This window comes from Bacteroidia bacterium, assembly GCA_040880525.1.
Classification (GTDB): Bacteria; Bacteroidota; Bacteroidia; order CAILMK01; family JBBDIG01; genus JBBDIG01.
Genome location: JBBDIG010000014.1, coordinates 57,672 through 165,368 on the forward strand (window position 1 = coordinate 57,672; position 107,697 = coordinate 165,368).

General features: G+C 45.5%; 79 protein-coding genes and 1 tRNA gene (1 of these 80 cut by a window edge). 40 read left to right on the forward strand and 40 right to left on the reverse strand.

From position 1 onward, the window contains the following. The 3 genes from WD077_02635 to WD077_02645 form a co-directional block, all read left to right on the forward strand. Positions 1 to 3,283, forward strand: the 3' portion of a protein-coding gene (locus WD077_02635) for a carboxypeptidase-like regulatory domain-containing protein (GenBank protein ID MEX0966106.1). The gene continues 1,496 nt to the left of window position 1, outside the view; the window shows 3,283 of its 4,779 coding nt (coding positions 1,497-4,779); the start codon falls outside the window, past its left edge; its stop codon occupies positions 3,281 to 3,283. A 354-nt stretch (positions 3,284 to 3,637) separates the two neighbouring features. After that, positions 3,638 to 7,084 (forward strand): pyruvate carboxylase, encoded by a 3,447-nt coding sequence (locus WD077_02640; protein MEX0966107.1) that lies wholly within the window; start codon positions 3,638 to 3,640, stop codon positions 7,082 to 7,084. A 180-nt stretch (positions 7,085 to 7,264) separates the two neighbouring features. Further along, a complete protein-coding gene (locus tag WD077_02645) occupies positions 7,265 to 8,287 on the forward strand; it encodes a hypothetical protein (GenBank protein MEX0966108.1) in 1,023 nt (340 codons plus the stop codon). A 144-nt stretch (positions 8,288 to 8,431) separates the two neighbouring features. Here WD077_02645 and pnp read toward each other — a convergent pair whose 3' ends face one another. The 3 genes from pnp to rfaD form a co-directional block, all read right to left on the reverse strand. Beyond that, on the reverse strand, positions 8,432 to 10,714 hold the full coding sequence (pnp, locus tag WD077_02650) for a polyribonucleotide nucleotidyltransferase (GenBank protein ID MEX0966109.1): 2,283 nt from the start codon (positions 10,712 to 10,714) through the stop codon (positions 8,432 to 8,434). 78 nt (positions 10,715 to 10,792) lie between these two features. Then, positions 10,793 to 11,059 (reverse strand): 30S ribosomal protein S15, encoded by a 267-nt coding sequence (rpsO, locus tag WD077_02655; protein MEX0966110.1) that lies wholly within the window; start codon positions 11,057 to 11,059, stop codon positions 10,793 to 10,795. A gap of 150 nt (positions 11,060 to 11,209) precedes the next feature. Beyond that, positions 11,210 to 12,178, reverse strand: a complete 969-nt coding sequence (gene rfaD, locus WD077_02660; protein ID MEX0966111.1) for an ADP-glyceromanno-heptose 6-epimerase — start codon at positions 12,176 to 12,178, stop codon at positions 11,210 to 11,212. A gap of 215 nt (positions 12,179 to 12,393) precedes the next feature. On the opposite strand from rfaD, the gene lpdA reads away from it, so the two are divergent. Together lpdA and WD077_02670 are read left to right on the forward strand one after the other, a co-directional pair. Further along, on the forward strand, positions 12,394 to 13,800 hold the full coding sequence (gene lpdA, locus WD077_02665; GenBank protein ID MEX0966112.1) for a dihydrolipoyl dehydrogenase: 1,407 nt from the start codon (positions 12,394 to 12,396) through the stop codon (positions 13,798 to 13,800). Between the two features lie 52 nt (positions 13,801 to 13,852). After that, positions 13,853 to 14,299 carry a GldM family protein gene (locus WD077_02670; GenBank protein MEX0966113.1) on the forward strand — a complete coding sequence of 149 codons (447 nt, stop codon included), beginning with the start codon at positions 13,853 to 13,855 and terminating at the stop codon, positions 14,297 to 14,299. A 68-nt stretch (positions 14,300 to 14,367) separates the two neighbouring features. Here WD077_02670 and WD077_02675 read toward each other — a convergent pair whose 3' ends face one another. The 5 genes from WD077_02675 to WD077_02695 form a co-directional block, all read right to left on the reverse strand. After that, positions 14,368 to 14,490: a hypothetical protein gene (locus WD077_02675; GenBank protein MEX0966114.1), complete on the reverse strand. Its 123-nt coding sequence runs from the start codon at positions 14,488 to 14,490 to the stop codon at positions 14,368 to 14,370. Between the two features lie 66 nt (positions 14,491 to 14,556). Next, complete coding sequence (locus tag WD077_02680; protein MEX0966115.1) at positions 14,557 to 15,102, reverse strand: hypothetical protein; 546 nt, start codon at positions 15,100 to 15,102, stop codon at positions 14,557 to 14,559. 2 nt (positions 15,103 to 15,104) lie between these two features. Next, positions 15,105 to 15,275, reverse strand: a complete 171-nt coding sequence (locus WD077_02685; protein ID MEX0966116.1) for a hypothetical protein — start codon at positions 15,273 to 15,275, stop codon at positions 15,105 to 15,107. Positions 15,276 to 15,719: 444 nt separating this feature from the next. Next, positions 15,720 to 16,379 (reverse strand): hypothetical protein, encoded by a 660-nt coding sequence (locus WD077_02690; GenBank protein MEX0966117.1) that lies wholly within the window; start codon positions 16,377 to 16,379, stop codon positions 15,720 to 15,722. After that, positions 16,361 to 17,179, reverse strand: a complete 819-nt coding sequence (locus WD077_02695; protein ID MEX0966118.1) for a hypothetical protein — start codon at positions 17,177 to 17,179, stop codon at positions 16,361 to 16,363. Before WD077_02695 ends, WD077_02690 begins: the two co-directional genes overlap by 19 nt. A gap of 102 nt (positions 17,180 to 17,281) precedes the next feature. Here WD077_02695 and WD077_02700 point away from each other — a divergent pair, with 102 nt between their 5' ends. Further along, the gene (locus tag WD077_02700; GenBank protein MEX0966119.1) at positions 17,282 to 17,956 is read left to right on the forward strand and encodes a T9SS type A sorting domain-containing protein; all 675 of its coding nucleotides are present in this window, start codon (positions 17,282 to 17,284) and stop codon (positions 17,954 to 17,956) included. Positions 17,957 to 17,962: 6 nt separating this feature from the next. On the opposite strand, the gene WD077_02705 is transcribed toward WD077_02700, so the two are convergent. Continuing rightward, positions 17,963 to 19,867 (reverse strand): hypothetical protein, encoded by a 1,905-nt coding sequence (locus WD077_02705; GenBank protein MEX0966120.1) that lies wholly within the window; start codon positions 19,865 to 19,867, stop codon positions 17,963 to 17,965. Between the two features lie 27 nt (positions 19,868 to 19,894). Here WD077_02705 and WD077_02710 point away from each other — a divergent pair, with 27 nt between their 5' ends. From WD077_02710 to WD077_02725, 4 genes are all read left to right on the forward strand, one after another. Continuing rightward, the gene (locus tag WD077_02710) at positions 19,895 to 20,428 is read left to right on the forward strand and encodes a DUF4920 domain-containing protein (protein MEX0966121.1); all 534 of its coding nucleotides are present in this window, start codon (positions 19,895 to 19,897) and stop codon (positions 20,426 to 20,428) included. A 167-nt stretch (positions 20,429 to 20,595) separates the two neighbouring features. Beyond that, positions 20,596 to 21,366: a hypothetical protein gene (locus tag WD077_02715; GenBank protein MEX0966122.1), complete on the forward strand. Its 771-nt coding sequence runs from the start codon at positions 20,596 to 20,598 to the stop codon at positions 21,364 to 21,366. A gap of 51 nt (positions 21,367 to 21,417) precedes the next feature. Continuing rightward, positions 21,418 to 22,758: a Trk system potassium transporter TrkA gene (trkA, locus tag WD077_02720; protein MEX0966123.1), complete on the forward strand. Its 1,341-nt coding sequence runs from the start codon at positions 21,418 to 21,420 to the stop codon at positions 22,756 to 22,758. A gap of 86 nt (positions 22,759 to 22,844) precedes the next feature. Then, positions 22,845 to 24,302 (forward strand): TrkH family potassium uptake protein, encoded by a 1,458-nt coding sequence (locus WD077_02725; GenBank protein MEX0966124.1) that lies wholly within the window; start codon positions 22,845 to 22,847, stop codon positions 24,300 to 24,302. Positions 24,303 to 24,343: 41 nt separating this feature from the next. On the opposite strand, the gene WD077_02730 is transcribed toward WD077_02725, so the two are convergent. The 5 genes from WD077_02730 to WD077_02750 form a co-directional block, all read right to left on the reverse strand. Further along, a complete protein-coding gene (locus WD077_02730) occupies positions 24,344 to 24,844 on the reverse strand; it encodes a low molecular weight protein-tyrosine-phosphatase (protein ID MEX0966125.1) in 501 nt (166 codons plus the stop codon). Between the two features lie 158 nt (positions 24,845 to 25,002). After that, complete coding sequence (locus tag WD077_02735; protein ID MEX0966126.1) at positions 25,003 to 26,304, reverse strand: TolC family protein; 1,302 nt, start codon at positions 26,302 to 26,304, stop codon at positions 25,003 to 25,005. A gap of 106 nt (positions 26,305 to 26,410) precedes the next feature. Continuing rightward, positions 26,411 to 29,530, reverse strand: a complete 3,120-nt coding sequence (locus tag WD077_02740) for an efflux RND transporter permease subunit (protein MEX0966127.1) — start codon at positions 29,528 to 29,530, stop codon at positions 26,411 to 26,413. A 173-nt stretch (positions 29,531 to 29,703) separates the two neighbouring features. Continuing rightward, positions 29,704 to 30,777: an efflux RND transporter periplasmic adaptor subunit gene (locus tag WD077_02745; protein MEX0966128.1), complete on the reverse strand. Its 1,074-nt coding sequence runs from the start codon at positions 30,775 to 30,777 to the stop codon at positions 29,704 to 29,706. 2 nt (positions 30,778 to 30,779) lie between these two features. Beyond that, positions 30,780 to 31,250: a MarR family transcriptional regulator gene (locus WD077_02750; GenBank protein MEX0966129.1), complete on the reverse strand. Its 471-nt coding sequence runs from the start codon at positions 31,248 to 31,250 to the stop codon at positions 30,780 to 30,782. Between the two features lie 213 nt (positions 31,251 to 31,463). Here WD077_02750 and WD077_02755 point away from each other — a divergent pair, with 213 nt between their 5' ends. Both WD077_02755 and WD077_02760 read left to right on the forward strand, forming a co-directional pair. Beyond that, positions 31,464 to 34,361, forward strand: coding sequence for an SBBP repeat-containing protein (locus WD077_02755; GenBank protein MEX0966130.1), 2,898 nt, complete (start codon positions 31,464 to 31,466; stop codon positions 34,359 to 34,361). A 544-nt stretch (positions 34,362 to 34,905) separates the two neighbouring features. Further along, positions 34,906 to 36,399 (forward strand): glycosyltransferase family 39 protein, encoded by a 1,494-nt coding sequence (locus WD077_02760; GenBank protein ID MEX0966131.1) that lies wholly within the window; start codon positions 34,906 to 34,908, stop codon positions 36,397 to 36,399. A gap of 69 nt (positions 36,400 to 36,468) precedes the next feature. Here WD077_02760 and WD077_02765 read toward each other — a convergent pair whose 3' ends face one another. After that, complete coding sequence (locus WD077_02765; protein ID MEX0966132.1) at positions 36,469 to 37,215, reverse strand: RNA methyltransferase; 747 nt, start codon at positions 37,213 to 37,215, stop codon at positions 36,469 to 36,471. An 11-nt stretch (positions 37,216 to 37,226) separates the two neighbouring features. On the opposite strand from WD077_02765, the gene WD077_02770 reads away from it, so the two are divergent. The 8 genes from WD077_02770 (at position 37,227) to WD077_02805 (ending at position 51,042) form a co-directional block, all read left to right on the forward strand. Next, the gene (locus WD077_02770; protein ID MEX0966133.1) at positions 37,227 to 39,542 is read left to right on the forward strand and encodes a BamA/TamA family outer membrane protein; all 2,316 of its coding nucleotides are present in this window, start codon (positions 37,227 to 37,229) and stop codon (positions 39,540 to 39,542) included. Positions 39,543 to 39,600: 58 nt separating this feature from the next. After that, complete coding sequence (locus tag WD077_02775) at positions 39,601 to 42,018, forward strand: hypothetical protein (GenBank protein ID MEX0966134.1); 2,418 nt, start codon at positions 39,601 to 39,603, stop codon at positions 42,016 to 42,018. 271 nt (positions 42,019 to 42,289) lie between these two features. Then, entirely contained in the window at positions 42,290 to 43,609 is a 1,320-nt protein-coding gene (locus WD077_02780; protein ID MEX0966135.1) for a c-type cytochrome, read from the forward strand. Between the two features lie 33 nt (positions 43,610 to 43,642). After that, complete coding sequence (locus WD077_02785) at positions 43,643 to 46,885, forward strand: TAT-variant-translocated molybdopterin oxidoreductase (GenBank protein ID MEX0966136.1); 3,243 nt, start codon at positions 43,643 to 43,645, stop codon at positions 46,883 to 46,885. A 40-nt stretch (positions 46,886 to 46,925) separates the two neighbouring features. Next, positions 46,926 to 48,335 (forward strand): NrfD/PsrC family molybdoenzyme membrane anchor subunit, encoded by a 1,410-nt coding sequence (nrfD, locus tag WD077_02790; protein ID MEX0966137.1) that lies wholly within the window; start codon positions 46,926 to 46,928, stop codon positions 48,333 to 48,335. Between the two features lie 15 nt (positions 48,336 to 48,350). Then, complete coding sequence (locus WD077_02795; protein ID MEX0966138.1) at positions 48,351 to 48,908, forward strand: DUF3341 domain-containing protein; 558 nt, start codon at positions 48,351 to 48,353, stop codon at positions 48,906 to 48,908. Beyond that, positions 48,908 to 49,633, forward strand: coding sequence for a cytochrome c (locus WD077_02800; protein ID MEX0966139.1), 726 nt, complete (start codon positions 48,908 to 48,910; stop codon positions 49,631 to 49,633). The genes WD077_02795 and WD077_02800 overlap by 1 nt, the downstream gene beginning before the upstream one ends. 32 nt (positions 49,634 to 49,665) lie before the next feature. Next, entirely contained in the window at positions 49,666 to 51,042 is a 1,377-nt protein-coding gene (locus WD077_02805; protein ID MEX0966140.1) for a quinol:cytochrome C oxidoreductase, read from the forward strand. Here the strand turns inward: WD077_02805 and WD077_02810 are convergent. The 5 genes from WD077_02810 to treZ form a co-directional block, all read right to left on the reverse strand. After that, positions 50,984 to 51,760: a methyltransferase domain-containing protein gene (locus WD077_02810; protein MEX0966141.1), complete on the reverse strand. Its 777-nt coding sequence runs from the start codon at positions 51,758 to 51,760 to the stop codon at positions 50,984 to 50,986. The genes WD077_02805 and WD077_02810 overlap by 59 nt on opposite strands. An 87-nt stretch (positions 51,761 to 51,847) precedes the next feature. Continuing rightward, positions 51,848 to 53,353 carry a 4-alpha-glucanotransferase gene (gene malQ, locus WD077_02815; GenBank protein ID MEX0966142.1) on the reverse strand — a complete coding sequence of 502 codons (1,506 nt, stop codon included), beginning with the start codon at positions 53,351 to 53,353 and terminating at the stop codon, positions 51,848 to 51,850. After that, entirely contained in the window at positions 53,343 to 56,051 is a 2,709-nt protein-coding gene (treY, locus tag WD077_02820; protein ID MEX0966143.1) for a malto-oligosyltrehalose synthase, read from the reverse strand. The genes malQ and treY overlap by 11 nt, the downstream gene beginning before the upstream one ends. Positions 56,052 to 56,055: 4 nt before the next feature. Next, entirely contained in the window at positions 56,056 to 58,491 is a 2,436-nt protein-coding gene (locus tag WD077_02825; protein MEX0966144.1) for a DUF3536 domain-containing protein, read from the reverse strand. 6 nt (positions 58,492 to 58,497) lie between these two features. Further along, positions 58,498 to 60,315 (reverse strand): malto-oligosyltrehalose trehalohydrolase, encoded by a 1,818-nt coding sequence (gene treZ, locus WD077_02830; protein ID MEX0966145.1) that lies wholly within the window; start codon positions 60,313 to 60,315, stop codon positions 58,498 to 58,500. A gap of 207 nt (positions 60,316 to 60,522) precedes the next feature. On the opposite strand from treZ, the gene WD077_02835 reads away from it, so the two are divergent. The 3 genes from WD077_02835 to glgB are packed head-to-tail and all read left to right on the forward strand — an operon-like array spanning position 60,523 to position 67,988. Then, entirely contained in the window at positions 60,523 to 62,562 is a 2,040-nt protein-coding gene (locus WD077_02835; GenBank protein MEX0966146.1) for an alpha-1,4-glucan--maltose-1-phosphate maltosyltransferase, read from the forward strand. Positions 62,563 to 62,591: 29 nt separating this feature from the next. Next, positions 62,592 to 65,897: a maltose alpha-D-glucosyltransferase gene (treS, locus tag WD077_02840; GenBank protein ID MEX0966147.1), complete on the forward strand. Its 3,306-nt coding sequence runs from the start codon at positions 62,592 to 62,594 to the stop codon at positions 65,895 to 65,897. Positions 65,898 to 65,900: 3 nt separating this feature from the next. Beyond that, on the forward strand, positions 65,901 to 67,988 hold the full coding sequence (gene glgB, locus WD077_02845; protein ID MEX0966148.1) for a 1,4-alpha-glucan branching protein GlgB: 2,088 nt from the start codon (positions 65,901 to 65,903) through the stop codon (positions 67,986 to 67,988). Positions 67,989 to 68,022: 34 nt separating this feature from the next. On the opposite strand, the gene WD077_02850 is transcribed toward glgB, so the two are convergent. The 4 genes from WD077_02850 to WD077_02865 all read right to left on the reverse strand — a co-directional run bounded on the left by WD077_02850 (position 68,023) and on the right by WD077_02865 (position 72,059). Next, positions 68,023 to 69,072, reverse strand: coding sequence for an endonuclease/exonuclease/phosphatase family protein (locus tag WD077_02850; GenBank protein ID MEX0966149.1), 1,050 nt, complete (start codon positions 69,070 to 69,072; stop codon positions 68,023 to 68,025). Positions 69,073 to 69,081: 9 nt separating this feature from the next. Then, entirely contained in the window at positions 69,082 to 69,813 is a 732-nt protein-coding gene (locus WD077_02855; GenBank protein MEX0966150.1) for a helical backbone metal receptor, read from the reverse strand. A gap of 50 nt (positions 69,814 to 69,863) precedes the next feature. Continuing rightward, positions 69,864 to 71,225 (reverse strand): pyridoxal-phosphate dependent enzyme, encoded by a 1,362-nt coding sequence (locus tag WD077_02860; GenBank protein ID MEX0966151.1) that lies wholly within the window; start codon positions 71,223 to 71,225, stop codon positions 69,864 to 69,866. A gap of 183 nt (positions 71,226 to 71,408) precedes the next feature. Then, positions 71,409 to 72,059, reverse strand: a complete 651-nt coding sequence (locus tag WD077_02865; protein ID MEX0966152.1) for a DUF3347 domain-containing protein — start codon at positions 72,057 to 72,059, stop codon at positions 71,409 to 71,411. A gap of 202 nt (positions 72,060 to 72,261) precedes the next feature. Here WD077_02865 and WD077_02870 point away from each other — a divergent pair, with 202 nt between their 5' ends. Both WD077_02870 and WD077_02875 read left to right on the forward strand, forming a co-directional pair. Beyond that, positions 72,262 to 72,873 (forward strand): hypothetical protein, encoded by a 612-nt coding sequence (locus tag WD077_02870; protein MEX0966153.1) that lies wholly within the window; start codon positions 72,262 to 72,264, stop codon positions 72,871 to 72,873. 202 nt (positions 72,874 to 73,075) lie between these two features. Beyond that, positions 73,076 to 73,660 carry a hypothetical protein gene (locus tag WD077_02875; GenBank protein MEX0966154.1) on the forward strand — a complete coding sequence of 195 codons (585 nt, stop codon included), beginning with the start codon at positions 73,076 to 73,078 and terminating at the stop codon, positions 73,658 to 73,660. Positions 73,661 to 73,663: 3 nt separating this feature from the next. Here WD077_02875 and WD077_02880 read toward each other — a convergent pair whose 3' ends face one another. The 7 genes from WD077_02880 to WD077_02910 all read right to left on the reverse strand — a co-directional run bounded on the left by WD077_02880 (position 73,664) and on the right by WD077_02910 (position 82,588). Beyond that, positions 73,664 to 75,616 (reverse strand): glycosyltransferase family 39 protein, encoded by a 1,953-nt coding sequence (locus WD077_02880; GenBank protein MEX0966155.1) that lies wholly within the window; start codon positions 75,614 to 75,616, stop codon positions 73,664 to 73,666. Positions 75,617 to 75,681: 65 nt separating this feature from the next. Further along, complete coding sequence (locus tag WD077_02885; GenBank protein ID MEX0966156.1) at positions 75,682 to 76,542, reverse strand: NAD(P)H-binding protein; 861 nt, start codon at positions 76,540 to 76,542, stop codon at positions 75,682 to 75,684. A 333-nt stretch (positions 76,543 to 76,875) separates the two neighbouring features. Next, the gene (locus tag WD077_02890; protein ID MEX0966157.1) at positions 76,876 to 77,496 is read right to left on the reverse strand and encodes a polysaccharide deacetylase family protein; all 621 of its coding nucleotides are present in this window, start codon (positions 77,494 to 77,496) and stop codon (positions 76,876 to 76,878) included. 182 nt (positions 77,497 to 77,678) lie between these two features. After that, a tRNA-Leu gene (locus tag WD077_02895) sits at positions 77,679 to 77,760 on the reverse strand. A gap of 96 nt (positions 77,761 to 77,856) precedes the next feature. Then, positions 77,857 to 79,182, reverse strand: a complete 1,326-nt coding sequence (rseP, locus tag WD077_02900) for an RIP metalloprotease RseP (GenBank protein ID MEX0966158.1) — start codon at positions 79,180 to 79,182, stop codon at positions 77,857 to 77,859. A gap of 100 nt (positions 79,183 to 79,282) precedes the next feature. Continuing rightward, positions 79,283 to 80,455 (reverse strand): 1-deoxy-D-xylulose-5-phosphate reductoisomerase, encoded by a 1,173-nt coding sequence (locus WD077_02905; GenBank protein MEX0966159.1) that lies wholly within the window; start codon positions 80,453 to 80,455, stop codon positions 79,283 to 79,285. 279 nt (positions 80,456 to 80,734) lie between these two features. Beyond that, positions 80,735 to 82,588: a glycosyltransferase family 39 protein gene (locus tag WD077_02910; protein ID MEX0966160.1), complete on the reverse strand. Its 1,854-nt coding sequence runs from the start codon at positions 82,586 to 82,588 to the stop codon at positions 80,735 to 80,737. Positions 82,589 to 82,789: 201 nt separating this feature from the next. Between WD077_02910 and WD077_02915 the strand changes: the two genes are divergently transcribed. Continuing rightward, complete coding sequence (locus tag WD077_02915; protein ID MEX0966161.1) at positions 82,790 to 82,972, forward strand: hypothetical protein; 183 nt, start codon at positions 82,790 to 82,792, stop codon at positions 82,970 to 82,972. Between the two features lie 129 nt (positions 82,973 to 83,101). On the opposite strand, the gene WD077_02920 is transcribed toward WD077_02915, so the two are convergent. Continuing rightward, positions 83,102 to 84,958, reverse strand: coding sequence for a T9SS type A sorting domain-containing protein (locus WD077_02920; GenBank protein MEX0966162.1), 1,857 nt, complete (start codon positions 84,956 to 84,958; stop codon positions 83,102 to 83,104). 105 nt (positions 84,959 to 85,063) lie between these two features. Between WD077_02920 and WD077_02925 the strand changes: the two genes are divergently transcribed. Genes WD077_02925 through WD077_02935 form a run of 3 tightly spaced genes read left to right on the forward strand, consistent with a single transcriptional unit; the run spans position 85,064 to position 86,646 of the window. Beyond that, the gene (locus tag WD077_02925) at positions 85,064 to 85,270 is read left to right on the forward strand and encodes a hypothetical protein (protein ID MEX0966163.1); all 207 of its coding nucleotides are present in this window, start codon (positions 85,064 to 85,066) and stop codon (positions 85,268 to 85,270) included. Continuing rightward, a complete protein-coding gene (gene pheS, locus WD077_02930) occupies positions 85,267 to 86,295 on the forward strand; it encodes a phenylalanine--tRNA ligase subunit alpha (GenBank protein ID MEX0966164.1) in 1,029 nt (342 codons plus the stop codon). The genes WD077_02925 and pheS overlap by 4 nt, the downstream gene beginning before the upstream one ends. Positions 86,296 to 86,334: 39 nt before the next feature. Then, positions 86,335 to 86,646, forward strand: coding sequence for a nucleotidyltransferase domain-containing protein (locus WD077_02935; protein MEX0966165.1), 312 nt, complete (start codon positions 86,335 to 86,337; stop codon positions 86,644 to 86,646). 203 nt (positions 86,647 to 86,849) lie between these two features. Here WD077_02935 and WD077_02940 read toward each other — a convergent pair whose 3' ends face one another. Both WD077_02940 and WD077_02945 read right to left on the reverse strand, forming a co-directional pair. Continuing rightward, positions 86,850 to 87,818, reverse strand: coding sequence for a PorP/SprF family type IX secretion system membrane protein (locus WD077_02940; GenBank protein ID MEX0966166.1), 969 nt, complete (start codon positions 87,816 to 87,818; stop codon positions 86,850 to 86,852). Between the two features lie 268 nt (positions 87,819 to 88,086). Beyond that, positions 88,087 to 89,550, reverse strand: coding sequence for an aminoacyl-histidine dipeptidase (locus WD077_02945; protein ID MEX0966167.1), 1,464 nt, complete (start codon positions 89,548 to 89,550; stop codon positions 88,087 to 88,089). An 88-nt stretch (positions 89,551 to 89,638) separates the two neighbouring features. On the opposite strand from WD077_02945, the gene WD077_02950 reads away from it, so the two are divergent. The 11 genes from WD077_02950 to WD077_03000 all read left to right on the forward strand — a co-directional run bounded on the left by WD077_02950 (position 89,639) and on the right by WD077_03000 (position 98,729). Beyond that, positions 89,639 to 89,860: a hypothetical protein gene (locus WD077_02950; protein MEX0966168.1), complete on the forward strand. Its 222-nt coding sequence runs from the start codon at positions 89,639 to 89,641 to the stop codon at positions 89,858 to 89,860. Positions 89,861 to 89,976: 116 nt separating this feature from the next. After that, positions 89,977 to 90,792 carry a nucleotide-binding protein gene (locus WD077_02955; protein ID MEX0966169.1) on the forward strand — a complete coding sequence of 272 codons (816 nt, stop codon included), beginning with the start codon at positions 89,977 to 89,979 and terminating at the stop codon, positions 90,790 to 90,792. A 452-nt stretch (positions 90,793 to 91,244) separates the two neighbouring features. Then, the gene (locus WD077_02960) at positions 91,245 to 91,445 is read left to right on the forward strand and encodes a helix-turn-helix transcriptional regulator (GenBank protein ID MEX0966170.1); all 201 of its coding nucleotides are present in this window, start codon (positions 91,245 to 91,247) and stop codon (positions 91,443 to 91,445) included. A gap of 13 nt (positions 91,446 to 91,458) precedes the next feature. Then, on the forward strand, positions 91,459 to 91,875 hold the full coding sequence (locus WD077_02965) for a four helix bundle protein (protein MEX0966171.1): 417 nt from the start codon (positions 91,459 to 91,461) through the stop codon (positions 91,873 to 91,875). A 5-nt stretch (positions 91,876 to 91,880) separates the two neighbouring features. After that, complete coding sequence (locus tag WD077_02970) at positions 91,881 to 92,873, forward strand: virulence RhuM family protein (GenBank protein ID MEX0966172.1); 993 nt, start codon at positions 91,881 to 91,883, stop codon at positions 92,871 to 92,873. A gap of 459 nt (positions 92,874 to 93,332) precedes the next feature. Then, positions 93,333 to 95,093: a Calx-beta domain-containing protein gene (locus tag WD077_02975; GenBank protein ID MEX0966173.1), complete on the forward strand. Its 1,761-nt coding sequence runs from the start codon at positions 93,333 to 93,335 to the stop codon at positions 95,091 to 95,093. 60 nt (positions 95,094 to 95,153) lie between these two features. Further along, complete coding sequence (locus WD077_02980; GenBank protein ID MEX0966174.1) at positions 95,154 to 95,906, forward strand: YebC/PmpR family DNA-binding transcriptional regulator; 753 nt, start codon at positions 95,154 to 95,156, stop codon at positions 95,904 to 95,906. Continuing rightward, positions 95,890 to 96,420: a GNAT family protein gene (locus tag WD077_02985; GenBank protein MEX0966175.1), complete on the forward strand. Its 531-nt coding sequence runs from the start codon at positions 95,890 to 95,892 to the stop codon at positions 96,418 to 96,420. Before WD077_02980 ends, WD077_02985 begins: the two co-directional genes overlap by 17 nt. Further along, positions 96,417 to 96,893, forward strand: coding sequence for a DUF6265 family protein (locus tag WD077_02990; protein MEX0966176.1), 477 nt, complete (start codon positions 96,417 to 96,419; stop codon positions 96,891 to 96,893). Before WD077_02985 ends, WD077_02990 begins: the two co-directional genes overlap by 4 nt. After that, positions 96,894 to 97,571 carry an HAD family hydrolase gene (locus WD077_02995; GenBank protein ID MEX0966177.1) on the forward strand — a complete coding sequence of 226 codons (678 nt, stop codon included), beginning with the start codon at positions 96,894 to 96,896 and terminating at the stop codon, positions 97,569 to 97,571. A 132-nt stretch (positions 97,572 to 97,703) separates the two neighbouring features. Beyond that, a complete protein-coding gene (locus WD077_03000; GenBank protein MEX0966178.1) occupies positions 97,704 to 98,729 on the forward strand; it encodes a CBASS cGAMP-activated phospholipase in 1,026 nt (341 codons plus the stop codon). A gap of 13 nt (positions 98,730 to 98,742) precedes the next feature. On the opposite strand, the gene WD077_03005 is transcribed toward WD077_03000, so the two are convergent. The 6 genes from WD077_03005 to WD077_03030 all read right to left on the reverse strand — a co-directional run bounded on the left by WD077_03005 (position 98,743) and on the right by WD077_03030 (position 107,464). After that, complete coding sequence (locus WD077_03005; protein MEX0966179.1) at positions 98,743 to 99,657, reverse strand: sulfotransferase; 915 nt, start codon at positions 99,655 to 99,657, stop codon at positions 98,743 to 98,745. A gap of 279 nt (positions 99,658 to 99,936) precedes the next feature. Next, on the reverse strand, positions 99,937 to 100,692 hold the full coding sequence (locus WD077_03010; GenBank protein MEX0966180.1) for a PKD domain-containing protein: 756 nt from the start codon (positions 100,690 to 100,692) through the stop codon (positions 99,937 to 99,939). A gap of 293 nt (positions 100,693 to 100,985) precedes the next feature. Next, positions 100,986 to 102,530 (reverse strand): T9SS type A sorting domain-containing protein, encoded by a 1,545-nt coding sequence (locus tag WD077_03015; GenBank protein ID MEX0966181.1) that lies wholly within the window; start codon positions 102,528 to 102,530, stop codon positions 100,986 to 100,988. Between the two features lie 228 nt (positions 102,531 to 102,758). Then, the gene (locus tag WD077_03020; GenBank protein MEX0966182.1) at positions 102,759 to 104,579 is read right to left on the reverse strand and encodes a thiol-activated cytolysin family protein; all 1,821 of its coding nucleotides are present in this window, start codon (positions 104,577 to 104,579) and stop codon (positions 102,759 to 102,761) included. Between the two features lie 145 nt (positions 104,580 to 104,724). Continuing rightward, positions 104,725 to 105,420, reverse strand: a complete 696-nt coding sequence (locus WD077_03025) for a hypothetical protein (GenBank protein ID MEX0966183.1) — start codon at positions 105,418 to 105,420, stop codon at positions 104,725 to 104,727. A gap of 196 nt (positions 105,421 to 105,616) precedes the next feature. Continuing rightward, positions 105,617 to 107,464, reverse strand: coding sequence for a hypothetical protein (locus WD077_03030; GenBank protein MEX0966184.1), 1,848 nt, complete (start codon positions 107,462 to 107,464; stop codon positions 105,617 to 105,619). Positions 107,465 to 107,697 lie beyond the last annotated feature (233 nt).

The window sequence follows — 107,697 nt, forward strand, 5'->3', positions numbered from 1 at the left end:
CCTGAGCCGTATGCTGCTGGAACCGGAAGTAAAAGGAAAGGTGGAAGAACCCAATTTCTATTTTGATCATAATGAAGAAAAATCCGTTCAGGCGCGCGATTATCTGTTGATGACGCAGGGCTGGCGCAGGTTTACCTGGAAGGAGATCCGTAAGCTGGAAATGCCGGAACCAAAGTTTGCAGCAGAGCGCACGGAATTTAGCGGGCAGGTGCAGGACTACCTTACTGGCCGTCCGTTGCCCAACGTGAAAATAACAGCTACAGGAAGTGACCGAACCTGGAAATCGGATCGCAAAGGTTACTTCGCTGTTTCGGGTATTCCGTTGTACGAATCTCCGGTGGCGCTCACTTTTGAATACGAAGGCATGAAACAGGAATTTCGCTGTAGTCGCTATTTGCAGGACATGAATGTACGATTTATGGTTGAGAAAATTCCGGGAGTTTTTGCCAGCCAGGATGGAAAAGGACGGATCATAGGAAGAGTATTAGATGCACAATCCAGGGAACCGGTCATGTTTGCCAATGTGGTTTTGGAAAAGGATGGTGTGCAACTCTCCGGAAGCGCTACCGATCTTGAAGGCTACTTTTATTTCACTACTGATGCCACTGGTACTTTAAATATCAGGACCAGCTATGTTGGCTACCAACCTTTCAGATTAGTTTATACCAGGCACCATCCGCAGCAGACACAAAATGTCGGGGAAATCAAACTCAATGCTTCGGCCGTAGAACTCAGAGAGGTAATGGTGATGGAATATGTAAAACCTCTGATCGAAATAGACGCAACTACTGTGGCAGAAACCATAACCAAAGAGGAGATTAAGGCACTGCCTACCCGCAGTGTGAATCAAGCAACTGCGATGGCAACAGGCGTAATAAATCCAAACGTAAGAGGCGCACGTGCCGCTGCAACTGAATATTACGTAGATGGAATGAAGGTGCGGGAACTGGCGGTGCCGCAATCCTCCATCGAAAACCTCGCAGTGATTACCGGAGGGCTGTCTGCCGAATTCGGAAATTATGAATCGCTAAATGATCAGGGCATTACAAAGGATAAACGGACAGCGCGGATAGATCTCGATAAAACAGTAAGATCAGATCAACGGCTTTTAAATATCAATGAAAATCGAATTGCCTCAGAGGATGAAGCCAGGGTATTATATTACCGTGCCCGGGAATTCCCTGAAATTCGATATCAAACCACCAGGGTAACCGGTTCCCGCCATGATTTTCGCAGCACCATTTACTGGAATGGGGAGATCATTACTTCAAAGGATGGTGAGGCTGAAGTGGAGTTTTATAATTCGGATGCTGTTACGAGCTTCCGGGCTGTGGCCGAGGGGTTTGCCAATAACGGATTAGTGGGGCGAGCCGAGAAAACTTACTTTTCGCAGATGCCTTTTTCGTTATCATTGAAAGTACCGCCAACCGTGTTAGTGGGTGACGAATTGCGGATTCCGGTAACGCTGGCCAACAATACGGATGAAGCGCTGGCAGGTAATTTCTCGCTTACGCTGCCAAAAAGCTGGAGCGTCACCAAGCCTTTGCAAAAAGTTCAAACCATACCGGCAGGCAGCGCCAAAACGCTCTGGATGGATATCCGTGTTTTGAACCATACTGGAACAGAAAATCTGGAAGTAGCCTTTGATCATCCGGCATTTGCGGATAGTTATCGCGAGCGCGTCACCACGATGAGCCGTGGTTTTCCGCGAACATTGTCCTATTCTGCCCAGGTGATGGAAAAATTCCTTGAACTGGATATTAACGATCCGATGGAGGAAACAATGCTTATGGAAGTTGCGGCTTATCCGAGTATTGCGGATCAATTGCTACAGGGTGTGGAAAGCATGCTTCGTGAGCCGCACGGCTGTTTCGAGCAGACTTCATCTTCTGTTTATCCCAATATCCTGGTGCTGGACTACCTGCGTGAGAGCGGCACATTGCAGCCGGATGTAGAGAAAAAAGCCCTTGCACTGCTGGATAAAGGTTATAAGCGCCTCATCACATTTGAAACCCAAAAGAAAGGATATGATTGGTTTGGAAAAGCGCCCGGCCATCAGGCACTTACGGCTTATGGCTTAATGGAATTTAATGATATGGCACAGGTATATGGTGGTGTTTCTGAAGCCATGGTTTCGCGCACAGCCGGATGGCTCATGAACGAACGCGATGGAAAAGGGGGATTTGCGAGGAACAGCCGACAACTAGATGGATTTGGAGGAGCGGACAATGACATAACCAACGCCTACATTGTAAATGCTCTTACCCAGGCAGGTTACCGCAATATCAGCCGCGAAATTGAATCTGTCGCAAAAGCAGCATTCAAAAGCAAAGATCCGTATCAGCTTGCGCTCGTGGCGCCCGTGTTGCGCAAAACCGGCTCTTCTGAAGATGCCGATAATATGCTGGCGCAACTGGTGATGCAGCAGCAGCCGGACGGAAGTTGGATTGGGGCCAGCCGCTCCATCACAAATTCGTCCGGTAGGAACCTGGCACTGGAGACGACTGCTCTTGCACTTTTGGCGATTCTCGAACAGCCGAAGAACAGGCATCAGGAAATCCGCTCAGCCGTGAATTTTATTATGGAAAATCGCTCCGGGTATGGCGGATTTGGCTCCACGCAGGCTACCATCCTTTGTCTGAAAGCACTAACCTCTTACACCCGATTCGCCAAACGCACGAAAGAGCCGGGGACGCTCACGGTGATGGTCAATGGAAAGAAAGCCGGCCAGACCAGTTGGGAGGCAGACCGCGAAGGCGTGATCAATGTTCAGGACCTTGCTCCATTTTTTAAGAGTGGGAAAAATCGCATTATTATTAAATTTAAAGGAATGAATGAACCCATTCCCTTTTCATTGCTGGCAAAATGGAATGAACCGCTTCCGCCATCTGATTCCGCCTGCCGCCTTGCGCTGGATGTAAAGTTGTCAGCGAAAGTAGCGGAGCATGGGGAAACCGTACGGCTTACCTCCACAATTGCCAATAAAACTTCCGAACCGCTTGCCAGCCCGATTGCCATCATTGGAATCCCTGCCGGCCTCAGCCCACAACCCTGGCAGTTGCGCGAACTGCAGGAAAAAGAGGCTTTTGATTACTACGAAATATGGGATAACAACATTGTATTCTATTTCAGAGGGTTGAACCCGCATGAGATCAAAACTATTCATCTGGATCTGAGAAGTGAAATAAAGGGAAGATTTGAGGGCGAAGCCGCCTCTGCCTATCTCTATTATGACAACGATGCAAAAAGCTGGGCATCAGCCGGTGCAATTACTGTGAGATAAACTTCGTTCTAGTACCGTCCTGAATTGCTAAGCTATTTCAGGTGATTTTTCTCATGTTTTTATGGTTTGGGAGGTTCCGCTCCGGCTTCGGCCAGAGCGGAATTTCTTTTTTGTGGGCTTTCGTTACATGCCTTATTTTGAAAAAAAATTAAACCAACCACAGCGAAGCATTTTCAATTAACGTAGTGCAGTCTCTGGTTTTTCGTTTTATGCAGTTTTCCTTTCCTGTTTATTGAATTATTTTGTCAACCATTAATTCATTAAGCAGTTTTTCTGGTAGCTTAAATTTAAATTGTGCCCCTTTGTAAAACCGCCTTCCCTGTTTATTACCCCATTTTTAAATGTTGAATTTGTATGAATAATAATTTGCGCTCTTTGAAGAAGATCCTGGTGGCGAACCGGGGTGAAATTGCCATCCGCATTTTCCGCGCTGCCGATGAATTACGGCTGACTACAGTGGCTGTTTTTACGTACGAAGACCGCTATTCGCTCCACCGCTACAAGGCAGATGAGGCATATCAGATAGGGAAGGAGGATGAACCGCTGAAGCCATATTTGGACATTGAAGAAATCATCCAGGTAGCGCAGCAAAACGAGGTAGACGCCATCCATCCCGGCTACGGGTTTCTTTCTGAGAATACACAATTTGCCAGGCGTTGCCGTGAAGAAGGGATCATATTCATCGGTCCGGAACCTGAAGTTATGGAGCAGTTGGGCGACAAAATCGCGGCTAAAGTGATTGCCCGTGCTACCGAAGTGCCCAGCATCGAAGACAACAAGGAGGAACTGAGTGATGCAAAAATCGCAATTACAGAAGCCGGCAGGATTGGCTACCCTGTCATCCTGAAAGCTGCGGCTGGCGGGGGAGGCCGGGGGATGCGCATTGTGCGGGAAGAGGAGGAAATGGAAACCGCATTTAATGAGGCGCACCGTGAGGCGAAGCGTGCTTTCGGCATTGACCGCCTTTTCATGGAAAAGTACATTGAATCGCCCAAGCACATTGAGGTGCAGGTTATCGGTGATCAGCATGGGAACCTGATCCATCTTTTTGAACGGGATTGTTCGGTACAGCGCAGATTCCAGAAGGTGGTGGAAATTGCGCCTTGCCCCACCATCAGCGACCAGGCGCGGCAAAAGCTCTACAGTTACGCACTCAAGATCTGCAAACACGTTAATTATACCAATGCCGGCACAGTTGAGTTTTTAATGGATAAGGATGAAAATCTTTATTTTATTGAAGTAAACCCGCGAATCCAGGTTGAACATACTATTACTGAGGAAATCACAGGAATTGATATTGTGCGGCTACAGATCCTGATTGCCAAAGGACACAAACTCACTGATTCTTCCATAGGAATTTTCGACCAGAGCCAGATCAGCAGGATTGGCTATGCCATACAAACCCGCATAACAACGGAAGATCCTGTAAACGAATTCAAGCCCGACTACGGAACGCTCATCGCCTACAGGAATGCAGGTGGATTCGGTATTCGACTCGATGAGGGCAGCACGTACCAGGGCGCGCGCATTTCGCCATTCTTCGATTCTATGCTGGTAAAGGTCTCTTCGCATGGCAATACCCTGGAAGGCGCGGCTGCAAGGCTCTCCCGTACTTTGCGTGAATTTCGCATCCGCGGTGTAAAGACCAATATTCCTTTCCTGCTCAATGTCATTAATCATCCTATTTTTCTTCAGGGAAAGGCCAATGTGAAATTCATCCATCAGCACCCGGAGATCTTTGAGTATGAACGCAAGCGCGACAGCGGGACAAAAGCCCTTCGCTATCTCTCGGAAGTGATCGTAAATGGCAATCCGGATGTGAAATACATAGATCCTGCGGCTCGTTTTCGGCCCGCGGTGGTACCGGAATTCTCCAAAACCGGCCCGTATCCCAAAGGCTCCAAAGACCGGCTGACCGAATTGGGACGCGAAACATTTATCAGTTGGCTGAAGAATGAAAAGGCCGTTCAATATACAGATACCACGTTTCGTGATGCGCATCAATCGCTGCTGGCCACAAGGGTGCGAACCACAGATATGATAAGGGTAGCCGAGGCTTTTGCCAGGAGCCATCCGGAGGTATTTTCTATGGAAGTGTGGGGCGGAGCTACCTTCGATGTAGCCATGCGTTTTCTGCATGAAAATCCCTGGAAAAGATTGCAGTCGTTTCGTGCAGCAATACCCAATATTCTCCTGCAAATGCTCATCAGAAGTTCAAATGCGGTAGGATACACAGCATATCCTGACAATCTCGTGGAGAAGTTCATTGAAAAAGCTGGCGAAGAAGGAATTGACATCTTCCGCATTTTCGATTCGCTGAACTGGACTGAAGCGATGAAAGTGAGCATTAAGGCGGTGCGTGAAAGAACCGGATCGCTGGCAGAGGCATGTATCTGCTACACCGGAAACGTGAGCGATCCTGACGAGAAAAAATACACGCTGCAATACTACCTTGACATGGCGCGGCAACTGGAAGATGAAGGCGCCCATATTCTCTGCATTAAAGATATGGCCGGGCTACTGAAACCCTACAGCGCACAATTGCTTGTGGGTGAGTTGAAGAAAGTGCTGGATATTCCCATTCACCTGCATACACATGATACATCTTCATTGCAGGCGACCACTTATCTTAAAGCCATTGAAGCAGGTGTGGATGCCATTGATGTGGCTCTTGCTTCTATGTCCGGACTCACATCGCAGCCGAGTTTCAATTCTATTGCGGCCATGATGGAACATCACGAAAGGAATAATCCGCTGGATATTCAGAAACTCAACGAATTCAGCAATTACTGGGAAGCCGTGCGGGAGTGGTATTATCCTTTCGAATCGGGACTGAAAGCCGGAACCGCTGAAGTGTATGCGCATGAAATTCCGGGTGGGCAATATTCTAACCTGCGGCCACAGGCCCGTGGGCTCGGACTGGAGGATAAATTTGAGACCATAAAAAAGAACTATGCGGATGTGAATGAGCTTTTTGGAAACATCGTGAAAGTGACGCCATCCTCAAAAGTAGTGGGCGATCTGGCGCTTTTTATGACGGCCAATAACCTCACAAAGCAGGAAGTGCTGGACCGTGGAGAGGAACTATCTTTCCCCGAATCTGTGAAGCAATTTTTTCGTGGGGACCTCGGCCAGCCGCACGGTGGTTTTCCGAAAAAGCTGCAGAAACTTGTGCTGAAAGGAGAGAAGCCCTACACGCAGCGACCCAACGCCCACCTCCAACCAATTGATTTCGACAGCGAATTTGAAAAGTTCCGGAAAAAGTTTCGCTATGCTGACTTCCTCGATTTCCTTTCCTGGCTCTTTTATCCCAAAGTTTTCGAGGCTTATTATGAGCATCTTCAGGAGTACGGAAATGTGGATGCCATTCCCACGCCTGCATTTTTCTATGGACTTCAACCGAATGAAGAAGTGCTTGTGGAAATTGAAAGAGGCAAGATCATTATCATAAAACTGTTGGGCAGGCGCCCGTCAGAAGAAGTGGGATACGAGATTATTACTTTTGAATTGAATGGACAAACCAGACGCATTAACGTCCGCAATCGCTCTATCGAAACGAATAAGAATATCCATGAAAAGGCGAAAAGCGAAAACCAGGTAGGCGCACCGCTGCAGGGGAAACTCAGCGCCATCCTGGTAAAGCCCGGAGATGCGGTAAAGAAAAACACTCCGCTCTTTATTATTGAGGCCATGAAAATGGAAAGCACCATTTCAGCCTCCAAAGCAGGGAAGGTGGTGCGGGTAGTTCTTCCCGAAAGCATCATGGTGGAGCAGGATGATCTTGTACTTGAATTGGAGTAATAGCATTATTCAAGTAAAAAATTAATATTTTAATCCGGTATTTAAATTCAATTAATTATTGATTAAAATTTTGAATAAACTGGTTTGTCATAAAAATTAGAAATTGAATTTTAAATTTTAATTGAGAGATAGAGAAATGATCTGGCAGGAAAGGATGCACTACAACTTAAGCCTGTTTCTTTGAAAAAAATAAACAAACCCGGCAGGTGGGTTTACCAACTGGATTTTTCAGAGGTATATGCCCTGAGTTGTACAATAATGCTTTTGGTTATAGTTTTTCGTTTTAATAAAACAGGCGTATTTTATCTCTTCGAATATTTTGAGAATGACTCGGCTTATTACGAGGCAATGGTAAGTTATTTCAGGTCAGGAAAAATTTTTGAGCGGCTCTCTGATCCATTTGTCTACCGGCCTCTTCTGCCTTTCCTGGCGTCTCTTCTGCCTTTCGATCCATTGACGGCCATAAACCTGATGAATGTCATCTTCCTTTTCCTGTCAGTTTTATTGCTGCAATTGATTTCGGTTCACTTTCGCTTTTCACTGGTTTTGGCCCTGTTAGGAAATTTGTTTTTTGTCCTTTCTTTTCCCTTATTTTATTATGGAACGATTGGGTTGATAGAACCGGGGCTGATCTTTTTGCTGCTGACATCTCTTTATTTCAGCATAAAAGGAAAATTCATTGAGAATATGCTGCTTTTCCTGCCTGGCATTTTAATGAAGGAAACTTTCATTATTGCCTTGCCTGTGCTATGGATTTATATGTACCGGCACCAGGTTTCTGTTAAAAAAGCATTTTTCCTGAATATTGGTATTTTAGCGCTCATAACGGTGTCCATGCTTATTGCCCGCAACTGGTCTCCGGCAGGCGGCCTTTATGTATGGTCATTCCAGCCGCAATTTTTCCTGGATAATGTCAGCCGGTCCAGAACCTGGATCAGCGGATTGCTTGCGCTCGGAATTCCCGGGATCATCAGCCTCCTTGGAATTGCCTGGCAGGGACGCTCATGGCTCATTCAACATTTCCCTTTGTATGCCGGCCTCTTTCTTTCTGTTTTGCTCTTTTTCTATTCTATAATGTCAGCCCATTCTGACGGACGGTTCTTGTGGCTGTCTTATCCCTATACCATTCCGCTCGCACTATTTACGATAAGAGCGTGGAAAGAAAACGCAGCCAACACTCATTGCAACAATAACCTTAGCTGAACCTTAGTGCGCTTCGTGTCTTAGTGGCAAAAAACTATTTATAAAAAAAACCTTAGTGAACCTTAGTGCCCTTTGTGTCTTAGTGGCAAAACAAAAAAAAACCCGCCATCCGGCAGGTTCTTCTATTACATATACATTCAATCCTTAATCGTCATCGCGTCTTCGGTGCGATCCGGAATCATTGCGCGGTCCGCGATCATCACGCCCACTGCGGTTATGATCTCTGCCACGGTCATCCCTGCGTCCGCCACGGTCGCCTCCCCGGTCTCCGCGATCTCTGTCACTTCTTGGCGGGCGGTCTACCCATCCTTCCGGTTTCGGAGTCAATGCCTTTTTGGAGAGCTTCACTTTGCCGCTACGCTCGTCAATGCCTATCAGCTTTACCTCAAGCTTTTCGCCTTCTTCCATTACGCCTTCCATCGTTTCTGTCTTTTCCCAGGCTATTTCGCTGATGTGCAGCAAACCTTCCTTTCCTGGCAGATATTCTATAAAAGCTCCGAATGGCATGATGGATTTCACGGTGCCGGAGTAGGTTTCGCCTACTTCAGGAACGGTAACAATTCCTCTGATCCACTTCTTGGCTTTTTCAATGGATTCCTTATCTGGCGATGAAATTTCCACGTATCCCTTTTCATCCTTTTCTTCAATCGTAATGTGGGCTCCGGAATCTTCCTGAATTTTCTGGATGATCTTTCCGCCCGGGCCGATCACTGCTCCGATATAGTCTTTGTCAATAATGAGCGTTTCGATCCGCGGAACGTGCGGTTTGTACTCCTCTCTCGGCTGGCTGATCACCTCATTCATTTTATCGAGAATGTGAAGGCGGCCTTCGCGTGCCTGCATCAGGGCTTTTTCAAGTACCTCATAAGAAAGGCCTTCAACCTTAATATCCATCTGGCATGCTGTGATGCCATCTTCAGTTCCAGTGATCTTAAAGTCCATATCGCCAATGTGGTCTTCATCACCCAAAATATCGGAGAGCACGGCATAATCGCCTTTTTCTCCCGAGATGAGTCCCATCGCAATACCTGAAACCGGCTTCCTGATCTTTATACCGGCATCGAGGAGCGCAAGTGAAGCGGCACAAACGGTAGCCATTGAGGAAGAACCGTTTGATTCTAAAATATCCGAAACTATACGTACCACGTAAGGATTGCTTTCGCTGTCTGGCATTACCATTTTAATGGCGCGCATGGCCAGGTTCCCGTGGCCGATTTCCCTGCGGCCCGGTCCGCGGTTGGGGCGGGCCTCACCGGTAGAGAATGCCGGAAAATTGTAATGCAGCAGGAAACGATTGTAGCCTTTGAACATTACATCGTCAATTAATTGCGAATCCATCTTACTTCCCAAGGTAATGGAAGTGAGCGATTGAGTCTCGCCCCGTGTGAAAACGGCTGATCCGTGAGCTGATGGCAGAAAGTCCACTTCGCACCAGATGGATCTGACTTCATTCAGCTTCCGGCCATCGAGGCGCTTGCCTTCCTTCAGTACCATGTTTCGTATTACCTGTTTCTTGATCTTGGAAAAATAACGCTTGATCATCTCTTCGTCCAATTCATGATCTTCAGGTAATGATTCCAGATATTCGGTTCTTATCGCCTTGAAATTGTCTGCACGATTGGTTTTGTCATTAAAGTTTCTCGCAATTTCCAGAATGCGGTCTGACCATAATTCTTCCAGTTTTTGATAAAGCTCCAGGTCCTGGGGGTCGCCAATATGTTCGCGCTTTTCGGTGCGGCCCATTTCCTGAGCCAGATCTTCCTGCGCCTGGCACTGCAGCTTGATGGCTTCATGCGCAAACTTTAATGCTTCCAGCATCTCGGCCTCACCCACTTCTGCCATTTCGCCTTCCACCATATTGATGTCATTCTTGCTTCCGGAAACGATCAGTTCCAGCGTACCTTCTTTTACTTCCTCGGCTGAAGGATTGATTTTCAGCTTACCATCAATCTTTGCCACGCGTACTTCGGAAATAGGTCCCTGAAATGGAATATCAGAAATGCTGAGTGCAGCAGAAGCACCGAGGCCCACCAGGCAGTCAGGTATTACTTCCGTATCAGCAGAGATCAGCGTAACCATTACTTGCGTTTCACAATGGTAGTCATCCGGGAATAGGGGCCTTATCGCCCGGTCCACGATGCGGCTGGTAAGGATCTCATATTCTGAGAGGCGCCCTTCCCGTTTCAGGAAGCCACCGGGAAAGCGGCCTGCCGCAGCATATTTCTCCTGATAGTCTACCGTAAGCGGAAGAAAGTCAATTCCTTCCTTAGGTTCTTTGGAGGAAACTACGGTGGCAAGCAGCATTGCATTTCCCATGCGCACCACTACGGCTCCGTCTGCCTGCTTTGCCAGCACTCCCGATTCAATCGAGATCTCGCGGCCATCGCCCAGGCTGATCGTTTTTTTATACAGTTGAGGTTTACTCATTACATTAAAAATTAGAATTGAAAAAGTAGAAAATAAAAAAGGCGATTGTTGAGAATCGCCTTTTGAAAAGGTGGAAAGTTATCTTCTTAGCCCCAGCTTTGAGATGATCTCGCGGTAGCGGAAGATGTCTTCCTGCATCAGGTAGTTTAGCAATCTTCTGCGTTTACCTACCAGCATCTGAAGGCTGCGCTGCGTGCCGAAATCTTTACGATGCGTTTTGAGGTGGCCGGTAAGGTCGCTGATGCGTTGCGTAAAGAGCGCGATCTGGCTTTCGGGAGAGCCGGTATCTTCTTTTGCCTTGCCGTACTGGCTGAAAATCTCTGTTTTTTTCTCGGATGATAACATTTATGTGCTTGTTCTTTAATTTCTTGCGGTCAATTTGAGCTTGCAAATGTAGCAATATTTTAAGAAAATTGTATGTCCACGCCTATTAGGAAGCTGACCTTTTACAGCCTGCTTTGTGAAGTGATTATTTGGTTTTAACATTATCCTGTTTTACCATCTCTTTCCATTAATCAAATAATTCCTGATATACTCCCGGACGCCTTCAGCCACAGGTATGAAAGGTTTTTTATAGCCAATGCTTCTTAGCTTTTCCATTTTAGCTTCAGTAAAATACTGGTAGCGCTCCCGGATATCCTCAGGAATATCAATGAATTCAATTTCAGGTTTTTTATCCATCGCAGCGAATACTGCATGAGCCAGTGCCAGGAAGGATTCTGCTTTGCCGGTCCCCAGGTTGCAGATGCCTGAGTTTTCCGGTTTGCGGTGGTGCATCAGCCAGTAACAGACGTCCACCACATCTTTTACATAGATAAAGTCACGCAGTTGCATGCCATCCTTGAAGTCTGCACGGTGGGAGCGGAACAGCCTGATTTTGCCTTGCTCACGTACCTGATTATATGCGTGAAATACCACGGAGGCCATTCGTTCTTTGTGATATTCATTCGGACCGTATACATTAAAAAATTTCAGGCCCGTCCAGTAGTAGGGCTGCTTTTCCTGCGTCAATGCCCATTTGTCAAATTCATTTTTGGAAACTCCGTATGGATTCATGGGCACCAGTTCCGGGATTAAGGCATGGTCATCAGCGTAGCCTTTTTCACCGGCACCATAGGTTGCAGCCGAAGATGCGTAAACCAGTGGAAGCCCGTATTCTACACAAAAATTCCAGATGCTTTTGGAATAATCCACATTCAGCCGCTGGAAGAGGTCTTCATCAAATTCGGTGGTATCCGTGCGGGCACCCATGTGGAAGATGAACTGCAGGCGCTTTTCGTTTTCGGTGGCCCAGTCCAGGAATCTATCGCGCTCCACGAATTTGGAAATCTGCTTTCCTTCCAGATTGTGGCGGCTGTGGCTGGCAAAATCGTCTACTGCAACAATATCGAAGTAGCGGTTCTCATTCAGTTTGGCAATCAGGGCACTTCCAATAAATCCTGCTGCTCCTGTAACGATGATCAAGGATCTTGAATTTTTTGGGTTTAGAATCTGAGAATAGAAAAGCGGCTGATACCGAAATGTGTACAAAGGTATTTAAATGGCTCGCAGATATCCGGGGCTGACTGTCATTTCTGCGAAGGCAGGAATCTCCTGCGCTCGGGTCTTTGCACCAGCGCCCATCCTCCCAAACAATTCCTCAACCTTACCTTTGCGGATGAAATAAAATAATCAGAAAAATGTCAGATAAATTTGATGTTACTATAATAGGATCCGGGCCGGGTGGATATGTGGCCGCCATACGTTGTGCGCAACTGGGTTTTAAAACCGCAATTATTGAACGCTATAATTCACTGGGAGGTACGTGCCTGAATGTGGGCTGTATTCCTTCCAAAGCGCTGCTGGATTCTACAGAACATTTTGCGCAGGCAAAGCACCAGTTTAAGGAGCATGGGATTGAAATCGAAGGATTGTCGCTGGATTTTAAGCAAATGATAAAGCGAAAAGGGGAGGTGGTGAAGCAAACTACCGGAGGCATTGATTTCCTGATGAAGAAAAATAAGATCACAGTATTTACAGGCCATGCCTCTTTTAAGGATAAAAATACGATCGCGATTAGAAAAGACGGCAACAAAACGGAAGAGATCAAAACGGAGAAAGTGATCATTGCCACGGGCTCCAAGCCCGCAAGTTTGCCCAACATTGAAATTGACAAAAAAAGGATCATTACCAGCACTGAAGCACTGGAACTGGCCGAAGTGCCGAAAAAGCTGCTGGTCATCGGTGGTGGATATATCGGTTGCGAGATGGCCGCAGTTTACAACCGCATCGGATCAGAAGTCACCATCGTAGAGTTTATGGACAAGATCATCCCGAACATGGACAGCGACCTGAGCAAGGAATTGACACGCGTTTTCAGAAAATCTAAAATAGATATAAAGACCAACCATAATGTTACAGGCGTCAGCGTGGAGGGCAACAAAGTGACGCTAACGGCAACTGACAAGAAAGATAAGGAAGTGGTGTTTGAAGGCGATTATTGCCTGGTGGCGGTTGGCCGCAAACCATATACTGCGGATCTGGGGTTGGATAAAGCCGGACTTAAGACGAATGAAAAAGGTTTCATACCAGTGAATGGCCACCTTGAAACAGAAGTTGAAGGCATCTTCGCCATAGGTGATGTAATTGGCGGATTGATGCTGGCGCATAAAGCAGAGGATGAGGGCAGCTATGTAGCTGAGTATATGGCCGGAGAAAAGCCACATATTGATTACAACCTCATACCGGGCGTAGTGTATACCTGGCCGGAAGTAGCTTCAGTCGGAAAATCAGAGGATCAACTGAAGGAAGAAGGGCGCGAGATCAAAACCGGCAAGTTTCCTTTCAAGGCAAGTGGCCGGGCGCGGGCAAGCATGGACACTGACGGCTTCATAAAGATTATTGCTGATGCCAAAACCGATGAAGTGCTGGGTGTACACTTGATAGGCCCGCGCATGGCCGACCTGATTATGGAGGCAGTTGTGGCCATGGAATTCCGTGCTTCCGCTGAGGACATTGTAAGGATGAGCCACCCGCACCCAACCTATAGTGAAGCCATGCGGGAAGCAGCGATGGGCGCTACCGGAGACAGGGCCATTCATATATGATCCTTGTTCTCTCATTCATTTTACCTTGCGCTTCAATTCAAAAATCTGCATCATGAAATACTTAGTAGCTCTTTTTACCCTGGCCTTCTCCTATAGTATCGTTATGGCACAGACGAACGGGGAATGGGTAATGCACGAAACGGTGATGCCTAACACGCAACCTGAAGTAAAAATCCGGTTCGACAAGCAGTTGAATGCCGGGTTAATCACTTTAGAAGAACTGCAAGCTTCAGAGTACCTCACGGTGGTGGTGGATACCGCAAACCCTGACCAGCAACTGGAAGTAAAAGGTTTTGTTATGATCACCGAGAGCGTTGATGGAAATTCCGCTTTTTTCAAAATGAACTCAGCAAATTTGGGAGATACCTTTAAAAGCATGCTCACTGAATTGACTTCCGGCTCAAAAATCATAATTACCGAAGTTATTTATCAGAATGAAGAAGGCGAAGAAGTGACCATTGCCGAAGGCTCAGGAACATCTATTCTTGTGATTAATTAAGGAGGAAATTTTTCACCGCACCTTCCCCTCACTTTTCAACCGGCCAACGTGTGATGTTGATGGCAATCTCATGCTTCCCCATTTCGGAAAAGCTCCAGGAGATATCCACCTGGGCCAAAATGTTCATACAGAGAAACGCCTTCCCGGAAGCTGCCAGAGCGGAGCCATTTTGCAATTACTTTCAATGCCATTGGGCGAAAGTAGAATTTTGAATAAAAGACTTGAAGGACGATGACAAATAGCCAAATAAAGACTTATCAATTATTTTTTAGCTTCTCAAGTATTTGTATAACCTTATCTTGATTTCTATTAATACGTGCAAATGTTGCTAATTGATGCGATTGTGAGAGTAGCATTTTTTTATATAAGTTATCTTGGATTTTATAAACACTGTCTATTTTTATATATAATTCTAATAGCTCTCGGTCAATATCGCATCTATGCAAATCGACCAGTACTTTCCTAGCAACTGTTTCAGACAAAATTATATTGGGGGAATCCACAAACAAATGTCGGTCCGCCATTTTTAAACTATCCACTAAACCTGTTTTAGCTTTGACCCTCATTTCTAAGTCGGTAATTTCATTTTCATAAAATTCTCGCTGGGATTTAAGTTTTGTTATTGCACGATCTATTTGATTCTCTTTCAGAATTTCATTTTCTGTTTTAACTAGTTCAATTGTACTGTCCTTAGTTTTGATTTGTTCCTGATGAATGATGTAGGCATAGGAAAGTATTATCGGAATGCCAACAATCATTATTATGTCACGTATGAGGGTTACAATCTCTTTAAATTTCTTCATAATCATCTCTCCTTCAGCAACCACACATAGTGGCCACCAATAAATTTATAAGTAAATCCATTCTCCTTCAGCAGATCATAAACCTGTGCCGGACTATAGTCCTCTGAAGGATAAAGCTCCTGAAGCCTGTCAAAGAGCAAAACCGTTCTCAGCCGCAAATCAGCCGCGTCCACTTCATTTACCGGTTCATTACATCTCCAATATCTTCGCTATCATGCCAGGCAATTCTTCGTGTACATCATCCATAACAGGCCATAATATTCACCCGGAGCGAATCCGGGCTTATTTCACGGACGCCCCTGGCGCTGTGGCCATGGTTCCGTGCTCTTCAGTAAATCAAATCACGTGTACGGCTCAAAACTACACAAAAAAAAGCCCCGGCAAATCTCTTTACCAGGGCTACTTCCTGTATACATGAAAGATACAGAAGACTATTCTCTATTCGCTTTCGCCAGCAAATTTTGGGAGCTCAGTTTAAAAGCATACTCACGGAATTGACTTCCGGCTCAAAAATCATTATTACCGAAGTTATTCATGAGAATGAAGAAGGCGAGGAAGTGACCATTGCCGAGGGCTCAGGATCATCTATTCTTGTGATAAATTAAAGCGGAAAACTCTCACCGCACCTTCCCCGCCACCCATTCATTGTAGTCTATGAGTTCTTCTTCCACACCTGATTCGGTGGGAAATCGCTGGCCAAAGCTTTTCACGGATTCCTGCACTTTGGGATCGTGCTTAGGATCCACGGATTCGTTCATTGAATTCAGGACGTTTAAGAAAATGCTTTCCCGTGCAAATTCTTTGGTCTGCAGAAATTCTTCGTAATCTTTTCCAACTTGCTTCAGGCGTCTGCGGAGGACATCATAGTCTCCCAGTTCATAGCGAATAATGAGTTCGGCCAGTGCGATCTTCATCTTTACTGACGCGTCCACGGTCTCATATTCTGTCAGTAGATAGAGCCGGTTGATGTGTTGAAAAGCGTTGTAATAGTCCTGACGGATAAAGAGCAGGAGCGCCAGGTTAGTATAAATAAATACTTTATAGAAAGAGAAATTCCTGATCTTTTCGTCCGTCTTCAATTTCTCAAGGATTGCAATTGCCTTCTCAATATTCTTACGCGAATAATTGATCACCAGGGAATTGTAGTAGAAGAAGTAATACTTATCGAATAACAACTGGTTGTATTCCTCCATGCCCTCTTTGAGCTTTTCTGCATATTGCAGCGATTCTTCCGTGCGGCCGGTTTTATACAGTGCATTCACGATGTAGGTGAGCATCTGCAATTTATGATCATGGGTGGTTTTGGTGAAAATGCCATCGCGGTAAACTCATCGTGGGTGCGGAGCAGATAGTCGGTCAGCGCCTGGAAATCCTGCCGTTGCAGCAGTATCTGGCTTACGGAGCGGTATAGCTTTATCCGGAGCTTAGTGCTTTTTTGCAGATCCAGCGAGCCTTTATGTTTTTCAATCAGGCTCTCCAGCATTGAGATGATGGATTCATTTTTACCTGAAAGCGTTTGAGAGATCTTGAGGCGGTAGCTGATAATGGCCAGGAGGTCATCTATCTCGCGCAGTTGTCGCAACTGTCCCCGGTTAGCGCTTCGTTTGGCAATAAAAGTCTCGGGGTTGATGGAGAGGATTTCGTGAGACAGCCGGATGAATTCTCCATAGATGATGTCAAGGAGTTCATAGTTTTCAAGCTTCTGCGCATATTTTTCCGCCTTCTTTAAAAAATGCAGGGAAAGTTCAAACTGGTTCTGATTATAATAATACCGGCAAAGTGCGAGCAGGTTATGCAAATAAACTTCTTCGTCCTTGCTAAAGCTTTGAAGCAGAATGCTCTTGTTAAGGTCTGTTACGAGCCGATTTTTAAGCCTGTAAAATGGATTCTTATCACTGCCTTTGTATAATAATCTGAAAGCTTCATCATCACTAAAGTCTTCACCGCTCCTTCGCACCATGTCAAAAAGCTGCAGATCTTTGCGGTCCTGTTGTACATGAATGCGGGCCGTATAAAGCTTGAAATGCCGGACATCTTCCTTATTCATGGAACTCACTAACCTTTCTAAAATATCCATTGGGATGGTGTTTTTGAAGGGGTAAGATAATAATTTTTATGATATGCAATAGTCGGTTGTTTTAAATAGGTTTGTGGAGAAAATATTAAAGCAGCTATCGTTATGAAAAAATCCCTTCTTCTTCCCATTCTTTTTCTGCTGGCCACTCACTGGGTCTCGGCTCAAAGCTCTCTTGGAGTAATTGACATACTGGAATTTCCCGCCACCGTCAGATCCGGAGACTCTATAAATTTTATTGCCGTAGTACAAAATACAGGGAATGTTACAATTCCCAACGGAACGTTAATCTCCATCTCCATGGCGATAAATGGCGACTTGGATTCGATGGAGTTGGTTGGAATGGATACGCTCACAGAAGATCTGGATGCAAGTGATACAGTTGAAATACGGACAGATCAGACCATCCGGATCACGGCTCCGCAATACCATATAGGAGGGGTGAATATCATTGTCGTATGGCCGTCTGCGAATAGCATTCTTACCACGGATTCAGTAACCCGGCAATTTTATGTAGACTATGCCGTAGGGATTGAGGAGAACCGGGGAAATGAGGCTTTTGAACTTTTCCCGGTGCCTGTTCAGGATAAGCTTTATCTGAATCTTGAATCAGGTGTTGAACTTGAAGAGGTAAGAATAACTGATATGGCGGGCCGGTTACTATTCAGAACAGAATTGAAAGAGGTTGATGTCCGGACCCTGGCTCCCGGTACTTATATTATAAAGGCTAAACTCAGGGACGGGCAAATCATTACAAGGAAATTCGTAAAAGCAGGTTAGCGCGGTTTACCGTCCCAGGTAGTGTACTTCAGCTTTTTTCCCGATCAGGCGGATTGCTTCCGGGTTTCCAACGATCCTGCCGTTTTTACCAATGATCAGCTTTGATTTTTTCATCAGCCAGATCTTACCGTTCTCGCCCATATCCAATTCCGAATCATCTTCAATAATCAGCGTTGCCTTCTTTTCCAACGTTATAGAGCCGCTTTCAGTGAATACAAGCCTCGTTTGGGGAGGCACCTGGTTTTCCCTGATTGCTGTGCCGGATTCATTTAGCAGCAGCATTTGATCTTCTTTCACCACCAGACTGTCATGCAATCGAATATCTCCTGTCCACCGGGCCGGACGGTCCAGGTCAAAATCGCCATAGCCCATCCGGAGGCGGACCTGTTGGCTATCCATTTCCAGTACCTCAATGTGAATTCCGCTAATATGAACCACCGGGCGGTCTTTTCGTGTACCATTGCTGGCGGTGGAAGGATTGGTGCTCAAGCTGAATATATTTCTTCCCTGCTCTGAAGTGAATCCATCCATTTTATCACCAATAAAATAAGGCATCGTATCAATCCCGCTGTTAATGTAGAGCAGCACTTTGAGAATGTCTTTCTGGCCGACCTTGTCGTCCCCGTCTTTATCCAGCTTCATGGCATCCCTGTCTCCAAATCCGAGGAACGGATTGGGTGCCAACCTTAGCAGCGGAAGGTGTTTGGTACCATCCGGTACCGGATGGCGGATGGTATCAGCCAGTGCATAGTCAAAGTTACCGTCAGCCTCTTCAAGATCCAGATGGTGCGGGCCGTTTTCCCTGGTTTGATGAAATATGTAAAGTCCGGTCGCACCCTGATCCACATTGTTGAATGCAGCCTTATTCGCATGGAATTCGAGCAGAAAATATTCGTCAGGCACATGCGGCAGGGCAATGCGCGCCATATTGCCCGTGGTAATAAAATCCCGCAGAACCAGCTCTTGTGCCTCTTGGCCGGGAACCATGTCCACATTGTATTCTCCCCATCCCATATAAAAACGGTCCCAGGCATTTGCCGCATCGCTTGCTGATCCTGAAAGAGCTGCCAGCCCCCAGGAACTGTGCAGCACGTAATCATTCCCATACCGGTCGTTTACGGAGGCGTAATGATGCCGCGTCAGGAAGTGCGCCAGTTCATGGCGATAGAGGTAGCGCAGCCCGTTGATGCTGGAATTGTTAACGTTGAGATACAATCCGGAACCGAGGGATCCTGTATTGATGGACAATGAATCATTTAAATGGATCCTGTTGCCATAGAGCATGGCCACGCCTCCGGAATGGCCGATCCACGTACATTCCGGACAAAGACGGGTAGGCGGCAGGCGGTAAAGGATCGCGATGTTATCAATTTCGCCATCCGGTTTTTTTCGGTAGTGGCCGGTGCGCTTGTCCTTTCCCCACCGGTCGAAATCGTTCCAGTCCACAAGGCCACTGTCAATTACCTTGCGAAGGGCCTCAGCATTTGTAGCACCGTATTGTCCGTGTTTGTGATAATAGGAGGGTGGGCTGTCAAGTTGAACCACAAAAGGATAAAATTCTCCCCAGTAGTAAAATCTCCCCTGTGAAGCTTCCTGAAAATAATGGGTCAGGCTTTTTTCGGGAAATGAATCTTTGCTGGTAGCGAGCAAGAGATCCAGTTCAGGTATCCGGGTCAGCGAATCGGCCGGCCACATTCCCCTTATTTCCTGTTCTCCGGGAAATTGTACCAGGATCACAAGTGCCTTTAGTGTATCAAAAGCGGGAAGCGAAAATCCCTTGCTGGAATCAATGGGCGGGAGTGCAGGCTGATAGGGATAGGTTTTTAAATATTGTTGAGCTGCCGCAGGGGAAAAAATTCCTGTAAACATTAACCCCAGAAATACATATCGTATCAGGACAATGAATTTCATTAATATCTTTGTAAAAAAATTAAAACGATGATGAAAAATCTTTTGATACTCCCGCTGGCAATAATGCTCCTGGGCAGTTGCAGCGAACAGCCTACCGAAAATAAAGCCAATCGTTCGGAGAGTTTCTCCGCTGTCCAAACCGGATACGCTGATCAGGATGGTGAATATTATGGTGAAAAATTCGATATTTCAAAAGCACAAAGTGTTGATCAAATGGTAAAACGGGTTCTCAAAAAAGGCTCCTATCAAACCACCGTGAAAGGCACAGTAAAGGAAGTGTGTCAGAAAAAAGGATGCTGGATGAAACTGGTGCAGCAAAAGGATGAAGACGTAATGGTAACCTTTAAGGATTACGGATTCTTCGTTCCTAAGGACATTTCCGGAGAAACCATTTATATGCATGGCACGGCTTCTTTGGATACCGTTGATGTGGCCACGCTGCAGCACTATGCAGAAGATGCCGGCAAATCACAAGAGGAGATTGACCAGATTACCGAACCGGATGTGCAGATGGCATTCAAGGCGGATGGCGTTTATCTGGAGCGGGCAAAGGAACAGTAGGTAACAGTGCCTCTTTAATTTTTAACAAACCACTGCGGAGCCAAGATCTGTTCTTGTTTCCACAGTGGTTTTTTTTGTAAAATTCAATTTTAAAACTGGTTTAAAATTGAACAGGGCCTGAATTAAATTGGGTGATTAACTTTGGTTACTCAAAAAATAACTTGCTCATGGAATCCCGCGATACTTTATTGATAGAATTAAGCTTCCTTCTGCTCAGCCTCTTCTGCGCAGGTTTGGTTTATGCGGGATTGCGGAAGGTGCTGCCACACACATCATTTCCACCCCGCAGGCAGAAGCGGATCCTTTTCTCCTATGTAGCCATTCTTCTTCTCTGGATCTCTATCCTGGCGGTATTATCTCTTAGCGGATGGCTCGGCAATTTCGATAGCATCCCTCCACGAATGTTTATCGTTTTGGCTGTTCCGCTTTGCACTATTCTTTTTATCACATTTTCCACGGGAATGAATGAGATCCTGCGGTGCACGCCAGGACATTGGCTTATCCTCATCCAGACTTTCAGGATCCCCGTGGAAGTATTGCTCTGGTGGATGTTTATCAGCAACCTGCTCCCACTGATGATGACCTTTGAAGGACGAAACCTGGATATACTGAGCGGTTTACTCGCGCTTCCGGCAGCTTATGTGATGGCCAGAAATTCAGGGCTTAAGAAAATGACCGGCATCGCCTATAACATTGTGGGGCTGCTGTTTCTGATAAATATTGTGGTAATAGCAGTTTTGTCTTTACCCACACCATTTCGTGTATTTACGGAAGGCCCTTCCAATGCGGTGATGGCTACGTTCCCCTATGTGTTGCTGCCAGGTATTTTGGTTCCGCTTGCCTATTCCATGCACTTTTTCTCGTTGCGGAAATTACTTGCCACAAAGCCGTCAGCACTGCCGGAAACGAATAGATCAGCACAAGTGCATCCGGTATAAAATCCGGGTTATATTTGCCCCCTTTGTCAAAAAAAATCTGTTGCCTGAAGCATGAGGATTATTATTGCAGGTGCGGGAGAAGTAGGATTTCATCTTGCACGGCTTTTGGCCATGGAGTCGCAGGATATTGTGCTGTTAGATATTGACCAGCACCGGCTGGACTACGCTGAGAGTCTTATTGACGTCATTACCATTCGGGGAGATGCCACCTCTTATTCCGTACTTCATGAAGCTAAGGTGGAAGGCGCTGACCTCCTGATCGCTGTTACAGAATCAGGCGATACCAACTTTACCACGAGCGTGATCGGTAAAAAACTGGGTGCAAAGAAAACCGTAGCCAGAATCCGCAACATGGAATATCTGGTGGATAAGGAAGTGCTGGATCTCCGCACCCTGGGTATTGATGAACTGATCTCTCCGGAATCGCTGGCCGCCCGCGAAATAAAAAGGTTGCTGCGTGAAGCCGCATTTACCGATTCTTTTGACTTTGCCAACGGAAAGTTATCGCTCATCGGAATTCATCTTGACAGCAATGCACCGGTGATTGGAAAGTCGCTCATTGAAACGGCACCTCTCAATCCTGACCTGAACTTTCTTACGGTGGCTATCCACCGGAATAAAGAAACCATTATCCCGCATGGCAGAACCGTTTTTGAAGCCGGTGATCATGTTTATTTTATTTCTGATACAGAAGGTATAGACCAGGTACTTCATTTTTCCGGAAAAATCAGAACCGCAATAAAAAATGTTATGATTTTGGGAGGCAGCCGGACAGGTGTTCATGCGGCCCGAAGGCTAAACAAGGATTATAATATTAAATTAATTGAGATTAATAAAGAAAAGAGTTTTGAAATAGCGGATAAACTTCCTGATGTACTGGTAATTAACGGGGACGGTACAAATGTAGAATTGCTGGAAGAGGAGGGAATTTCTGATGTGGACGCTTTTGTTGCCGTAACCGGAAATTCAGAAACTAATATTCTTTCTTGCCTGGTTGCGAAAAACAGGGGTGTGAAAAAAACCATTGCAATGGTTGAAAATATTGAATACATAAACCTCTCGCAAAGCATTGGTATTGATACGATGATCAACAAAAAACTGATTGCGGCCAATTTTATTTTCCGGTATATCCGCAGGGGAGAAGTGATCGCGCTTACCGGCATTCATGGCGTGGATGCCGAATTGCTGGAGTTTAAAGTAAAAGAGCATTCACGTATTACTAAAAAACCAATCAGGGAATTAAAATTTCCAAAGTCTGCTATCATTGGCGGAGTAGTGAGAGATGGGAAGGGCTACATTACCCTGGGAAACTTCCAGATAAAGCCGCACGACAGGGTGGTGGTATTTACGCTCTCTTCAAGCATTTATGATGTAGAAGAATTTTTCAGATAGCAAAAAGCAAGTCTTATTTATTTAAAAAATAATATGAGCGGCTCCGGTAAATATTCATTCATTTTAAAGGGATTTGGAAATTGTTCATGCGATTAAACTTTCCGGTCGTTCTCAGCATCATGGGATTGTTGCTTATCATCAACAGCCTGGCTATGCTCCTCAGCCTTTCCATTTCTATTGCGTATGGCGAGGAGGCCTGGAAGCCGATGGTATATGCGGCAGGAATTACACTGTTTGCAGGCGCAATTCTCCGGCTGGTATACAGGAAGTTTGACAATAAGGACATTCGCAAACGCGAAGGCTACCTTATCGTGACGATGGGCTGGCTCGTTCTTACGCTTAGCGGAACGTTACCTTATCTCTTCTCCGGCACTACCGAAACCTTTGCGGATGCCTTTTTTGAAACGATGAGCGGCTATACCACTACGGGAGCCACCATTCTCACAGATATCGAAATACAATCCAAAACAATCCTTTTCTGGCGAAGCCTCACGCACTGGATCGGAGGTATGGGAATTATTGTGCTTACCATCGCCATTCTGCCACTTTTGGGAATTGGCGGAATGCAGTTGTTTTCAGCAGAGGCTTCAGGCCCCACACCAGCTAAGCTCCATCCCCGCATTAAGGAAACAGCCAAGCGCCTCTGGATCATCTATGTGGCATTAACCGGATTGGAAACGGTTCTGCTGATGTTAGGTGAAATGACATTTTTCGATGCCGTAAATCACTCAATGTCCACAATGGCAACCGGGGGGTTTTCTACCAAAAATGCAAGCCTGGCTTTTTACTCCTCGCCTTATATACAATATGTGGTTCTTGTTTTCATGTTTCTGGGGGGCACAAGTTTTCCGCTGATCTATTTCGGCTTGCGGGGAAAATTGCTGAAAGTATTTCATAATGAGGAATTCAGGGCTTACCTGTTTGCCTGCATGGCCGGTATCGTGCTGACTACCACGGCCATACTTGTAGTTACTGATCTTCCGTTGGAAAGGGCCTTCAGGGATGCTGCATTCCAGATCGTCTCCATCATTACCACCACCGGATTCATTACGGCTGATTATACCGCCTGGGCACCCTTTGTCACCGTACTGTTTTTTGTGTTGTTCTTTACCGGTGCCTCCACCGGCTCCACTAGCGGAGGCATAAAGATGATGCGTCACGTTATTCTCATTAAAAACAGTGTGCTTGAATTTAAACGGCAAGTGCATCCCTCAGCCATCATTCCAGTACGTTTCAATGGAAAAGCCGTAACGCAGAATATCAGCTACCATATTTCGGCATTCATTCTTTTATACCTGCTCATTTTCTTTGCCGGCTCCCTGGTAATGGCCGCCATCGGGCTCGATTTTGAATCGGCCATTGGTTCTGTTGCGGCATCGCTGGGGAATATTGGTCCGGCTATCGGGAGCGTTGGCCCCGCAAGTAATTTCGCACACATTCCGGCCGAAGGAAAATGGTTCCTATCTTTCCTGATGCTCCTGGGGCGTCTGGAGATCTTCACCGTTCTCATCCTGCTAACGCCATACTTCTGGCGAAGACATTAAGGTTTCCTGGCGGATTGGATTTCCTGCTTCAGGAACTTAACTCATCCATTTCTGCTCTCAGAAGGGTTGCCGGTCAGGACGTGCTTTTTCATCACATATTCCAGAAAATGACAGACGCTGCGCACAAGGATGCTATAAACATTCTCAAAGCCTTGCGCACCGCCAAAATAGGGATCGGGTACATTGGTGCCGCCTTCAGGGTCAAATTCCCGCATCATAAAAACTTCGGCTGTAGCGCCCTCCGGTTGCAATTCACGCACATTTCGCATGTTGTCCTCGTCCATTACAATAATATAGTCGTATTCAAAAAAATCATCTTCGGTAACCACCCTCGCCAGGCTGTTGAATTCGAGTTTATAGGTTTTCCCGATCTCCAGCGTACGCGGGTCAGGCCGCTCGCCTTCATGCCAGTTGCCGGTTCCGGCTGACTGGCAAACGATCTCATCTTCCATTCCCAGTTTCTTTAATTCCGCATTCGTAACGGCCTCAGCTAATGGAGACCGGCAAATATTACCCAGGCAGACGTAAAGTATCTTTATCATTTTACTCGTCATTTTTTATTTCGGTTCAAAATTAAGAAGGGCATTCATTTCCCTGTTTAGATAAAATGTACAGGCGATAGGTTGCAGCATTTTTCGATTGAATAATCATTACGCAGTAACCATTTTCCAATGCTGTATAGCCATATAAAAATCCGGAACTATTGCAGCAGTTGTCCGCTCAGCCGCAGCAATTCCGTTTCAGTAGCCTTTAACAGGTACAATGCTTCGATGTAGCGGTTTTCAGCTTCCAGGAAATTCAGTTGCACGATCCGCAGTTCGATAGGAGAGATGTTGCCCAGTTCAAAGCTTTCCAGCGCTATTTCCTGGTTTTGCCGCGCCACTTCCACATTTTCACTTTCCAGGCGGGCAAGCTCCAGATTATTGCTGTAGCTGTTCCAGGTGGTGAAGACTTCTTCGCTCACCTGCAGTTCGAGTTGCTGCACCTGTAGTTCCCTGTTTTCGACTTCAATCCGCGCATTTTGTATTTGCCGGTTAAGGTTAAAACCATTGAAAAGGTTGATGCGTGCGGTAATCCCGTAGTTGAAGCCACTTGCCTGGTTGCTCAGGAGGAAACCTGCTTCGGATTGTGAACGGTTGTAGAGATACCCAGCGTTCAGATCAATTTCAGGCAACCTGCCTGACTTGAGGATATTCACGTTCAGGTTCGCTATTTCCCGGCCTTTTCGTTGCGCCAGGATCTGAGGGTTTTGCGCAGAAGCATTATCTATCAGTGCCTGTAGTTCCAGATTGTTGAGGTAGGGAATTTCCCGGCTCACCTCATACTCGGTGCTGATGCTTCGTCCTATCAGCCGGTTCAGCCGGAATTTCGTGGAACGGAGTTGCTCTAACTGGCGCAGCAGTTCGGTAGTGTCAGTATTATAATCCACTTGCGCCTGCAGCATTTCCAGGCGTGAGCCTGAACCAAGTTCAAGATTATCCTCGGCCAGCCTCATTCTTTCTTTGGAAAATTCCAGGGCATCCTCGTAGGCGGCTACCTGCCGGGTATAAGCTACTGCCTGGTAGTAAGTTTCCAGAACTTCCGAAATTGTATTTTCAATGACAAAGCGGGTTTCGAATTCACTCAGGTCCTCCAGCGCCTCCAGCATGTTGTGTGAAGAAAACATGCGCGTGCCGTCAAATAAAGTCCAGGTTCCAAAAATACCTGCGTTTACGTTGCTGGAGCGGGCATTTTCCCGGTTATTGGTTTCGCCATTAATAAATTCCTGCTGGGTATTCTGGACGCTCGCACCTGCTTCCGCATCTGCAACCACTTCTGGAAGAAATCCCGCATTTCCCAGCGACACATTGTTCTCAGCAATGGCTTCTGCGTTCTTTTGTATTCTGATATTGTAATTATTCTCAAGTGCAAGTTTCACTGCGTCAGTGGCTGAAAGGGTGTCCTGCGCCAGTGCTGGCAAAGAGATAAACGGGATCAGAAGAATTAAATAATTGAAATTCATTTTAAAATTTATTATAAACCGAATTCAACAAAAACATTTTTTATTGTAATAAAATTAAAAATAAATGATGTTCTTATTAAATCAGCATAATTGAATTATTGATTGGTTAAGTCGGCTCTGCGACAGGTTCCAGCGCCTCTTCCTCTTTTTCCTTTATCAGTTCATCATCATCCACATTGGATACTTTTTTATCCTTTTCAGAAATATAACTGTAGATGGCCGGGATTACGAAAAGCGTGAGGATTGTTGCGAATATTAACCCGCCAATTACGGCAATCCCCATTGAGACGCGGCTTTCTGATCCGGCTCCAAGAGCCAGCGCAATAGGCAGCACACCGAGAATAGTAGAAAGACTCGTCATTAAGATTGGCCGAAAGCGGGCAACAGCCGCATTTTGTATTGCATCCATAAAATCAATTCCGGCAGCTTTCCGCTGATTGGCAAATTCCACTATGAGGATGCCATTCTTAGTTACCAGCCCAATAAGCATAATAATACCGATCTGGCTGAATATATTGAGGGTTTGTCCGAAATACCAGAGGCTGAGCACTGCGCCACCAATTGCCAGCGGTACGGTGAACATAATAATGAACGGATCTCGGAAACTCTCGAACTGGGCTGACAGCACCAGGTAAATGAGCACCAGCGCCAGCAAAAATGCGAACAGAAGGCTGTCAGAACTTTCCACAAAATCCTTGGAAGGTCCGTCCAGCGAAGTTGAGAAAGAGTCGTCCAGCGTTTTATCCTTTACCCGGTCCATCGCGGCAATTCCATCTCCGATGGTTTTTCCCGGAGCCAGGCTTGCTGAAACGGTGGCGGAGACAAACCGGTTATAATGGAAAAGCTGCGGAGGTGTAATTTCTTCGGTAAGTTCCACCAGATTGTCAAGCTGGATCATTTCACCATTATTATTCCTCACATACAGCGAAGCCAGGTCAACCGGAGCTGACCGGTCCTGGCGGTCTACCTGGCCTATTACCTGGTATTGGTTGCTGTTCATAATATAATATCCGAAGCGCGTACCGCTGAAAGCAAATTGCAGCGTTTGCGCCACATTCATGGTGGATACTCCTGCTTTCCGGGCTTTTTCACGATTGATCTCCACACGCAGTTCGGGCTTATTAAATTTAAGATTAACATCTACGAACTGAAAAGTAGGATCCTGATTGGCTTCCTCTAAAAATTTTGGAAGCACTTCCTTTAATTTTTCAAAATTAGGCGCCTGGATCACGTATTGTATTGGCTGTCCGCTCCGCTGATTTCCAATGCTTTGTTCCTGTATTACGAATGCGCGGGCAGTGGTGAGCTGCGTTACTTTTGCGGAAAGCGCATCGGCTATCTCCATTTGAGATCGTTCGCGCTCATCTGCATCCACCAGCTTCAGCCTTACGAATCCTGAGTTGGTAGAAGACGAGGCACCAAAACCGGGAGACGTAACGGAAATAATGGCTTCAACTTCCGGCACTTCCTCCTGCACCAAGGCAATGAGGTCGTCCATATAATCATCCATAAACTCGAAAGTGGCACCTTCAGGCCCGGTAGACATAATGCGAAGGCCGCCACGGTCTTCGATCGGAGCCAGCTCTGAAGGCAGCATGGAGCCGATACCAAAGATCAGGACGATGGCAGCCGCCATTACGGCAAAAGCAAGCCACCGCCTTTGCATAAACCATGAAAGCATGTTGGCGTAGCCTGCGGTGAGGTTGCGGAAAAAGGGTTCCGTTGCTTCATAAAAACGATTGTGCTTTTCCCGTCTTTTCAGCAGTTTGGTAGAAATCATTGGTGTAAGGGTAAGCGCCACAAAAGAAGAGATCAGCACGGCCCCGGCAATCACGATCCCAAATTCGCGGAACAACCGCCCGGTAAGGCCCTGCAGAAATATCACCGGCAGAAAGACTGCTGCCAGCGCAATGGTGGTGGCAACTACGGCAAAGAATATTTCTGCGGCTCCCTGCATTCCTGCTTCTACAGGCTTTTTACCTTCCTCAATTTTGGTGTAAATATTTTCCAATACTACGATGGCATCATCCACCACAAGGCCAATGGCCAGCACCACCCCCAGAAGCGTTAGCACATTAATGGAGAAATCCGCAATGTACATGATGAAGAAGGCTCCGATCAGGGCTATGGGAATAGCTATTACCGGAATTATGGTGGCCCGCCAATCACGCAGAAAGAGGAAAATAATAAGGACAACAAGGATGAATGCAATGAAAATAGTTTGCACTACTTCAGATATTGAAGCACGAATAAAATCGGTGGTGTCAAACCCGATTCCGAGTTCAATGTCGGCAGGAAGGTCTTTCTTAATATGCTCCACCCGCTCATAAAATTCATCTGCAATCTCTATATGGTTAGAGCCGGGTTGTGGCCGCAGCACAACGCCCACCATTGGAATTCCATCGCGCTTCAAAACCGTTCTCATGTTTTCAGGACCCAGTTCAGCCCGGCCCACATCCCGGAACCTGACAATATTATTTTCGGATTCTTTAATGATCAGGTCGTTAAACGCTTCTACATTGGCAAGCCGCCCGAGGGTTCTTACCGTCAGTTCCATATTGTTGCCTTCAATGCTTCCCGTTGGCAATTCTATATTTTCCCGTTGAAGTGCGCTTTGCACGTCCAGTGGCGTAAGGTCATACGCTGCCAGTTTTCCCGGGTTCATCCACAGGCGCATGGAATATTTCTTTTCTCCCCAAATGTCAACCTCAGCCACACCCGGAATGGTTTGCAGCCGCTCCTTGAAAATATTATCGGCAAACTCCGTAAGCTCCAGCAGCGATTTTTCCTCGCTTTTTATATTCAGGAATACGATTGGGTTGGCATCTGCATCGGCTTTCGATACAATGGGCGGCTCCGCATCCTCCGGAAGATTCCGCACGGCTCCGGAAACTTTGTCCCGCACATCATTGGCAGCGGTTTCAAGATCCACCTCGAGTTCAAATTCTACCGTAAGGGTGCTCCTGCCATCGCGGCTCACTGAAGTTAGCGTGCGGATACCGGCAATCCCATTCACGGCATCCTCCAGCGGCTCTGTGATCTGCGTTTCGATCACCTCTGCATTAGCACCGGTATAATTGGTGGCAACAGTGATAATAGGAGGGTCTACACTCGGAAATTCCCGAACACCCAAATAGGTATACCCGATCACGCCAAAGAGCACGATGATGATGCTCATTACTGAGGCGAGTACCGGCCTCCTTATGCTTAATGAGGATAAACTCATTTTTTTAATTTTAATATTGTGATCAAGGTTTTAAAATTCAATTTTGGTATTTTATAAACCAATTATTAAAAAACTAAAAGCTTCAGAATTAACATCGCCTTTTAATTCTTTATAATTGTTTTTAGTTTAAATCTTAAAACCTCTTTATTATTTATTTCTCTTTAAACCAAGACCTATCTTAATTCACTGATTTTCACCTCCACTCCGGGACGAATTTGAAGCAAACCGGTGGTGATGATGGTATCCCCATTCTTTATTCCACTTGTTACCTGGATGTTCTCTGCTGTGCGGATACCGGTTTGAATATCCACTTTGGCGACTTTACCATTCTTATACAAAAACACTTTTTGGCCATCTATTTCCGAAATCAATGCATGGCTGGGAATAAATACGGCATTCTCAATTTTTCCAAGCACTAGTTCCACATTGGCGAAACCGCCCGGCAGGAGTTTATTATCAGGATTATCCGCTCTTGCTCTTAATTGCAGGGTCCTGGTTTCTCTGCTTATTTGCGGATCCATGGCATATACTTCTCCTTCATGTTGCGTTTCAGAACCCGGAACGGAGAATTTAATCTTGTCCCCCAAATTCACTGAAGCTGCATATTTTTCAGGAATGGAAAAATCAATTTTTACAGGATCGGCATCCACAAGCGTGGCGATAAGCGTATTGGGCGAAATATAGCTGCCCGGGCTAACATGGCGCAAGCCGATTACACCAGCAAACGGTGCGCGGATCGAGGATTTATCAAGCAAAGCAGTAAGGCGGGCCACCTCAGCTTTCAGCGTATTGGTTTCGGTTTGTGCCTGTTCAAAGGTCTGCTCACTGATGCCGCCTCTTTCCAGGAGTTGCTCCTGGCGATATTCGCGGTCTTCAGCAAGTTTGATCTGGTAGCGCAGCTTTTGCAGCTCAGCCTGCACTTCCTCATTTCTGATCTTTACCAGCAGCCGGCCTTTCTGCACCCGCTGCCCTTCTTCAAAATTGATGGTGGAAACCTTTCCGGCAATTTCGCTGCGCAGCTCCACAATTTCATTGGCGATAATGTTTCCTGTGAGATCAATCGTTTCGTTCCAGAGCGTATCTTTAGCGATGCTTGCCCGGACAGGCAGCGAGGCTGAAGTGCCCGGCCCGGCAGCCGCTACGTCTTCCGAGTTTCCGGAGAGTTCTATTTTAGGAATGATGAGCGCAGCAAGGATGATCAGCACCAGGCCCGTAATGGATACTATTTTAACCGTTCGTTTGGACATTTTTATTTGTAGAGTTTAAAATATAATTCAAGTTCTTCTTCCGGCATGTTGTACATGTTGCACCACATTTTTTGCAAAACGGTATAAAAAGCTGCGATTTGATCCTGATTTAACCCTGCCATTGCCTCGCGGTTCAGGTTGTGCATTTCTTTTTCGATCAGGGGCAGCAGCTTTTCACCTTCGGGTGTTACGGCCAGCAGATGCTTCCGTTTATCGCTGGGGTTTTGCCTGCGCTCCAGCAATCCGTGCTCTGAGAGATAGTTCACGATCTTCATGGCAAAAGCCTTATCAATTTTGAGGTAATCGGCCAGTTCCTGCTGCGTCATCCGATCGTTCTGGTAAATGATGAGCAGGTAGAAATAGTAGCGGTCAATTTCCAGATCTGCCAGGCGGAGGGTGAGGACGCCTGCATACTTCTTGGAAAGAAGCCGGAAGTAAAATCCTAAGGGAGTACGATTGTCAAGTCTTTGCATACATATAGTTGATAAATACAACTATTTAGCCCCGGCTTTACAAATGTCCTGCCTGAGTGGAATTTTTGGGTGAGGAAAAGGTGGCGAGGGATAAAAAAATGGTAAGACATTGAGACGGCCAAAAGATGCATACATCTTCAATCTCTTGACGCTAAACATTAAGGGGTAGCCTCGTAGGAATTCCCCGTCCTGAAGCACAAAAATTATTGCAAAATGATTCGTGCTTTAGCCTTGGATGTACAAGGGTGGAGCGGTTCATTACAAAAAAGGTTAACCATTTTTGATTGGTTTTGTATTTTTGGCAAAATAAAATGCTTTGTTATGATATATTATGTTAAGGTTTTGCCCTTTGCTCTTTTTCTTGTATTTGTTTCAATGTTTGCCTCTGCACAATCCCCCAATTTCCAATGGGCCAAGCAACTTGGTGGTAATCTTCAGGACGTTAGTAACTCCATCACAATAGACGATTCGGGAAATGTCTATATCACTGGAGCATTTCGAGGTGCATGTGATTTTGATCCCGGCATTAATACATCGGTGATGGTCTCTGCTGGAGAAGAAGATCATTTTATTTCTAAACTGAATGATTCAGGGAGTTTTGTTTGGGCTAGGCGCATGGGTGGAACTTCATCAGATTTGGGCTTATCAATAGCCGTTGATGATGTTGGAAACATTTACACTACCGGCTACTTTGAAGGGACCGCTGATTTTGATCCCGGTATTGATACCTTTTTACTGGTCTCGGAAGGAAGTAGGGATATTTTTATTTCTAAGCTGGATGCCTCGGGAAATTTTGTCTGGGCTAAGGGACTAGGCAGCCCTTCAGATGATGATGGCTCTTCTTTGGTTTTAGATGACTCAGGAAATCTCTACATAACCGGAAAATTCTCAGACTCTGTGGATTTTGATCCAGGACCAAGTACTTCTTATTTGAAATCTGATCAAGATACGGATCCGTATGTTCTAAAACTGGATACAGCCGGCAATCTTATTTGGGTTAAACATTTTGGGGGTACTAGAGGTATCGATATTTTCGTGGATGACTCCTTTTATGTTTATACTACCGGAACATTTGCAACCATTTCAGACTTCGATCCCGGAGTTGATACTTTTAATCTGTTTCCTACCGGACATTATGATACCTTCATTTCTAAATTGGATTCTGGAGGGAATTTTATTTGGGCGAAACAATTAGGAGGTAGTGGGAACCAAACTGCCCATTCTGTTGTGGTAGATGATTCTGGAAGCGTTTATACGGCAGGATTTTTTAACGGTAATGCAGATTTTGATCCTGGTGTTGATACATTCGAACTCTCGGACAAAGGAAGAGGTGATATTTTCATATCTAAAATTGACGCCTATGGAGACTTTAAATGGGCAAAGCAGTTTGGAAGTACATCTCTCATGATTAATTCTGCTTCTTCCCTTGCGTTAGATAATGCTGGAAATATATATTCCATAGGAGGCTTCACTGGAAATGTTGATTTTGATCCAGACACTGGGATTTTTAACTTAAGTTCATTGGGACCTTTCGATATTTTTATTTTGAAGCTAAGTTCTTCTGGTGATTTCATCTGGGTTACACAATTGGGAAGTTCAGGTACCGACTACGGTTCCAGCATCTTTGTGGACAGCCTGGACAATATATACACTACGGGGCATTTTGCTGGAACAGTAGATTTTAACCCAACCAATGGGGTAGCTAACATGAGTTCCTTCGGAGCGCAGGATGTCTTTATTCATAAGATGTCCTCATGTCATTCCCGCGTAACAATAACTCCCTCCGCCTGTGATAGTTATATGGTACCAAGTGGGAAAGAGACATATACCATAAGCGGAATTTATATGGATACTCTTGCTAATGCTCAATCATGTGATAGCATTATCACTATCAATTTAACGATTAACCAACCAACTACTTCATCACCAGTGGTTAATGGATGCGATTCATTTCAATGGCACGGACGTATTTTTCATGCTTCGGGAACTTATTTCGATACCATTTCGAATGCTGCTGCATGTGATTCTGCTATTACGTTGAACTTGACGATTAATAGATCTTCTGCATCCACACAGAATATATTATCATGCTCTGATTTTTTGTGGCAGGGAAATACATATTCTACCACTGGAACCTATTATGACACGATTCCTAACGTATCGGGTTGTGATTCAGTCATGATGCTGAATTTAGTTATCAACCGTACTGCTTCCACCTTAATTGATACTGCCTGCGATGTTTATTTCTGGCAGGGCCAGACTTACACTTCATCCGGGACTTATTATGATACTATACCTAATGCGCAGGGTTGCGATTCAGCAATGACCTTGCTTTTAAATGTTAAAAATTCAACAGCTTCCTCGCAAACCGTAATCTCTTGTGATTCTTTTTTATGGAGAGGGAACAGTTACACCCTCTCGGGAAATTATTCTGATACAATTCCAAATTTCATGGGTTGCGATTCGGTAATAATATTGAATTTGACAATTCATAATTCAACAGGATCCTTGCAGACCGTTACCTCCTGTAATAATTTCTTTTGGCAAGGAGGAATTTACTCCTCTTCTGGAACCTACTATGACACTATTAAAAATAGCTTTGGTTGTGATTCTTTAATGACTCTTATTTTGACCATTGACACTGTTGACATTTCTGTTACAGTCAACGATCCTAAACTTACATCTAATGCGCAGGATGCAAGCTATCAATGGATAAATTGTGATGCTATGCAGCTCATTCCCGGGGATACTAATGCAATTTTTATTGCCACCACAAACGGAAACTACGCAGTTATTGTAGGGCAAACAGGCTGTGCCGATACTTCTGTTTGTTACCTTATTTCAAAGGTGGGAATAGCTGAAACTGTTTTTGAGAAAGAACCTATAATATTTCCAAATCCTACTGATGGGGTGATATTTATTCTGTTTGATAAAGCAACAAACCATGCAACTTTGCGGATTTCCAATCTTTATGGGAAAGTTATAATAGAAAAAACCAGTCTCAACAGCGATGAATTGGAATTGGATTTTTCTGAACAGGCATCGGGCATCTATCTACTTGAAATATTGGAAAAAAGAAAGATTTTCAGAGCTAAGATAATCAAGAACTGAAATTATTACCAGCTAACTTCCACATAATTTGTATAAGTTATCATCAAGCTGTTGCAATACCTCATCTTTCAACTGATTTAACCATCCCAGCTATTTTGAATGTTCTTTGGTACTTAAAGTATTTATAAGAAAAAAATTTAAACGAGTATTACAGATGGTTCGTTCCTCACCATGCCAATTTGGAGCAAACTACTGGGGCTGTTCATTGCTAATTTATATTCGTCTGCATAGGGAATTTAAAAAACAATATTGATTAGCATTTAGTGGTATTTTAATGGAAAAATGTTAAAAGCTCTCCAGTCATTTGATACCGGCAATACTCAATAGCGTAGGCTAGAGGATTGACTCCTGTACTCCATTATTTTCATGATAGAACAATTTAATATTAAAAGTATTAATAAGCTAAACTGAGTTTTCAGCATTACGGATGGCTGGGCCCAAAAATCCATTCGGTGCTATTATCCTGCATGTGCCATATATTTGCCCGCCATAGCCAGATCGTTTCTTTAAAATTGCAGGAACGTTATTATCAGCTTTCAGAAAAATGGAGATTAAATCTTATATATCCAAAGCGTCTGCCGCCAAATGGGGCGTTTTTTTACTTTTTTGCCTTTATCTCTATTTTCCGGTTTTTCTCCATCTCAATACGCTGCCCATCCACCTTTGGGACGAGGCGTTGTTTGGCTTGCGTGCGCTGCACTTCTTGAAGTTTGGCGAGTACATGGTCAATTTCAATCATTTCGAGGGAATGCCGGACTACCTTAGCACCAAGCTGCCGTTTACCACTTTCTTTCAGGTTGCCGGTTTAAAAATATTTGGAATCAACGAGTTAGGTCTCAGGTTGCCAATATCCTTCATTTTTTTGGGTACTGTATTTTATGGCTGTTACTTTTCACGAAAATACCTGGGAAGCATTTTGCCGGGAATCGTAGCCGGGGTGGTGTTGGTGAGCAGCACCGGAGTGGTGACCTCACACATGCTGCGCACGGGCGATCATGATATTCCTTTTGCCTGCTATTTATTTCTCGGTATTTTATTTTTTCATCGCTTTCTTAATACGGACCGTTCTGCTCTGCTTGTGGCTTTTACGATATGTATGATCGCTGCTTTCCTGACGAAAAATCTCCTGACGGGTCTCATTTTTCCCGGCCTGTTGGCCTACACGCTTTATCGCAGATCATTTGTGAAAATGCTGAGGGACTATCGCATTTACCTGTCTTTGCTGGCCATTGCAGGAAGCTATGTAGGCACCATTCTGTATATTGAAAATATATCCCCGGGCTTCTGGGCAAGGATGTGGGACCATGACCTGATGGGGCGGTACAAGGAACCAATTCATGGCCATGAAAAAGCATTCTTCTATTATTATTATCTGTTTGTAAATGAGAGTTTTGTCCCATTCAGTTATTTTATGCTGGCTGCCATTGCTCTTAGTGCAGACCGCAATATGAATAAAAATGTACAGCAATTGCTGGTGCTTAATTCACTGGTTTTTGTTTTTTATTTATTGGGTATTTCTTTAGCCGAAACTAAATTACCCTGGTACCTTGGCCCACTATATTTTATGGGCGCATTCATTACAGGATTGGGGATTTATCACCTGTGGGCCAGCTATATTATCCGGATGAGCGTGGCCGCCCAATATTCGCTACTGGTAGCCGCCCTCATCCTAGTGATCCCAAATTATGCGAAAATTATCGGATCCATTTATTTACCTGAACCAACCCTGTCAGAGCAGAAATATGGGATTTTTATTGAAAGGATCAGCAAAGATTTTCCGGAAGTTGATACTATGGTAATAGCCGATAAAAGCTTTGGGCCGGCGGCTTATTTTATTAAAGAAGAATATAATGCGCTTGAACAATTTAATATTAGTTATCAAAAGAACATTGAATTTAATAAAGGTGAATATGTAATAACCTGCTTCCAGAGTGTGTTGAAAGTGATGGAGCAAAAATATGATATTAAATTGCTGAATAGCTGGCAGGAATGCAGCCTGATAAAAATTCAAAGAGAAAAATTGATTTTGGATAAATAATTGGGAAGCACCGTGTTCAGGGGAAATTGCGATTAGAAAAAGCATTAATATGTTAAAAAGATAGAATAATCATTGTCTGAAGTTTGAAACTTCATACATCATGATGGCTGCAGCGATCGCAGCATTCAGGCTTTCTGCGTGGCCGGAGCCGGGAATTGTAATCTGGTGACGGCATTTAGCCAGGAGCGACTCTGTGAGGCCATGCGCTTCATTGCCTATAATAAAAAATCCGCCTTTGGGTTTATCCTGAGAAAGTGGTACACCCTGAATTGTACACGCATAGGACGGTATTGCCGGATGATCTGTCAGCAATCTTACCAGATCGTGATAGTAAACCGGCAGGCGGGCAATGCTGCCCATACTGGCCTGGATGGCTTTCGGGTTGAAGCAGTCTGCACAACCAGGAGAGCAGATTATGGCAGGAATTCCGAACCAGTCGGCCGTGCGAATGATGGTGCCGAGGTTGCCCGGATCGCGTAGGTTGTCCAGCAGAATGTAAGGCAGTTCCGGTTTCAACCACAGTTCCGGCAACTCCGGAATTGGAAAAACGGCCAGCACTTCCGGTGGCGTTATGAAGCTGCTGATCGCTTTCATTTCAACGGGCGATACTTCGACTATCCGATCCTGCGGAAGCTGAAATGTTTTACCTTTCTGCCGGAGCCAATTTTCGGTGGCAAACAATTTGTCAAATCGTAGCGAGCTTTGCAACAATTCCGCGACAGTTTTGTGGCCTTCAGCAATGAATAACTGAAATTTATCGCGAAACTTTTTGCCCTGAAGCTGCCGGAGCCACTTTTCCTGAGATTTTGAAACCATCTTTCCCTTATTTGAGACCCTTCATTTTCATAGCCCTGATGCTGCCTGCGCTGCTGTTTTCCTCATGCAGCGTCAAAAAGTATTTAGGCGAGGATGAATATCTCATGAACAAGGCAAAGATAAAGGGCGCTCCGCCAAAAGCCGATGAGGACCTGATGAACCTCGTAAAGCCGAAACCCAACAGCCGCTTCCTGGGAATTGGAAAATGGCGAATGCGTATTTTTATTCTTTTCGATAATGACAAAGAAAAAGGGCTGGCCTACTGGTTAAGAAAAAATATTGGAGAGCGCCCGGTAATTTTGGATTCCACCGCTGTGGAGCAGGCGGTGATGCAAATGGATAATTACATGTTTAATGAGGGTTATTTTCAGAGCAGGTCAAGCTATGAAGTGGATCCTAATGAAAAAAGAAAACGGGCGAAGGTAACTTTTAATATTGAGCCCTATATTTATTATGGTATAAGCCATATTGAATATTATATACAAGACAGGATCCTTGACAGTATTGTAACCAGCGACTCGGCCAATTCACTCATCCATCCAGGCCAGCGGTATGACAGCAATGTGCTTTCGCAGGAGCGCGAAAGGCTTACCACATTGATCCGTAACCAGGGCTACTATAACTTTAACCGCGAGTATATTTATTTTGAAGTACCTGTAGATACCACTTCCATTGTAAAGAATGTAAAAGTGGGCATCGGCATCACGCTCCGGCAAAATTATGAACCGCACAAAGTATTTTATATTGATACCATTTTCGTGGAGCCGGATTACCGGGTGCTATACCCTGAGCAACAGGATACCTTTACCGTGGAAGGTGTTGTGTTCGTAGCCAATCGTTCCATTATTAATCCTAAAGTACTTAAGGATTTCATCTTTTTTGAACCGGGAGATGAATATCGTATTGAGGATGAAAAATCCACGATCAATAAAATTGCGGGCCTCAACCTGTTCAAATTTGTGGATGTAAAGTATGTTGAAAAAGGAACACGTAATGATTCTTCGCTCCTGGATGCTTTTATTCGCCTGACGCCTTACCGGCAATATGACCTTCTGACCGACCTGGAATTGCGCACACGAGAGGAAAATCAGCAGATCACCCAAACACCGGTGGCGGACCAGTTTTATGGAATTGCAGGCAGCATCACGCTTCGCAACAAGAACTTGTTCAGGAGCGCCATACAGCACGATATCCGGTTGCGGGGCGGACTCGAATATCAGACTGAAGATATTGGCAAAAGCCCGTTCCTTGGCGATTATCAATTCGGAGTGAGCACGGGTCTCAACTTCCCGCGAGGCTTCGTACCGTGGAAATTCCGTAGCGTGGCATTGGGCGTAAATTCCATAACCTCGTTAAATCTTGCTTATTTATTTGAGAAAAACTCAGATTTTAAAAGACAGACAGGGACATTCAAATATTATTATCAGTTGCAGAGAGATAAATTCACTTATCTTTTTACGCCTTTTGAGATCAGCCTTGTAAGCACCGACCGTACGCCAGAATTTGATGCGATCCTGGAGCGATTCAATAATCCGCTTATCACCAATCTATTCGATCGCCACCTGCTCATGAACAACCGGTTTACGGCCATCTTCACAGATAAACCCCGTACTCAGGGAATCAACTACTGGTATATAAAAGCCACCCCGATGGAGTCAGGCGGACTGCTGCTGTACGGAATAAAGAAATGGCTTAGCCCGGAACCTCCACCCGGCCGTGGTGAAGAAATAAACACATATCAATTTGCAGGGGTAGATTTCTATCAATATTATAAAACAGAACTGGACGTGCGGTTTTACCAGGTTTTTAACGAGCATGAACAGATGGCTTACCGGCTGAGCGGAGGCATTGGACTTCCTTATGGAAACAGCAAAGTGATGCCCTTTGAAAAACGTTTTTTCATTGGAGGTTCCAGCAGCGTGCGGGCCTGGCGGAATGGACAATTGGGTCCCGGCTCTTACCGCGATACACGCCCGCTATTTCAGCGCATTGACCAATCAGGGGAAATTCTTTTGGAAGGAAATACCGAATACCGGTTCGATATGGGCGACATCACCGAAGGAGCTATATTCATGGATTTCGGGAATATTTGGACGCTTAATGACACTACTCGAGCCGGTTCCATTTTTTACCTCGACCAGTTTTATAAGCAAATCGCAATTTCTGGCGGCATTGGCCTGCGCCTGGATTTCAGCTTTTTTATTTTCAGGACTGATCTTGCTTATCCGCTTCGCGATCCTTCCCTTGTTTCCAAACGTCTCTTCAGCCTGGACAATCCCCGGCTCAACGACATCCGTCTCAATTTCGGGATAGGGTATCCATTTTAGTTTGCGGATTCAATGTGCTGCTCTTTTCTATTTTTGCTGCAATTGCTAAAACAGAAAAGTGGTCAGGAAGAAGAGCAAACGGAAACCGCCTACAAAAACTGCCTCAAAGGTTGCACCTCTTAGTATAAAAGCTACGGTCCCTCGCGGGATGCGAATAGCTAAGTATGCTGCGCTGGTAATGGTATTGTTGTTCGGCACCGTCCTTAGTATGAAGAGTCTTCAGGAGCCTGATCTCTGGTGGCAGTTGCTCACGGGACAATATATTTTACAGGAAGGAGCAATTCCGAGGGTTGATATTTTCTCCTACACTTTTGCAGGTACCGACTGGCTCAACGTAAAATGGGGTTATGAAGTGCTGATGGCTTTGGCAGCTAAGGCGGGCGGCCCGGAGTTGATCCTGTTTCTGCAAATTGTGATCACGCTTTTGTTGCTTCTCTCGCTTTACCGGGTCTTCAGAATTTTTCACAGCGGGCTATTCGGAAACAACCGGCAGGGACCCACTGCTGGATTTGTGATCGTTGCCATACTTTCTCTCGCTGCTTTTGAATTCCGGATGACGGGCCGCCCCGAAGCCGTAAGCCATTTAATGGTTGGAGTTTTCCTCTGGCTGCTAATGCGATGGCGGCAGCAACCCGGCTTATGGATTTACCTGCTGGTTCCATTGCAAATGTTCTGGGCCAACCTGCATGAGGCCTATGGAACCGGACTCGTGATGACTCTGGGGTTTCCTGCAGCCTGCTGGGCCGAATATCTCTGGGGGAACCGTTTCGGACTAAAAACGCCAAAACCGCTGCATCTCACCATCGCTGCGGCTTTGTCCATTCCCGCTGTGGCCATACATCCCTTTGGCTGGGAACTCATTATTCATCCTCTCAATATCTTTTTTCAGTTGCAGGAGAATAAATTCACCGCAGAACTGGAATCGGTATTTTCTCCTAATTACTGGGAATTTCAGGCTTACATCAATATTCTGTTTTTTGTAATTAGCATTGCGGGGTATTTCCTTTTAAAAAATAAAATCGGGAAGGATCTTTTAAATATTCCCTTTCAGCGTTTCGGGCTGGGATACCTGTTGTTTCTTTTTCTGTTTTTTTACCTGAGCCTGTCCGCTTACCGCAATATTCCTTTCTTCATTATTATTTCGTTCCCGGCTGTAGCTGTTGCCGTAGATGGCCTAGCGGAGCGCTTGCTGAGTTCAAAGAGATCTCTCGCAGCCAATTTTCTGGTGCTGCGACAGGTGGCATTTATCTTTTTGTTCCTGATGCTGGCTGTTGGGTACGTTATGGTGGTAACCGGCAATTACTACAAATGGACCGGAAGCAATGACCGCTACGGATTGCAAACAGATGCAGTAAATGCACCGCTGGGTGCTGTAGAGTTTATCAAGGAACATGGCCTGGCCGGGGAACGCAGTTTTACTGATTATATCATTTCGTCCTATCCGCTTTGGGCTTTGCATCCGGAGTACAAAACATATATTGATTTGCGTGACCTGGATATTTTCCCTGCCGGATTTTTCCAGCGCTTTCTGCGGATCGCCACGCAGCCGGAAGGAAATTTTGAGCAGGCTGACAGCACCTGGCAGTTCGGCTACGTATTGCTTTACAGAAATCAATTTATGCCGCTGCATGGCTACCTCATTTCCTCAGAGCAATATGAAATGGTATATGCTGATCCGGTAGCCGTTTTATATGTAAACAAAAGCCACCATCCTGATCTGGCAGAGAAGTTCGGATTTGATGGCGGCAGCAATGATATTTTCAGCAACCCCCAAAATCCTGAAGTATCGGTTCCGGCATTGGTCATTTCGCGTTTATTCTGGCCGGCCTTTCAGGAACAGTATTACCCGAATCTGAATACAGACCTTGAGGCTTCGGGATTTTACTTCCGGACCGGCTACAGGGAATTGGCCTGGAACAGAGCTGTGGCAGCTTCAAATAGCAATATAAGGCAGTGGGAAGCCTACCTGCAACTGGGGAATCTCACATTCCAGGTGGCACAGCAACAAAGTGATGAAACCGAAATGAAACGAATGCTCCAGGAAGCGAGCAGTTATTTCAAACAATCCATAAATATAAAGGAGAATGCCGGAGCCTTTTTAGGATTGGGCCTGGTAAACATCCTTTATAACAATGTGCGGGAAGCAGAGAAACAATTGCAGAACTGCATAGATACCGATCGTAGCAACAGCGAATGTTATACCTATATGGCAGAGGTCGAGTTCATGTATTCACAACAGAACCCAACCGAATCGGGCTATCATTTAAGGGAGCAGCGTAAGTACATAGAAAAGGCGATGGATCTGAATCCTGACAGTCCCTTTTTGCTGTTGCAAATGGGAATAAGCCATTACAGGTTCAACGAGTGCGAAGAAGCGATGGAATATCTGGACCGGGTGCGAAATTTCCCTGGCTTTTCTGCACAGGAACAAAGGATGTTGCAAGACTGCCTCCGGGCGTGCGGAGGTGTTTTATAAAAATTATTAATAGCGAAAATTTCAAAATTTTTCAGAGAAAATGAATTCATTTAAAATTCAAAAATAGTTATGAACAACTATTTGTAAATTAATTCTAACCAAATGCCATTCTTTACAGAATTTAGCCGCGAAAACAATATTCTGCGGCACTCTTATTTAGAACCAGTCTAAATTGGCGCGGTAACCTTCGATAGCCAATGCTAACTCAAATTATCGTCTAAATTTGCGCCCGAAAATACAGCACTTAATTACACCAAGTCCACTCATATTTATGCTTGCACGAACCACCAAGCTATCCCTGATCTTTCTGTTGTTTGCGGGTAGCCTCCTTGCTCAGGAACCGCAGATCACGGGTGATAATCAGGAAGCAACGGCAATCACTGAATCCAATGTGGAATCTTCTCAGGCTGATGCTGCCACCGGACAGATAGACGGCCAGCTTTTATTTAAGAAAAACTGCACACAGTGCCATAAACTGGGAAGCGCCCTGATTGGCCCCGACTTACTTGGGATCAGGGAACGAAAGTCAGAAGAATGGCTGATACGATTCATTCAGAATTCCCAGGCCGTCATTGAATCCGGAGATGAATATGCAGTGGCGCTTTTTGAGCAGTACAATAACGTGATCATGCCTCCGCAGCCTCTCAATGAGGATGAAGTGGCGGCAGTGCTGGATTATATTGATGAGGAAGAAAAGAAACTGGCAGAAGGAGTTCCGGGAACACCCGGAGGAAGTGGGGGACCGGGCTTTGACCCAACTGCCGGAGCCGAAGGTTTATTCGGTCTCTCTTATGAGCAAACAATGGGCTTGCTCGCGGTAGTATTGCTTATTCTTTTGGCCATTTGCTTTACGCTGGTACGGATTCATCAACAGGTCAGTGATTTAGTTTGGGCTAAGGACCATCCGGGAGAAATTAAGCCTGAAAAGGAAATTCGGGAAGGCCGCATCAAATATTTTGTACGGGAATTTCAGGAAAGAGTCAATCCTACTTTCGCAGTGATATCAGTGATCGGGATATTCGTGGTAGGCGGTGCGGCTTTTACATGGGTTCAGGCGCAATGGCTTGGGTCTCAATACAAATATTCTCCCACGCAGCCCATAGCATTTTCACATAAGCTGCACGCAGGCCAAATGAATATTGATTGCCAATATTGCCATAGCAGTGCCTCCATTTCAAAAAATGCCGGCATTCCTTCAGTGGAAACCTGCATGAACTGCCACAGCTACGTGCAAGGCGGATTGCAGACTGAAAATCCTGAAATCAAAAAACTCATACAGCATTGGCAGGATTCCGTACCGATTGAATGGGTCCGGATCCACAACGTTCCGGATCTGGCCTATTTTAATCATTCGCAGCACGTTACAGTAGGCGGACTGGATTGTGTGAAATGCCACGGCCAGATCGTACACATGGATGAAGTAATACAAAACACTACGCTGGAAATGGGTTGGTGCATTAACTGCCACAGAGAAACAGCCGTAGACAGCACGAATCAATATTATGCGGAGACATTTAAATTTATGGATCAGCATAAGCAATTTACCATAGCGCAATTGGGTGGCCTGGAATGTTCCAAATGTCACTATTGATCAATTCCTTTATTTGAATTACCTATAGCCGTAATGGACAACAACAATAAGCAGTACTGGAAAGGGTTTGACGAATTTTATCAGGAGAATAAATTTGAGGCAAAGAAGCATGATGAATTTGCCGAAAAGCTTCCTGTCAGGCCGGAAGACTTTAATCTGCAATCAAGCAGGCGTGATTTTCTGAAATTTTTCGGATTTAGTCTTTCCGCAGCGGCATTAACTGCTGCCTGCACAAAGACTCCCGTCAAAAAGGCTATTCCTTATGTTATTAAGCCTGTTGACATCGAGCCGGGGATGCCCAATTATTATGCTTCTACCTGCCATGCCTGCAGCGCTGGATGTTCAATCCTGGTCAAAACCCGCGAAGGGCGTCCTATTAAAATAGAACCTAATCCGGAATCGGAACGGACTGGCTCCGGCACCTGCGCTTTAGGGCAGGGAACAGTACTCAACCTGTATGATGCAGGCCGTCTGACAGGTCCTGTGGCCAATGGCGCAGACACGACCTGGGAAGATATTGACCCACGCGTGGTAGCTGACCTTCAAAAGGCCTCATCAAGAGGCAAAGTGGTGCTGCTCTCGCAAACCGTAACCAGTCCCACAACGCAAAAAATAATTAACAGCTTCGTGGAAGCGGTGCCTAATGCCGAGCACAGAAATTACGACCACGTTTCAGCCTATGGCCTTCTTAAAGCTCATCAGGATGCATTTGGGAAATTCGCTTTGCCGCGCTATCGTTTTAACCGGGCCAAAACCATTGTCAGTTTTAATGCTGATTTTCTGGGTACCTGGATCTCGCCCGTAGAGTATACTAAAGGATATTCTGAAGCCCGTGCAGTAGATGAGAAAAAACGCATGGCATATCACATCCAGTTTGAAAGCAATCTTTCACTTTCCGGAAGTAATGCGGATTTGCGAATGCCTATGCGTCCTTCGCAGGAAGGCGCTGCTGTTCTTTCATTGCTCAATAAAATAGGCGGGGGCAGCACCTACGGCTCAGGTGATTTTGAATTACCCGGAAATGCAATCGCCTCGGCCGCCAATGCTTTAAAGGCTACAGCCGGGGAATCCATCGTAATATCAGGATCGAATGATCCCGGAATTCAGGCGATGGTGCTGGAAATAAACAGGAGGCTGGGCAACTATGGCAATACGCTGGACATGGATAATCCATCATACCAGAAGCAGGGAAATGATGAAGACATGATCCGCCTGGTGCGAGAAATGAATGCAGGACAAGTGGCCGCGATCATTTTCTACGGCAGCAACCCGGCATATTCATACCCTCAGGCAACAAAATTTAAAGAAGCTCTTGCCAAGGTGCCTGTGCGTGTGAGTTTTGCTGACAAAATGGACGAGACAGCCAAGCTTTGCACATACGTTTGCCCGGACGATAATTACCTGGAGAAATGGAATGACAGTGAGCCTGTAAGAGGCATGTATACCATGACGCAGCCTACCATCACCCGCATCTTCAATACACGCGCTGCCCAAGAAACATTATTAACCTGGATGGGCAACCGGCAGGAATACCATGACGTACTGAAAGCGAATTGGCAACAAAATATATATACAGGAACCGGGGGTGAGGATTTCGAAAGTTTTTGGCGCAAGGTGATCCACGATGGCGTATACCAAAGTGAACGCAGCCTGCACGACAGGGCAATTTCCACATCAGGACTGGTTGGCTCACTCGCTGCCTTTGCAACAGCCGCGATGAGCGCTGTAACGGATACAGCCGGTGCGGCCATGAATGCCATTTCAGATACAACCGGTATGTCTGCTGCGCTGCCTGGCATGGCGGCAATTTCTGATACCTCTGCCACTGCGACTCAGCAAGGCGAGACCACAACCGTTGAGGATACGGCTCAAAGTATTAATACAAGAGATCTTTCTTCAGTAGCAGCAATGGCAGAGAAAGACCGCCAGGCTGCGGAAGGACAAATGGAATTATTTCTTTACCAGACAGTAGCTCTTCAGGACGGAGAATCAGCAGGAAATCCCTGGCTTCAGGAGTTGCCTGACCCGATCAGCCGGATCTGCTGGGATAATTACGTTTGTGTTTCTAAAAGAAATGCGGATGAAAAAGGATGGAGCGATGGCAAAGTGATAAAGGTTTCTGTAGGAGACCGCAGCGTTAAATTGCCGGTATATATTCAGCCAGGCCAGCCTTATAACACCATCGCCATTGCAGTTGGATATGGCCATGATATGGCGGAAGCGTCAGGCAAGATCGCCAACTTTGTGGGTAAAAACGCTTTTCCACTGGCATCGCTGAAGAATGGAGCAGTATCCTTTCGGGGAATTGCTACAGTGGAAGATACTCCTGATGTAATAAATCTGGCACAGACGCAGACTCACCATCATGTGGAGGGACGCGATCTTGTGAGAGAAACTTCCCTGGGAACGTATATGGCCGATCCTTCTTCTATCAAGAAGCAGGACGTACACATGGTTTCACTCTATGATCCGTACAAATTTCCCGGCCATCACTGGGGCATTGCCATTGACCTCAACGCATGCACCGGTTGTGGTTCCTGCGTGGTGGCCTGCACTGCAGAGAACAATGTTCCCGTTGTGGGCAAGGCTGAGGTTCTGATGCGCAGGGAAATGCACTGGATCAGGATTGACCGCTATTTCAGCATAGAGGAAGATGGAAAGTATCTTAATAAGGAAGATGCGGTTAATGATATTGAGAACAGCGATAGCTTTGAGAACGTGAAGGTGAATTTTCAACCGCTCATGTGTCAGCATTGCGACAACGCTCCCTGCGAGAACGTTTGTCCGGTAGCGGCCATCAGCCACAGTTCAGAAGGTATCAATCAGCAGGTTTATAATCGCTGCGTAGGAACCCGCTATTGCCAGAACAACTGCCCTTATAAAGTAAGGAGATTCAACTGGTTCAGCTATTATGAGAATGAGGAATTCGACTATAACATGAATTCGGATCTTGGCCGCATGGTACTGAATCCGGATGTGGTAGTGCGGGCACGCGGGGTGATGGAAAAATGCTCAATGTGCGTTCAGCGCATTCAGTTCCATAAGCTGGAGGCAAAAAAGGAAAATCGTGGACTAAAAGATGGCGAAATTAAAATGGCCTGTCAGCAGGCCTGCCCCGCAAATGCAATTGTATTCGGAGACATGAACGATCCCGAAAGCAAAGTTTCTAAACTGATGAATCGCGACAGGGCGTATGGAATTCTTACGGAAATCCAGACAAAGCCCACGGTAAATTATATGGCAAAGATCCGGGTGGAAGAACCGGCCAAGGCATAATTAATATTAGGAAGAAGAAATTAAAAAATAAAGAGCAAAGATGTACGAATCGCCCTTACGAGAGCCGCTGATCGTTGGTCACAAAACCTACAAGGATATTTCGGATGATATCTGCCGGGCAGTTGAAGGCAGGCCGACTCCGCTTTGGTTCGCAGGTTTTGGCTTTTCAACGCTGGTGCTGGGATTGCTACTGGTTGCCGTTACTTACACTTTCGTGGTAGGGATTGGCGCCTGGGGTCTCAATAAAACCGTTGGCTGGGCTTTCGATATTACAAACTTTGTATTCTGGGTGGGTATCGGCCACGCAGGTACACTCATTTCCGCCATCCTTTTGCTCTTCCGGCAGCACTGGAGAACCTCCATCAACCGGTCGGCTGAGGCGATGACCATCTTTGCCGTTATGTGTGCAGGATTGTTTCCCCTCATCCACATGGGCCGGCCCTGGGTTGGATTTTGGGTGCTTCCTGTACCAAATGATCTGGGTCCGCTTTGGGTAAACTTTAATTCCCCGCTTCTATGGGATGTATTTGCAATCAGCACGTATCTCACGGTTTCACTCGTGTTCTGGTACATGGGGCTTATTCCGGATCTTGCAACTTTAAGAGACAGGGCGACTAAGACAGTACCCCGCTTTATTTACAATTTGTTCTGCTTTGGCTGGACAGGTTCGGCTAAGGTGTGGCAACGATTTGAACTGATCAGTTTAATTCTGGCCGGCCTGGCAACTCCTCTGGTACTTTCCGTACATACGATTGTAAGTTTTGACTTTGCCACATCCGTAATTCCGGGATGGCATACCACGATATTTCCGCCCTATTTTGTAGCAGGTGCGATCTTCTCCGGGTTTGCGATGGTGCATACGTTGCTGATCGTAGTAAGAAAAGTTCTGAAACTGGAAGCCTATATTACCATCGGACATCTTGAAGCAATGGCCAAGGTGATCATTCTCACCGGATCTATGGTGGGCATCGCTTACGCCACTGAGCTTTTCATCGCCTGGTATTCGGGCTATGAATATGAACAATTCGCTTTCATTAACAGGGTGATGGGTCCTTATTGGTGGGCATACTGGACGATGGTAAGTTGTAACGTGATTACCCCGCAGCTTTTCTGGTCAAAATACATACGAACCAATCCAACCGCTATTTTCATCATCTCAATTTTTGTGAATATCGGGATGTGGTTCGAGCGTTTTGTGATTATTGTTATTTCACTGCACCGCGATTTTCTGCCTTCAAGCTGGGTAATGTATTCTCCCACAATTGTGGAAGTAGCGATATTAATCGGCTCATTTGGTCTTTTCTTCACGTTGTTCCTGCTTTTCGCCAAGTTCCTTCCGGTTATTGCCATAGCGGAAATTAAGTCTATCCTGAAGATGGAACATGCTAAGAAAGCTGGTGCCGCCAAAGTGAAACAAGAGCCACCAATTTTGGCTACAGAAAATGTATAAGTTTAAAAAGAAGAAATGGCTAATCAGAAAGTTGTAGTCGGCATTTTTGAGGATGAAGTTCCAATGATGGAAGCCATTAAAGTGGCTAAGCGACATAATATTGAAATCATGGATGCCTTTACTCCTTTCCCGGTTCACGGCCTGGATAAGGTAATGGAGCTTCGCCCTTCAAGGCTTGATATTGTGGCGTTCATTTTTGGTACGCTGGGATTTCTTACGGCAGTGGGCCTCCAGGTATACACCATGGGAATTGACTGGCCCATGAATATTGGTGGTAAACCCCGTTTCCCTTTTCCATCCTTTATCCCGGTTACGTTTGAACTTACAGTCCTATTTGCATCGCTGGGAATGGTGGCTACCTATCTCATCGTGAGCCGGCTCCTTCCGGGTGTTGAGCCGAAACTATATGATCCCCGGCAAACAAGTGATCATTTCGTGGTGCTTTTCAGAGATGACAACATCAGCGAGGAGATCAAAAACATTTGCTTAGAAAATGGCGCCATCGAAATAAGGACTGATGAATACCAGCAAACACTTTGGCCTTATCCCATTCCGATCAAAATGAAAAAATAATGAGATTAGCTTTTATAGGAATATCCACAATACTGGCGGGTTTATCCTTTTCGGGTTGCCTCTATCGCATGGATCCCGATAAGGAGCCGGGTTATGAATATGCTCCGCAGATGTATCACGCTTTACCACTCGAACCCTACAGGGAAGAGGTAGACAAACGCCCGGAGCATAATCCCTTTAACATGAATATGCGAACGCCACCTGCCGGCACCGTGGCAAGAGGAAAACTTGACTATTTCTACCCAATTGAAAATACCAATGAAGGATATGAGAGAGCCGCGACAGAACTGAAGAATCCGCTGGAGAAGAATCAGAAAAATATGGAGATCGGGCAAAAAAAGTATATGACCTTTTGCTATCCCTGCCATGGCACAACAGGGCAGGGTGATGGGCCGGTTATTAGTAATTTCATGGATGACGATCCATCCAACGATAATAAATTTCCACCACCTCCTGCCTATACACTGGATTACAGGAGAACAATGCCCGAAGGACAGATCTATCATGTCGTTACCGTGGGACGCAACGCAATGCCTCCTTATGCATCGCAAATATCTCCGGATGACCGTTGGCGCATTGTGATGTTTGTGCAGCAATTGCAAAAACTGGATGACACGACAGATGAACAGGTGGAAGCCGCTGCCACAACTGCAGATACATCAGAAACCATAAACAAATCGGTAGAGATCATGGGGCAAGAGCCTGATACTGCCGGTAAGGAGTAAACCAAGAAATAGCAGAAAAGAATAAACCGCGAATGGAACTGCATAACGTTAAGGAAAAATTTATATTCACCGGCAGGTTAAAGGCAATTACCCTGGGAGTTACGTTACTGGGACTTATCCTCACCGTAATTGGTATGCTGGTAAATCCTGATGGCCGTCATGGGCATGGCGAATCCGTTACCCATGGCGTAGAACTATCAGAGCAACAAAACGTGCATGAAGAGGAGGGAATTGATTATGCCACCGATCTTAAAGATCATCCTACTAAGGTGGTTGCAGACCATGATGCCGCCTCTGGTCATCATGAAAATATCGGGGCCAAGCGTTTTTGGGCTAACCTCCTTTTGAGCAGTACATTTTGGTTTCTCATTTCATTGTGCGGTACCTTTTTTATTGCCTTTAATTACCTGGCAAATGCAGGCTGGGCGGTTGTGCTAAATAGAATAGCCGAAGCAGTTGGAGTATATTTACCCATCTCTGCGGTTGCGCTGCTCATCATTATGGCTTTTGGCAGCCACTCCATTTATCACTGGGCGCACGAAGCTGTCTACGAAGTGGGAAATCCCGAATACGACCCGCTGCTGGTCGGTAAACGGGAGTTCCTGAACGAAGGATTCCTGATGACCGGTTTCGTAATTTTTGCCGGTCTGATGATTCTCTTTACTTATTTATTCAGAAGAAACTCTCTTCTGGAGGATGTAAACGGGGGACTTAAATATTATGACCGTTCTTTAAAATTTGCCGTATTCTTCCTGGTCGCTTTTGGCTTGGGAATTTCCTTCTTTGGTTTCGGTTTCCTTATGTCTACTAACCCGCACTGGTATAGCACCATCTATGGCGTGTATGTATTTGCGGGCATGTTCGTAGGTGGAATGACCGTAATTACCATGATCGCCATTTTGCTGAAGAATGCAGGATTTTTGGCGGAGGTCAGAACCGAACATATCCATGATATGGGCAAGTTCATGTTTGCGTTCTCAATATTCTGGACCTATATCTGGGTTTCGCAATTCCTGCTTATCTGGTATGGTAATATTCCTGAAGAAACCATCTATTATGACATGCGGTGGGCGCCTAACTGGAAAACTCTTTTCTGGTTAAATCTCATAATAAATTTCACTGTACCGCTACTGCTTCTTATGAGTCGGCACACCAAAAGGAATTTCAAGTTTCTGTTCGCCATTGGCATTGTAATCCTCATCGGACGTTTTATGGATATCTATCTGCTCATTATGCCTGATACCGTAGGGCTGGATGCCAGCACTTTTGGCTTCATTGAAATAGGATGCTGGCTGTTCTTCGGAGGCATCTTCGCATTCACTACGGCATGGGCGCTGAGCCGTGCCAATCTTATTCCGATGCACCATCCATACCTGGGCGAGAGTTTGCACCACGAGATTCCGGTATAGCAGATTTTTTAAAAACATACAGTTTCACCGGGCGCAATGCTTCGGGTGGAACCTTCAGCCACGGAGGAACATTGCCGGGCGTTCCCATAAAACCATACTCCCTGGTCAATTGAAAATTACTGTTTTCAAAAATCTTCAGTAGATCCGAACGGCTATAATTCAGACAGCCTACCTTTTTATCGTAGTAAGTCTTTGCAGCGATTGGCTCATAAATGAATAATTCCGCCCCCGGTTTCATGGTTTCCCAAATGTCAGCAAGCATTGCATCAGGATGGGAAAAATGGTGAAACGTCTGGCGGATTATGATCTTATCAAAAACATAACGTGGCAAATTTGTTTTTTTCTTCCTGCCCTTAACCAATACTAGTTCATTGGTATTGGGAGTTGTCCGAAGTTCTGAATATTTGTCGCTTACAACATTTAATGTTCTGAGAGAATAACCATTTATTTCCTGGGCATAAATTGTAAGGCTGTCATAATTTATCATCAATACGCCTTCCAGCCAACCCGTGGCAAAACCAATATCTGCAATTACCTCATTCGGCTGTAAATCATATACTTTGAATTCCTGCTCCATTGACTTAAGCATAGAATCAGCATGGAGAATGAAACCGCTGTTATTCACAATGGACTCTTTCTTTTTCGCCAACCGGGTGCTGCTACATGATAAATTAATGATTAAAAGCAGCCCTAAGAATAAGTAAAATAAAAATTTCATAAAATGAGAATTTCGTGTATTTATAAATTCTTCAGCAACATTTAAATAATAGTAATGCTGTTTCTGGAATTTTCTTGTGCCAATGTTTCATTTTTTGATCAACCGCCCATAAATTTCATTTAGCTCCTGCAGATGGTTGGCCAGCGCATTTTTTGTTTGGCCAGGAAGCATTCGCCACTCCCAGTTGCCAAAGCTGGTGCCGGGACGATTCATTATATGCTGCTCATCCAGGTTAAGGATATCCTGCATGGGTATTACCGCTATACCGGCCACAGATTGAAGAGCCAGGCGGTGCAGGCTATCAGCTACCGTGCTATCGCTTAATTCTTTACCCAAATACAGATGAAGATTTGTCCGTTCCTTTTCGGAAATGAGTTTATACCAGCCCCGCAATGTAGCATTATCATGTGTTCCGGTGTAAACGATGCTGTTGGGAATATGATTATGTGGGACAAAAGGATTCTCGCGCATATCGTCTCCGAATGCATATTGTAAAACCCGCATTCCTGGTAATTCAAATTGATCCCTCAAATCATGCACAGCCTGGTCTATGGTTCCGAGATCTTCGGCAATAAATGGCATGGAAGGAAACAAGCCTTTGAGATGATGAAAAAAATCATGGCCGGGGGTAGTTGCCCATTGCCCGTTCATAGCAGTTTCTTCACCGGCAGGAATTTCCCAAAATGCTGAAAAGGCACGGAAATGATCCAGCCGTACGAGATCGAACAGGGCAAGATTCTGCCTCAGCCGGCTGAACCACCAGCGGTAATGGTCTTCCTGCATTACATCCCAATCGTATACCGGGGTTCCCCACAACTGTCCGGTTTCACTAAAGAAATCGGGAGGCACACCGGAAACCGATACAGGTTCAAAAGCCTCATTCAACTTAAACATTTCGGTGTGCGCCCAGCAATCGGTACTATCGAAATTCACATAAAAGGGCACATCCCCGATCATGTGAATTCCCTGCGAATGAGCATAATCCCGCAGCTTTTCCCATTGCTTAAAAAAGAGATATTGCAGGAATTTTTCTTTCTCAATAATATCAGATAAATCTTCCGCAGCTTGTTTCAGTGCTTTAAGTTGTCGCTGGGCCAGATCTTCAGGCCATTGATCCCAGCTCTTGTTTTGGCAGGCAGTGCGCAGCGCCATATAAAGCGCGTAGTCGTGAAGCCAATCCTTATTGTGCTCGCAAAAATCAATATATTCTTTGCTTTTATTTTTTGATTTCCAGCGAACAAAAGCTTTATCTAGTATTTCTTTTTTGAATTGAATTACTTCCGGAAAATTTACTTTATTGTTTTTAAATTTCCCTGCATGCGGTAAATCTTCCTGCGACAGGAATCCGGCTTGCAGCAATCCTTCAGGGCTGATGAGCAGGACGTTGCCGGCAAAAGCTGAAGGGCTGCTGTAGGGAGAATTGCCGCTTTCATTGCGGGTTGGCGAGAGCGGGAGCAATTGCCAGTATCGTTGCCCGGCCGCTGCCAGGAAGTCCACAAAATTGTAAGCTTCCGGACCCATATCGCCAATTCCATAAGGAGAGGGCAAAGAAGTGATATGAATAAGAATTCCGCTGCTTCTTTCAAATCTCATTAGATGCGGGTTTTAAAATGGCTACCGGGAATTTCCCCAGGATTTGTTTAAGAAGGAGCATTCCGTTGCCTGATTCCAGGTTTTCGCTGGTGTAAATATTTGTCCATACTTCTGGCGCGCCAGGTGGCAAAGTGAGCAATGCATCCTGCCATACCTGTGCGCCAATGGGATATTTTCCCTCCCGACATAAAGGCACGACTAACCGTGGCACAACAACTACGCAATAGTCGTTTCCTGATTTCCGCGCAAAGCATAGCGCTTTCTCGCTAAATGCTTCCGAAACCCTGAGGGGCAAATATTCTCCTTCTTCAAACAGATTTGGCAGACTTTTCCTGAATTGCAAGGCCTTGTACAAAACGAATATTTTCAGGTGGCCATCAGCGGAATTCTCCAGCAAATTGCTGTTTAAAGATTCCGGATCTGCCGTGGTCATTTCATTAACGAACTTAGTTCGCAGATCATAATCTACCGGCCTGCGATTATCAGGATCTACATAACTGAGGTCCCAGAGTTCGGAACCCTGGTAAATGTCTGGAATGCCGGGAGCCGTAACCTTCAGCAGGCTCTGCCCGAGTGAATAAATCGCTCCGCAAAAGGCAAGCTTTTCTGCAAAAATTCTGAATGAATTTAAAAACCTGGCGCTGCATAAAATTGACTCCAAAAATTCCATCACTCCCTTTTCATAGGCCACATCAGGTGCTGCCCAACTGGAATGTACTTTGGCCTCACGCAAGGCTTTTTCGAGGTAGGCTTTTGTTCGATTAATGAAATCCTTGTTTATATCATAGGGCCAGGCGCCCAGGAGGCTCTGGTAAATAAAATATTCCTCATTCCTGTCCGGCAGATTTTTATTTCCTCTTGCCGCAGCATTTAATGTATGCCAGCGGTTCATTTCGCTAAACCACTCTTCGGGTATTTCACTCAGCACATTTATGCGCAGGCGGGCATCCTCCCCACGGTTCGTATCGTGGGTGGCTGTCGCATTAATAGAGCGCGGGAAATGTGATTGTCTGTGCAGCATTTTACGATGAAAGCTGCCTGCTCCCATTCCAAATACGGAAGGATTATCTCCAACTTCATTATGAGAAATCAAAGGATTGTAGGAATAGAAAGTGGTGTCTTCAATCCCTTTGGCCGCAAGCGGGCCGGTAAACTGCTGGCAGCGCTGAAGGAAAAAATACTGATCACCCTCGTCTGCATCAGCATGGCCGGTAAAGGTATTAAGCAGGTAATCCAGCTCTGGCCGGAGGGTGGGCAGCATGTGGCAGGCAGTTTTATGCGCCTTCGTGATGATTTCGTATTCTCCCTGTCGTAGCGGGAATTTCTGCGGATAGATCCTGTACACAGGCCAGGCCGCAAGAAAACCCGCCAAAGCTTCCGTCCATTCCAATATCCTGGTTGCCTCATGAGCCGCTAACAGGCTGCATGATTTCATCCATTCCACAAGGTTCTGCAATTCGCCCCCCATCCGGGTTTTCAGGATAAATATTTTATTCTTAAAAACCTGTTCTTCATAAGAAAGAGGTTCTCCGCTAATGCGGCTGTATGCTTCTTTGATGGGTGCTGCCCCTTCAGGATCCGTGAAAAGCTGGCTGACCGTACTCAGAAATCCATAGCCGCTGGTGCCTTCAATGGGCCAGCGATGCGGCAGATGCTCACTCAATTCGAGGATTTTTTCCACCACGATGAATTTCTCTCTGCCCACCAAATTGCGCAGGCGGTGCAAATAACCTTCAGGATCATTTAGCCCGTCAATATGGTCAATGCGCAGACCGTCAATTAAGCCTTCATTACAAAGTTTCCCGATAAATTGGTGGTAGCTATTAAATACCTGCTCATCTTCCATGCGCAGACAGATAAGATCATTGATCGTAAAAAACCGCCTGTAGTTGATCTTTTCTTCGGGAGTACGCCAATGAACAAGCCTGAAATACTGCTGGTCCAGCATTTCGCTAAGCAATTCAGCAGAAGCATTTATTTTCTTTAACCCGTGGAGGATCGAGTCCAGTGCATTTTTATTTTCCTTTAAATATTCAATTAAGTTGTTTTTTGCAAGATGCCATTCGTCCGGGTTTGCCTGGATTTTTAATTTCCATTCCCATTCCTTCAGGAAATAAAAATCCTTTTCCCGTGCTTTTGTATTAAAATTTAAAATTTGATTTAATAAAAATGAATATGAATTTTTACTGACGGGATATTTATTTTCAAAATATTCAATAAAAAATCCTTTTTCAAAAACGATCTTCAGGTCCCCATTTGAGATGGCTTCCTTGGCTTCAGTACCCAGAAACGGAGCCATCACTTTCCCCGTGAATTCTTCTTCAGGAAACTGCCAGTCAATATCGAAACTGTGATAATAACGGGATTCAGGGCCAAGTTCAAATATATCGTGGAGCCACGGGTTGCTACAGTGAAAGGCCATGTGGTTGGGTACAATGTCCTGAAGCCAGCCCATCTCGCGCTCCTTCATTTCCTGCTTAATCTCCCGCCATTCATCCAGCGTTCCGATCTCTTCGTTCACGCATAAGGGATTAACCACATCATAGCCGTGTGTGCTGCCGGGCCGGGCCTGGAAAACGGGAGAGGCATAAATGGTGGAAATCCCCAGCTTTTGAAGATAAGGCAATTGCTTCCGCAACTGCCGGAAGGTAAAATCTTTATTGAACTGGATACGGTAAGTTGCCGCAGGCTTGTGCATAGGATCAGATAATGAGATTCAGCCGCTTATATGTTTCATTAAATAATGCACACCAGTTGCCGGCATCATTGTCTCCGGTTTCGCAACGATCCATGTATTCGCCATAAACCTGTGCTCTGATCTGGTAGGCGATATTCTGTGCATTCCAGTACCCCGGCTCCATGCCGCTTTTTTCGATATATGAAAGCAGCGTGGCCACATACTTTAGCTGCTCCAGGTTTTTTGGATCCTCTGCCAGGTGCTGCATTTCCTTCGCTACTTGTTCATCGGCAAGGAAATTCAGGGTTATAAAATCCAGCTTCATATTGATCTTTCCCGCTGATTCCAGCATTTTCTTTAATACCTCAAGATTAATTTTTTCTTGCTTAAAAATATTCACCAATCTGGTATTCACGGCAAGTTCCATTGGGATTCGGAGCTGACGAGGCACCTGCATATTGATCTCATTATATACCTGCAAAAGTGGAAAGTTGCTTTCATAAAGCTGGTAAATAGCACCCTCCACGTGTTGCATGGTTTGCTCTGTAACCAGATCCATGATCTTTCGCTGGTCGTCCCGGAACAGATGCCAGAAGGAGTAATTGTGGCTGCCGAAATATTTATCCATCAGATTGAATATTTCATAGATCCCGCTTTTATGAAAAGCCTGTACAATGCTGTCATGCAATTCATTCAGGGCATCGGTGCTGATGTAGGGCCGCACTCCGCCAAAAAGATGGTGCTCTCCCAGGTGGATTACCGCGTACGATATATCGGTTTTTTCCCGCGTTATCTGCGATTGCAGGAGCACACGGCCAATTACGAGTTTCTGTTTTCCTGCTTCGTAAAATTCCCGTTTCAAGGAATGCGTATTGAAGCTATAGATCGCAAGTTCTTCAGGAAATTCTTCGAAAATGGATGAGACGGCAAAGTGAGCACCTACCCGTAACATATTTACCATCATCGGCTTTACGTGGCGATTGTAGGCAATAGCAGCATTGTCATATTTCCTGATATTGCTCGGAATATTTTCGAGGTGGCGCACAAATTCATCCTCATATTTATTGCCGCTAACCTCTTCTGCCAATTGCATTGCACGGGTGGCGTAAAGTATATCCTGCATGGATTCAATGCCGGTTACTTCATCGAAAAACCAACCACAGCTTGTGTACATCAACATGCAGTGGTATTGCATTTCCAGCAGCTTGAGGAGCTTTATCTGCTGCTCATCTTCCAGCTCCTGTCCAAAATTTTCCCGGAGGAAGGATTCAACATTCTCATCGGCACGGTCGGCTACTACCCGGATATATTTGTTGCGAACATCCCACGGATTCTTTGTGAACGCCTTCATCTCCTCTTCGTAAAGAACAACACACGTGTCGCGAAGCCAATCAAAGGTTTCACGGAGGGGCTTTCGCCATTCCTGATTCCAGCCCTTGTTTCCTCCGGTATTGCAACCGCAGTCGCTCTTCCATCTTTCCACTCCGTGGTAACAGCTCCAGGAGGTGTTTTCCAATATTTCTACCTCATGCTCCGGAGGATGCTTTTCCAGATATTCTGCATAGATAGTTAGTTGCTGATCAGGATGTGCTTCTTTGATGGTATGCAGGCAATATGAAAGCGCCATTTCGCCCAATTCGTGATGGTGGCCGTAGCTTTCTCCGTCTGTGGCGATATGTACCAGTTGCGGGATTTCTTCATCCGTAAATTGCCCCAGCAGCCGCTGGGCAAAAGCTTCCCCGTTGTTGAGCAATCCTTCAAAAGCTACCGCCTGGGAAGCTGGTCCATCATAGAAAAACAGGTTGATCTTTTTGCCGGAAGGCAGATTGTACACGTAAGAATGACGCGGGTTTATCTTCGCATTGGTGCCATCCTGCCAATCATTTTCGTCTTTTCTGCGAAAGCGCCTGGCCTGGTAGGGAGAAAGTATGGTGAACGCAATACCGTTTTCTGCCAGTACCTCAAGCGTTTCAGTATTGGCGGCAGTTTCGCCCAGCCACATTCCTTCCGGGTCTCTGCCGAAACGCCTCTTAAAATCTTCGATCCCCCATTTCACCTGTGTTTCTTTGTCTCTGCGATTGGCCAGCGGCATTATGAGGTGATTGTAGGCCTGGGCGATGGCTGATCCGTGACCAGAAAAATATTCCCGGCTTTCTTTGTCAGCCTGCAGTACTGCCTCATAAATGTGCGGAACTTCGGTTTCCATCCAGGTGAGAAGGGTAGGCCCGATGTTGAAGCTCATGCGCGAATAGTTATTGATAATATCCAGGATCGCCCCTTCCTCATTGAGAATTCGTGAGGCGGTATTGCGGCTATAGCACTCGGCATTGATGCGGTGATTCCAGTCATGGTATGGATATGCCGAATCCTGCACCTCCACTTTGTTCAGCCAGGGATTTTCTCTTGGAGGCTGATAAAAGTGGCCGTGGATGCAGACGTACTTTTTATTATTTCTACTCATTAAAATTCATTGATTTATAAAAATGATGAGTGATTCAGGCGGCAATGTGATCCGGCAATTTGCTTCTGCCAAAGCAGGCGCACCGCCAGGCCCCAGCCATTCAGCATCCCAGGATGCCAGAACCTTCTGCCAGTTCCCGCCTGATGACGGCAAACGCACTTCCCGGGTTTTTTGATCAAAATTAAAAAAGGCCAGATTTTGCTGATCCACTCCGGCCTGTAGTTCCAGAATCATTTCATTTTCATGGATACGGGTTTCAATATGGTCACTGGCAAAATTTTCAAAATGGCCATTTCTGCGCATCGTGATCAGGTGGCGGTAATATTCGCGGAGTGTAACCTGCGTTTTATCCCCGTCAAAATTCCATTGCAGTTTTGAAAGCTCAAAGGTTTCCGTTGCCTGTGGATCGGGCACTTCTCCCTTCCATTCAAAAGAAGCGAACTCCTGCTGGCGGCCCTTCCTGACAGCCTCCACCAATACAGGATCGCTGTGGCTTACGAAATAGAGGAATGGATGCTTTTCGCCATATTCTTCGCCCATAAACAGCAGCGGAACAAAAGGCGAGATCAGCATGGCGCCTGCACATAGCTTGGTCATTTCGAAGGAGACGAGATGCGATAAACGCTCGCCTTTCATCCTGTTCCCCACCTGGTCGTGGTTTTGAATGCAGACCACGAACTTCTCCGGAGGATGGCCGGAAGGATCGCTGCCGATGGTACGTTTCCTGAATCCGGAGTAGCGACCGTCATACACAAAAGCTTGCCTGAACGTTTTCGCCAGATTTTCAATTTTTCCGAAATCAGAATAATATCCATTTCGCTCACCCGTGGCAAGGGCATGCACTGAATGATGAAAATCATCCGCCCATTGGGCGTCCAGATTGCAGCCGCCCTCATGGTACGATCTCAAGAGTTTCACATCATTCAGGTCGCTCTCAGCGATCAGGTAATATGGGCGGTGTTCGCGCTGCTCAAGCAGGTCGGCAGCCTCACGCATTTCCGCCAGAATGTGCCTGGCACTGTTGTCAAAAATTGCGTGGACGGCATCCAGCCGCAATGCATCAATATGAAACTCGCGGAGCCACATCAGCGCTGCATTTATGAAATAACTGCGAACGTGGTCGCTGAATGCATCATCAAAGTTGAGGGCCGCACCCCACGGGGTCTTATATTTATCAGTAAAATAGGGTCCGAAATCATTCAGGTAGTTTCCCTCCGGGCCAAGATGATTATAGACTACATCCAGTATTACGGCTAAGCCTTTTTGGTGGCAGGCATTCACGAGCTTCTTCAGGCCGGATGCACCACCATAGGAATCCTGCACTGCGTAAGGATACACGCCATCATAGCCCCAGTTTCTGCTACCGGGAAACTGACAAACCGGCATCAGTTCAATTGTATTCACTCCAAGATCAAGAATGTAATCCAGCCGTGGGATGATCGCCTCGAATGTGCCGCTTGGGGTGAAAGTGCCGGTGTGCAATTCGTACATGATCATGTTCTTCAGCGGCATAGGTTGCCAATCCCGGTCGTCCCAGTCATAATCGGCATTCAGGGTTTTGGATGCATTATGCACACCTGCCGATTGATCACGCGAGGCAGGATCCAGACGGGTTAATTCCTGGTCGAGCCTAAAGCTGTATTTCGTGCCTTCGGGAATATCGTCCAGAACCCTTTCCCAATAGCCCTGACCATCCTGTTCCATTGCGAAACGGGATTCATTTTTCCCTTCAATGTGCAGTTCAACGCTTTTGCGAAAAGGTGCCCACACCCTGAATTTGCATCTGTTCTGATCCTGGTAAATAGCTCCGGTCCGTTCGTGCATAAGAAACCTGTGGCTGTTAAATATTTTACATCATTAAATATGAAAATCGTGGAATTGGTTGTGGATTTTTAGAAAAGGAGAGGAGCGGTGTCGGGAAATATTCTGCTGTTTTCTGGTCCTCTTTGGTTGCCGGGCCGGAGCTTGTTGAAGCAGGGCGAACGTGCCAATGCATCCGGTAAAAAGCCGTGGTTTGGCTAAACATGCAGCATGAAATCCCGTTTCTTCTTTCACTCATTAAAGGAGAAAAATAAATACCCCGTATTGATGAAAGATGTTGAAGGCCGCAAACGGGCAATTATTGAAAACGTACATCCGCAGATCAATGGAGGAAAGTATCCGGTGAAGAGAACGCCCGGAGAAAGAGTTACTGTTCGGGCAGATATTTTTGTGGATGGACACGATAAAGTGGATGCCGCTCTTTTGTATCGCAGAGTCCCGGAGAAAAAAAGCAAAGCAACCTCCAAATGGCAGGAAACAGCTATGGTTTTCCTGGGTAATGATCATTGGGAAGCATCTTTTACGCCTCTAAAAACGGGATACTATGAATACACGATCATAGCCTGGATCAACTATTATGGCACCTGGCAGGATGGCCTGCGAAAAAAGTTTGAAGCCCGGCAGGATGTACGCGTGGAGTTGATTTCAGGAGCGCAAATGATGGAAGATGCTGTGGAGCGGGTTTCTGCTGCGCAAAAGAAGAAGCTGAAAATGTGGAGCAAGCTGTTGCGGAGTACTAAGGATCAAAAGCAGGCTGAGGCTGTGCATATTGCACTGAGCATGGAAGCTTCCACAATTATGCACGAAGCACAGGAGCATGGTTTTACTAAAACTTACTACCGCAACCTGGGCGTAAAGGTGGAGCGGCAAAAAGCACTTTTCAGTGCCTGGTACGAATTCTTTCCGCGGTCCACATCTCCGGTTGAGGGCAGCCACGGGACCTTTGCGGATTGCGAGCGAATATTGCCTGAAATTGCCCGGATGGGTTTCGATGTCATTTATCTACCTCCCATCCATCCTGTAGGGAAGTCGCATCGCAAAGGGCTGAACAATGCCACAGTCGCTACAGAGCATGATCCCGGATCTCCGTGGGCCATTGGAGGTAGCGAAGGCGGCCACAAATCCATCCATCCCGAACTTGGAGATCCGGAGGAGTTCAAACGGCTGGTGAAAAAGGCGAATGAACTGGGATTGGAGGTCGCACTGGATTTTGCCATTCAGTGTTCCCCGGACCATCCTTATGTGAAGGAGCACCCGGACTGGTTCAAGTGGCGCCCTGACGGAACGATCCAATACGCGGAAAATCCTCCGAAAAAATATCAGGATGTATTGCCGGTATATTTTGAAACAGCCGACTGGGAAAACCTTTGGAAGGAGCTGAAAAGCATCGTGGATTTCTGGATTGCCAATGGTGTGAAGATTTTCCGCGTGGATAATCCCCATACCAAGCCCTTTGCCTTTTGGGAATGGCTTATCAGCGAAATACACCACAAGCATCCTGATGTTATCTTTTTAGCAGAAGCCTTTACCAGACCGCGCGTAATGGAGCAGTTGGCTAAAATTGGCTTTTCCCAGTCCTATACTTATTTTACCTGGCGCAATACCGCAGCAGAATTACAGGAATATGTAACGGAGCTAACACGAACAGAGCTAAGGGAATATTTCCGCCCCAACTTTTGGCCGAATACGCCTGATATTCTTCCCATTTCGCTGGAGCATAAACCGGAACCGGCCTTCATTGCACGGCTCATCCTGGCTTGTACATTATCCTCAAACTATGGCATTTACGGGCCTCTATTCGAATTCGGCCTCAATAGACCTTACCCCGGCAAGGAGGAATACATTGATTCAGAAAAGTATGAGATCAAACACTGGGACTGGAGCCGGCTGACCAGGACTAAGGAAATAATTACCCTCATGAATGAGATCAGGCGGGAGAATCCTGCATTGCAAACTACATGGCACGTTGAATTCTGCAAGAGCGATAATCCCAATTTGCTGTGCTATGTAAAAACGGATCAGTACAAACAGAACCAAATGCTGATTGCAGTGAATCTGGATTCTGAGCATGTTCAATCCGGATGGATAAAAGTTCCCCGGCTGTTCATGGAGCTGGAACCGGAAGCTACCCTCTCCCTCCATGATTTGTTGACCGGGAGCCGCTACATGTGGCGGGAGGAGTGGAATTACGTGGAACTGCATCCGCAAAAAATACCGGCACATGTTTTCAGGATCGAAATAGAAGAATAAAAGAACCGGAAATAACTTTCAGAACGGCTATGTCAGAAAAGGAAAATATTGAAGATCCGTATTGGTATAAGGATGCCATTATTTATGAACTGCATATCAAAGCATTTTATGACAAAAATGGTGATGGCATTGGCGATTTTGCCGGCCTGTTGGAAAAACTCGATTATCTTGAAGACCTGGGCGTGACGGCCATTTGGCTGCTCCCGTTCTATCCCAGCCCGCTGAAAGATGATGGCTATGATATAGCCGATTATTACAGCATTAACCCTGCTTACGGGGACATTAAAATATTCAAAAAATTAATAAAGGAAGCCCACAAACGCGGGCTGAAGGTGATAACCGAACTGGTAATTAATCACACATCTGATCAGCATCCCTGGTTTCAACTTGCACGAAAAGCTCCTCCCGGCAGCAAGGAACGTAACTATTATGTGTGGAGCGATGATCCTGAGAAGTATAAGGATACGCGCATCATCTTCACTGATACCGAGCCCAGCAACTGGACCTGGGACCCGGAAGCAAAAGCGTATTTCTGGCACCGCTTCTTCAGCCATCAGCCTGACCTGAATTACGATAGTCCACAGGTACAGGACGAGGTTTTCAAAATGCTGGATTATTGGCTGAATATGGGCGTGGACGGCTTCCGCCTGGATGCTGTTCCCTACCTTTTCGAGCGGGAAGGCACCAACTGTGAGAATCTGCCAGAAACCCACCTGTTCCTCAAAAAGCTTCGGGCCCATGTAGATAAACATCACAAAAACAAGCTTTTGCTGGCCGAGGCCAACATGTGGCCGGAGGATGCGGCAGCCTATTTTGGAAATGGGGATGAATGCCACATGAACTACCATTTTCCCATTATGCCACGCATGTTTATGGCTGTGAAGATGGAAGACCGTTACCCGGTTACTGACATTATTGATCAAACTCCGGAAATCCCGGAATCCTGCCAATGGGCCATTTTTCTGCGAAACCATGATGAACTCACGCTCGAAATGGTGACGGACGAAGAGCGGGACTATATGTACAAGGTATATACAAAGGATATCCAGGCTAAGATAAACGTGGGGATACGGCACCGCTTGGCGCCCTTGCTGGAGAACGACCGCAGGAAAATAGAACTGATGAATGTGCTGCTCTTTTCGCTTCCGGGAACACCAGTCATCTACTATGGAGACGAGATCGGAATGGGGGATAATTTTTACCTGGGCGACCGCGATGGCGTCCGTACTCCGATGCAATGGAGTGCCGACAGAAATGCCGGTTTTTCCAGCGCCAACCCGCATAAGCTTTATCTGCCGGTGATCATTGATCCGCAGTATAAATATGAGGCGGTAAATGTGGAATCCGAGCAGATGAATGCTTCCTCGCTGCTTTGGTGGATGAAGCGTGTCATCAGAATGCGGAAGCAGTTTGCAGCATTCGGCCGGGGAGATATTCAATTCCTGTCACCGGCCAACTCCAAGGTCATTGCCTTCACCCGAAGTTATGAAGATGAAACTATCCTGGTGGTTGCTAATCTTTCACGCTTTCCGCAGGAAGCAGGGCTGGAACTCGAAGATTTTGAGGACTACAGCCCCGTGGAAGTTTTCAGCCGGAATAAATTCAGCCGTATTTCTGATCAGCTCTACCGCTTTACGCTGGCACCTTATGGCTACTATTGGTTTCAGCTTGAACAGGAACGGGAGGGACTGCTGGACAAGAGTACGCTGCCCGCAATGGAAGCCGACAACTGGAAGGCACTTTTTTCAGGAAAACAACGGCAAAAACTGGAAACCCGTGTACTTCCGCTTTATATGCAGGATTGCCGCTGGTTTGGCGGCAAATCGCGGGCGGTTCAAAGTCTTTCCATCAGCAGCCGGATTGATCTGAAGATCGCTGATTTGCAGGCCTCGTGGGTGATCATTAATATTGGCTACAATGAAGGACTGGCAGAAACCTATCAGATTCCCCTGGCTTTTATGCCCTATAAAAAGGAGGAAGATTTTCGTGAGATCCCTAAAAACGGAGTCATTACGCAACTGACGCTGGGTGGGAGTGAAGGCGTATTATTCGATGCAGTGTATAGCGAGCATTTCCGAAACCACCTCTTTGAAAATATCCGGTTAAATCGCAGTGTAAAAGCCAATGAGGGGAACCTGGTTTTTTCTTCGGGAAATGAATCCGGGAAGCTGAAAATGAAGGAGTTGCATTCCAAAGTGCTGAATGCAGAGCAGAGCAATACCTCGCTTATTTACGGTGATGCCTACTTCCTGAAGCTTTACAGGAAACTCGACAACACCCTGAACCCGGATCTTGAAATTACACAATTCCTTTCTGACAAAGCAGGATTTGAACATGTACCCCATTTTGTGGGGGCAGTAAAATATACCAATAAGCCGGCTTCAGAGATGGTGCTTGGAATGATGCAGGAACTGGTACCCAACCAGGGAGATGCCTGGGAATACACTAAAGACGTGCTCGGACGCTATTTTGAGAGGGTGCTGACTTCCCCGAAAGATCCGCCCTCCAGGCTGGTGAAGAAGGATATTCTGACTCCTTTAGCTTTTAATGAATTATCTGAGGATATACGGCAATTAATGGGGCCGGTTTATCATGAACGCATCCGGTTGCTGGGCCAGCGCACAGCAGAAATGCACATTGCCCTAGCATCGCACCGCAATGCACCGGGGTTTGAACCGGAGCCTTTTTCGCTTCACTACCAGCGATCGCTCTTTTCCTCTCTGCAATCCCTGACGCGGAGCAGCTTTCAGGTGCTTCAAAAAAGCCTCAGCAAACTCCCTGAAGAAATGCAGGAAGAAGCACGGGAAATCTTTAAAATGAAAAGCAGGGTACTCGATTATTTCAGGCAGATTTTTGATCATAAAATTAATAATATGAAAATCAGGACCCACGGAGATTATCACCTCGGGCAGGTGCTTTGGACGGGCAAGGATTTTATGATCATAGACTTTGAAGGAGAACCGGCCCGGCCCTACAGCGAAAGGCGCCTGAAGAGAGCCGCCATGCGCGATGTGTCCGGCATGATCCGCTCTTTCCATTATGCCGCATACAGCACCCTGCTTCAGGATGACTACAGAAAATTCAGGCCGGACGGAACCCTGGATAAATGGGCTGAAGTATGGTATAACTGCATTACGCGGTTCTACCTGAGCAGCTACCGGGAGCGCGTAGGTGAAAGCGATTTTATACCTGATAATGAGGAGGATTTCAGGACGTTGCTCGAAATATTTCTCCTCGAAAAAGCCGTCTACGAATTGAGCTACGAACTCAATAATCGTCCGGGATGGACAATGATCCCATTACGGGGGATCAGATCAATAATTGAAGGAAAATAAATTATGGCTAAGAAAAATAGCGAGGGTAAAGCCCGGAAAAAGGAATCGAAAAAGCCGGAAGCAAAGAAGACGGAAGGAAGGGAAAAATCCCGGAAGTCTGCGAAGCCGGCAAAGGAGAAAAAGGGGAGCCGTTCAGCCCCTTCAAAAGCAGGAAAGCCTGCAGGAATCTCTCATACGGTTCCTGCGGCAGAAGCCACCCGCTTCAGTGAATTTGATATTTACCTCTTTAAAGAAGGCAGACATCATCGCCTGTATGAAAAGCTTGGGGCGCACCTGATGGAGCATAATGGAGTATCAGGAACTTACTTTGCCGTTTGGGCTCCAAATGCTGAGCAGATCTGCATTATGGGGGATTTCAATGATTGGAGCCGCGCTGCCAATCCCATGAAAGTCCGGGATGATGACAGCGGCATTTGGGAGACATTTATACCCGGAGCGGGCAATGGAACCTTGTATAAATATTTCATCAGTTCTCACCACCGGGGTTATAAAGTGGAGAAGGGCGATCCCTTTGCATTCCGCTGGGAAGTACCTCCTGCCACTGCTTCAATGGTTTGGGACATTGGCAACGAATGGAAAGATGGCGCATGGATGCAGCAACGCCAGCAGAAGGCCGGCAGTGCCCGGCCGGTTTCGGTTTATGAAATCCATTTCGGATCCTGGGCACGAGTGCCTGAAGAAAAGAATCGCGCGCTTACCTACCGTGAAATGGCGCAGAGACTTCCATCCTATATTCAAAAGCTTGGATTTACGCACGTTGAGTTTATGCCCGTTATGGAGCACCCGTTCTATGGCTCATGGGGCTACCAGATCACCGGGTATTTTGCGCCTTCAAGCCGGTACGGAACTCCGCAGGATTTTATGCACCTGGTGGAGGAACTTCATAAGGCGGGTATTGGTGTTATCCTGGATTGGGTTCCTTCCCATTTTCCAATGGATGAACACGGGCTGCACTATTTTGACGGCACCCACCTCTACGAGCATGAAGATCCGCGCAAAGGCTACCACCCCGACTGGAAGAGCTATATCTTCAACTATGGCCGGAAGGAAGTCCGCGCATTTTTGATCAGCAATGCCATTTATTGGCTGGATAAATTTCACATTGACGGATTGCGAGTGGATGCAGTGGCGTCCCTGCTTTATCTCGATTATTCCCGCAAAGAAGGCGAATGGGAACCGAACGAATACGGAGGCCGCGAAAACCTGGAGGCTATCAGTTTTCTGAAAGAATTCAATGAAGCCGTGTATAAGGAGTTTCCAGATGTACACACCATTGCAGAAGAAAGTACCTCCTTTCCCAAAGTATCACGCCCTACGGATGAGGATGGACTTGGCTTTGGAATGAAGTGGATGATGGGCTGGATGCATGATACGCTGGAATACTTCAGCAAGGATCCTGTTCACCGCAGGCATCACCAGAATGAGATCACCTTCAGCATTTATTACGCATTCACAGAAAATTTTATGCTTCCGCTTTCCCATGATGAAGTGGTGTATGGAAAGGGATCATTGATTGATAAAATGCCGGGTGATGAATGGCAGAAGTTCGCCAACTTGCGTACGCTATATGGATACATGTACGGACATCCGGGCGCGAAGCTGCTGTTTATGGGTGGCGAATTTGGTCAATTCCAGGAATGGAGCCATGAACGGAGCCTGGACTGGCATCTTGCAGGTGAGCCAAAACACAAAGGATTACTGGAGATGCTCAGTCAACTCAATGCGATATTTAGCCGCGAACCTGCACTTTATGAACTTCTCTTTGAAGAAAAAGGATTTGAGTGGATTGATATACATGACTCCGGCAACAGCGTGATATCTTTCCTGCGCAAAGGCAGGGATAGTCGGGAGACGATTTTGGTAGCCTGTAACTTCACTCCGGTGGCGCGCGAAAACTACCGTATCGGAGTGCCGCAGCAGGGAAGTTGGAAGGAAATTTTCAACAGCGACAGCGAAATGTTTGGTGGCAGCGGCTCCCGAAACCAGGAACGAATCCGGACGGAAGAACTTCCTGCCCATGGCCGAATGCAATCAATTGCTGCCACACTTCCGTCCCTGGGGGTAATTTATCTTAAATATGAAACTGAATAGGAATTGGGGTTTATGCGAATGTTCATGCCGGGGATCAGGCAACCCCCGCCTTCACTAATTTTTCTTCGCCCTCTTCGCGATCGTCTTCATCAGCCTTCGGTTTTTCCTGCTCATGTTTTTCATCAGGAATAAACACCAGTTCAATGAGCACCGGGAAATGATCGCTGCCAATATGCCGGCAGACTTCAAGCTTTTTTAACTGAAAATGATCGGAATGAAAAACATGGTCGAGGGGCCAGCGGAAAAAAGGAATATTGGCATTGAAGGTATTGAAAAAACCGCGGCCCCGCCTGGGATCGAGCAAGCCGCTGATGCGCTGAAACATCCGTGTGGTATGGCTCCAGGCCACATCATTGAGATCGCCTGCCACCATCACCGGAGAATTCAGTTTCCGCGATTCCTTTCCGATTACCACCAATTCTGCATCGCGGTCTTCAGTGTCTTTCCCCATTGCAGGTGGTTTTGGATGGATGCAGTATAGCACAAACCGGTTTCCTGATGGCAACGCTACTTCCGTCTTGATGGAGGGCACTTCTTCATCTACCAAAAACCGGAACTCTGCATTTATCAATTCTAAATTTGAAAAAAGAAGAACACCGTAAGTATTGTTAAGCGGTTTACACTTTGAATAAGCATATTCATTCTCCAAAATTTTTAAACGGCTATACCAATAATCATCGGTTTCCACTGCCAGCAAAATATCCGGTTTCTTTTCCCTGACCAAATCAAGAAGTTTCTGCGTATCCCTGTTTTTCTGGCGTACATTGCTGATGAGCAGTCTTACCGTATTTCCCTTGTCTTCCTTCTCCTCATGTACTGACTGGATCTTCCACAATGGGGTATAGGGCAGCATTTCCCAGCCCTGATAAAGGATGGAAGCAAGCAACAGACTCATGATCACCTGGCTTGTGATGGTATCAGTATCGAAAAAAATAAAGAAAGCTGTGATTGTGAGAACTGAAAAGAACACGATCTGAATCCTGGGAAAATCGAAGATCCTGATCCACCATTCTTCATTTCTGAGGAGCGGAATAAAACTGGCAATGACGAGGAGCGAAGCCAGCACAAGCAGCAAAGTTTTCATCCGTGCAATTTATGCAGCTAACCGCAATTTCTTCAATACTTCAATGCTTTGGAGCAACCTGCTTCCGTACCAGCTAAAGACTTGTCCATCGGTCAGTTCTACACGGGCAGATGGAATCGCTTGCAGCACTTCTTCCACATGCTTTTGCTTGAAGGGAAAAGGCTCCGAAGAAAGCAGGATGACCTCCGGCTCTGATGCTGCCAACTCCTCCAGGGAGGTTTCAGGATAGCGGATTTTTCTACTGTAAATGTTCTTGTAGCCTGCCCGCTCCATCACGTCATGGATGAACGTATCTCGGCCCACCGTCATCCAGGGCTGGCGCCAGATGAGGTAAGCTGTGCGTTCAGTTGAAGCTGGTCTGAGTTCCGCAAATCCTGCCGCGATTTTGGCAGCCATTTCTTCAGCCTCTTCCTGCTTGTCGCAAAGTCTCCCTACTTCCCGGATCATCTCCAATGCTGACGGCAGGTCATTCACATCGCTGGTCCAGACAGGCACATGACGCGCGAGTTCTTCAATCTGCTCCTTTTCGTTCTCTTCCTTGTTGGCAATGACGAGGTCAGGTTTCAGCGACAGAATTTTATCCACCTTCAGATTTTTGGTTCCCCCGATTTTTGGTACCTGTTTAACTTTATCTGCCGGACGTTCACAAAACCAGGTAATTCCTGCAACGTGTTGCTCCAGGCCAAGATCAAAGAGCAGCTCAGTTTGAGAGGGAACTACAGAAATAATGCGCTGTACCATTTTTATTCAAATTACCCCGTTTCTCCAGTTCCCCGCAGCTACGCAGGAAATCAGGAGCGGGCGAGCTGATGAATAATATCATATTTTGTGACGATATGGAATTTGCCATTATCGCTTACCAGAACGGCTCCATTGCCCTGCCTTATTATTTCACTGATGCGGCTGGAAGGAGTATCAGCCTCCACCACCGGCAGCGGTTCCTCCATCACGTTTTCTACCTTGAGGTGCTTAAAGTCAGGGTTGTCAATGATCTTCGCATAAAGGGTGTTCTCGGTTACAGCCCCTACGATGTCTGAGCCATTCGTGACGGGTATTTGGCTGATGTTGTGTTTTTGCAGCAAAGCGATCGCCTCCTGAAGCGGTTTGTCTCCGGCAATGGTGATCAATTCTTCGGCACTTTTGGCGGCCACAATATCCCGTGCTTTTCCCATTCCTTCTTCGAGGAAGCCACGCTCGCGCATCCAGTCGTCATTAAAGGCTTTGCCTACGTAGCGGGTTCCGTGATCCGGCAGTAGCACCACCACCAGATCGCCAGCCTTCAGCCGGTCCTTCATCTGGAGCAAACCCGCAATGGCTGATCCGGCAGAATTCCCAACCAGGAGGCCCTCTTCCTTCGCCAGCCTCCGCGTCATTACAAAAGCATCTTTATCCGTAACTTTTTCAAAATAGTCAATGATCTTAAAATCAACATTTTCGGGAATAATGTCTTCGCCTATTCCTTCGGTAATATATGGATAGATTTCCTTCTCATCGAATTCACCGGTTTCGTGGTATTTCTTAAAAACGGAACCATAGGTATCAATGCCCCAGATTTTAATGTCAGGATTTTTCTCCTTCAGATATCTTCCTGTTCCGGATATTGTTCCACCTGTGCCCACACCTGAAATGAAATGCGTGATCCGGCCTTCGGTCTGTTCCCAGATCTCAGGCCCGGTGGTTTCATAATGAGCTTTGGTATTCGCTGCATGATCGTATTGGTTGGGATAAAAAGAGTTCGGGATTTCTTTATTCAGCTTCTTAGCCACAGAATAGTATGATCGGGGATCGGTAGCTTCCACGCTGGTAGGACATACGATGACCTCGGCCCCCATTGCCCGCAGCAGGTCAATTTTTTCCTTGCTCTGCTTGTCAGAAACTGTGAAAATGCACTTGTATCCTTTCATGATGGCGGCCAGTGCCAGTCCCATTCCGGTATTGCCGGAAGTTCCTTCGATGATGGTTCCGCCCGGTTTCAGTATCCCTTTCTGTTCCGCATCTTCAATCATCTTAATTCCAATGCGGTCTTTTACGGAATGCCCCGGATTAAAATATTCGACTTTGGCAAGAACGGTGGCAGGAATGTGCTTTGTGATTTTGTTGAGCTTCACCAATGGCGTGTTACCAATGGTTTCGAGGATATTGTTATAGTACATTTTCAGAAAAATTTGAGGAATGCAAAGCTATAAAAATGGCCGCCAGCCGCTTTGGTGATGCAGTCTTGCATCAGGCTTCTGCGAAGTAAAATAAAAGCCTGACAGGGCAGGACCAATGGAAGACAGCACTGTTGCTGCTCCATTGGTGCTACTCTGACAGTTTAGAATGAAAAGAATGTATGCTTAATTGATCTGATGATGGGTAGAACCGCAAGTCATCATCTTTTCTCCGAAAAATGGATTGCGGATCTCCTTTGTTTCACTCACCCAATAGGCTCCTTTGTTATTGAAGGCCATCGGACAATACTGGTAATAAAGCGTTCTGGAATCTGCGCCAAAATTCTGCGCTAAGGAATAAATTCCCTCAGAGATCTTGGAAAATTGCACCCGTTGCTCTTCAATGTCATCCAATGCAGCTATTTGCGCAGTGTGTTCCGTGATCATGTTGTCATAATTTACAAATGCCTGCTTCTGCTTTGGAGGCAAGGTCATAAGGCGCAAACCCTCCAGCTTTGCCTGAAGGTCGGCTGCATTTCCCTTTGCATCCATGGTATTACCTTCAACCAGGTTTTCTTTCAGTTTAATATAATCCTCCAGCACTTCCTCGACATGTGTCTTTACTCCCTCATCCACATCCACAAATTCCGCAACGATGGGCACATCGGCTTTATCCGCTTCCATGGTTTCCTGGTTTTCATCCACTTCCCGGAGAGCTGTCTCCGTTGTATCACCGTTTTCCGTATTGTCAGTGGTTTCATTTGTTTCGTTACCACACGAAGTCAGGAGCAGATTAAGCCCCAAAAGCATTGAACAGAAGAATAAGATCTTTTTCATAAGTTGTTTTTTATTAAGGTGCAAAATTCAGCAAATATTAATTGGAATAGGGGTTATTCAAAACTTTCATTTAAACGCTGACAAAACACATCCGGTTCATGTTAATAGTATTAGCCCACATCTGGCAGAAACATGAAAACTTTTATCCGCTTAATGCCGGATTCTATTCTTACATTTAAAGAATAATTTAAATGCAGAAAATATGAAATGGATATTCTGCTTCTTTTGTTGGTTTTCCTTTCTGCCTGAAGGATTTGCCCAGGATGAATTCGAGAAGATAAATGGAATAGGCGTGGTGGTAGTAAGCCTGGAATCTCCGGTGATGCTCGAATTCTATGAAGAAACCAATGCCTCTGCTCCACACCGGCAAGTGAAGTTATTGGAGGAACCGGGTAAATTGCTGAATGATTCAGACCGCCAATGGCTGAATTCGCACCGAGCATTGAGCCATGAGATTTCATTTATATGCCTGGCGCTGAAGGATAATCATTATCAGGTGGTGGTGAATAAGGAAACGAGTGAAACATTATGGCTGCGCAATAAAACATTTTTGCATCTGCTTCCCTGGAATAGCTATCTCCAGCAAAGCTTTCCCCTGAGGCGGCTGGATGTAAATGGCAATAGACTCCTGTCCCGGCCCACGGAAGGCGCACCAGCAATAGCCATAAAGGGACGCGATTGCCTGCGAGTGCTAAAAACTTCTGGCGATTGGATGCAGGTGGAGGTGCTCTCCGCCTGCTCACGCAATGGAAAAGCAGAGGCCATCGGCTGGATAAAATGGCGGGATGAGCGCGATCTGCTGGTGGGATATTAAAGGTTTATTTATTTCCTTTTATGCAAATGTTCTTTTACCTGGTTTTTTCATTGACCAGATTTATCTGCGTTTGTCCCTGATTTATCAGGAGTCGCGGTTTCTGCCCGTTGACAGAAAGCACCGAAATTCCTGTGAAAATAATTTATGAGCAGCCACAATATTTGCAGGATTATTCCATTATAGTCGCTCATAAATTCTTTCAATGGCTGAAATTCCATCTGATTTTTCAATACAGCACCTTGCTCCCCAACATATTGATGACCTCCTTAAAATTGCCGAAGAACAATTAGGCTCCGGCTACCTCAATCCTCACTTTCTGAAATCTCACCTTGATGATGATAACCTCATCGCACTCGTTGCCCTTGTGGGCGATGAAGTTGCCGGTTTCTCCCTGATGGAACTTTGCTCTGTGGATGATCTTGCAAAGAAGGTAGAAGTTGAGCGGTCATGGCTGGATATCAATTTCGTGAATTTTGATCCGATTGGCTATCGAAAAATTACGGCTGTAAAGAAGAGCCTGAGCGGTCGCGGTATTGGCTCGCTACTGGTGGCTGCGGGCATGGCTGAACTCCAAAAGCACTCGAAAGCCGTAGTCAGCGTGGCATGGAAAAGCAGCGATGGTGGAGTCCATATTGGCAAACTGGCCCAAAAACATGACTGGATACCGATGCGCGAAATAGCCCATTACTGGCGCGAGGATAGCATCAAAAACCAGTATTCCTGCAGCTCCTGTGGCCAGCCGCCATGCACCTGCAGCGCAGTGGTGTATGCTAAGTTTTATAATTAAAACTCATCTTGCCACCTGCTGCGTCTTTCTTCGCTTTTCCATCAGGATATTCCTGTTACGGTTCCCTTCCACTGCTTCTACCTTGAAATCATCGAGGTAAAATTCTTCATGTTTTAAGTTCCAGATAAAAATATTCATTGTTTTTCCCGGCCCCCAAAGTGTATTGCCGGTATTAATTGCCAGGTAAGCCGTTTGCCATTCCTGTGGTTTCCTGATATATTCCATCAATGGGCGGTGCGTCCAGAAAATGCTTTTCTCGCCTTCGGAGATATGAAGTGCCAGCACCGCAGCCACAGGTGTATCCGGTGCATAGATTTTTATGGATGCTGTGAGCAGATCGCCTTCACGCGCAGGAATTTCTTCCGCAGAAAACCGAAAGGCAGGGCCGAATTCCAGGGTGCTGTCCATTCTGTACGCCATATTGCCGCTACTGCTGTTTTCGCGCGATAAATAGCTGGAATCCAGCCTCAGCCTGGCATCGGCAGATTCTATATCATTTTCCCAAAGAAAAAGTAAAGGCTGCGCACCAGGAACAGAAGATTCGGTTTTTGAATAAAGATAGAATTCGAATTCCTGTCCGGTTTTTCTTTTGATCATATAAGGATACTGCTGGCGAATGATGGAAAGATATTCTCCGGGAATTGCACTCATGGCACCCAGGGCAACGTAGGGTGTACTCAGCGAATCCAGTATGCGCTTGAGCTTGGGCACTTCTATGTCTGAGGTAAGGTAGTGCGTTGATGCTGGCCGGAGGTTCATTTCATCAAAATAGAACTGTATATTGTCGGGATTGGCGCTTAGCAACGCACTTAGGTTTTCTTCTCCTAAAGAATCTGCTGCGGCTGCAGTCTCTTCGGCCACGGCTTTAAAGGTATGATGGTAAAAATAGTGGTAGTGATGCCGGTGAAAGACCAGCGTAATGATGCAAACTGCCAGGATAACGGAAATAAGGGCCGTGTTCCATTTTGACTCCAGGCGCGGGAGAAAGGAGAACAGGAATAGCAGCAGGAAAGGAAAGGAAAAGAGCAGCACCGAATATTGCAGCACAGGCGAGAAGTAGATAGAATAGAAATATCCTGTTAACAGTGGCAGCAGGAACCAGCACAAACTGAGAAAACGAAACTGTACGCCACTATTTTTATATTTCTTAAAAAACAAACTGCCCGCAACAAGTACAAGAACAATCAGGAATACCAGTGGAGAATGGTGAAATATATAGGAGAAATAATCCAGGAAGAAATCGGGCCGGGGAGCAGCCAGCCAGCCAATCCCGCCAATGGAAATTTGATTAAGGAAAATGGGAAAATGCGGCAGGTAGAGCACCAGGATGGCCGCACCGGCAGCGATATACCAAACCAAATCTTTGCGCTGGACAAAAAAGAGCCCTGAAAATCCTGCGATAATCGCCATAAAATGGCTGAAGTAGTGATTATAACTACATAGCACCGCGCCCGCCACGAAAATGATCCACCCCGTTTTTTTCCGCTGCGAGAATAAAAAGAGCGTCCAGCCCCACACCATGAGCAATGTGAAGAACAGTCCGGAGGCATAAGGACGGGCAATTTGCGAATAGGTAACCGGATACTGGAGTGCTGTCAGAAAAGCAGCCGCCACCAAACCTGTGGTTGGATTAAACCAGCGCGTACCGATTAAATAAAGAAGGGCAACGGACAGAATCCCACAAAGCACGAAAGGCAGTTTTACCCAAACCTCATCGTTTCCCACCAGTGAAACCCAAAAATACAGAAAGAGCTGTACGCCAGCCGGATGTCCGTCCGGCATGATCCCTTTTTCGATCAGTTCGCTGAGGCTGTCATATTTCAGGCGGTTCAGAGCGCTGAACTCATCGTGCATGTAGGGCAATTCACCATAGTTCCAGAAACGGAGAATCGCGGCTGCGGTGAGGATAAGCAGCAGAAGCAGGTGATTTTGGTAAAATGGCCTGGATTGGATCATTCGGCTAAAAATAGAGCCGGCAAAGCTATGCACTCCGGGAGCATGGTCAGAAGTTTCAACTCAGGTCAAAAGGCAAATGCATCACGGAGTTTTCCCAGCAATTGCTCTGCATCGTTGCTATTCTGGCATACATTGTCTTGCTGAAACATGTAATACTGGTCCAGCGTGAGAGGCGGGTTGGGCAATATACCCATTACGGGAAGCGACAGCGTGAAGAACAGATCGGGAGCAGTAAAAACCGGTCGTTTTACTTTAATGTGTCTGAGAATAAATCCGAACAACTCGCGGTAATTGATCACCCTGGTTCCGCAGAGATCGAATGCCTGGCCGGTAAGATTCTCATTCACCGCCTTGAGAAAACAATCGCGGACATCATGAATATGAACAGGCTGAAGCTTGTGCGCTGGCGCAGGAAAAAAAGGTGAAAACGAGGCATAATCCCGGAAATCATCAAACATCTTTTGCCCCTCGCCAAGAATAATGGAGGGCCGGAAAATAGTATGCGGAAACCCGGAATTTCGGAGGTAGTCTTCGGCCCTCGCCTTCGTGGATAAGTATTGGCTTTTGGAATCAATAGCTGATCCCAGTGCAGACATTTGGATGAATTTCTTGGCGCCAGCCTTTTTCGCGCCCTCCACAAGGTCTATCACGTAGTCGTAATGCACCTTCCGGAACGTGGAGCCCGTGGACCGGTTTTCCCGGATTATGCCCAAAAGGTTCACTACTACGTCCGGCCGTACGCTTTGCACCATTTCCTCAAGCCGCTCAGCTTCAAATTTTACGAATGTGATATTGCCCTTATTCCGTAGTGAATCCGGCACATTGCCAGGATCGCGGGTGGGAGCTATTACTTTATGCTTCAGGCCAAGCGCCCCCGCTATGTGGCTGCCAATAAAACCTGTGGCCCCTGTGATGAGTATTTTCATGGAAAGAATGAATTAGCAATAAACCCGGATGAAACCAAAGCAGCGTTTCTGCTTAATGCGGCTGCCAAAATATTTCAGGCTGGCGAAGTTATATTCTTTAGGGGCGAAATATTCGAGTGTGTTGGATCTTGGTGCAGCACCAACAGCAGAATGGATGGCAGATTTAAAGGCGCGCTGCTACCGAAAGGCATCTACATCTATTCGCTCAAGCTGGAAATCCCCGGATACATAGTCCAATACGAGCGGGGTGCCATTACGTTGTTGCGGTGAGGTTGATGCTCCGGTATCTGCGAATTATAATGGGTTATAAGCCTCTGTTACTAATCAGACAGGTCAGAGGCTGGCGAAATTAAATCCTCTGCCGGCAAAATGTTCAAGCGTATGCGGCAACAAATATTTCAGGTTTTTTCCGGCTTTGGGATTGTCATGAAAAACGATGATCTGCCCTGGCTTGGCACCTTGAATTTTCTTCATGCTGGTAAGCCTGGGTAGTTTAGCATCGAAATCATAAGAAAGGATGCTCCACATCACAATTTCGTAATTCTTCTTTAGCAGCGCGGATATTTGGGGTGGCGAGATCTTTCCGTATGGCGGACGGAAAAGGGGCGTAGGATATACTTGCGCAAACTGACTGATATTTTGCAGATAATCTTTGGTTGCTACCTTCCACCCGTTCAGATGATCAAAAGTGTGATTGCCGATGGTGTGACCGTTGTTTTCCACTTCCCTGAATATTTCAGGATGTTTCAGCATATTGCTTCCTACACAAAAAAAGGTAGCTTTTGCATTGTAAATATTTAATTGCTCCAGCACCCAGGGCGTTACGTCAGGACTCGGACCATCATCAAACGTGAGGAAAATAGTATCATCCTGCACCTGCCTTCGCCAGGTCAGCTTTTTCATAAGCCGGTGGAGCAGCCGTGGGGTATTGTAGAAATAAAGTCGGTTTGGCATAAAATGGAAATTCGCAGCTTCATCTGATAACAGATAATTGGGGCGCGGGTTTGTTGCAGGCTGCCGGTGACCACCGTAGGAAAGTACACATCGTGATGAATTACAATACAACTCCATCGCTCATAAAAAAAGCCCACTGCGAATTTCAGATTCACAATGGGCTTTTTTGAATTTAGAAAGCGTACCCAGGGCGGGAGTCGAACCCGCACGGATTGCTCCACTGGTGTTTGAGACCAGCGCGTCTACCAATTCCGCCACCTGGGCAAGTATCAATAAAAAGAATAAGAACTGTTTCTTCCCTTGGGGGCTGCGAAATTAGCCAGATTCCGGTTAAAGAAAGGGGTGGGAGGGAACTTGTTTTTAGCCGCTTACCAGCCGGAAAATGTCATTGGAGAAGATCAGTACCATCAGGATGAGGATGATGACAACGCCTATAACTTGTGTAACCTCCATAAACTTCTGGCTGAGCGCTTTGCCCCGAATCATTTCTGCAAAGAGCAAAATTACATGCCCGCCATCCAGTGCGGGAATAGGAAGAATGTTCATAAATGCAAGTACCATTGACAGGATGCCTGTGAGCGTCCAGAACCGCAGCCAGTCCCAGTGAGCGCCAAATTGTGTGGCAATTCCGATGGGTCCTTGCACAGCTTTATTGGCCGGAATGTCGCCACTTATCACTTTGCCGAGGCCACGCATGGTATCCCACAGTGCAGCAACGGCTGTTTTGGCGCCAACGCTAAATGACTGGAAGAATCCGAATTTCTCAAAGGCCACTCCAGGCATTTGTGCGGCAAAGCCAATAAGGCTGGCTGTATCCACCCTGGCGGTCAGGACATCCTGCCGGCCATCGCGGAAGTAGGAGAGTTGCACTTCCTGGCCCTTGTGTTCATCCACCAGAGGGCGGAATTCATCCATAAAGGTTACAGGCTGGTCGTTGATGGCAGTGATCGAATCGCCTTTCAGCATCCCCGCCAGTTCTGCATTGGAGCCGGGCAAAACGGAATCTATCTTTACCGGCACGCGGATGGAAATGAAATTACTCAGACCTTCTTCTCTTTCTGCCACGCGTTTTGCAAAATTTTCAGGTATGGGAATGTCAATATATTCCCCGTTTCTCACTACCGTTAATACGGAATTGTCAGAGAGCACAATGTCAGACGAAAGTATATCTCCAAAACGCTCTACTTCTTCCCCGTTTACAGCAACGATTTTATCACCCGTTTGCAACCCGATTTCCTGGCCAAGGTCCAGCGCTACAATGCCATGTTTTACTTCCGAATTGGGGATGTAGCTCTTGCCGTTGAAGAACATAAGCATGGCAAAGACGAGGATCCCCAGGATGACATTCATAAATACACCCGCCACCATAACGATAAGGCGCTGCCATGCCGGTTTAGAGCGGAACTCCCAGGGCTCCGGTGGTTTTTTCATTTGCTCCTTGTCAAATGATTCATCAATCATCCCGGATATTTTCACGTAGCCACCCAGGGGCAGCCAGCCCATTCCATATTCCGTATCGCCTCTTTTAAAACTAAAGAGCTTAAAACCGCCTGCATCAAAGAAAATAAAGAATTTCTCTATCTTGATTCCAAAAATGCGCGCGGCAATAAAATGCCCCCATTCATGTACCAGCACCAATATAGAAAGGGCTGTAATGAGTTGGGCGGCCATTATTAATCCATCCATCTAATAATTCTTGAGTGTAATAATTTTGAGTATAATCATCCCTATAGACATAGAGTGTGCAAAAGTAGAGATAGCAGCCATAATAGCAGCTAAATTAAACTTAGCCTTTCACGAGCGATTGTGCGAGTTCACGGGTTTCCTTGTCGGTGGTAAGTAATTCTTCCAGCGTAGGAGCGGCAATGAATGGAATATGCTGCATGGCCTTTTCAATAATTTGGGACATTTCCAGGAAACTGGTTTTTTCTGCCAGGAATCCCGCTACTGCTATTTCATTGGCTGCATTAAGGATGCAGGGCATATTTCCCCCTTTCTTAAATGCCTCGAAAGCCAGGGCCAGGTTTCTGAAAGTGTCCCAATCGGGTTGTTCAAATGTGAGTTGCGGGTAGGCGGTAAAACTAAATCGCGGGAAATCGTTTTTCTGACGCTGGGGGTAGGTGAGGGCATACTGGATTGGCAACTTCATATCCGGCAAGCCAAGCTGAGCTTTAATGCTTCCATCGCGGAACTGCACCATAGAGTGGATCACACTCTGCGGATGCACTACTACCTCCACCTGTTCTGCTTTTATAGCAAATAACCAACATGCTTCTATCACCTCAAGCCCCTTGTTCATCAGGCTTGCCGAATCAATGGTGATCTTGGCGCCCATGTCCCAGTTGGGGTGTTTCAGCGCCTGCGAAGGTTTAACCTTCTGCAGTTCACTTGTGCTCCATCCGCGAAAAGGTCCGCCAGATGCGGTGAGTATAATTTTCTCGATAGGGTTGTGAAATTCTCCTGCCATGCACTGGAAGATGGCGGAATGCTCGGAATCTACCGGGAAAATATTCACGGCCTTTTCTGCAGCTTTCTTTGTGATGAGTTCGCCTGCCACCACCAGCGTTTCTTTATTGGCGAGCGCCACCGCTTTCCCTGCCTCAATGGCGCTAAGGGTAGGCCGCAGCCCTGAAAAGCCTACCATTGCGGTCAGCACAATGTCAATCTCCTCCATCTGCACTACCTGCTCCAGACTTTCATGGCCTGCAAATACTTTGATGCCTTGGTCAAACAACACATTTTTGACCTCCGCGTATTTGCTTTCGTCAGCAATAACCACGGCATTGGGCCGGAACTTTAATGCCTGTGAAATGAGCAGATCAGCATTAGAATTAGCGGTAAGCACGGAAACCTGCAGATGTTCATGCTGCTCTGCAATCACCTCCAGGGCTTGTGTGCCGATGGAGCCGGTGCTGCCAAGAATGGCTATTTGTCGTTTGGGTGCAGAAGTGTCGGTCAAATCTTTAAGTTCAGAATTTCATTGCGGGGTGCAAAAATAAGGAATGAGGGATTGGAGGAATGAGGGAAAGAAGGAAAAAAGGATTAGCGGTTTTTTTTTGCAATTTCACAATAGATGATTTCTTGTATAATTCAAATAAATAAAAAACAGGAAAGTAATATTTAACTCCAAATTTTACAGTTTGCCAATCTCACTCTAAGTTATATATTTTATTGAAAAAATGAGTTCTATGATTTAGCCAATTCGCTCACCGGAAATTTTAAGTATCGCTGATTCGGATCATTCTTTGAGCCGTTCCAGCATGATCTTATCCAGGAACACATTCCTGTCTTCTCCATTTGGAATGCTCAAATCGTTATCCATTTCAATTTTAATAATGATGTCCCTGTCCTGTAGATTTTCAAATATGAATTGGTGCTTTTCATTTGTCCCGGTAAGAAAATAATCGGTTAGCAGCGCATCGTTAAAATAAATATTAAGGTGCGGAAATACCCCCTTTGCACTGGTTCCGTATGCAAGAATACTCACATTGTATTTTCCTTTCCTGATAGAAACGGGTTGTGAATGAATGGCCCCGGTCCAGATGGCAAGTTTTTGAATATCCGGATATTGTGTACCGTCATTTCCCCAATCATCATATCGTAAAACAATATAGTCATCGCTTTCCAGTTCTCTGGAAACAAAGAGTTCAGCGGATGCATCCATAAATTCACCTTTCCTGGTTGAGATAAATGACGTTTCCAGTTGCCTGCGTTTGGCCGTATCAAGCTCCGGCTCGCTATGGGCGCTGATGATCCAAAATCCATCTAAATTGTATTTGTCCGAACTTTTATTTAAAATGGAATCTACCAGATCTTCTTTTTTAGCTGAAAAAACATCCGATTTAATATTGAGATATTTAATAAAATAACTGTTTTGTGCAGATGTTCGTTCGTTGATCATTGGATAGTTATCTGGATTTTCATCTGCCACGAACTGCATAATTTCTCTGAATTGTGTTTTTGAGACCTTGTTGTAAAAATCCTTGCTTACAATCAGATCCGTGATGGAAATGACCACAACCAGGCTTATGATCATTGCCTTCACCGAATTTGATTTGAATAATGCAATACCAATGGCGACAGCCAAAAGGATAGCAGGTAAAACTACAATAGTATAGCGTGGAAAAAGCATTGGAACTACCAGAACAGAACGGATATAGGTAATCATATAAGTTGTGAATACCCAGCAAATACATACGAACAAGGAGAATGACAGCGGTGAGTCTTTTAATTTTCGTGGTTCACCTTTATATACCGATAAAGTCGCATGTAAAATATAAACGACCAGTAAGAGGATGATAACCGGAATCAGCAGTTGGGAATCACCAAAGTATTCAGAAAAAAAATTGGCCATAAAAGCATCGGAAATATTGGTTATCCAAAAGGATTTGATTTCTGATACAGTGACCAGGAACGGCAGCCACGGGGTATAGCCGAGGATAATGATCACTGCGGCAGTGAGATATGCTTTGAACATTTGCTTGCGTTCGTCACCGGTTTCCTGTAAAATAAATATAAGGGCCAGTAAACTCTGGGAAGCAACGATGAACAGGCTGTAATAGTGGGTATAGAGAAGACACAAGGTAAATAGGGCATATAACAAAGCGTTTATTCGATTGGGCACTTTCACAATTTTAATAAAGTAAGTGAAGGAAAGGGCCGCAAAAGTGAAAGCGAGCATGTAACCGCGAGCTTCCTGAGAATACTTGATCGCATAAAAATTTATGGTGGTAAGCAAGGCGGCAATTAATCCCAGGCGGTGATTATAGATGGTCTTACCAAGCAGAAACATTGCATATACACCCACAGTTCCGGTTATAACAGAGGTAAACCTGGCTACATAAGCGGTGTGCCCAAAAATTGAAAATGAAAAACGTTCAATGACATAATGGAGAGGGGGATGTTGGTCACAACAGCGTAACATATTGAAAAAGTGGCTCCAGGATTGACTGGGGTCCGCTTCTACCATGGTGTGTAATTCATCCAGCCACAGACTTTGAAAGTCCAGGTTCCAGATTCTTAATAGGAAGGCACAGATCAGGATCCCGGCTATTGCCCCTTTTTTCCGGATTGCATTAAATATCGGCTTCATTAATACATTGTAATTTGATCTCTAATTAATATGACTTTCTTTAACCCCCTGTTTGCGTGAGATCAGCAATGGCGGAAAAATTTTGATCGTCTGGCATTGGTCAAATGTAGAAATTGAATTACAAATCAGAAGATTGGCTTGCCTTGCATCTTCCATCTAATATCGTCTGAAAAGTATTAAGAGGACGAACTGAAACTGTGGTTGCACGAAAAATATGATGCAGAAAAAGCACGGCTGGACGAAATGGCATCCGGACGTGAGGGCGAATCCATTGACCTGACGCTAGGATGCTTATCCTGTGCCGTTGGGAAGCCGGCATCCGCTCAGTGTGGTTTTCCTCGTGCCTTTACCGTGCTTGTTTCTGCCGGATTATTAAAGGGCTAAAGCCCTGATGCCTGAGTGGTGCTCTCTTTTCCCCGCCTTGAAGGACGGAGCTATTGATCGGAGGACGGATTGCCCCGATCTGGCGCGAGGTTTTCCCCGCAGGACGGAGTAAATAAACGCTAAAAATAACTACTGTTTAATCACCTTGTAAATTCCGGCTATTTCATCTTCGGTCTGGACGTGGATGAAATACATACCGGGGGGCAATCCATCCACAGGTATATTTATCATCGTATTTTCCAAGGTTGAGAACCGCTGTTCTTGCAATATCTTCCCAGTTACGTCAGTAAGCGAAACCGTTACCCTTTCATATTTCTTCAGGCCATTTTTGCATTCAATAAAAATATCACCTGCCACGGGATTTGGATAAAGGATAAAATTTGAATTTGGGGCGGTGGCCGAAACTCCTATTGGTTTCTCTATTGTAACCCGGATAGTTTCGGAAGTATCAATGCAACCTTCCTGGCTCCACACTATGGCATACAACGCAGTGGAAGTCATTGAGCCATAAGGCGGCATAAGGTGGAAGGCGGCTGAATCCTGCGTTGAAAGATTATTGTCCTGATACCACATATAAAAGTTCGCCTCATATTTTTCCGGGAAGGCTACCCCAACCTGGGCACTTTGTGTATCCTTAATTGCAAAATCATTGGCTGGGTCGAGTGTCAGGACAAAATCATTGCAATTAACAATCTTGGCAATAAAATAATCCGTGGGCTTAGCAGAATGAAAATCACTGCCCATGTTAAGTGGGCCGGAATACTTTCCTGCAATGGTGATATTATCTGCGCTGTCCAGTGTCATGCCCAGCATATAAGCATTGCCATTGCTTTGGTTCAGGTAGTTCCATTTTTCATTGCCGTCAAAATCAAGGTGGTGAATGCCAAACCCCCGGTCATTTACCCCTGCGAATATTCCGTCATTGTTAAAAATAAGGAGGCTTAAATCCTCATTGGGGCTGTATCGTTTTGCCCATTCAAAGTTGCCTGACAAATCGAATTTGGCAAGGAAAGACCCACGGCCGGCAAGGGCATCACTTCCAAACTGCACATCGGTGGCCATACCGCCCAAATAGCCCGCGCCATTATGAAATTCTAATACATGGACATCAGAGTTTCCGGTGGCCGGTGCTGATGTTAGCCATTCGAATTGCCCCGTAGATGTCAGCGTTGCCACAAAGGGGTCTTCGCCCTGGGCATCACTTATAAAATCGTTGCCTCCAATTGAAACGGTATCGCGCATGCTGCCACCTATGTAAACATTGTTATTTTGATCCGTACCTATAGCCCGGACCCTAGATAGGAATGATGACACTTTAAATGACCGAAGCCATTGGACCTGCCCGGCCGGAGATAATTTAACTACGTAAAATCCCCGTGGATTGGCAAAATGAAAACTGCCCCATTGTACAGTGCCGTTATAAACCCCGGAAAGATAAATTGAACCATCAGTTGCTATTGCATGAACAGCATCATCCACATTACCCCTTGGCTGAATTGACCATTGTGGTTTTCCCTGCCCGTTAAATTTTATAAAGCCAGAAGCAGTTGGACTATCAATTTCAAGGGAATCATTTTCAACCCATAATGAATTGCCCCCGAACCGGGCCGACAGAAATATATCTCCCTGGTGCGATGTGAGCTTACCAAAAATACCTGCGGGCAGGTTGTTGGTTAGGGGAGGGATTCCTCCATCCACCCATATTTTCTTGGCCCAAACCAGGTTTCCCTCACTATTAAAATGTGCAAGGAAATTTTCATTATTATTTAGAAACAGGGAATCCGTAAAAAAAATAAGCGTGTCAGCAGAAGTGCCGGGGGCGTTTCGCCCTCCATAAATATATAAACCACCCTGCCCATCGGGCGCCACATTCATTAACACGGCACCTTTAGGGCTTATTGGGCTTTTCGACCAAAGTTCCTGGGCCAGGATTGGAGCAGGAATAAGAAGAAGGGCAAGCAGGATGAGGATTGAAGAAGTTTTCATGGAAATTAATTTTGGTTGTGAATTCCAAATATATATATATATGACCTTTTTGTATTTTTTTTAAAATTCTTGCTCCTGCCGGGTTATTAAAGGGCTAAAGCCCTGATGCTTGAGTGGTGCTCTCTTTTCTCCGCCCTGAAGGACGGAGCTATTGATCGAAGGACGGAGTTATTAATGGAGAAACGGATTGCTCCCAATCTGGCGCGAGGTTTTCCTCGTGCCTTTTTCTGGGAAAGCGGCAATATCCTGAAAAGGACAATCGCAGCAGCTTCATCATCAAAACAACCACAAGCCACTAACTTTGCCGCATGATTCAGGAAAAAATCAACCACCTAAGGCTACAGGCCGAAGAATTCGATACCGCCACGCCCGATGCGCTGGAGCAATTCCGCATTCACTTTCTCGGAAAGAAGGGAGCACTGCAGGAACTGTTTGGCGCACTAAAAGCGGCATCACCAGAAGAGAAGCGCGAAATGGGGAAGCCCATTAACGAACTGAAGCTGTGGTTGCAGGAAAAATATGATTCAGAAAAAGCACGGCTGGACGAAATGGCATCCGGGCGTGAAGGCGAATCCATTGACCTGACGTTGGATGCTTATCCTGTGCCGTTGGGAGGTCGGCATCCGCTCAGTGTGGTTCGCAAGCGCATCATCCGCATCTTCGATCGCCTGGGCTATACCGTAGCGGAAGGTCCTGAGATCGTGGATGACTGGCACAATTTCACTGCCCTGAATACACCGCAGGATCATCCTGCGCGCGATATGCAGGATACGTTTTACGTCCAGACCAATCCTGATATGATTCTTCGCACGCATACATCACCGGTGCAGGTGGGCGTAATGGAAAACCAAAACCCGCCCATTCGCATTATTGCGCCCGGCCGCGTTTATCGCAACGAGACGGTCTCGGCCCGCGCACATTGCCAGTTCCACCAGGTAGAGGGGCTTTTTGTAGCGGAAGATGTATCGTTTGCCGACCTGAAGCAGACGCTCTACTTCTTTGTGCAGGAGCTATTTGGAATCGGCACCGAAATCCGTTTACGCCCATCTTATTTCCCTTTCACCGAGCCGTCAGCCGAAATGGATATTTCCTGCCTGATATGCCACGGGAAAGGCTGCGCAGTCTGCAAACACACAGGCTGGGTAGAAATTCTGGGCTGCGGAATGGTAGACCCTGCCGTGCTCACCAATTGCCGCATTGATCCTGAAAAGTATTCGGGCTTTGCGTTTGGGATGGGCATTGAGCGCATCGCCATGCTGCTGTTTGGCCTCAACGACATCCGCCTCTTTTTCGAGAACGATGTGCGATTCCTGAAGCAGTTCCAAAGTTTGAGTTAAACAAGTTTTAGTATTGTTAAAAATTAATAATTTTGAGATATGAGCATTATTGATGAAAATATAGATAAAATAAGGGCTTTATGCAACAAGCATAAGGTAACCCGATTATTTGTATTTGGGTCAATCCTGACTGGTAATTTAAAAAGTAATAGTGATATTGATCTATTGGTTGATTTCTCCAGAGTTGATCTATACGACTATGCGGATAATTATTTTGATTTTAAAAAATCGTTAGAGAACCTGTTCAAAAGAGAAGTTGATCTTCTTGAGGAAAAAGCCGTTAAAAATCCCTTTCTCAGACAAGCGATAGATGCTACAAAACAACAGATTTATGAATGCCAGATGATTTAATTTGGAGTATTGTAATAATCATTTAGAGAAATAAAACAAGAGGTAGAGCGATTATTAAATGAGTGAATGGGATAAAATCTTTTTTGAATTTTTAATTACTGAGATTTTCTTCAGCACCAAACCAGAAAGCCTTTTTATTTGCGTTACCCAAGTCATCAACGCATTCAATTACACGCGCTACAAAATTATACAGGAAGCCTTATTTAAAACATCCTCTGGAACATCTCCGTATCTTTTAATGCTGTGCGAGATAAAGATTCTTTCCCTAAGAAAAAGGCCATTGCAACCTCATGGCTGCCACGAGCTGCGGATCTTGGGTCAGGTAAGGTGTAGTCGTAAACGTAGCTGACCTTGAATCTTCCCTTATTAAAGCCGATCAGAAAATTGAAAGCATCCGAATTAATGTGTGTTTTTGCCGGGCTTGTAATGATGGCACGGTAGGATATACCCCCGGCAAAAAGTCCCTTATGCAAGTTGATTCCCGGCCATACCTGGGAAACGCTTTCCTGCTTATGCAGTACAAAGTAGGGATTTATTACGTAGCCTTTTGGGTCAGATGACAACTTCTTGAAATAGCCTGCCTGCGCCACATATTTACGATATACCCCTCTGGAAATATCAAAATAATCTGTTGTTCGGGCAGGTTCCAAAATATGATCAGCGCCAAATCCCGCATAAAAATTATCTCCATTAATCAATATACCTGCTCCAAAGTCCGGATAACGATCGCTGTATTTTTTCGTTGGCTCTGGCGGATGGCCAATTCCCCATTTTAATTTAGAAGGGTCTACCGTCCTGGTATTGTATGATCCTTTTATGCCAGCACGAAAATTCAGCTTTTTACTGATTCTCAAACTATAGTTGTAGGCCGCTCCTATTGAGGTGCTGCTTGCTACTCCGCTCCTAAAGTTATTCTGGGTAGCAAAAAGGCCAATGCCACCCCCAAGCTTTTCTATGTGTTGATCATAACCAAGATTAAAAGTTTTATTGCCTGATGAAATTGAACTCCAATGATCGTGGTACACCCCGCTAAGGCGCGCCAAATGAGCAGTTCCCGCAAAGGCCGGGTTATAGTAAAGTGGGGCCGCCATAGGCTGGCTAAAATTTGGATCCTGTGCCGAAAGGGAAGGGGCTAACAGCATCATCGCTGCAAAAAAAGTCAGTAGTTTCATGGGTCTTAGCAAGTTTAGTTCATGGCCTCTATCAACCCCAAAGCTCTCCTTTTATTGCTTATAAAATATTTTAATTATTATAAACTTTATAAACCAGCTTTATTGTACATTTTCAATAACACAGTTCGAATCGGATATGCTAATACTTTCCCTGAAGCCTCGAATTATGCTCGTACTTCTGAGGGTTTGATTTGAAATCTTCCCTATCATTAGCAATGTATAATCCCCAGGTTACTTTTCCTGGATAGCGAACGAGTGGCTTACCACATCAGCTTTTAACAGGAATCTCCTTCAGCGTCTCTAATAAATAATCCCAGAATTTCTGCACTGAGGCAATCTCCGCCCGCTCTTCTGGCGAGTGGGCTCCCCTGATGGTAGGGCCGAAGGAGATCAGCTCCATGTTCGGATATTTCTGGCCAATGATTCCGCACTCCAGCCCGGCATGTACGGCTTTCACTGCCGGGGTTTTGCCCGTTTGCTTTTCGTAGACCTGCTTCATTACCTGCAATATTTCTGAGCTGGCGTCCGGCTGCCAGCCAGGATACATTCCCAAATGCCGAACCACTGCACCGGCAAGCTGAAAGGCTGCGGCCACCATTCCTGCCACGGCCAGTTTTGCGCTATCCAGTGAACTGCGTTGGAGGGTATAGATGTCGCAGGTGCCTTTGGCCAGTTTCACTACCGAAAGATTGGTGGAAGTCTCCACAAGCCCCGGTACTTCTGCGCTCATGGCATAAACGCCATTGATGCAGGCATGGAGTGCCCTGACCAACTGTTTGTGGTTTTTTGCACTTAAAACCTTGTAAGGAGCATCCGCTTTTTCAGCGGTAAAGGTCAGGTTGGGTTCCCGGGCCGCATATTCTGCTTTTAATATTGCTTCAAATTCTTTCGCCAGTTTCCTGACATTTTCCAGGTCATCGGCTTCGCAGACCATTACCGCTTCGGTTTCGCGGGGGATTGCATTGCGTGCCGTACCTCCGGCAAATGTGGCCAGTTGCACTTTCGACTTTCCAATAAGGCTGTAAAGGAACCGCGCCATGAGCTTGTTGCTGTTGCCCAGCCCCAGGGAAATATCCATTCCTGAATGGCCGCCTTTTAATCCCGCCATGCGCAGTTTCAGCGCGCTGCTGTTGGCCGGCAGCTCCTGGGTGTCGAATCTGAGGTGGACGTTGGTGTCCACTCCCCCGGCACATCCAATGTAGAGTTCGCCCTCGTCCTCCGAATCCAGGTTCAGCAGGATATCACCTTTCACGAATCCGGGCTGCAGGGCAAAAGCGCCCGTCATGCCGGTTTCCTCGTCAATGGTGAAAAGGCCCTCCAGTGGGCCGTGGGGAGTATCGGTAGCCTGCAAAAGTGCCATGATGGTGGCCACGCCCATCCCATTGTCGGCACCCAGCGTAGTGCCAGTTGCCTTTACCCATTGTCCGTCAATCCGCAGTTGAATGGGGTCTTTGGCAAAATCAATCTTCACATCACCATTCTTTTGGTGTACCATGTCCAGGTGGCTTTGCAGCGTCACCATCTTGCGGTTTTCCATGCCCGGAGTGGCCGGTTTACGGATCACCACATTTCCGGCCTTGTCTACCTCCGTTTCCAGGCCCAGCCCTTCTCCAAAGTCCTTTATAAATTTAATGACCTTTTCTTCCTTTTTAGATGGCCGCGGAACCTCGGAAAGGTTTGCAAAATTGTTCCACACAGCTTTAGGTTCCAGGTTCCTGATTTGGTCTGACATTGTTCTTCTGTTTTGTGATTGAGCGGCTGCAAATGTAAGGGACATGCTGCAGGCCAACTGCCAATTCCAGAAATAGCGCTGTTCTTTGATGCCGGCAGGAAGATATTTGGAAGTGTACGGAGCGAATAAAAGTTTAGCAAGTATTCCTTCCAATAACGTTTTCTATCTTGCGCAGTGTTTGGTGCTGCAAGCCGGGGTATATTTTGGAGCCATAGCGGTGTTTCCGGATGATGCCAGCAGCAGGACAGTAATCCATACGGATATGAGGGGACGAGATATTGGAGAGATTAAGGGATTATTAGATGACTGAAAGTATGGTGGATTTAACACAAATTTGGGTTAGCACAACGTTGTGTGCAAATCTCGGGGACACTTCAAACTTGAAATTTTGGTGATAAAAACAAACTTATACTTTAAACAAACTATATGAACTTAGCAATAGAAAAATTGAACGACATAATTTCCGAATTGGAAAAAATTAATTCTGATTCGTCACTAGATGAAAAACTATTTGACCGAATGGCAGAACGGGCCAAAGCAATTGCTGTAAATAAATTTGACACATCCACTTTTCATAAAGAAAATATTGACAAACTTCAAAACAGAATATCAAACTCCTTTAATGGTTTCCGTAGTTCTCATGCTTTAGAATTAGTTGGACTTGTTCAAATAATTATTGACGACATTGAATTGAATGCGCATAAGGATCAACAGCTTCAAACAGTATCAAAGCTGAACGCAACTAATAATTCAACTGCTGCGGAAAAATACACAGTTGGCAGCGACAGTTTAAAAGTGTTTATTGTTCATGGACACAATGACGCTATGAAAGAAGCTACAGCAAGAACTGTTGAGAAATTAGGATTGAAAGCAATAATTCTTCATGAGAAAGCAAACGCAGGTGACACTATTATTGAAAAGTTTACAAAATATTCTGATGTTGGTTTTGCTGTTGTATTGCTGTCTGCTGATGACTATGGTTATTCAAAAGCAGATGGTGCTACAAAAGCCAAACTAAGAGCAAGACAGAATGTAATTTTTGAGTTAGGTTTCTTTTATAGCAAACTTGGACGAAAAAGAGTTGTTGCAATATTTGAACAAAGCGCAAATTTTGAGAAGCCGTCAGACATTGACGGAGTGATATACATCCCATACAGTTCTGACAGCAAATGGAAATTTGATTTGGTTAAAGAGCTTTTAGAAATTGGCTATCAAGTTGATACTAATGCTTTACTTAAATAGTTAACTATGACATTAATCTCAACAAATTTTCATGCTCACAACGGAGAACTTCGCACGAGACGAAAAGTAGAGTATTACATAACAGCACCTACCCAAAAGTGACGGTTCAGCGGTTCAATCAAGCTTTGTGCTTTGTATCAACTTCAGAAGAAACCTCCCGAAATTTACAATTCCACCTCAACACCGACCATCGGCACAGAAGAAACCTCCCGCCATTCCTGATATATGCGTTGTTTCTCCAGGACTTTCAGCGGTAGAGCCTGGTGTTTTTTGTGCTTTGTCACAGTTCCGATGCTGGCCTTAAAGGGGGAGGTGATTAGCTGGCAGGTACATGCAGTACTATTTTTAATGAAATACGCAGAAATCACCAATTCCCAACATTTTATACACAGTTTTTTGAGATATTTAAATTAAACTGACTAATTTAGCGCCTGACAAAATAAAGTCTGACAATGAACAGAATTAAGGAAGTGTTGGAACAGAAAGGAATTAAGCAGACTTGGTTGGCTGAAAAACTTGGAAAGAGTTACAATATGGTAAATGCCTATGCTCAAAACAGACAGCAACCAAGATTGGAACTCTTGATGGACATTGCTATAATATTGGATGTTGACGTAAAAGACTTGATAATCTCGAATAAGATTTCTGATTGATGATTTTTGATTTATGAAAGAACAGATACAAAATAGAACAAAGAAGATGGCACTTGAGATAATTAAATTATCAGATTATTTACCGAACAAGTCAGTTGGTTGGACTTTTTCAAATCAAATTATTAGGAGTGCTACTTCTGTTGCTGCAAATTATAGAGCCGTTTGTAGAGCAAAGAGTGATAAAGATTTTATTTCAAAAATGGAAACTGTAATTGAAGAAGCAGATGAAACTCTCTTTTGGCTTGAAATGATTGAAGAATCGGAAGTGATTGCAGATTTAGGATTGCAGATTGATGATTCTAAAAATCAGCAATCACAAATCAACCATCTAAAATCTGAAGTGAATGAGTTGATTTCAATATTTGTAGTTTCAGTGAAAACGGTTAAGAATCGGCTCAATCAAAAACCATCAATCCTAAATCAAAAATAAAAGAGATGAGCGATTTAGTTCCTAAAAATAATTTTATTCTGTATAACGCACCAAGTGGTGAAGTTACGCTAAACGTTTTGCTGCAAAATGAAACCATTTGGTTGACCCAAAAAATGATGGCTGAATTGTTTGATGTTGGCGTGCCTGCCATCAACAAGCATTTGACTAACATATTTGAAAGCAATGAGTTAGAAGAGGATTCAGTTATTTCCATTTTGGAAACAACTGCCGCTGACGGCAAAAACTATAAGACCAAGTTTTACAACTTAGATGCTGTAATTTCTGTAGGCTATCGGGTAAATTCAGCCAAAGCTACGCAATTTAGAATTTGGGCTACCAAAACCCTGAAAGAATATATCATCAAAGGTTTTGTGCTAGACGACAACCGATTGAAACAAGGTGAAGCGGTCTTTGGTAAAGATTATTTCAAGGAGTTATTGGAGCGTGTTCGTTCCATTCGTGCCAGTGAACGCAGAATTTACCAACAAATCACCGACATTTTTGCAGAATGCAGTATTGATTACGACCCAAAAGCAGAAATCACCAAGAAATTTTATGCAATGGTGCAAAATAAGTTTCATTTTGCCATTACAGGTCAGACGGCTGCCGAAATCATATATAAAAATGCCAATGCAAAAAGAGACAATATGGGATTAACCACATGGAAAAACGCACCAGAAGGCAGAATAGTAAAAACAGACACTACCATAGCTAAGAATTATCTGCAAGAGAAAGAGATAAAACAATTGGAACGCACAGTGACGGGCTACTTTGATTATATCGAAAACCTGATTGAGCGTGAAAACACTTTTACAATGGAAAGTTTGGCAAATAGTGTAGATAAGTTTTTGAATTTTAACGAATTCAAGATTTTAGATGGCAAAGGAACAAAGTCGCATCAACAAGCTATTTCCAAAGCAGGAAAAGAATATGACCAGTTTAACAAGACTCAAAAAATTATTTCTGACTTTGACCGAAGATTGAAGAATTTAGAATGATGATTTAGGATTTGTGATTATCTAAAACGAAAATATAAAGAAGATGAACAGTAAAGATTTGCAACAAAGAAGTAAGCAGTTTGCATTGGCAATTATAAAACTTGCTGAATACTTACCAAACAATAGAGTTGGATGGACTTTTACAGACCAGATAGTGCGTTCTTCAAATTACAGAGCAGAATAGCTGGCAGGCTGATGGAGATTCCGTGTCGCAGGAGTTACTTTTCAATGGCGATTAATAGGTTCAGGCACAAAAGAACCCGCTTACTCCTGCCAGCCTGGGGCGCAGGCCATTTGGATTCAGCATCTATGAAAAACGCTGAACTTTCTATGCAAGGAATTCTGTTTCCTATCTGAACAGGCTGTTGTCACTAAATCTAAAGATGCAGACATAAGAATAGAATGGTCTTTTTTAAAGAGATTTGCATCACTGTTTACGTACCAAAAAATATCTACTAAATGAAAAAGCATCTTTTCGCCCTCGCTTCACTTCTGCTGTTCTGTCAGCCGGGGTTGTTTGCCCAGATCATACCCAATGCGGGGTTTGAAAATTGGAACACCATAAATCTTCCCCAGGATCCGCTGCACTTTGTCACTTCCAATTCGCAGGTTTATTTGGAAACCGGGGCCAATGTAACCCGTGTAACTGATCAGCAGAACGGAGATTATGCCATCAGGCTTGAAACGGTGGAGGCAAGCGGAGAAGTGGTGCCTGGAGTGGTTTCGAGTGGAGCCGTAAATATCTCAAGTTTTTCATTCCAGGGCGGGTTTCCATATAGCAATGCACCTGATTCGGTTACCGGCTATTGGAAAGGCGATTTTGAACCCAATGATTCCGGCTTTATCGTTTTTGTTTACGTCAATAACAATCAGCCGGTTACATTTCCTGTTTTTAAACATTTCAAAGGAAACGTGGCTAATTATACCCGTTTCTCATTTCCCGTTCCTGCCCCATCGTCCGGAGTGGCTGATAGTTTTTTTATCGCCATGTCATCAGGAGATTTAAACAACCCGAAGGTGGGCAGCGTATTTTATCTTGATAACCTGCGCCTCACAGGCACTACCGATTCTGTTTATAACCAGGACTTTGAACATTGGATAAATCCCTCTTATGAGGATCCTGCTGATTGGTCTACTGCCAACTTCATCACGTTTCTTGATGGAGAACTTTCTGCCAGCCGGACGACTGATAATCACAGCGGAGATTATGCTGTGCGTATTGAAAGCATTTACAGTTCCGTGGTGGAAGAGTATTTTGGCTTTATTGCCACCGGCCGCATCCAACTGGACGGAGAATTTACAGGTGGCATTCCCACAACGGCTGAACCGGCCAGGCTCAGAGGTTGGTACAAGTATTCGCCTTCAGGAAATGATTCGGCCATTGCAGGGGTTTATTTCTCAAAATTCAACAGCAGTCTCGGAATCAGCGAACCGGTGGATTCAGCATTCATAAAATTACCTGCGGCCTCAGTTTATACGCCTTTTGAAGTTCCCATTCTTTATAAGTCAGGGTTTGACCATGATACTGTGGCGGTGTTATTATCCAGCACAGATATGACAGCCAGCGGCACAGCGCGCGAAGGCAGCGTTCTCTGGGTGGACGATCTGGAATTTACACAACCTGCGCCTACGGTTTCTTTTACAAACACTGCGCTTGCGATCACAGAAAACGATACGACCATTTCTGTGGAGATCAGTATACAAGGTGCCAACAGCGACCCTACTACAGTGGAGGTGATGCTGGGAAGCCAATCCACGGCAACTGCCGGAAGTGATTTTGAATTTACGGGAACGGTTGTCACATTTCCTGCAAGTTCGTCTGCCCCTCAAACCGTGGATATTATAATTAAAGAAGATACCGATGAGGAAACGGATGAAACCGTGGTGCTGCTGCTTCGAAATGCTTCCAACCTCGCAAACCTGAGTGACAGCATTTTCACGCTTACCATTGAAGATAACGATCCGGTAGGTATTGAAGCGGGTAAAGCGAATATATTGCAGGTCCGGCCTAATCCCTCCCAGGAATTTATTACCATCTCAGGATATACCGGCAAGGGAAACCTGACAATAAATGATGCTACAGGCAGGAAGATTATGGAAATTGCAATTGAAGAAAGGCAGGCAGTGGATATCAGCGGTTTAAAACCCGGAAGATATTTTATTACCCTTCAGGATGCCGGCAATGCTTTTTTTCAATCATCATTTTTAAAAATTGAATAGCATTTTAAAAAGGAAAAATTAAGATTTACAAATAACTAAATGTTTAAAGGAGATTAAATTATGTCAGGACATAGTAAATGGTCTAAAATAAAAAGGAAGAAAGGAGCGAATGATGCCAGGCAGTCCAAGGTTTTTTCTAAAATGGTAAAAGAGATCCAGGTGGCCGTGAAGCAGGGTGGACCTGATCCGGAAGGAAATCCGCGGCTCAGGCTGGCAGTGCAGAATGCCAAAGGTGTGAACATGCCAAAGGACAATATTGACCGCGCAATCAATAAAGCCTCTGGCGCTGACGATGCCACCTACCATGAAGTTACCTATGAAGGATATGCTGCGGCAGGTGTAGCGGTTTATGTGGAATGCACTACCGATAACATTAACCGTACGGTCGCTAATGTGCGTTCCTATTTCAATAAATTTCATGGCAGCTTCAGTACTTCCGGCTCCCTGGATTTTATTTTTGATTCAAAGGGCGTTTTTTCTTTTCCGATAGAAGAACACGATGAGGATGAGCTGATGCTGGAACTGATAGATGCAGGTGCGGAAGATGTGGAAGTAGAAGATGGCGAAGTAACCGTGTACTGCGCCCGTGAAGATTTCGGCAGCATGCAGAAAAAGCTGGAAGCGTTGCAGATTGAACCCTCAGAAGCCGGGTTGAAGCGCTTGCCTAAAGTGCATAAAAAAGTAGACCCCGAAAACTTCCGGAAGGTGATGCGCCTTATCGAAGTACTGGAAGACGATGACGATGTTAAGGAAGTATATCATAATGTGGAGATGAGTGACGAACTCATGGCCGCCTATGAAGATCAGGATTAATGAGGAGTTATATCTTTCGGGATATAAGGCCGGAGACAAAGATGCTTTGGTCCGGCACCTCAACGACAATGAGATCAGGCGCAATTTGCTGATGGTTCCGTCTCCTTACTTTGAGGAAGATGCAGAAGTATGGATACGGCAGGTAGCCGGGATGCCGCTCAATTCTCAGTTCCTCATCCGCAAGGGAGATGGCGAGGCGATTGGCGGGATTGGATTCGTGTTTCCGGCTCAGGAGGTTATGCGTCATCAGGCCGATGTAGGCTACTGGCTGGCGAAAGGCTGGCGCGGCAAAGGTTTTATGAAACAGGTTTTGTTGCGCTTTTGCGAGCATGGATTCGAGTATTTTAAGCTAATTCGTATCAGTGCCCATATATTTTCAACCAACATTCATTCAGAGCAGTTGCTCCTGAGCTGTGGTTTCAGGCAGGAGGGTTACCTGGAAAAATTTTATATGAAGAATGGAAAACTCATTGATGCCAAGCTTTTCAGTAAACTAAAGACTTTATCTCAATGAATTATTTATTAATTCGAAACTTAGGAATTGCTTTCCTAATGCTGGTTTCGGTTACGGCTTGTACTACATGGCGCAGCAGTCTTTCTTCCATTGATTGGCTTCCAGGAGGATGGGAAAGCAAAGCAGGCAGTAGTATGATAGTAGAGGAGTGGCAGCAAAGCTCCTCCAAAGAATGGACAGGTCGCGGCATGCTCGTGAAGGAAGGTGATACCACGGTTTTTGAAAAATTGAAAATAACCCGGAAAGAGAAAAATTACTATTATGTTGCCGATATATTAGAAAATTCGGAATCCACCTGGTTTAAAATAATAGAAATAAACGACAGCAGTTTCACCTGCATAAATCCTGAACATGATTTTCCTAAGAAGATTGTTTATTTACGAAATGGCGATCGTTTAAGTGTAGTAATATCGGGGGATGGAAAAGAACGGGAATTTAATTTTTTACGGAAGGGCAGCGGGAGTTCTTTATAAATGACATTGTCAAATAAATATCGAAATCTTAAACTCGTAATTTTCGATGTGGATGGAACGCTTTACCGCCAGGCGCCTTTACGCAGAATTATGGCCCTGAAGCTGGCATTTCATTACCTCCTTCGACCCTGGAAATATAAGGAGCTGCTAATGCTTAAGGAATTCAGGGAGCAGCGGGAAATACTGGCTAATCAGGCAGATGCTGATCTTTCCACGAGCCAATACCGAATTCCTGCACAAAGCGCTGGAGTATCCGTTGCAGTTTTGGAAGCGCTGGTAAAACATTGGATGCTTATTGCTCCGTTGCCTTATCTTAAAAAGAACGTTTTCCCTTCTGTTCATAAAGTATTTCATATTTTAAAAGAAAATAAAATAAAAATTGCTGTACTTTCTGATTACCCGGCCAGCGAGAAATTGGAGGTATTGGGACTAAAGGCTGACCTGATCGTATCTGCTGCCGAAGCCCATATAAATTGCCTCAAACCTGGTACAAAAGGAATATCTTATATTTTAAATTATTTTAATATAAAACCGGCTGAATGCCTTTTTGTAGGAGACCGGCCTGAATTGGATGGAAAATGTGCCGGACGCATGAAAATACCTTTTTATCAGATCAGGAACAATGATGATCATGAAAAGCTGATTGTTCTTTTAAAGAAACAATCTGAAGTATTTTGATGAACACAGTCTCTGAAAAGTTAAATTAAAAAGATATATTTTGTTTTAATAAATTAGAAACAGGAGGAATTGGATTTTCATCATGAATAATTCAAAAGAAATTTCTAACATTGAAGAGAAAATCAAGAGCGAATGTCGAAATTCATCAGGGTATTATCCATTGACGGAGGCGGAATAAGGGGGGTGATACCCGGGCAGATCCTTGTGGAACTGGAAGAAAAGCTCAGAAAGCGGTCAGGAAATGCGAATGCGAGGATAGGAGAATATTTCGATATGATAGCCGGAACCAGCACAGGAGGCATTCTGGCCTGCGCGTATCTTGCTCCCCGGCATCCGGGAGATCCTCACCCGCGGTTCAACGCGCAGGAGGTGGTGGATATTTACCGCGAACATGGCGACCAGATATTCAACGTACCGCTCCATCACCGCTTGCGTACGCTATACGGTTTTATGAATGAAAAGTATCCTTCTTCAGGACTTGAAGAGGTGCTGGACAGCTACTTCGGGAAGATGAAGCTGAGCCAACTAATGAAGCCAAACCTCATTACGGCTTATGATACCGGGAGGCGCAAATCATGGTTTTTCCGGCAACAAAATGCGCACAAGCCTTCCAGGAACTTTTTTGTAAAGGATGTATTATTAGCCACGTCTGCGGCTCCGGCATATTTTGAAATAGCAAAAGTGAAAGCCATGAGCGGCAAGCAATTTTCATTTATTGATGGCGGTGTGTTTGCGAATAATCCCGCACTCTGCGCCTATGCAGAAGCCCGGATCATTTTTAAGAAAAAGGACTATCCCGGTTTGCGCGCCACAGCCATTGATATGGTGGTGGTATCGCTTGGCACGGGCCGCTCGGCTGCCAGCTATGATTATAACAAAACCAAATATTGGGGCCTTGGCCATTGGGCAAAACCGATGATGGACATGATGATGAGCGGCCAGGCCGAAACGGTGGACTACCAGTTGCGCCAGATCTATGATTCAATTGAATCCGCTGATCAGTATATCAGGATAAATACTACGCTGCCAAAAGAAATGACGGGCGAAATGGATGATGCTTCAGCAAATAATATCCAGGCTTTGATTGATATTGGAAATAAAACCGCCAAAAAACATAATGCTGATCTGAACAGAATTGCCGATATGCTTTTGGAATAATTGTCGTTTTAAGCTACCACTCGGATTCGCTGTAAAACCGGGAAGAAATTTCCTCCACCTGGTTTTTTATTTTATAAATATCTTTATCATCAAGCCGGGTTTTCCAGCTATCAATATTTGCTTTGCTGTCACGCTTTAGTAATTCTTCACTGCCCTGGGGCCCGGCAGGATTTTCAGCCGCACTGGCTTCCTTAATGATCTCTTTTACATCCCCGTTAAAAGGAATATCCAGAAAGTTATACAGTTTCCGATATTCTGTAATTGGATTTTCTGAAAGGTCTTTGTGCCGCACAAACTTCCAGTTGGGATGGCGTTCCCTGTATTGAAGTATTACATCATGGAACATGGTCCACAGCAGCGCAGCCTGCTCTACAATGTCTTTTTCCGTTTTAGAATATTCTTCAATTTGTGTCCGGTAATCCCTTAATAGCGTCTCCATCAATTCTTCCTGGGCAAGCAGATCTTCAAAGGGAAAGGTCCAGTCTTTACGCATAATGCTACTCACAAAAGCTGCCGGATGCCGGATGAGCACCACAACATCCATATCAAAAGTTTTTGCCAGCCATTCAACTGAAAAAAGGGCAATAGGATCCTTGATTAATGGACGTTGATTTTTATACTTAAAAAACTGAAATTTTCTCTTCAGGAATATTTTGAGATGATAAAGAGATTGTAAATTGGTGAGTGTAGAAGCTGGATACTTTAAATTTAAAATATGCTGAAAATGCTTTTTATAAATATCCGAATTGTTTTTGCTTACATATAAAAACCATTTGTCAAAACAAGCGCCACAGCCACAATCAGGAAAAATGGGATTGAAGGGCTCATGAATATAAGCCACTTCCGGAGAGGCTGACAACATTTTTCCTACCCAGGTGGAACCTGAGCGATGCGTGCCGGTGACTATTATTGGTCTCTCATCATTCATTTTGGGAAGGGCTTAATCAACATTCAAAAATACTGATTATATCGCGTGGAGGCAAATTTGATATAACTACAGGATGTAACGCCACCGCTTGATTGCAGGTTACTGCCGGTTATTATGGAAATGAATAAAGAGAGTGCCGGTAAATAGCCTTATTTCTGAAATTCCTCAGAATTCGCTGAATATTGCTGCAACGGAACTTCAGGATTCCTATAATTGGAGATTTTTGATAATTGAATTTTAATACCTTGAATTCAATTACAAGAAAGATCTGCTAGTGGATTAATTGTCGAACATCAGCTTTAAGGTACCGTCTGTAATATCAACGGTCTCTCCTCCGCTGGTACCTACCGAACCGGAAAAGGACGCTTCCATCATTCCATCCAAAGCATAGTCCAGAATCGTAAATTCTACGGACATTCCAGCCGGGTCCTCCCCAGTGCTGAATACCGTGCCCGAAGTATCCATATAAGTGATTTCCTGAGTGGGTGCAGTCGTTTCATTAAAATCCGCGATCAGACCATTTGAGAATCCGTCAGTTGGTTCTTCGAGGTATATCAGGAGTTCAGGTTTCTGACCGCTGGCATCCGTTCCGCTTATGATGATTTTATTTACTCCCCCTGTGGTATCCCGCGTTGCCGAGAATTGCATGACTGATACGGCTTCCCCATCTGCCTTGTAGTTCATAAAGTAAGAGACCGTATTGGTACCTGAGATGGTTACAGTTTTGGTGACAGCAGCATAACCTGAAGGACCGTGAGCCACCAACGTTACTTCATATGTGCCTTCTTCTCTGTACCTGTGCGTAGGGTTAATCTCATGTGTCTCTTCTGAAGCACGGCCATCGCCAAAGTTCCAACGGTAGTTTGTTGCGTATTCCGAACGATTTATGAAGGAAACATCGCACGGGAACTTGCAGTTATCATTGCCAATAACGAAATCGGCATCTACCGGGGGTATCAGCTTATCAATGTCGCCTTTTTCATGACAACTCACTAATACGGAAATGGTTAGCAAAAGAAGGATTACATTTTTCATTTTCATCTTGATTCATTCTTAAAGTTGGCCGCAAGATAACGCTCTATCCGAAAAGCATGAAATTTTTGGTGAGATAGGAACACGGGGCAATAAAAAGGAACAAGGATGGAACGGATTAGCACTGTTTAAAAATATCCGTGAGAATTCGTTTGATCAGTTAAATCCGTGTTCCCATCCAACAGAGCTTGCCGGCACATTCCAAATAGAGCATTTCAAGGCCAGCGTATTTGAATCAGCTATTGACTTAGCCATGTAATAATTAATGGGGTAGTAGGCGGGCAACTGGAATTGTTTTAACTACCCACCATCACTTTTCTGTACACCACCTTTTTGCCGTCCGCTACTATTTTTAGCAAATACAAACCGGGGCTCAGGCCGTTAACGTCAAATTCCGCTTCACGCCCGGAAGCACTTAATTCCCTTACAACACGTCCCTGCTGATCAATGAGCCGGACATCCAGGCGGGAAACATTTTCAGCCGCTTCTATTCGGACTCTATCAGAGGCGGGATTTGGGTAAATATGGAGATGGAGCACGGTTTCTTCAAATTCATCAATTCCAGTTATGCCTGCCCCACCTAAAAAGCGGGCCGCACAAATGACATTGTTACCAAAATCATTGACGAACGAACCACCCACTATCACAAGGCGTCCATTGGGTTGTATGGCAGCAGCCTTTGCGTGGTCATCTCTGTTCCCGATGTTTTTCGTAGCAATGCCATCCAGGCTGAAAGAAGGATCAAGGGATCCATCACTGTGATAGCGCACCAGGGCAAAATCGCGGTTCCAGATACCATCTGCATCACCGGCCACAAGGATCTTTCCATCTCCCAGCACCGAAACCGACTTGGCGTAGGCATCGCCCTTCAACACGGGAGTTATTACTTTGCCATTGGTGCCAAAGGATTGGTCTAAGGTGCCATCGGGCAGCAGCCGGGCTAAGGCAAACGCGTAGTCGGAATCCATGTAGATATCTCCGGCCAGTATAATCTTTCCATCTTCCTGTATATCTGCGCCATAGGCCCTGGAATTCTCTCCAAAAGGTACAGTCAAAATGCCGTTTCCGCCAAAGCCGGAATTAAAGCTGCCGTCTTGATTGAATTGTGCTAACAGGAAATTGTTATCACCCTGCGAATATCCCGAACCAATAGCCAGGATCTTGTTATTCTGGTTGAGTATGAGTTTATGGATTTGCACGGTACTTCCGCCCAGGTTGAATTTCACCATGCCGTTATCGCCAAAGTTGAAATTTGGGCTCCCGTCATGGTTGAAGCCCAGAAGAACGCCATTTACACCCTCGCCAGTAAAGAAGGTATAGCCACTAACCACAATTTCTCCGTCAGGCATAGCGATCACCGAGGTCCAGTAAGTAGAGCTCCCATCCCAGTCTCCGATGAACACCATCCCCGAGTCAGCAAAACTCTGGTCAAGGTTTCCGTTCGGGTCAAAGCGGGTCAGCAGCACACCTGATTCCGATTGATACGATGCCCTTGCCAGGGCCAGTATATTTTGATTCCCGTCCAGTGCAATACTTTGAACATCCGGCTCATAATCGTCCCATACCACTTCAGCCACGCCCTGATTGCCAAAGCCCAGGTCGGCATTGCCATAGCGGTCCAGGCGTACCAATACGGAACTGACCGGCCTGCTGGTCGTCACGGTGGCCCCGATAAGTATTTTTTCATCGGGCTGAATCAGCACTGAGGTCGCTTCATCATCGGTGTGAAGATCAAGGATATATTTCCCATTCCCGTTGAATGAAAGATCGAGTTCACCTTCCTGAGAAAGCAGTAAAAATGGTAGAAATATGAGACCGTAAAGGATAGTAAGTTTTTTCATGGTGCTGATTTATTTTTAGTTATTAAACTTCTGTGTCGGAATTGGCGCATTTTATAGCATTTAGTATTTCCATACAGTGACCGGGTAATACCTTCCTGCAATTAGCCCCCTAAATCCCCCCAAGGGGGACTTTACGTACTGCTGAAGCCCTTAGGGGTTTGGGGGCCTGAGATGTATGCGGCATTTTACGGGTAAATTGGTATAAGGTGTTTGAGGTAGATGAACACGCTATAGATCGTAAGCCGGTGAAAAGCCGTTCGATTTATCCCACATACAGTATTGCGTTCCTTGTTTATTAAAAAACAGGGTATAGTCAATACTGCCGATGCGTAGGTAACACACTGCCCCGTAGGAAGAAAATGGTGAACTATTACCGTTTATTTCCAGGTCGGCAATGGAGCGCGCAGGCCCCCAATGCAGGTTCCAGGAGTTGGAGTTATGGTACAATGCAAACTCGTCCCCTTCCTTGTTGATCACCAGCATATTATATGGGTCGGCATTGCTGAAGTTGATAAAGGCCATACCGGTAATTCCCTGGGCGTTGAAAGGACAGCCGCCTCCCAAAAAGCTACCCATACCGGATGCTGATCCGTTGAAATCAGTGGCTCCTGGCATCCTGTGAAACTTATTGCCGTTGAGATCAAAAAAGTAAACATCTGCGGTAGCTGTGCTGCTGCGGTAAACGCCACCCGCCCCAACAGAGGTCAGATCAATGGCACCATTACCGAGGTCGGAAAGGCCATAAGGGCCACTAAGACTGTTGTCGTCTTCGCTCAGCATAAATCGGTTGCCGGCCTTATTGAAAAGCGCCACCCGGTTGTAGCGCATATTTATGGCAGCACCAATGGCTCCGAAATCGCTGGCAATGCCTTCCCAGTGTGAGGTAGCGGCAGGTGGACTGTTGCCACTCCCGATGGGCACGCAGTTGGTCACATCGTATTTATTGGAAAGCTGCACACTCACCACCCGATTGTCATAAACGCTGCGCACCACGTAGCTTACCGGCTTTCCACTGCGGATGTCTCCGGCACTGGCCAGTTTGTTGACCAGGCTATCGAGGCTGCTGGCATCTACCACAGTGCGTAAAGTCGCTGAGGCTTCACCACCATAAGCAAAAACCTGTATTTTAAGATTGCTGAGTGTGCTCAGGTAGCTAGCATCCACACTACCGCCACCGCTGGCAGCAATGGCACTGAAAGAACCCTTTATCCCGGCTTCCATATCAAAAGATGAAGCCGTGGATTCTATGAGCATATAATAGGTTCGGCCATAGGTAACATCTGAAACATAGGTGGCAGGATTGCCTGTACCCACGTACTTGGCAAGGTCATCCGGGGTTACATTGGGTGCAAAAAGCTGGTCTTTATTGGTGGGAATGTCAAAGCTCATGGTATAATAACTCTGGTTGAGTTGCACCAGATAGGAATTGTAAGAACTGCTCGTGTTGAGCTTCAGGTAGGCTTCCAGCTCCATGAAGGAATTTTCAAAATCAGCGTCAACCTCCAGGGCAAACTGTTCCCTGCTCTGGACATTGGTATAGGTAAAATTGAAATTGGCCGGTACCACACCCGAAGCCTGGTTGATGATGTTGTTCATGGCATCTGTGATACTGCTTTTTGTCACTTCATCCACAGTAAATGAAGAAGTAAGGTTTCCATCGAGAATGTCGTAGGAAATTGTACCTCCCGCACGGTCCACGGCAATAACATCGGGAGTGGCCTTGCGCAGGGATTTTCCCTGAAGCATACTGCCGGGGTAAATTACGTTGGCATTGGGATTAAACATTGGAAAACCACCATCACCACCAGCGCCTGTTTTGGCTTCAAGGGTGGTAGTGGTGCAGCGCCAACGCTGGCCGCCTTCTTCCTTGGTTGATGTTGAAGAACCCTCTTCTGTTTCCGAATCTACCACAGGATCGAATCCACCACCGGATTCGATGACGGCTTCAAAGGTTTGCGGAATGGGAGCTTTGTCCGGATCGTCTTTTTTACATTGAACAAGGACTAAAAAAGGAATTAGCAGGAGGGACAGGTAAAATTTTTTGTTCATCGAAATCAGCATTTTGAATTGAGTGACCGCAAAGTGCTGAAGACGGCTATACCAGCCAAATAATAGGGGTAGACAAAGGGTAGACAGATTTCGATTAAGATCAGAAAAGCACTTCTTCAGGCCAATATGATGTTATCATATTTTCTTACCCAATTTGTCGTGGAAGTCTATGGGATAGATCATTTTCAGACACATAAAGTGAAACCGGGCCCTGTTCATGTTCTTGTGTTGAACCAAAATTCATGTTCCAGTCGGAAGCAAAAAAAATTGCCAAGAAAAGGGCTATAATGCTCAGCACGAGGGCCAAAAATCCAATCAAGAAATGAAAGATACGAGAATACCAAACTCGGCTATAAGTTTTGTCGCTAAGTTCAAACCCAAAAGCTGAAGATACTGGAAGTAATAAACTTAAGATTGCTAATGTTACCATAACAGCGTCTTCTCGATCATGCGAGCCTATTACATCCTCAAAAAATAGCCATTCAACCATTACGGTAGCTATCATAAGGAAAATGGGAAGCAACAATATTATAACTGCCGAAAATTGGTTCATCCAAACCTCCTTCGGAAATCTCTTGCTAACCTGAAAAGTCACTATGCCTGCTGCAATACATATTATTGGACTGATCGTGATATATAGGCGAAGCCGTGGTAGATCGCTTTTAAACCTCTCCCCGAGCGTCCAACCTAAGGTATCTTGAGTTTCATAAATGTTAATGAGAGATAAAATGAAAAGGATCATAGACATGAAAAATATAACCAACATACTTGCAAAGCAAATGGGTAAATAGGCTATTAGAAGTTTTTGATTAGATGATCGCTGGTTTAGTTTATGTTCCATCACTCTCCGCAGGTTTTATTACAGCAATCGCGAAGATATTAAATTGCGATTTCTTTGTTCAACACTTTTGAGCTTTGTGTGAGCTATTACGAGGCGTCCCGCCTCCTGTTCTTAGATCTCCAGCACTTTATCCAAAGGGAAAGTCGGATTTAGTTTATTAACGTGACAGGTGCTTCCGAGTGACATAGGCAGACACCTACACCTCGTGCATCAAAAATTCATTCATATTTTCTTCAGAAGCCAAAGCCAGTCTTTTGCGCAGCCGGTAGCGGGCCTTCTTCAGTCCGTCATCTGAGATGTGCAGGATGTTCGCAATTTCTTTGTTGGAAAGATTCATCCGCATCAGCGCCACTAACCTCAGGTCATTTGGTGTGAGTTCGGCATAAGTGGCTTGCAGACTCTGTAGAAAATCGGGATGGACTTCCTCGAAAATGCGCATGAATTTGTCCCAATCGTCAGATTTGATTTCTGCGCGTTCAATACGCTGCACCAGCCTGTTCATTTCCTGTTGGCCTTTGCCATTTCCATCCCGTGAAATTTCGCGAAGCTTATCTTTAAAAGATCGCAGCAATTCATTTTTCTCAGCTATCAGCAGTGCCTGCGAGGTAAGTTCCCGTTTCTTATGATCCAGTTCCAGGCGCAATTGTTTTTCTGTGGCTTCCTTCTCCTTTAATTGGAATCGGTGCAATTGCTCCTTCTTTTGTGCGAGCTCCCTGTTTAGTTTTATCTTAGTCTGCTGCCGGTTAATCACCAGGAAGGCAATGACTATTGTCAGTAGAAGTCCCGCAGCCAGCGCTATGTTGCGGATCCATTGTGTCCGTGACCGCGCTTCCAGCAGCGAAATCGCGGCTTCCTGGCTTTTCAGGCGCTCTTCTTTTAGTTCGCTCTCGTATGTTTCCTTTATTTGCTGCACCTGCCTTGCCTTTTCCAGGTTGAAGAGGCTATCCTGCACCTCATGAAACTGCTTCCTGAATGCTAGCCCCTGCTGGTATTCACCGCGTGCTTCGTACACTTTTGATAACTGCAATAGGGCATGTCCGTATTCTTCATTGAACCCGATTTCTTTGGTATGACGCAATGCCATCTGTGCGTGGTGCAGTGCCGAATCCAGCACCCGCAGTTCCATGTAAATCTTAGATATGTAAGTGTGATTGTAGGCGAGCTGGGCAAGATAATCACCGCTCCGGCCAATGTTGTTTGAACTGCGAAAACGGTTTAGCGCCTCTTTTTGCTGACCCAGCAGGAACAACGATCTGCCCATTTGCGCCTCCGCATTCATCAGCAGGTAGGCCTTGCCCAGGCTGTTGAATATATTAACCGCTTCTCTCAGCAGAAGCAACGCAGAATCCGGCTTTTCCAGGAAATTCAGATCGTTGGCCAGATTGAGGATCACATAGCCATAATTGCTACTGTCCGCAACCTCCCTGAAATAGGCTGCTGCTAACCGGTTATATTCAAGAGCCACTTGCATTTCCCCGTTCATAGCCGAGAGGGTCGCCAGTTCAGCCTGTGTGCGCGCAATCATATTGCTATTGCCGGTGGCCTTAAAGTACCTTATCGCCTGGAGGTAATCAGCCATCGCAGCAGGGTAATCGCCTAATTCTTTGTAGATCTGCCCACGGTTTAGCAAAGCCATCCCCTTCTTGGTAGTATCTTTTTCACGGGTAAATAATGTTACATTCTGATTGGCATAAAGGAGTGACGAATCTAATTTTCCGAGATAGAGGTAAATACCGCTGATGCCGCCAATGATACGGGCTTGTGTTCGCAGTTCCGGCTCATTAAAACTTGCTTCCGTCTTATGCAGCAACTGAAGTGCAGGTCGCAATTGCCCAGATTGCATTAGCTGCTCTGCCACGTTCAGATAATCCACCGCAGCATATTGTGTAGCAAACCCTTCGGAAGAAATCACCTTCCTGAGCAAAACATCGCACGGCTGTGGATTGCGTTGGTAGCACGCCACCAGCGAATCGAGCGAGGAAGCACTGGCGGAAGGAATAAGGAATAGCGAGACAGCCAGGAGCACGTAAGGCAAATATTTCAACTCCTCAAGATTTATGAGCGGCTAAAGTTAAGGGTTTAAGCGCATCTTCCGTTTTCCATTAAATTCCAAAGGAATTTTTATTATTAATGTTAATCTGTTTTAGAGATATTCAAGTGTTACTTGTTCGTACTTAAAATTGAAAAGCCCTCCTTATTTATTTTATCTTCCTTCAATGCTAAGGATCTGTAACGAAATAACCTGTACATTTGAAGAAAAACAAATGTATGGTTACG

Excerpts from the sequence above, each read along its gene's own strand:
- WD077_02925 (MEX0966163.1), top strand. The coding sequence starts at position 85,064 with ATGCTTGAGTGGTGCTCTCTTTTCTCCGCCCTGAAGGACGGAGCTATT.
- WD077_02970 (MEX0966172.1), top strand. The coding sequence starts at position 91,881 with ATGAGCGATTTAGTTCCTAAAAATAATTTTATTCTGTATAACGCACCA.
- WD077_02740 (MEX0966127.1), bottom strand. The coding sequence starts at position 29,530 with ATGAGTTTATCCTCATTAAGCATAAGGAGGCCGGTACTCGCCTCAGTA.
- WD077_02700 (MEX0966119.1), top strand. The coding sequence starts at position 17,282 with ATGAAAAAATCCCTTCTTCTTCCCATTCTTTTTCTGCTGGCCACTCAC.
- WD077_02690 (MEX0966117.1), bottom strand. The coding sequence starts at position 16,379 with ATGCTCACCTACATCGTGAATGCACTGTATAAAACCGGCCGCACGGAA.
- WD077_03010 (MEX0966180.1), bottom strand. The coding sequence starts at position 100,692 with ATGAAAAATGTAATCCTTCTTTTGCTAACCATTTCCGTATTAGTGAGT.
- WD077_03000 (MEX0966178.1), top strand. The coding sequence starts at position 97,704 with ATGTCGAAATTCATCAGGGTATTATCCATTGACGGAGGCGGAATAAGG.
- WD077_02985 (MEX0966175.1), top strand. The coding sequence starts at position 95,890 with ATGAAGATCAGGATTAATGAGGAGTTATATCTTTCGGGATATAAGGCC.
- WD077_02730 (MEX0966125.1), bottom strand. The coding sequence starts at position 24,844 with ATGATAAAGATACTTTACGTCTGCCTGGGTAATATTTGCCGGTCTCCA.
- WD077_02795 (MEX0966138.1), top strand. The coding sequence starts at position 48,351 with ATGGCTAATCAGAAAGTTGTAGTCGGCATTTTTGAGGATGAAGTTCCA.
- nrfD (MEX0966137.1), top strand. The coding sequence starts at position 46,926 with ATGTACGAATCGCCCTTACGAGAGCCGCTGATCGTTGGTCACAAAACC.
- treZ (MEX0966145.1), bottom strand. The coding sequence starts at position 60,315 with ATGCACGAACGGACCGGAGCTATTTACCAGGATCAGAACAGATGCAAA.
- WD077_02935 (MEX0966165.1), top strand. The coding sequence starts at position 86,335 with ATGAGCATTATTGATGAAAATATAGATAAAATAAGGGCTTTATGCAAC.
- WD077_02875 (MEX0966154.1), top strand. The coding sequence starts at position 73,076 with ATGGCTGAAATTCCATCTGATTTTTCAATACAGCACCTTGCTCCCCAA.
- WD077_02680 (MEX0966115.1), bottom strand. The coding sequence starts at position 15,102 with ATGAAGAAATTTAAAGAGATTGTAACCCTCATACGTGACATAATAATG.
- WD077_02910 (MEX0966160.1), bottom strand. The coding sequence starts at position 82,588 with ATGAAGCCGATATTTAATGCAATCCGGAAAAAAGGGGCAATAGCCGGG.
- WD077_02760 (MEX0966131.1), top strand. The coding sequence starts at position 34,906 with ATGGAGATTAAATCTTATATATCCAAAGCGTCTGCCGCCAAATGGGGC.
- WD077_03015 (MEX0966181.1), bottom strand. The coding sequence starts at position 102,530 with ATGAAAAAACTTACTATCCTTTACGGTCTCATATTTCTACCATTTTTA.
- WD077_02765 (MEX0966132.1), bottom strand. The coding sequence starts at position 37,215 with ATGGTTTCAAAATCTCAGGAAAAGTGGCTCCGGCAGCTTCAGGGCAAA.
- WD077_02995 (MEX0966177.1), top strand. The coding sequence starts at position 96,894 with ATGACATTGTCAAATAAATATCGAAATCTTAAACTCGTAATTTTCGAT.
- WD077_02825 (MEX0966144.1), bottom strand. The coding sequence starts at position 58,491 with ATGAGTAGAAATAATAAAAAGTACGTCTGCATCCACGGCCACTTTTAT.
- rpsO (MEX0966110.1), bottom strand. The coding sequence starts at position 11,059 with ATGTTATCATCCGAGAAAAAAACAGAGATTTTCAGCCAGTACGGCAAG.
- WD077_02695 (MEX0966118.1), bottom strand. The coding sequence starts at position 17,179 with ATGGATATTTTAGAAAGGTTAGTGAGTTCCATGAATAAGGAAGATGTC.
- WD077_02865 (MEX0966152.1), bottom strand. The coding sequence starts at position 72,059 with ATGAAAAAGATCTTATTCTTCTGTTCAATGCTTTTGGGGCTTAATCTG.
- WD077_02735 (MEX0966126.1), bottom strand. The coding sequence starts at position 26,304 with ATGAATTTCAATTATTTAATTCTTCTGATCCCGTTTATCTCTTTGCCA.
- WD077_03005 (MEX0966179.1), bottom strand. The coding sequence starts at position 99,657 with ATGAATGATGAGAGACCAATAATAGTCACCGGCACGCATCGCTCAGGT.
- WD077_02860 (MEX0966151.1), bottom strand. The coding sequence starts at position 71,225 with ATGTACTATAACAATATCCTCGAAACCATTGGTAACACGCCATTGGTG.
- WD077_02640 (MEX0966107.1), top strand. The coding sequence starts at position 3,638 with ATGAATAATAATTTGCGCTCTTTGAAGAAGATCCTGGTGGCGAACCGG.
- glgB (MEX0966148.1), top strand. The coding sequence starts at position 65,901 with ATGGCTAAGAAAAATAGCGAGGGTAAAGCCCGGAAAAAGGAATCGAAA.
- WD077_03025 (MEX0966183.1), bottom strand. The coding sequence starts at position 105,420 with ATGGAACATAAACTAAACCAGCGATCATCTAATCAAAAACTTCTAATA.
- lpdA (MEX0966112.1), top strand. The coding sequence starts at position 12,394 with ATGTCAGATAAATTTGATGTTACTATAATAGGATCCGGGCCGGGTGGA.
- pnp (MEX0966109.1), bottom strand. The coding sequence starts at position 10,714 with ATGAGTAAACCTCAACTGTATAAAAAAACGATCAGCCTGGGCGATGGC.
- WD077_02805 (MEX0966140.1), top strand. The coding sequence starts at position 49,666 with ATGGAACTGCATAACGTTAAGGAAAAATTTATATTCACCGGCAGGTTA.
- malQ (MEX0966142.1), bottom strand. The coding sequence starts at position 53,353 with ATGAGATTTGAAAGAAGCAGCGGAATTCTTATTCATATCACTTCTTTG.
- WD077_02670 (MEX0966113.1), top strand. The coding sequence starts at position 13,853 with ATGAAATACTTAGTAGCTCTTTTTACCCTGGCCTTCTCCTATAGTATC.
- WD077_02750 (MEX0966129.1), bottom strand. The coding sequence starts at position 31,250 with ATGCAAAGACTTGACAATCGTACTCCCTTAGGATTTTACTTCCGGCTT.
- WD077_02950 (MEX0966168.1), top strand. The coding sequence starts at position 89,639 with ATGCCGGCAGGAAGATATTTGGAAGTGTACGGAGCGAATAAAAGTTTA.
- WD077_02675 (MEX0966114.1), bottom strand. The coding sequence starts at position 14,490 with ATGGCATTGAAAGTAATTGCAAAATGGCTCCGCTCTGGCAGCTTCCGG.
- WD077_02850 (MEX0966149.1), bottom strand. The coding sequence starts at position 69,072 with ATGAAAACTTTGCTGCTTGTGCTGGCTTCGCTCCTCGTCATTGCCAGT.
- WD077_02715 (MEX0966122.1), top strand. The coding sequence starts at position 20,596 with ATGGAATCCCGCGATACTTTATTGATAGAATTAAGCTTCCTTCTGCTC.
- WD077_02725 (MEX0966124.1), top strand. The coding sequence starts at position 22,845 with ATGCGATTAAACTTTCCGGTCGTTCTCAGCATCATGGGATTGTTGCTT.
- WD077_02745 (MEX0966128.1), bottom strand. The coding sequence starts at position 30,777 with ATGTCCAAACGAACGGTTAAAATAGTATCCATTACGGGCCTGGTGCTG.
- WD077_02855 (MEX0966150.1), bottom strand. The coding sequence starts at position 69,813 with ATGGTACAGCGCATTATTTCTGTAGTTCCCTCTCAAACTGAGCTGCTC.
- WD077_02945 (MEX0966167.1), bottom strand. The coding sequence starts at position 89,550 with ATGTCAGACCAAATCAGGAACCTGGAACCTAAAGCTGTGTGGAACAAT.
- treY (MEX0966143.1), bottom strand. The coding sequence starts at position 56,051 with ATGCACAAGCCTGCGGCAACTTACCGTATCCAGTTCAATAAAGATTTT.
- WD077_02965 (MEX0966171.1), top strand. The coding sequence starts at position 91,459 with ATGAAAGAACAGATACAAAATAGAACAAAGAAGATGGCACTTGAGATA.
- WD077_02710 (MEX0966121.1), top strand. The coding sequence starts at position 19,895 with ATGATGAAAAATCTTTTGATACTCCCGCTGGCAATAATGCTCCTGGGC.
- treS (MEX0966147.1), top strand. The coding sequence starts at position 62,592 with ATGTCAGAAAAGGAAAATATTGAAGATCCGTATTGGTATAAGGATGCC.
- pheS (MEX0966164.1), top strand. The coding sequence starts at position 85,267 with ATGATTCAGGAAAAAATCAACCACCTAAGGCTACAGGCCGAAGAATTC.
- WD077_02705 (MEX0966120.1), bottom strand. The coding sequence starts at position 19,867 with ATGAAATTCATTGTCCTGATACGATATGTATTTCTGGGGTTAATGTTT.
- WD077_02975 (MEX0966173.1), top strand. The coding sequence starts at position 93,333 with ATGAAAAAGCATCTTTTCGCCCTCGCTTCACTTCTGCTGTTCTGTCAG.
- rseP (MEX0966158.1), bottom strand. The coding sequence starts at position 79,182 with ATGGATGGATTAATAATGGCCGCCCAACTCATTACAGCCCTTTCTATA.
- WD077_02955 (MEX0966169.1), top strand. The coding sequence starts at position 89,977 with ATGAACTTAGCAATAGAAAAATTGAACGACATAATTTCCGAATTGGAA.
- WD077_02835 (MEX0966146.1), top strand. The coding sequence starts at position 60,523 with ATGAAATCCCGTTTCTTCTTTCACTCATTAAAGGAGAAAAATAAATAC.
- WD077_02880 (MEX0966155.1), bottom strand. The coding sequence starts at position 75,616 with ATGATCCAATCCAGGCCATTTTACCAAAATCACCTGCTTCTGCTGCTT.
- WD077_02785 (MEX0966136.1), top strand. The coding sequence starts at position 43,643 with ATGGACAACAACAATAAGCAGTACTGGAAAGGGTTTGACGAATTTTAT.
- trkA (MEX0966123.1), top strand. The coding sequence starts at position 21,418 with ATGAGGATTATTATTGCAGGTGCGGGAGAAGTAGGATTTCATCTTGCA.
- WD077_02780 (MEX0966135.1), top strand. The coding sequence starts at position 42,290 with ATGCTTGCACGAACCACCAAGCTATCCCTGATCTTTCTGTTGTTTGCG.
- WD077_02755 (MEX0966130.1), top strand. The coding sequence starts at position 31,464 with ATGATTCGTGCTTTAGCCTTGGATGTACAAGGGTGGAGCGGTTCATTA.
- WD077_02920 (MEX0966162.1), bottom strand. The coding sequence starts at position 84,958 with ATGAAAACTTCTTCAATCCTCATCCTGCTTGCCCTTCTTCTTATTCCT.
- WD077_02870 (MEX0966153.1), top strand. The coding sequence starts at position 72,262 with ATGAAATGGATATTCTGCTTCTTTTGTTGGTTTTCCTTTCTGCCTGAA.
- WD077_02940 (MEX0966166.1), bottom strand. The coding sequence starts at position 87,818 with ATGAAACTACTGACTTTTTTTGCAGCGATGATGCTGTTAGCCCCTTCC.
- WD077_02810 (MEX0966141.1), bottom strand. The coding sequence starts at position 51,760 with ATGAAATTTTTATTTTACTTATTCTTAGGGCTGCTTTTAATCATTAAT.
- WD077_02960 (MEX0966170.1), top strand. The coding sequence starts at position 91,245 with ATGAACAGAATTAAGGAAGTGTTGGAACAGAAAGGAATTAAGCAGACT.
- WD077_02885 (MEX0966156.1), bottom strand. The coding sequence starts at position 76,542 with ATGAAAATACTCATCACAGGGGCCACAGGTTTTATTGGCAGCCACATA.
- WD077_03020 (MEX0966182.1), bottom strand. The coding sequence starts at position 104,579 with ATGAACAAAAAATTTTACCTGTCCCTCCTGCTAATTCCTTTTTTAGTC.
- WD077_02990 (MEX0966176.1), top strand. The coding sequence starts at position 96,417 with ATGAATTATTTATTAATTCGAAACTTAGGAATTGCTTTCCTAATGCTG.
- WD077_02800 (MEX0966139.1), top strand. The coding sequence starts at position 48,908 with ATGAGATTAGCTTTTATAGGAATATCCACAATACTGGCGGGTTTATCC.
- WD077_02980 (MEX0966174.1), top strand. The coding sequence starts at position 95,154 with ATGTCAGGACATAGTAAATGGTCTAAAATAAAAAGGAAGAAAGGAGCG.
- WD077_02890 (MEX0966157.1), bottom strand. The coding sequence starts at position 77,496 with ATGCCAAACCGACTTTATTTCTACAATACCCCACGGCTGCTCCACCGG.